104 protein-coding genes, 9 tRNA genes and 4 pseudogenes (2 of these 117 only partly in view) are annotated in these 115343 nt (G+C 24.9%); 63 read left to right on the forward strand and 54 right to left on the reverse strand.

What is annotated here, in order from left to right; translation table 11 throughout:
- Positions 1-846, reverse strand: partial view of a phosphoserine transaminase gene (serC, locus tag BUSG_RS01580; RefSeq protein WP_011053823.1) — the 5' portion only. The gene continues 240 nt to the left of window position 1, outside the view; the window shows 846 of its 1086 coding nt (coding positions 1-846); its start codon is at positions 844-846; the stop codon falls past the left edge of the window.
- A 34-nt stretch (positions 847-880) separates the two neighbouring features.
- Positions 881-2164 carry a serine--tRNA ligase gene (gene serS / locus BUSG_RS01585; protein ID WP_011053824.1) on the reverse strand — a complete coding sequence of 428 codons (1284 nt, stop codon included), beginning with the start codon at positions 2162-2164 and terminating at the stop codon, positions 881-883.
- A 275-nt stretch (positions 2165-2439) separates the two neighbouring features.
- Here serS and trxB point away from each other — a divergent pair, with 275 nt between their 5' ends.
- The 3 genes from trxB to aspS all read left to right on the forward strand — a co-directional run bounded on the left by trxB (position 2440) and on the right by aspS (position 5682).
- Complete coding sequence (gene trxB / locus BUSG_RS01590; RefSeq protein WP_011053825.1) at positions 2440-3399, forward strand: thioredoxin-disulfide reductase; 960 nt, start codon at positions 2440-2442, stop codon at positions 3397-3399.
- A 118-nt stretch (positions 3400-3517) separates the two neighbouring features.
- Positions 3518-3736, forward strand: a complete 219-nt coding sequence (gene infA / locus BUSG_RS01595) for a translation initiation factor IF-1 (RefSeq protein ID WP_011053826.1) — start codon at positions 3518-3520, stop codon at positions 3734-3736.
- A 191-nt stretch (positions 3737-3927) separates the two neighbouring features.
- A complete protein-coding gene (aspS, locus tag BUSG_RS01600; protein ID WP_011053827.1) occupies positions 3928-5682 on the forward strand; it encodes an aspartate--tRNA ligase in 1755 nt (584 codons plus the stop codon).
- 6 nt (positions 5683-5688) lie between these two features.
- Here aspS and znuB read toward each other — a convergent pair whose 3' ends face one another.
- Positions 5689-6474, reverse strand: coding sequence for a zinc ABC transporter permease subunit ZnuB (gene znuB / locus BUSG_RS01605; protein ID WP_011053828.1), 786 nt, complete (start codon positions 6472-6474; stop codon positions 5689-5691).
- Positions 6475-6495: 21 nt separating this feature from the next.
- Positions 6496-7212, reverse strand: coding sequence for a zinc ABC transporter ATP-binding protein ZnuC (gene znuC / locus BUSG_RS01610; RefSeq protein ID WP_011053829.1), 717 nt, complete (start codon positions 7210-7212; stop codon positions 6496-6498).
- Between the two features lie 78 nt (positions 7213-7290).
- Here znuC and znuA point away from each other — a divergent pair, with 78 nt between their 5' ends.
- Positions 7291-8229 carry a zinc ABC transporter substrate-binding protein ZnuA gene (znuA, locus tag BUSG_RS01615; RefSeq protein WP_044006052.1) on the forward strand — a complete coding sequence of 313 codons (939 nt, stop codon included), beginning with the start codon at positions 7291-7293 and terminating at the stop codon, positions 8227-8229.
- Between the two features lie 10 nt (positions 8230-8239).
- Positions 8240-9487: a murein DD-endopeptidase MepM gene (mepM, locus tag BUSG_RS01620; RefSeq protein ID WP_011053831.1), complete on the forward strand. Its 1248-nt coding sequence runs from the start codon at positions 8240-8242 to the stop codon at positions 9485-9487.
- A 19-nt stretch (positions 9488-9506) separates the two neighbouring features.
- On the opposite strand, the gene pyk is transcribed toward mepM, so the two are convergent.
- On the reverse strand, positions 9507-10952 hold the full coding sequence (gene pyk, locus BUSG_RS01625; protein ID WP_011053832.1) for a pyruvate kinase: 1446 nt from the start codon (positions 10950-10952) through the stop codon (positions 9507-9509).
- A 277-nt stretch (positions 10953-11229) separates the two neighbouring features.
- Here pyk and zwf point away from each other — a divergent pair, with 277 nt between their 5' ends.
- The 4 genes from zwf (at position 11230) to tsaB (ending at position 16816) form a co-directional block, all read left to right on the forward strand.
- The gene (gene zwf, locus BUSG_RS01630; protein ID WP_011053833.1) at positions 11230-12702 is read left to right on the forward strand and encodes a glucose-6-phosphate dehydrogenase; all 1473 of its coding nucleotides are present in this window, start codon (positions 11230-11232) and stop codon (positions 12700-12702) included.
- A gap of 196 nt (positions 12703-12898) precedes the next feature.
- Positions 12899-13777, forward strand: a complete 879-nt coding sequence (htpX, locus tag BUSG_RS01635) for a protease HtpX (RefSeq protein WP_011053834.1) — start codon at positions 12899-12901, stop codon at positions 13775-13777.
- Positions 13778-14562: 785 nt separating this feature from the next.
- Positions 14563-16110 (forward strand): TerC family protein, encoded by a 1548-nt coding sequence (locus tag BUSG_RS01640; protein ID WP_011053835.1) that lies wholly within the window; start codon positions 14563-14565, stop codon positions 16108-16110.
- 73 nt (positions 16111-16183) lie between these two features.
- The gene (gene tsaB, locus BUSG_RS01645; RefSeq protein ID WP_011053836.1) at positions 16184-16816 is read left to right on the forward strand and encodes a tRNA (adenosine(37)-N6)-threonylcarbamoyltransferase complex dimerization subunit type 1 TsaB; all 633 of its coding nucleotides are present in this window, start codon (positions 16184-16186) and stop codon (positions 16814-16816) included.
- A 181-nt stretch (positions 16817-16997) separates the two neighbouring features.
- Here the strand turns inward: tsaB and minE are convergent, their stop codons facing one another.
- The 3 genes from minE to minC are packed head-to-tail and all read right to left on the reverse strand — an operon-like array spanning position 16998 to position 18817.
- Entirely contained in the window at positions 16998-17249 is a 252-nt protein-coding gene (minE, locus tag BUSG_RS01650; RefSeq protein ID WP_011053837.1) for a cell division topological specificity factor MinE, read from the reverse strand.
- Positions 17250-17251: 2 nt separating this feature from the next.
- Complete coding sequence (gene minD / locus BUSG_RS01655) at positions 17252-18064, reverse strand: septum site-determining protein MinD (protein WP_011053838.1); 813 nt, start codon at positions 18062-18064, stop codon at positions 17252-17254.
- Positions 18065-18088: 24 nt separating this feature from the next.
- A complete protein-coding gene (minC, locus tag BUSG_RS01660; protein ID WP_011053839.1) occupies positions 18089-18817 on the reverse strand; it encodes a septum site-determining protein MinC in 729 nt (242 codons plus the stop codon).
- 245 nt (positions 18818-19062) lie between these two features.
- Here minC and rsmC point away from each other — a divergent pair, with 245 nt between their 5' ends.
- Positions 19063-20073 (forward strand): 16S rRNA (guanine(1207)-N(2))-methyltransferase RsmC, encoded by a 1011-nt coding sequence (rsmC, locus tag BUSG_RS01665; protein ID WP_011053840.1) that lies wholly within the window; start codon positions 19063-19065, stop codon positions 20071-20073.
- Between the two features lie 11 nt (positions 20074-20084).
- On the opposite strand, the gene BUSG_RS01670 is transcribed toward rsmC, so the two are convergent.
- Both BUSG_RS01670 and BUSG_RS03220 read right to left on the reverse strand, forming a co-directional pair.
- Positions 20085-20172, reverse strand: a tRNA-Leu gene (locus BUSG_RS01670).
- Between the two features lie 17 nt (positions 20173-20189).
- A tRNA-Cys gene (locus BUSG_RS03220) sits at positions 20190-20260 on the reverse strand.
- Between the two features lie 160 nt (positions 20261-20420).
- Here BUSG_RS03220 and BUSG_RS01675 point away from each other — a divergent pair.
- Positions 20421-20505: transfer RNA gene (locus tag BUSG_RS01675), tRNA-Ser, on the forward strand.
- Positions 20506-20570: 65 nt separating this feature from the next.
- Here BUSG_RS01675 and BUSG_RS01680 read toward each other — a convergent pair.
- Entirely contained in the window at positions 20571-21614 is a 1044-nt protein-coding gene (locus BUSG_RS01680; protein WP_011053841.1) for an OmpA family protein, read from the reverse strand.
- 157 nt (positions 21615-21771) lie between these two features.
- Positions 21772-23316, reverse strand: coding sequence for a murein biosynthesis integral membrane protein MurJ (murJ, locus tag BUSG_RS01685; RefSeq protein WP_011053842.1), 1545 nt, complete (start codon positions 23314-23316; stop codon positions 21772-21774).
- A 146-nt stretch (positions 23317-23462) separates the two neighbouring features.
- On the opposite strand from murJ, the gene pyrC reads away from it, so the two are divergent.
- Positions 23463-24512, forward strand: coding sequence for a dihydroorotase (gene pyrC / locus BUSG_RS01690; protein WP_011053843.1), 1050 nt, complete (start codon positions 23463-23465; stop codon positions 24510-24512).
- Positions 24513-24524: 12 nt separating this feature from the next.
- Here pyrC and flgN read toward each other — a convergent pair whose 3' ends face one another.
- Positions 24525-24941, reverse strand: a complete 417-nt coding sequence (gene flgN / locus BUSG_RS01695; protein ID WP_011053844.1) for a flagellar export chaperone FlgN — start codon at positions 24939-24941, stop codon at positions 24525-24527.
- 54 nt (positions 24942-24995) lie between these two features.
- Positions 24996-25664, reverse strand: coding sequence for a flagellar basal body P-ring formation chaperone FlgA (gene flgA / locus BUSG_RS01700; protein ID WP_011053845.1), 669 nt, complete (start codon positions 25662-25664; stop codon positions 24996-24998).
- Between the two features lie 251 nt (positions 25665-25915).
- Between flgA and flgB the strand changes: the two genes are divergently transcribed.
- From flgB to BUSG_RS01750, 10 genes are all read left to right on the forward strand, one after another.
- On the forward strand, positions 25916-26317 hold the full coding sequence (gene flgB / locus BUSG_RS01705) for a flagellar basal body rod protein FlgB (protein WP_011053846.1): 402 nt from the start codon (positions 25916-25918) through the stop codon (positions 26315-26317).
- A gap of 4 nt (positions 26318-26321) precedes the next feature.
- Positions 26322-26732 carry a flagellar basal body rod protein FlgC gene (gene flgC, locus BUSG_RS01710; protein WP_011053847.1) on the forward strand — a complete coding sequence of 137 codons (411 nt, stop codon included), beginning with the start codon at positions 26322-26324 and terminating at the stop codon, positions 26730-26732.
- An 11-nt stretch (positions 26733-26743) separates the two neighbouring features.
- Positions 26744-27424 carry a flagellar basal body rod modification protein FlgD gene (locus BUSG_RS01715; RefSeq protein ID WP_011053848.1) on the forward strand — a complete coding sequence of 227 codons (681 nt, stop codon included), beginning with the start codon at positions 26744-26746 and terminating at the stop codon, positions 27422-27424.
- A gap of 55 nt (positions 27425-27479) precedes the next feature.
- Positions 27480-28709 (forward strand): flagellar hook protein FlgE, encoded by a 1230-nt coding sequence (locus BUSG_RS01720; protein ID WP_011053849.1) that lies wholly within the window; start codon positions 27480-27482, stop codon positions 28707-28709.
- 25 nt (positions 28710-28734) lie between these two features.
- Positions 28735-29484: a flagellar basal-body rod protein FlgF gene (gene flgF, locus BUSG_RS01725; RefSeq protein WP_011053850.1), complete on the forward strand. Its 750-nt coding sequence runs from the start codon at positions 28735-28737 to the stop codon at positions 29482-29484.
- Positions 29485-29499: 15 nt separating this feature from the next.
- On the forward strand, positions 29500-30282 hold the full coding sequence (flgG, locus tag BUSG_RS01730) for a flagellar basal-body rod protein FlgG (RefSeq protein ID WP_011053851.1): 783 nt from the start codon (positions 29500-29502) through the stop codon (positions 30280-30282).
- A 77-nt stretch (positions 30283-30359) separates the two neighbouring features.
- Positions 30360-31076, forward strand: a complete 717-nt coding sequence (locus BUSG_RS01735; protein ID WP_011053852.1) for a flagellar basal body L-ring protein FlgH — start codon at positions 30360-30362, stop codon at positions 31074-31076.
- Positions 31077-31269: 193 nt separating this feature from the next.
- Positions 31270-32379: a flagellar basal body P-ring protein FlgI gene (locus BUSG_RS01740; protein WP_148140854.1), complete on the forward strand. Its 1110-nt coding sequence runs from the start codon at positions 31270-31272 to the stop codon at positions 32377-32379.
- Positions 32379-32699 carry a rod-binding protein gene (locus BUSG_RS01745; protein WP_011053854.1) on the forward strand — a complete coding sequence of 107 codons (321 nt, stop codon included), beginning with the start codon at positions 32379-32381 and terminating at the stop codon, positions 32697-32699. Before BUSG_RS01740 ends, BUSG_RS01745 begins: the two co-directional genes overlap by 1 nt.
- Positions 32700-32712: 13 nt before the next feature.
- On the forward strand, positions 32713-34347 hold the full coding sequence (locus BUSG_RS01750) for a flagellar hook-associated protein 1 (RefSeq protein WP_011053855.1): 1635 nt from the start codon (positions 32713-32715) through the stop codon (positions 34345-34347).
- A gap of 141 nt (positions 34348-34488) precedes the next feature.
- Here BUSG_RS01750 and rne read toward each other — a convergent pair whose 3' ends face one another.
- Entirely contained in the window at positions 34489-37395 is a 2907-nt protein-coding gene (gene rne / locus BUSG_RS01755; protein ID WP_011053856.1) for a ribonuclease E, read from the reverse strand.
- A gap of 309 nt (positions 37396-37704) precedes the next feature.
- Here rne and rluC point away from each other — a divergent pair, with 309 nt between their 5' ends.
- The 10 genes from rluC (at position 37705) to BUSG_RS01805 (ending at position 45430) form a co-directional block, all read left to right on the forward strand.
- Entirely contained in the window at positions 37705-38649 is a 945-nt protein-coding gene (gene rluC / locus BUSG_RS01760; RefSeq protein WP_011053857.1) for a 23S rRNA pseudouridine(955/2504/2580) synthase RluC, read from the forward strand.
- A gap of 103 nt (positions 38650-38752) precedes the next feature.
- Positions 38753-38917, forward strand: coding sequence for a 50S ribosomal protein L32 (rpmF, locus tag BUSG_RS01765; protein WP_011053858.1), 165 nt, complete (start codon positions 38753-38755; stop codon positions 38915-38917).
- A gap of 97 nt (positions 38918-39014) precedes the next feature.
- On the forward strand, positions 39015-39947 hold the full coding sequence (gene fabD / locus BUSG_RS01770; protein WP_011053859.1) for an ACP S-malonyltransferase: 933 nt from the start codon (positions 39015-39017) through the stop codon (positions 39945-39947).
- Positions 39948-39954: 7 nt separating this feature from the next.
- Positions 39955-40689 carry a 3-oxoacyl-[acyl-carrier-protein] reductase gene (gene fabG, locus BUSG_RS01775; RefSeq protein WP_011053860.1) on the forward strand — a complete coding sequence of 245 codons (735 nt, stop codon included), beginning with the start codon at positions 39955-39957 and terminating at the stop codon, positions 40687-40689.
- 70 nt (positions 40690-40759) lie between these two features.
- Entirely contained in the window at positions 40760-40999 is a 240-nt protein-coding gene (acpP, locus tag BUSG_RS01780) for an acyl carrier protein (RefSeq protein WP_011053861.1), read from the forward strand.
- Between the two features lie 59 nt (positions 41000-41058).
- Entirely contained in the window at positions 41059-41697 is a 639-nt protein-coding gene (gene tmk, locus BUSG_RS01785) for a dTMP kinase (RefSeq protein ID WP_044006053.1), read from the forward strand.
- A complete protein-coding gene (locus BUSG_RS01790; RefSeq protein ID WP_234414132.1) occupies positions 41673-42680 on the forward strand; it encodes a DNA polymerase III subunit delta' C-terminal domain-containing protein in 1008 nt (335 codons plus the stop codon). The genes tmk and BUSG_RS01790 overlap by 25 nt, the downstream gene beginning before the upstream one ends.
- A gap of 35 nt (positions 42681-42715) precedes the next feature.
- Positions 42716-43510: a TatD family hydrolase gene (locus tag BUSG_RS01795; protein ID WP_011053864.1), complete on the forward strand. Its 795-nt coding sequence runs from the start codon at positions 42716-42718 to the stop codon at positions 43508-43510.
- Positions 43511-43567: 57 nt separating this feature from the next.
- Positions 43568-45001 (forward strand): PTS glucose transporter subunit IIBC, encoded by a 1434-nt coding sequence (gene ptsG / locus BUSG_RS01800; protein WP_011053865.1) that lies wholly within the window; start codon positions 43568-43570, stop codon positions 44999-45001.
- 81 nt (positions 45002-45082) lie between these two features.
- Entirely contained in the window at positions 45083-45430 is a 348-nt protein-coding gene (locus tag BUSG_RS01805) for a histidine triad nucleotide-binding protein (protein ID WP_011053866.1), read from the forward strand.
- A 525-nt stretch (positions 45431-45955) separates the two neighbouring features.
- Here the strand turns inward: BUSG_RS01805 and BUSG_RS01815 are convergent.
- The 3 genes from BUSG_RS01815 to pncB form a co-directional block, all read right to left on the reverse strand.
- Complete coding sequence (locus BUSG_RS01815) at positions 45956-47065, reverse strand: porin (protein ID WP_011053867.1); 1110 nt, start codon at positions 47063-47065, stop codon at positions 45956-45958.
- 136 nt (positions 47066-47201) lie between these two features.
- The gene (gene asnS / locus BUSG_RS01820; RefSeq protein WP_011053868.1) at positions 47202-48602 is read right to left on the reverse strand and encodes an asparagine--tRNA ligase; all 1401 of its coding nucleotides are present in this window, start codon (positions 48600-48602) and stop codon (positions 47202-47204) included.
- A gap of 66 nt (positions 48603-48668) precedes the next feature.
- Positions 48669-49865, reverse strand: a complete 1197-nt coding sequence (gene pncB, locus BUSG_RS01825; protein WP_011053869.1) for a nicotinate phosphoribosyltransferase — start codon at positions 49863-49865, stop codon at positions 48669-48671.
- A gap of 276 nt (positions 49866-50141) precedes the next feature.
- Between pncB and pyrD the strand changes: the two genes are divergently transcribed.
- The 3 genes from pyrD (at position 50142) to BUSG_RS01840 (ending at position 55182) form a co-directional block, all read left to right on the forward strand.
- Positions 50142-51152 (forward strand): quinone-dependent dihydroorotate dehydrogenase, encoded by a 1011-nt coding sequence (gene pyrD / locus BUSG_RS01830; RefSeq protein ID WP_011053870.1) that lies wholly within the window; start codon positions 50142-50144, stop codon positions 51150-51152.
- A 133-nt stretch (positions 51153-51285) separates the two neighbouring features.
- Positions 51286-53379: a bifunctional 23S rRNA (guanine(2069)-N(7))-methyltransferase RlmK/23S rRNA (guanine(2445)-N(2))-methyltransferase RlmL gene (gene rlmKL / locus BUSG_RS01835; protein ID WP_011053871.1), complete on the forward strand. Its 2094-nt coding sequence runs from the start codon at positions 51286-51288 to the stop codon at positions 53377-53379.
- Between the two features lie 24 nt (positions 53380-53403).
- Positions 53404-55182: an ATP-binding cassette domain-containing protein gene (locus BUSG_RS01840; RefSeq protein ID WP_011053872.1), complete on the forward strand. Its 1779-nt coding sequence runs from the start codon at positions 53404-53406 to the stop codon at positions 55180-55182.
- A 21-nt stretch (positions 55183-55203) separates the two neighbouring features.
- On the opposite strand, the gene BUSG_RS01845 is transcribed toward BUSG_RS01840, so the two are convergent.
- The 3 genes from BUSG_RS01845 to BUSG_RS01855 all read right to left on the reverse strand — a co-directional run bounded on the left by BUSG_RS01845 (position 55204) and on the right by BUSG_RS01855 (position 60616).
- Positions 55204-56139 (reverse strand): rhodanese-related sulfurtransferase, encoded by a 936-nt coding sequence (locus BUSG_RS01845; protein ID WP_044006055.1) that lies wholly within the window; start codon positions 56137-56139, stop codon positions 55204-55206.
- Positions 56140-56151: 12 nt separating this feature from the next.
- Complete coding sequence (locus BUSG_RS01850; protein ID WP_011053874.1) at positions 56152-59034, reverse strand: valine--tRNA ligase; 2883 nt, start codon at positions 59032-59034, stop codon at positions 56152-56154.
- Positions 59035-59107: 73 nt separating this feature from the next.
- On the reverse strand, positions 59108-60616 hold the full coding sequence (locus BUSG_RS01855) for a leucyl aminopeptidase (RefSeq protein WP_011053875.1): 1509 nt from the start codon (positions 60614-60616) through the stop codon (positions 59108-59110).
- A gap of 170 nt (positions 60617-60786) precedes the next feature.
- On the opposite strand from BUSG_RS01855, the gene argF reads away from it, so the two are divergent.
- The 4 genes from argF (at position 60787) to BUSG_RS01875 (ending at position 63819) form a co-directional block, all read left to right on the forward strand.
- A complete protein-coding gene (gene argF, locus BUSG_RS01860) occupies positions 60787-61803 on the forward strand; it encodes an ornithine carbamoyltransferase (protein WP_011053876.1) in 1017 nt (338 codons plus the stop codon).
- Positions 61804-61971: 168 nt separating this feature from the next.
- Positions 61972-62907 (forward strand): aspartate carbamoyltransferase, encoded by a 936-nt coding sequence (pyrB, locus tag BUSG_RS01865; RefSeq protein ID WP_011053877.1) that lies wholly within the window; start codon positions 61972-61974, stop codon positions 62905-62907.
- A gap of 7 nt (positions 62908-62914) precedes the next feature.
- Positions 62915-63370 (forward strand): aspartate carbamoyltransferase regulatory subunit, encoded by a 456-nt coding sequence (pyrI, locus tag BUSG_RS01870; RefSeq protein ID WP_011053878.1) that lies wholly within the window; start codon positions 62915-62917, stop codon positions 63368-63370.
- 62 nt (positions 63371-63432) lie between these two features.
- On the forward strand, positions 63433-63819 hold the full coding sequence (locus BUSG_RS01875; protein ID WP_011053879.1) for a Rid family detoxifying hydrolase: 387 nt from the start codon (positions 63433-63435) through the stop codon (positions 63817-63819).
- A 66-nt stretch (positions 63820-63885) separates the two neighbouring features.
- On the opposite strand, the gene BUSG_RS01880 is transcribed toward BUSG_RS01875, so the two are convergent.
- From BUSG_RS01880 to greA, 13 genes and pseudogenes are all read right to left on the reverse strand, one after another.
- Positions 63886-65691: a DEAD/DEAH family ATP-dependent RNA helicase gene (locus BUSG_RS01880; RefSeq protein ID WP_011053880.1), complete on the reverse strand. Its 1806-nt coding sequence runs from the start codon at positions 65689-65691 to the stop codon at positions 63886-63888.
- 421 nt (positions 65692-66112) lie between these two features.
- Positions 66113-68236 carry a polyribonucleotide nucleotidyltransferase gene (gene pnp, locus BUSG_RS01885; protein WP_011053881.1) on the reverse strand — a complete coding sequence of 708 codons (2124 nt, stop codon included), beginning with the start codon at positions 68234-68236 and terminating at the stop codon, positions 66113-66115.
- 273 nt (positions 68237-68509) lie between these two features.
- On the reverse strand, positions 68510-68779 hold the full coding sequence (gene rpsO / locus BUSG_RS01890) for a 30S ribosomal protein S15 (RefSeq protein ID WP_011053882.1): 270 nt from the start codon (positions 68777-68779) through the stop codon (positions 68510-68512).
- 101 nt (positions 68780-68880) lie between these two features.
- Positions 68881-69819: a tRNA pseudouridine(55) synthase TruB gene (truB, locus tag BUSG_RS01895; RefSeq protein ID WP_011053883.1), complete on the reverse strand. Its 939-nt coding sequence runs from the start codon at positions 69817-69819 to the stop codon at positions 68881-68883.
- 22 nt (positions 69820-69841) lie between these two features.
- Positions 69842-70216 (reverse strand): 30S ribosome-binding factor RbfA, encoded by a 375-nt coding sequence (gene rbfA / locus BUSG_RS01900; protein ID WP_011053884.1) that lies wholly within the window; start codon positions 70214-70216, stop codon positions 69842-69844.
- A gap of 58 nt (positions 70217-70274) precedes the next feature.
- On the reverse strand, positions 70275-72878 hold the full coding sequence (gene infB / locus BUSG_RS01905) for a translation initiation factor IF-2 (protein WP_011053885.1): 2604 nt from the start codon (positions 72876-72878) through the stop codon (positions 70275-70277).
- A 16-nt stretch (positions 72879-72894) separates the two neighbouring features.
- Positions 72895-74382, reverse strand: a complete 1488-nt coding sequence (gene nusA, locus BUSG_RS01910) for a transcription termination factor NusA (protein WP_011053886.1) — start codon at positions 74380-74382, stop codon at positions 72895-72897.
- A gap of 173 nt (positions 74383-74555) precedes the next feature.
- Positions 74556-74637, reverse strand: a tRNA-Leu gene (locus BUSG_RS03225).
- Between the two features lie 32 nt (positions 74638-74669).
- Complete coding sequence (secG, locus tag BUSG_RS01915; RefSeq protein ID WP_011053887.1) at positions 74670-74996, reverse strand: preprotein translocase subunit SecG; 327 nt, start codon at positions 74994-74996, stop codon at positions 74670-74672.
- A 225-nt stretch (positions 74997-75221) separates the two neighbouring features.
- A pseudogene (glmM, locus tag BUSG_RS01920) lies at positions 75222-76560 on the reverse strand (phosphoglucosamine mutase).
- A 235-nt stretch (positions 76561-76795) separates the two neighbouring features.
- Positions 76796-78637: an ATP-dependent zinc metalloprotease FtsH gene (gene ftsH, locus BUSG_RS01925; RefSeq protein ID WP_011053888.1), complete on the reverse strand. Its 1842-nt coding sequence runs from the start codon at positions 78635-78637 to the stop codon at positions 76796-76798.
- A gap of 65 nt (positions 78638-78702) precedes the next feature.
- Entirely contained in the window at positions 78703-79323 is a 621-nt protein-coding gene (gene rlmE, locus BUSG_RS01930) for a 23S rRNA (uridine(2552)-2'-O)-methyltransferase RlmE (RefSeq protein WP_011053889.1), read from the reverse strand.
- A gap of 62 nt (positions 79324-79385) precedes the next feature.
- Positions 79386-79865, reverse strand: a complete 480-nt coding sequence (gene greA / locus BUSG_RS01935; protein WP_011053890.1) for a transcription elongation factor GreA — start codon at positions 79863-79865, stop codon at positions 79386-79388.
- Positions 79866-80256: 391 nt separating this feature from the next.
- Here greA and BUSG_RS01940 point away from each other — a divergent pair, with 391 nt between their 5' ends.
- From BUSG_RS01940 to cgtA, 5 genes are all read left to right on the forward strand, one after another.
- Complete coding sequence (locus tag BUSG_RS01940) at positions 80257-80499, forward strand: BolA family protein (protein ID WP_011053891.1); 243 nt, start codon at positions 80257-80259, stop codon at positions 80497-80499.
- A gap of 35 nt (positions 80500-80534) precedes the next feature.
- The gene (gene murA / locus BUSG_RS01945) at positions 80535-81788 is read left to right on the forward strand and encodes a UDP-N-acetylglucosamine 1-carboxyvinyltransferase (protein WP_011053892.1); all 1254 of its coding nucleotides are present in this window, start codon (positions 80535-80537) and stop codon (positions 81786-81788) included.
- Positions 81789-81887: 99 nt separating this feature from the next.
- Positions 81888-82211: a 50S ribosomal protein L21 gene (gene rplU, locus BUSG_RS01950; RefSeq protein WP_011053893.1), complete on the forward strand. Its 324-nt coding sequence runs from the start codon at positions 81888-81890 to the stop codon at positions 82209-82211.
- 6 nt (positions 82212-82217) lie between these two features.
- Positions 82218-82472, forward strand: a complete 255-nt coding sequence (gene rpmA, locus BUSG_RS01955; RefSeq protein ID WP_011053894.1) for a 50S ribosomal protein L27 — start codon at positions 82218-82220, stop codon at positions 82470-82472.
- A 137-nt stretch (positions 82473-82609) separates the two neighbouring features.
- Positions 82610-83611, forward strand: a complete 1002-nt coding sequence (cgtA, locus tag BUSG_RS01960; protein WP_011053895.1) for an Obg family GTPase CgtA — start codon at positions 82610-82612, stop codon at positions 83609-83611.
- Between the two features lie 107 nt (positions 83612-83718).
- Here the strand turns inward: cgtA and rpsI are convergent, their stop codons facing one another.
- Together rpsI and rplM are read right to left on the reverse strand one after the other, a co-directional pair.
- On the reverse strand, positions 83719-84111 hold the full coding sequence (rpsI, locus tag BUSG_RS01965; protein ID WP_011053896.1) for a 30S ribosomal protein S9: 393 nt from the start codon (positions 84109-84111) through the stop codon (positions 83719-83721).
- 16 nt (positions 84112-84127) lie between these two features.
- Entirely contained in the window at positions 84128-84556 is a 429-nt protein-coding gene (gene rplM, locus BUSG_RS01970) for a 50S ribosomal protein L13 (protein WP_044006056.1), read from the reverse strand.
- A 348-nt stretch (positions 84557-84904) separates the two neighbouring features.
- Here rplM and BUSG_RS01975 point away from each other — a divergent pair, with 348 nt between their 5' ends.
- The 6 genes from BUSG_RS01975 (at position 84905) to rplS (ending at position 89558) form a co-directional block, all read left to right on the forward strand.
- On the forward strand, positions 84905-86062 hold the full coding sequence (locus tag BUSG_RS01975; RefSeq protein ID WP_011053898.1) for a chorismate mutase: 1158 nt from the start codon (positions 84905-84907) through the stop codon (positions 86060-86062).
- A 112-nt stretch (positions 86063-86174) separates the two neighbouring features.
- Positions 86175-87527 carry a signal recognition particle protein gene (gene ffh, locus BUSG_RS01980; RefSeq protein ID WP_011053899.1) on the forward strand — a complete coding sequence of 451 codons (1353 nt, stop codon included), beginning with the start codon at positions 86175-86177 and terminating at the stop codon, positions 87525-87527.
- 84 nt (positions 87528-87611) lie between these two features.
- Positions 87612-87869: a 30S ribosomal protein S16 gene (gene rpsP, locus BUSG_RS01985; protein WP_011053900.1), complete on the forward strand. Its 258-nt coding sequence runs from the start codon at positions 87612-87614 to the stop codon at positions 87867-87869.
- 44 nt (positions 87870-87913) lie between these two features.
- Positions 87914-88393 carry a ribosome maturation factor RimM gene (gene rimM / locus BUSG_RS03175; protein WP_256359015.1) on the forward strand — a complete coding sequence of 160 codons (480 nt, stop codon included), beginning with the start codon at positions 87914-87916 and terminating at the stop codon, positions 88391-88393.
- The gene (gene trmD, locus BUSG_RS01990; protein ID WP_011053902.1) at positions 88384-89172 is read left to right on the forward strand and encodes a tRNA (guanosine(37)-N1)-methyltransferase TrmD; all 789 of its coding nucleotides are present in this window, start codon (positions 88384-88386) and stop codon (positions 89170-89172) included. Before rimM ends, trmD begins: the two co-directional genes overlap by 10 nt.
- A 38-nt stretch (positions 89173-89210) precedes the next feature.
- On the forward strand, positions 89211-89558 hold the full coding sequence (gene rplS, locus BUSG_RS01995) for a 50S ribosomal protein L19 (RefSeq protein ID WP_011053903.1): 348 nt from the start codon (positions 89211-89213) through the stop codon (positions 89556-89558).
- 95 nt (positions 89559-89653) lie between these two features.
- Here the strand turns inward: rplS and tldD are convergent, their stop codons facing one another.
- Entirely contained in the window at positions 89654-91105 is a 1452-nt protein-coding gene (tldD, locus tag BUSG_RS02000) for a metalloprotease TldD (protein WP_011053904.1), read from the reverse strand.
- A 154-nt stretch (positions 91106-91259) separates the two neighbouring features.
- On the opposite strand from tldD, the gene aroQ reads away from it, so the two are divergent.
- The gene (gene aroQ, locus BUSG_RS02005) at positions 91260-91709 is read left to right on the forward strand and encodes a type II 3-dehydroquinate dehydratase (RefSeq protein ID WP_044006091.1); all 450 of its coding nucleotides are present in this window, start codon (positions 91260-91262) and stop codon (positions 91707-91709) included.
- Between the two features lie 104 nt (positions 91710-91813).
- Here aroQ and fis read toward each other — a convergent pair whose 3' ends face one another.
- Positions 91814-92113, reverse strand: coding sequence for a DNA-binding transcriptional regulator Fis (fis, locus tag BUSG_RS02010; protein WP_011053906.1), 300 nt, complete (start codon positions 92111-92113; stop codon positions 91814-91816).
- A 143-nt stretch (positions 92114-92256) separates the two neighbouring features.
- Positions 92257-93168: a 23S rRNA pseudouridine(1911/1915/1917) synthase RluD gene (rluD, locus tag BUSG_RS02015; RefSeq protein ID WP_050702906.1), complete on the reverse strand. Its 912-nt coding sequence runs from the start codon at positions 93166-93168 to the stop codon at positions 92257-92259.
- 201 nt (positions 93169-93369) lie between these two features.
- On the opposite strand from rluD, the gene BUSG_RS02020 reads away from it, so the two are divergent.
- The 6 genes from BUSG_RS02020 (at position 93370) to gshA (ending at position 99176) form a co-directional block, all read left to right on the forward strand.
- Positions 93370-94101: an outer membrane protein assembly factor BamD gene (locus BUSG_RS02020; protein ID WP_011053908.1), complete on the forward strand. Its 732-nt coding sequence runs from the start codon at positions 93370-93372 to the stop codon at positions 94099-94101.
- A gap of 50 nt (positions 94102-94151) precedes the next feature.
- Positions 94152-96803 (forward strand): alanine--tRNA ligase, encoded by a 2652-nt coding sequence (alaS, locus tag BUSG_RS02025; protein ID WP_011053909.1) that lies wholly within the window; start codon positions 94152-94154, stop codon positions 96801-96803.
- Between the two features lie 197 nt (positions 96804-97000).
- Positions 97001-97183: a carbon storage regulator CsrA gene (csrA, locus tag BUSG_RS02030; protein WP_011053910.1), complete on the forward strand. Its 183-nt coding sequence runs from the start codon at positions 97001-97003 to the stop codon at positions 97181-97183.
- A 125-nt stretch (positions 97184-97308) separates the two neighbouring features.
- Positions 97309-97401: transfer RNA gene (locus BUSG_RS02035), tRNA-Ser, on the forward strand.
- A 32-nt stretch (positions 97402-97433) separates the two neighbouring features.
- A tRNA-Arg gene (locus BUSG_RS02040) sits at positions 97434-97507 on the forward strand.
- Positions 97508-97619: 112 nt separating this feature from the next.
- Positions 97620-99176: a glutamate--cysteine ligase gene (gshA, locus tag BUSG_RS02045; RefSeq protein WP_011053911.1), complete on the forward strand. Its 1557-nt coding sequence runs from the start codon at positions 97620-97622 to the stop codon at positions 99174-99176.
- A gap of 120 nt (positions 99177-99296) precedes the next feature.
- Here gshA and metK read toward each other — a convergent pair whose 3' ends face one another.
- A complete protein-coding gene (metK, locus tag BUSG_RS02050; RefSeq protein WP_011053912.1) occupies positions 99297-100436 on the reverse strand; it encodes a methionine adenosyltransferase in 1140 nt (379 codons plus the stop codon).
- 218 nt (positions 100437-100654) lie between these two features.
- On the opposite strand from metK, the gene BUSG_RS02055 reads away from it, so the two are divergent.
- Together BUSG_RS02055 and BUSG_RS02060 are read left to right on the forward strand one after the other, a co-directional pair.
- The gene (locus BUSG_RS02055) at positions 100655-101350 is read left to right on the forward strand and encodes an endonuclease (RefSeq protein WP_079169858.1); all 696 of its coding nucleotides are present in this window, start codon (positions 100655-100657) and stop codon (positions 101348-101350) included.
- Positions 101351-101353: 3 nt separating this feature from the next.
- Positions 101354-102094 (forward strand): 16S rRNA (uracil(1498)-N(3))-methyltransferase, encoded by a 741-nt coding sequence (locus BUSG_RS02060; protein ID WP_011053913.1) that lies wholly within the window; start codon positions 101354-101356, stop codon positions 102092-102094.
- On the opposite strand, the gene BUSG_RS02065 is transcribed toward BUSG_RS02060, so the two are convergent.
- The 5 genes from BUSG_RS02065 to BUSG_RS02085 all read right to left on the reverse strand — a co-directional run bounded on the left by BUSG_RS02065 (position 102091) and on the right by BUSG_RS02085 (position 103880).
- Positions 102091-102690 carry a 5-formyltetrahydrofolate cyclo-ligase gene (locus BUSG_RS02065; protein WP_011053914.1) on the reverse strand — a complete coding sequence of 200 codons (600 nt, stop codon included), beginning with the start codon at positions 102688-102690 and terminating at the stop codon, positions 102091-102093. The two genes, BUSG_RS02060 and BUSG_RS02065, sit on opposite strands and share 4 nt — an antisense overlap.
- Positions 102691-102759: 69 nt before the next feature.
- A complete protein-coding gene (gene rpiA, locus BUSG_RS02070; RefSeq protein WP_011053915.1) occupies positions 102760-103419 on the reverse strand; it encodes a ribose-5-phosphate isomerase RpiA in 660 nt (219 codons plus the stop codon).
- 178 nt (positions 103420-103597) lie between these two features.
- Positions 103598-103672, reverse strand: a tRNA-Gln gene (locus BUSG_RS02075).
- A 40-nt stretch (positions 103673-103712) separates the two neighbouring features.
- Positions 103713-103794: transfer RNA gene (locus BUSG_RS02080), tRNA-Leu, on the reverse strand.
- Positions 103795-103806: 12 nt separating this feature from the next.
- Positions 103807-103880: transfer RNA gene (locus tag BUSG_RS02085), tRNA-Met, on the reverse strand.
- A 136-nt stretch (positions 103881-104016) separates the two neighbouring features.
- Here BUSG_RS02085 and glnS point away from each other — a divergent pair.
- From glnS to queE, 4 genes are all read left to right on the forward strand, one after another.
- Entirely contained in the window at positions 104017-105705 is a 1689-nt protein-coding gene (gene glnS, locus BUSG_RS02090) for a glutamine--tRNA ligase (protein ID WP_044006058.1), read from the forward strand.
- A gap of 155 nt (positions 105706-105860) precedes the next feature.
- The gene (locus BUSG_RS02095; RefSeq protein WP_011053917.1) at positions 105861-107522 is read left to right on the forward strand and encodes a CTP synthase; all 1662 of its coding nucleotides are present in this window, start codon (positions 105861-105863) and stop codon (positions 107520-107522) included.
- Positions 107515-108819 carry a phosphopyruvate hydratase gene (eno, locus tag BUSG_RS02100; RefSeq protein ID WP_011053918.1) on the forward strand — a complete coding sequence of 435 codons (1305 nt, stop codon included), beginning with the start codon at positions 107515-107517 and terminating at the stop codon, positions 108817-108819. The genes BUSG_RS02095 and eno overlap by 8 nt, the downstream gene beginning before the upstream one ends.
- Positions 108820-108916: 97 nt before the next feature.
- On the forward strand, positions 108917-109576 hold the full coding sequence (gene queE, locus BUSG_RS02105) for a 7-carboxy-7-deazaguanine synthase QueE (RefSeq protein ID WP_011053919.1): 660 nt from the start codon (positions 108917-108919) through the stop codon (positions 109574-109576).
- Positions 109577-109591: 15 nt separating this feature from the next.
- Here queE and queD read toward each other — a convergent pair whose 3' ends face one another.
- The 9 genes and pseudogenes from queD to cysD form a co-directional block, all read right to left on the reverse strand.
- Positions 109592-109954, reverse strand: coding sequence for a 6-carboxytetrahydropterin synthase QueD (gene queD, locus BUSG_RS02110; protein ID WP_011053920.1), 363 nt, complete (start codon positions 109952-109954; stop codon positions 109592-109594).
- 41 nt (positions 109955-109995) lie between these two features.
- Positions 109996-110286 carry a peptidoglycan DD-metalloendopeptidase family protein gene (locus tag BUSG_RS03230; RefSeq protein WP_050702898.1) on the reverse strand — a complete coding sequence of 97 codons (291 nt, stop codon included), beginning with the start codon at positions 110284-110286 and terminating at the stop codon, positions 109996-109998.
- 378 nt (positions 110287-110664) lie between these two features.
- Positions 110665-110793: pseudogene (locus BUSG_RS03345) on the reverse strand (LysM peptidoglycan-binding domain-containing protein); the annotation flags it as partial.
- 319 nt (positions 110794-111112) lie between these two features.
- Positions 111113-111616: a 2-C-methyl-D-erythritol 2,4-cyclodiphosphate synthase gene (gene ispF / locus BUSG_RS02120; RefSeq protein ID WP_011053921.1), complete on the reverse strand. Its 504-nt coding sequence runs from the start codon at positions 111614-111616 to the stop codon at positions 111113-111115.
- A 15-nt stretch (positions 111617-111631) separates the two neighbouring features.
- Entirely contained in the window at positions 111632-112342 is a 711-nt protein-coding gene (gene ispD, locus BUSG_RS02125; protein ID WP_011053922.1) for a 2-C-methyl-D-erythritol 4-phosphate cytidylyltransferase, read from the reverse strand.
- Positions 112343-112399: 57 nt separating this feature from the next.
- Positions 112400-112594 (reverse strand): septum formation initiator family protein, encoded by a 195-nt coding sequence (locus tag BUSG_RS02130; protein WP_234414131.1) that lies wholly within the window; start codon positions 112592-112594, stop codon positions 112400-112402.
- A gap of 28 nt (positions 112595-112622) precedes the next feature.
- Positions 112623-113258 (reverse strand): adenylyl-sulfate kinase, encoded by a 636-nt coding sequence (gene cysC / locus BUSG_RS02135; protein ID WP_011053924.1) that lies wholly within the window; start codon positions 113256-113258, stop codon positions 112623-112625.
- A 22-nt stretch (positions 113259-113280) separates the two neighbouring features.
- A pseudogene (gene cysN / locus BUSG_RS03335) lies at positions 113281-114698 on the reverse strand (sulfate adenylyltransferase subunit CysN).
- A gap of 18 nt (positions 114699-114716) precedes the next feature.
- A pseudogene (cysD, locus tag BUSG_RS02145) lies at positions 114717-115343 on the reverse strand (sulfate adenylyltransferase subunit CysD) (it continues 284 nt past the right edge of the window).

A 115343-nucleotide genomic window follows, 5' to 3' on the forward strand; every position in this document is an offset into this window, starting at 1 on the left:
GCTATTATCAATTATTTGATATAATAAATTTGATTTTTTTTGATTTAGTTGTTCAATTTTTTTTATTCCACCTTGCTTTTTTAACCATTTAAACACTAATCCTGATAAATACCAAGAAAATGTAGGTGGTGTATTAAACATAGAATTATATTTTGATATTATGTAGTAATTAAAAATAGAAGGAGATATCTTAGAGGCATATCCTATTAAATCTTTCCTAATAAGAATAATTGTGATACCTGAAGGACCGATGTTTTTTTGAGCACCTGCATAAATTAAACCATAATTTTCAATATTAATTCTACGAGATAAAATAAATGATGAAAAATCTCCTACTATTATTTTATTTTTAAAATTTGGTTCTTCATAAATTGACATTCCATCTATAGTTTCATTCGGGCAATAATGAATATATGCAGAATTATCACTTATATTCCACTGAGAAGGTTTTAACAGAAAACTTTTTCCATTCTTTTTTTGTCTAACTGATATATTTTTAGGAATACAATATTTTTTAGCTTCTATTAATGCACAATTTGACCAATATCCACTATTAATATAATCTGTTTCTTTAAAATTGCCTAATAAATTCATTGGAACAGCAGCAAACTGCCCTCTAGCACCTCCTTGACAAAATAATATTTCATATGAATTTGATATATTTAATAAATCTCTCAAATCTTGTTCTGCTTCTAAAGCTACTTGAATAAATTCTTTACTACGATGACTAATTTCCATAATAGAACAACCTATTTGATTCCAGTTTTGTAGTTCTTTTTTTGCTTGATAAAGAACATCTTTTGGAATCATAGCTGGTCCAGCACTAAAATTATAAATCAAATTCATTTTTTCACCAATAATCATTTTTTTATATATTTAATTAATTTATATATTCTATACCTTGCATATATTTTTTTTGTAAAATTTTTGGAATAGTAACTCGACCATCACTATCTTGATAATTTTCTAATATAGCAGCTAATGTTCTACCAATTGCTAAACCTGAACCATTTAATGTATGAACAAAACTGTTACTTTTTTCCTTTTTTTTCTTATAACGAGTTTTCATACGACGAGCTTGAAAGTCGCTCATATTAGAACACGAAGAAATTTCTCTGTATTTTTTCTGAGAAGGAAACCATACTTCTAAATCATATGTTTTAGTTGCAGAAAAACCCATTTCTCCTCCACATAAAAGTACCTTTCTATATGGTAATTCTAAAAGTTGTAGAACTTTTTCTGCATGATGAGTTAACAACTCTAAAGCATTCATAGACAATTCAGGTTGTATAATTTGCACAAGTTCTACTTTATCAAATTGATGTAATCGAATTAATCCCTTACTATCACGTCCATAAGAAGAAGCTTCAGATCGAAAACAAGGAGTATGAGCAGTTAACATAATAGGCAGTTCTGTTTCATTTAATATCTGATTAGAAAACAAATTCGTTAATGGTACTTCAGCTGTCGGAATTAATACATATTTTTTTTTATCAATAGAATTTATATGAAATAAATCATCAGTAAATTTTGGTAATTGCCCTGTTCCGTATAGCGAATCATGATTTACTAAATAAGGTACATAAGTTTCTGTATACCCATGCTTTATAGTATGTAAATCTAACATAAATTGACTTAATGCACGATGTAAAAGAGCTATATTTCCTTTCATAACAATAAATCGTGCACCTGATATTTTTGCTGAAGATTTCCAATCTAATTGATTCAATTTATTTCCTATTTCTACATGATCTCGAACTGCAAAACTATATTCCCTTTTTTTACCCCAATATTTTACAATTTTATTGTTTTCTGATGAATTTCCTTCTGGAACATCATCAGAAGGAATATTAGGTATAGATAAAGAAAAATTATGAATTTTTTCTTGTAATAGATTGAGTTCAATTTTTAATTCAGATAAATTTTTACTAGATTTGGTAAGTGTTCTTTTTAAATTTTCATCTAATTCTTGAATTTTTTTTTCTTTTTTAAATAACGCTGATAAAGTATTGTGCTTGTATTGCAAATTGTCTGTTTTAATTTGCAATTTTTTCCGTTTTTTTTCTAAAGAAGATATTAGTGATATATCTAATTTAAATTTTTTTTTTAATAATTTTTTTGATATTGCATCTATTTGGTTACGTAATAAATAAGGATTTAACATAATTTTTAAGTCTTTATAATTGATAATGAAAATTATTATAAATATATTATAAATTTTTTAAAAAAATAAAAATGATATCTAATATATTAAAAGATAAAACTAAAATTAATTTATATTATAATAAAAGAAACAGATTTTTTAATTATAAGATATATTTAGAAAAAAATTATTATTTTTTTATTTAAATTAATAGAATATATTATTATTCCTTTTTTATAAAAAAATTTATATTTATATTTTATATGTCATTCTAAAATATTTTAAGGAAAAATAACATGGAATTAAAAAATCATAAAAAAATAATAATTTTAGGTTCAGGACCAGCAGGATACACTGCTGCTATATATAGTTCTAGAGCTAATTTAAATCCTTTATTAATTACTGGTATTAATAAAGGTGGTCAATTAATGAATACTAATGAAATTGAAAATTGGCCTGGTGATTTTAAAAAAATTACTGGTCCTGAACTAATGAATCGTATGCATGAACATTCATTAAAATTTAAAACAGAAATTGTATATGATAATATCATTTCAGTAGAATTTAAAAAAAAACCATTTTTTTTACTGGGAGAATATAATAAGTATACATGTGATGCAGTAATTATTGCTACAGGTGCAAATCCTCGTTATTTAGGATTAAGTTCAGAAAACAAATTTAAAGGAAAAGGTATTTCTACTTGTGCTGTATGTGATGGTTTTTTTTATAAAAATAAGGAAATAGCAGTAGTAGGAGGAGGGAATACAGCTATAGAAGAAACATTATATTTGTCAAATTTTGTAAAAAAAATATATTTAATTCATCGTAGAAACAATTTTAAAGCTGAAAAAATTCTAATTGATCGATTATTAAAAATTGTAAAAACTAAAAAAGTGATCCTGCATTTAAATTCAACTATAGAAGACATTTTAGGCAATAATAAAGGTGTTACGCATTTACTAATTAAAAATAAAAATTTAAAAGAAAAGAAAAAACTAAAAATTGCAGTTTCTGGATTATTTGTTGCAATTGGTTATATCCCGAATACAGATATATTTACTGATCAATTAAAAATGAAAGATGGATATATTAAAATAAAAAAAGGGACACATGGAAACTATACACAAACGAATATACCAGGTGTATTTGCAGCAGGTGATGTAATTGATCATGTATATAGACAAGCTATTACATCATCTGCTAGTGGTTGTATGGCTGCATTAGATAGCGAACGTTATCTTAATTCATTATCTTAATCCTGTTATTTTAATAAATTAATAAAAACATACTAGTCAAAATGACTAGTATAAGATATAATAAAAAATGCTCAATATTTTAATAATTCTTTAAAAATAAATGTAAATAGAGAAAAAAATGACTAAAGAAGATAACATTGAAATGCAAGGAATTGTTATTGATACATTACCAAACACAATGTTTCGTGTTGAATTAGAAAATAAACATGTCATTACCGCTCATATTTCGGGAAAAATGAGAAAAAATTATATTAGAATATTAACAGGAGATAAAGTTACTATTGAGTTAACTCCCTACGATTTAACAAAGGGGCGAATTATTTTTAGAAGTCGTTAAGTATTTTACTTTTTTTAAATTTAATTAATATTTGAATATTTATAAATAAAAAATCACTTAAAAATAGAATTTAGCAATCTACCTTATTTCTTAAACTCCCAAAAAATATTTCAAAAAAATTTTTTATTATCTATTAATCATAAAGATTAAAAAAATTTTTTTTAAAATCAAGCACATCTTGAAGAGAATTTATGCGTACTAAATATTGTGGAAATATTAGAATAATTGATTTACATAAATCAGTGATTTTATGTGGTTGGGTACATAAAATAAGAAATTTTAGTCAATTTATTTTTATTGACATGAGAGATTGGACAGGTATTGTCCAACTTGTTTTTGAAAAAAAAAACAATAAAGTTTTTACAAAAGCTGTAAATTTAAAGAACGAATCTTGCATTCAAGTTATAGGAATTGTCAAAAAGAGAAACGCTAACAATAATAATCTCGATACTGGAGAAATAGAAATATTAGTAAATAAAATAAAAGTTTTTAATATTTCAAAAAACCTGCCATTAGACTATTCTAACAATAGTAATGATGATATACGATTGAAATATCGTTACTTAGATCTTCGTCGTTCTGAATTATTAGAAAATCTTAAAATAAGAAATAAAATCACTCATTTAATAAGAATTTTTATGGAAAATAAAAATTTCTTAGATATTGAGACACCCTTTCTGACAAAATCTACACCAGAAGGAGCTCGAGACTATTTAGTTCCTAGTAGAAATTATCCAGGCAATTTTTATGCATTACCTCAATCACCACAATTATTTAAACAAATATTAATGATTTCTGGTATTGATAAATATTATCAAATAGTTAAATGTTTTCGTGATGAAGATTTACGTTCAGATCGACAACCAGAATTTACACAAATTGATATTGAAGCTTCTTTCGTAAGTTCTACTAAAATTAGAAACTTGGTAGAAACATTAATAAAAAAAATTTGGCTTAAAGTTATTAATTATAATTTAAATAAATTTCCTAAAATTTCTTTTTACGATTCTATGAAACGCTACGGATCAGATAAACCTGATTTAAGAAATCCAATGGAAATTGTTGATATTTCTGATATTGTTATTGAAGAAAAAGTTGCATCATTTTTTCAAATTAATTTAAAGAAAAAAAATAGAATAGCTTTATTATGTTTTGGTCAAGGTAATAAGATAAGTCAGAAAAAAATTGATGAATATTCTAATTATGTAAAAAAATTTGGTGCAAAAAAACTATTTTATATAAAAATAAATAAAATTGAAAATAGATTTCAAGATATTCAAAGTTCAATAAAAAATATTTTAGATAAAAATACTTTAGAAAACATTTTAAGAAAAACAAATGCAAAAAATGGAAATATTTTGTTTTTACTTGCTGATGAAGAAAAAATTGTTAACAAATCTCTTGGAATGCTACGTATAAAATTAGGTAATGATTTTATATTTTTTAAAAAAAATACTTGGAAACCTGTTTGGATTGTAGATTTTCCTATGTTTAAACAAAATTCTGATGGAAAATTTTCTTCTAATCATCATCCATTTACTGCTTTAAAAAAAAATAATCAAAATAAACTTGAAAAAAATCCGAATCTTGCTATTTCTGACAGTTATGATTTAGTTATAAATGGTTATGAAATAGGTGGAGGTTCAGTACGTATACATGATGCTAAAATACAAAAAAAAGTTTTTAACATTATTGGAATTGAAAAACAATTCCAAAGGGAAAAATTTGGTTTTTTGATAGAAGCACTAAAATATGGTCCGCCACCTCATGCAGGAATAGCTTTAGGATTAGATAGAATAGTCATGCTTTTAACAAATACTAATAATATTAGAGATGTAATAGCTTTTCCAAAAACAACGTCAGCAAATTGCCTAATGACTGACTCTCCTAGTAAATTAAAAAAATCAATTTTAAATGAGTTAGGTATAAATATATTAAAGAAATAAAAATTTTTATATTAATTTTTTTATATTACTTAATAAGTAAACACAAGAAGAAAATAAAACAATAGATGGACTAGTTGGAACGTTGTAAAAAAAAGATAAAAAAATTCCACCTGTAACTGAAATAATACTTATTAATATTGAAAATCCAATCGTTTTTTCTGGAGAATTAGAAAAAATTTGCGCAGTTGCAGGAGGAATAATTAGTAATGAAGTGATTAATAGTACTCCAACAAACTTAATAGCAATAGAAATACATATAGCAGTAGTTAACATTAAAGTTAAACGTGCATAAAAAATATTAACACCATCAATTTGAGCTAATTCTTCATTAACTGTCAGTAATAAAATAGAATTCCAACGAAAAAATAAAATAGTTAAAACAATTAAACTTCCTAAAGCAATAATACATAAATCAAATACCGTTACAAGTAATAAATCACCAAATAAATAATTACTAAGATCTATATGATGAGAAGTAGACATCAAGCTAATACAAATTATTCCTAAAGATAATGAACTATGCGATATTATACTTAATATTGTTTCTAATGAAACTGATAATAATTGTTCCATCCATACTAATATAATAGCAAGAAAGCTCATAAAAAATAATTCTGTATAGAAGGAATCAATTTGAAATAAAATGGATATAGCTAAGCCGAGTATAGAAGAATGAGATAATGTGTCACCAAAAGACGATATACGACGCCAAATAATAAAAGAACCTAGAGGTCCAGTTGCAAAAGATAATAAAATACCTGCTAACCATCCTGGATAAATTAATTCAAACATGATAAAAAATACTCTATAATTTTAATATTGATGTACATGATCATGATTATGTTGATAAATTGCTAATTCCCTTATATGTTTTAAACCAAATATAGAAATAAATTCTAAATTTTTAAATACTGTTTGTGGAGTACCAGAACAACAAATATGTTTGTTTAAACAAATTACGTAATTTGTTTTAGCCATAACAAAATTTAAATCATGAGAAACTATTAAGATAGAACATTGCATTTCAGATCGAATTTGATTAATTAGTTCATATAAATCAAGTTGACCCATTACATCCACTCCTTGTGTGGGTTCATCTAAAACGAGCAAATTCGGATTATTTAATAATGCCCTAGCTAAAAGAATACGCTGCATTTCTCCACCAGATAAATTTTGTAATCGAGAATACTGAAGCGACTGTGCTTTTACACGTTTTAGTATTTTTAATATATTTATGTTTTTTTTTCTTTTTGATAATTTCATAAATTTTTCTACTGTAATAGGTAATAAATTATTAAAATATAATTTCTGAGGTACATAACCAACTGATATTTTAGGAGATCTAATAATGTTTCCTAAATTAGGTTGTATCAGTCCTAAGATGACACGTATTAAAGTGGATTTTCCAGCTCCATTAGGTCCTATTAAAGTTATAATACGATTGGAAAGTAAAGAAAAAGATATATTAGAAAGAATAGAACGACCAGAGAAACTAACATGAATATTTTTTAAAGTAATGAGTTCCAGCATATTAAATAAATTCTGTTTTGAGATATTAAAGCAGATTAATTATTATAAAATATTTTTTTTAAGATGAACATAAATATTATGTTAAAAAATAAAAAGAAAAAATTTTTTTCTATATTAGCAATACTATTCATATTAATGCCAAACAATTCCTATGCTTCGATATTGACTGTATTTAAACCTTTAGGTTTTATTGCAGCAGCAATTGCACACAATGTAACTAACGTGGAAGTTATTCCACCAAATGGAACGACAGTAGAAAATTATTATTTACTTCCATTTGATTTAATCAAAATAAAACATTCTGATTTTATAATTTTAATAGGAGATCAGATAGAACCTTTTTTTTTTAAAAAGGCAGTGAAGTACTTTAAAAAAAAAACTATTGTATTAACTAAAATAAAAAACATCAAATTTCTTTTAAAACATAAATCTAATTTTAAAAAAGGGAAAAAAAAACAAAAAAATACTTTACAAAACAAAAAAGAAATTAATAATATATCATATGATATGTATCTATGGTTATCACCTCAAATTGCATTAGAATCAGCAATAGTTATACATGACATGCTATTGAAATCAATGCCTCAAAAAAAAATTACTATAGATAAAAATTTAAAATATTTTAAATTATGTTTATCAAAAACAAATAAAGATATAAAAAAAAATGTATTATCTATCAAAGAAAAAAAATATTTTACCTTTCATAACACCTACAAATATTTTGAAAAATTTTATGGACTGCATCCATCAGGACAATTTAAAACATATCCTGGAATAAAAACAGGAGTTCAATATTTATATAAAATTAAAAATGAACTATTAAAAAAACAAGCAATATGTGTTTTTATAGAACCACAATTTCATGCCAACATAATTGATTTTATAATACAAGGAACAAATATTCAAAAAGAGAATCTTGATCTTTTTGGTACAGCTATTCCATTAGTACAAGATAGCTATGTAAATTTTCTTGTAAAATTATCTAATCAATATATTAGCTGCTTAAAAAAAATTTAAGGAAAAAAAAGTGCAGCAAATCTATAAAATAATTTTTCTATCTTTTAATCAAGATTTTTTTTATAAAACAATTAAAATTTTAATAAATATTATTCTTATAGTTATTTTTATACTACTATCAAGTTGCAATTTTTTAACGGATAAAAAAGCGTTTTTTTTAAATAAAGAATTCTCTCAGAAAGAAAAAGAATTTAAAAGATTAAAAGAAAAGAAAGAATATTTAAAAAAACATACAATACACAAGCATATTTTTTCTTATGGAAATACAATAAGTATCTTTTTAAAAAAATCAGGAGTAAAAATAAATGATATATTAAAATTAATCAAAATAGATAAAAATTTAAATAATATAACAATTGGACAAAAAATTGTTTGCAAAGTAGATAACTTAGGAAACTTAATTAAGTTAAAATGGTATATTTCTAAATTTCAAAAAAAAATATACAAAAGATATAAAAATACGTTTAAATTCATCAAATATACGTATGACTCTTTTTTAGAAAAAAAAAGTATTTATATTAAAAAAAATTCTAACTTTTTTAAAAGCGCCTATCAATCAGGATTGAATAAATCTGAAATAAATAGTGTTATCAAAGCAATAGAATGGCAAATAAATTTTAATAAATTACATATTGGTAGTAAATTTAATGTGATTTTTTTAAATCAAAAAACAAAAAATAAAAAAATATTATTAGGTGTCAAATTAGATAATTTAGATAGAAAGTATTTTTCAATAAGAGCATTTAATGGAAAATTTTATGACTCTGATGGTTTTAATAAATCAGAAGAACTGATAAATTTTTCATTTTTAAAAAAATATCGAATCTCTTCTCCATTTAATTTACGCCGTGTTAATCCAGTTACACATCGTATTAGTCGTCATTTAGGAATAGATTTAGCTATGCCTCAAGGAACACCTGTAATTGCTACTAGTAGTGGTAAAATTATAAAAGCACAATTTAATAAAATTGCAGGTTTTTATATTTCTTTAAAAAATAAAAATTATTATACTACTAGGTATATGCATCTTAAAAAGATTTTAGTTAAAGTAGGTCAAAAAATTAAAAAAGGTGAAAAAATAGCTTTATCAGGCAATACTGGACGTACCACTGGTCCGCATTTACATTATGAAATTTGGATTAATCATCGCGCAATAAATCCTATAAAAGCAGAATACATTTTGTCGACACAGCTAACAAAAAGTGAAAGAATCAAATATTTAAAAGAGTCTAAAAACATATTATCAAAATTAAAATAAGTTTTTCTAATAGAAATTTTTAATATGTAACTCTTAAAATTCTACTGGTATTCGTTTTACCTATTTTCCCCATTATGTCACCTTGAGTGACAATGACTAAATCATTATTAAATAGAAATTTTTTCTTGCACAAAAGAATTATTGCTTCATTAGCAGCTTCAACACCATCCTTATCACTATCAAAATAAATAGGAATCACACCTCTATAGAGAGCAGTTAAATTTAAAGTTTTTTTATGTTTTGATAAAGCAAAAATCGGTAGTCCAGAAGTAATTCTAGAAGTCATTAATGCTGTTTTACCAGATTCTGTCATAGTAATAATTGCTGTAATTCCTTTTAAGTGATTCGCCGCATACATTGATGACATAGCAATGGCTTCCTCAATGCTTTGAAATTCTACATTAAGACGATGTCTAGAAACATTAATACTAGGAACTTTTTCTGCCCCTTTGCAAACTTTAGCCATACTTATCACAGTTTCAGATGGATATTTTCCAGATGCAGTTTCCGCAGACAGCATGACTGCATCGCTTCCATCTAACACAGCATTGGCTACATCCATAACTTCTGCACGAGTAGGTAACGGATTTAAAATCATTGATTCCATCATTTGTGTTGCAGTAATTGCTACCTTATTTAATTTTCTAGCAGTTCTAATTAATTTTTTTTGAATACCTACCAATTCTGCATCACCAATTTCGACACCTAAGTCTCCTCTAGCAATCATAATTGCATCTGAAGACAATATTATATTTTCTATAGCATTTTGATCAAATACAGCTTCGGCTCTTTCTATTTTAGCTATAATTTGAGCGTTACTACCAGATTTTTTTAATAACTCTCTGGCTTTTATTAAATCATCAGCACAACGAGGGAACGATACGGCCAAATAATCTACATCAATTTCAGAAGCAAGAATTATATCTTTTTTATCTTTTTCTGTTAATGCATCTGCTGATAAACCACCACCTAATTTATTAATACCCTTATTATTAGATAGAATGCCACCTATAATAACTTTTGTAAATATTGCACATTTTTCAATTTTTATTACTTTTAATTGTATTCTTCCGTCGTCTAACAACAAGATATCATTTACATTTAGGTCATTTGGTAATTTTTTATAATCAATTCCGACTCTTTCATTGTTTCCATTTTTTTCATTTAAATTTGCATCTAATATAAAAACGTCATTAACTTTTAAAAAAATACTGTTTTTTTTAAATTTAGAAATTCTGATTTTTGGTCCTTGTAAATCACCTAATAAAGCAATATGACAATTTAATTTAAACATTATTTCTTTTGCTTTTTTCGCTCTTTTTTTATGTTCTTCAGATGAACCATGAGAAAAATTTAAACGAAGAACATTTGCTCCAGATAAAATAATCTTTTCAAGATTATTTGCTTTATCTGTAGAAGGTCCTAAAGTTGCTACAATTTTTGTTCTTCTAACACGATTTAACATAAAAACCTCTTAATTTTATTAATTATATGTATTTTAAAATTTTAAAAATTTAATCGAAATATAAAAGAGTAAGAAATTTTATAATCAGTTTTTAATAAAAGTGCAAAAACTCAAATAACTATGTGAAATATTCATTTATATTTTTTTGTTTATTTAGTAAAATTAATAAAAGCAAATCTATTAAAAAATATTTTAAATAAAGTATATTTTAACATATAAATATTTTAAAAAAAAATGTAAAAACGATGTATATATTTTAAATTTTAAAGAGAAAATTATGATTATAGAAACTAATCAAGCTTGCGATCTAGTGATTTTTGGAACAAAAGGAGATTTAGCAAGAAGAAAATTGTTACCAGCTTTATATAAATTAGAAAAATCTCAAAAAATACATCCAGATACACGTATAATTGGTACAGGTCGTGCTGATTGGAATACAGAAGATTATATAAAGATAGTAAAAAAAGCAATAAAAATGTTTTTAAATGAAAAAATTGATGAAAAAATTTGGAAAAAATTACGTTCACGTTTAAATTTTTTTTATATTGATGTATTTCAAGATCTTCACTTTTTAGAATTAAAAAATATATTAAATCAAAAAAAAAACATTATTATTTATTATTGTGCAGTTCCTTCAAATACATTTAATGCTATTTTTACAGGATTAGGAAAAGTTAATTTAAATTCTTTTCCATCAAGAATCATAATCGAAAAACCACTCGGTGTATCTTTAGAAACATCAAAAAAAATCAATAATCAAATTGCTAAATATTTTTTAGAATCGCAAATCTTTCGTATTGATCACTATCTTGGAAAAGAATCAATATTAAATCTTTTAGCATTACGTTTCTCAAATTCATTTTTTTTTCATAGTTGGAATAATAAAATTATTGATCATATTCAAATTACTGTATCTGAAGAAGTTGGTATTGAAAATAGATGGAATTATTTTGATCAAATGGGACAAACACGAGATATGGTACAAAATCATCTCCTGCAAATTCTTACAATCGTTTCTATGGATAAACCAAAAAATATTACACCTGAAGGCATAAGAGATGAAAAATTAAAAATATTGCGTTCTCTTAAAAAAATTGACTTAAATGAAATTCATATTAAGACAGCACGAGGTCAATATGCATCTGGAATTATAAATGGTAAAAAGGTACCTTCTTACATAGAAGAAAATGGTGCAAACAAACATAGTAAAACAGAAACATTTGTTTCAATTAAAGTTGATATTAATAATGATCGATGGTTTGGAGTTCCATTTTATTTAAGAACGGGTAAACGTTTAGCATATAAATACTCTGAAATAGTTATTGTCTTTAAAAAAATATCTAAGAACTTGTTTCAAGAATTCAATAAAAATTTATCACCTAACAAATTGATTATACGTCTAGAACCTAATGAAAGTATTAAAATATATTTTTTAAATAAAGTACCAGGACTCAGTAAGGAATATAAATTAAAAAGTGATAAAATGGAATTTAATTTTAATATAAATAATACTAAAAATTTTGTCGACGCTTATGAAAGGCTATTATTTGAAAGTATGAGAGGAATACAATCATTATTTGTATGTCGAGAAGAAGTAGAAGAAGCGTGGAAATGGATTGATCCAATAATAAACGGTTGGAAAAAAACAAATATAAATACTGTACAGTTATATAAATCTGGTACATGGGGGCCAAAAAGTTCGGACGAAATCATTATGCGAGATGGTCGATTTTGGGAAACATTTAATTAAAATCCACTCTGAATAATTTATCTATCTTGACTTAATTAAGAAAATTATGTTAGCTTAAAAAATTATTTTTTAATACCTTTATTTTCTATAATTAACATTATAAATTTAAGTTTAAAAAACATTTTTATATTTTCTTTAATTAAATTTCTTTTTTTAATTAAAACTATTTTATCTAAATTGAGGAAGATAATATCTTATGATACGTATTATTCTTTTCTTATTAACTAATTTAGCAGTTATGCTAACATTCAGTCTGATTCTTGCTGTGACAGGAATTCAGTCTGAAAGTATTTACGGTCTATTGATTATGTCAAGTCTATTTGGTTTTAGTGGATCTATCTTATCACTTATTATGTCTAAATGGATTGCATTGCGTTCTGTAAATGGTAGAATCATTAATCATCCTAGCAATGAAACAGAAAGTTGGCTAATTGATACTATTCGTCAACAATCTATAAAAAAAAATATTATTATGCCACAAATAGCAATATATGAAGCTGCTGATATCAATGCATTTGCTACAGGTGCTCGTCGTAATGCAGCTTTGATTGCTATATCAACAGGATTACTAGAAAATATGACACGTAGTGAGGCAGAAGCAGTAATTGCTCATGAAATTAGTCATGTTTCAAATGGTGATATGATCACAATGACTTTAGTTCAAGGTGTTGTAAACACTTTTGTAATCTTTATATCTCGTATTATTTCACAAGCATTGAGCAGCTTATTATCGAGTAATAGAAATGAAAATAGTGAAGATGAAAAAGATTCATTTTTATTTTTTTTAATTTCTACATTTCTAGAAATAATTTTTGGTGTACTTGCAAGTATTATTACTATGTGGTTTTCTAGACATCGAGAATTTTATGCTGACGCAAGTTCAGCAAAATTAGTCGGAAAAGAAAAAATGATTTCTGCCCTAAATCGTTTAAAGTCAAGTCATGAGCCTCAAGAATCAGATAGCATAATTGCATTTTGTATTAACGGAAAATCTAATTCATTTATAGAATTATTCGCCTCCCATCCATCTTTAGAAAAAAGAATACAGGCGCTAAAAAATAAAAAATATATGTAATCAATAGATATCAGAAATATAAAAACATTATCTCTCTTAGTAGAAAACTTTTCTATTAAGAGATAAAACTTATAAAAACACTTTTCAAATAATTTTTAAACTTGTTTTTTAATATAAACATGATTATAATAAAAAATATTATATTTTATATAAAAATGTTTTTTTAATCTAAAAATTTTAAATATTAAAAATATTAATAAAACTTTTCTTAAAACTCTTAAATTCATATCTTGTAAAAACCATTAATATTTATTTTCTTAATTTCTATATATAGAAAATCTTAAAATTAATACATTTTATTTAGAAAATAAATTAAACTAAATTTTAAAAAAATTTATAAAATAAGAAAAAATAGTGGTAAAAAAAATTCTTTTATACTTAAACTCGATAAAAATATTAAAAAGTAGTTAAGAAGATAAAAATAATACTAAAAATTTAAAAAAATATTACTGAAAGGTAATGCAATTTATCTATAAAAAAATATATTTTACTGAAATTTATTCTTTTTTTTAAAATTAATTTAAAAAAAAAGACTTTATTGATAAATGTTTATCAAATTTAAAATAAAATTTTACTTCAACTGAACTAAATATAATAACTTCTAACTTCATATGAATGCAGTCTTGCAAAATCTTTTTAATCAGATATGGTCCATATTTTATCTCAACTATTTTTTAATTTTCTTGATATAATAAAATATTATATAATCTCAAATTACATTATATCTTAAATATTTAGATATATTAAATATTGGGCTGTCCTATTTTTTTTACGGAGTTTTTCTGATGGAGTTTTTTTTAGACCCGTCAATTTGGGCCGGCTTATTAACATTAGTTGTTTTAGAAGTAGTATTAGGGATTGATAATTTAATATTTGTAGCAATTTTATCAGAAAAATTACCTCCTAATCAAAGAGATAAGGCACGTTTAATTGGTTTAGGACTGGCTTTAATTATGCGATTAGCGTTATTATCATTGATATCTTGGGTAGTAACACTCACTTCTCCTATTATTAGTAATAATTTTTTTTCTTTGTCAATACGTGATTTAATATTACTTATTGGTGGTTTATTTCTTTTATTTAAAGCTACAATTGAATTACATGAAAGACTAGAAAATGAAGACCATGAAAATACAGAAAATAAAAATTATGCCAGTTTTTGGGCTGTAGTTATTCAAATAGTTGTATTAGATGCAGTGTTTTCCTTAGATGCAATAATTACAGCAGTGGGCATGGTAAATCAATTATTAATCATGATGATAGCAGTTGTATTAGCTACAATATTAATGTTATTAGCATCGAAAGCATTAACAAATTTTATTAATATACATCAAACTGTAGTTGTATTATGCCTTAGTTTCTTATTAATGATTGGTTTTAGTTTAGTCGCAGAAGCTTTAAAGTTTTATATTCCAAAAGGATATTTATATGCAGCAATAGGTTTTTCTATTTTAATCGAGATTTTTAATCAAATTGCTCGTCATAATTTTATGAAAAATCAATCTAGAAAACCTATGAGACAAAGAGCAGCTGAAGCAATTTTACGTTTAATGATAAGAGAAAAGAATAACAATAAAAATAGAATAAAAACTGATAATAAAGCAGAAATAGTACTTTCATCTTCCTTAGAAACAGAAACTTTTAAAGATGAAGAAAAATATATGATTAATGGAGTTCTTACTTTAGCCGGTCGATCAATTAAAAGTATTATGACTCCACGAAGTAATATATCTTGGGTAAATACAGAAAAAACAATCAATGAAATTCGATTACAATTATTAGATACACCTCATAATTTATTTCCTGTTTGTAAAGGTGAATTAGATGAAATAATCGGTATTGTACGAGCTAAGGAATTATTAGTCGCTATTGAAAAAAATATAGACGTTTATACATTTGCCTCTCAAATACCACCTATTATTATACCAGATACTCTTGATCCTATAAATTTACTTGGAGTACTTCGTCGTGCTCAAGGTAGTTTTGTAATTGTCAGTAATGAATTCGGTGTTGTTCAAGGATTAATTACACCTTTAGATGTTTTAGAAGCTATAGCAGGTGAATTTCCAGACGCAGATGAAACTCCAGATATTATAAAAGAACAAAACAGCTGGTTAGTTAAGGGAGAAACAGATTTACATTCTTTACAACAATTACTTAATACTAAAGAATTAATTAAACAAGATGACTGTGCTTCTTTAGGAGGATTGCTAATTTCTCAAAAAGGTCAATTACCTCTCCCAGGAGAAACAATTAAGATTAATTCTTTTTCTTTTCACATTGTTAATGCTACAGAATATCGTATCGATTTAGTGAGAATAACTAAAAATTAAGATATAAATAGCAAGTTTTCTAAGTAATTTTTTGTTTAAAAAAATTTTTTACTGAACTTATTTCGAGTAAGATATGTCTGACATAATTTTAGCCATTGATACTTCAATTGACCACTGTTCAGTTGCTGTATATAAAAAAAAGGTAATTTACTCTTTGTCTGAAAATTGCAAAAAAGAACATACAATAAAAATATTGCCAATGATTAAAAAAGTATTAATGAACGCCAAAATTACATTGAAGGATTTAAATTATGTGGCTTTTTCAAAAGGACCAGGCAAGTTTACTGGAATACGTATTTCAATAGGAATCGCACAAAGTTTATCTTTAAGTTTAAAAATACCTATATTTGGAATTTCAACTTTATCTATTTTGGCTCAAAAAGCATGGCGAAAATATAAAAAAAAGCAAATATTAGTCGCAGTTAATGCAAAAATAGGACAAGTATACTGGGGTGAATACCTGAGAAACAATACTTTATTATGGACAGGAGAAAAAACAGAATCTTTAATTAAAATAAATAAAATAGAAGATAAAATGAAAAAACTTAAAAAAAAATGGATATTAGTTGGTGATGGGTGGAAAAAAATTAAACGGGAAAATTCTTTAAAATTCGAACAAAAAAAGATTTTATATCCTAATGCAAAAGATATTATTCCCTTTTTGTTTTCTGAAAATTCAAAACCGAGAATTTTGTCATTTTTCTAAAATAAGTAATAATTATTTAGATCATTTATTTTAAAAATATTTCAAAATTAAAAAAATCAATACTGAAGTATTAAATATAGTTCAGTATTGATTATATCGAATTATTATTTTATATATAGAATATATGTTTAGTTCTATAAAATATTAATATATACTATCTTTTATAGATTGTTTCAAAAATCTAATCGGGTAAAATAATATTTAATTCTAATACAGAAATGTCTTCATTTTTTTGTTCTAATTGTATTGTAACCATATGAGGATCGATATTGACATATTTACAAATTACAGAAAGTATTTCACGCTTTAGCTGTGGCAAATAATCTGGTTCACTTTTAAATTTTCTTTGTTCTGCAACAATTATTTGTAATCTTTCTTTTGCAACATGAGCTGTGTTTTTGTTCCGGGATAAAAAAAAATCTAATAACGCCATATCTATCTCCCGAATAAACGTCGTAAAAAACTTTTTTTTTCTTCTTCAATAAAGCGGAATTTATGATTTTCACCTAACAATCGATTGACTGTGTCAAAATAAGCACTTCCTGCATTAGAATTTTGATCTAAAATGATAGATTCACCTTGATTAGATGCTCTCAATACAGACGCGTCCTCTGGAATCACACCAATAATTGGTATACGAAGTATTTCTATAACATCTTTCATACTTAACATTTCTCCTTTTTTAACACGTGTCGGATTATAACGTGTTAATAAAAGATATTCCTTTATAGGAGTTATGTTTTTTTCAGATCTTTTTGATTTAGACGATATAATACCTAAGATTCTATCAGAATCGCGAACCGAAGATACCTCAGGATTAGTAGTCACAATCGCTTCATCTGCAAAATATATTGCTAAAATAGCACCAGTTTCAATTCCTGCAGGCGAATCACAAATAATAAAATCAAATTCCATATTTATAAGTTGATTTAAAACTTTTTCCACTCCTGAATATGTTAATGATTCTTTATCACGAGTTTGAGATGCTGGTAAAATAAACAAATTTTTTGTTTTTTTATCTTTAATCAACGCTTGTTGAATTCTAGCATCACCTTGAATAACATTAATAAAATCATATACTACTCTGCGCTCACATCCCATTATTAAATCTAAGTTTCTTAATCCTATATCAAAATCTATCACAACTGTTTTTTTCCCTTTTTGTGCTAAACCAGTTGCAATAGCAGCACTTGAAGTGGTTTTACCTACACCTCCTTTCCCTGAAGTAACTACAATAATCCGTGTCATATAAAATTTCCTAAAAAAACAGAATTAACTGAGAGAATTAATAGTTAAAAATTTATTTTTTAAGTAAATTTGAGCTGATTTACCAATAAAATGTGATGGTATTTGATCTGATAACCAATATTGACCTGATACTGATATTAATTCAGCAAATAATGTGGTACAAAATATTTTACTTGTGATATCTCCATTAGCACCAGCAAGTACTCTACCTCGGACTGAACCATAAACATGAATATTTCCATCTGCAACTAATTCTGCTCCAGCACTTACATTATTTATTACTACTAAATCAGAATATTTAGCATAGATTTTTTGTCCTGAACGAACAGGTGTATTTATAATATGAGTTTTTTCTATTTTTTTAACTCGTAATCTTTGTTCATTTTTTGTTTTTTTTAAAGTAGAAGTATGATAAAAAGAACGTAAATCTTTATTTGTATTAGTTGTGTTACTTTCTAACAAAACAGGTAAGCCTGATTCAACAATAATTTTTTTAAAATAATTATCTTTACATCCACTGACACCTACAATATAAAAACCGTATTCAATAATAATTTCTTGTATTTTTTTCCAATTTACTTGATTTAGCAAATTTGATACATTCACAATAACAGGAACGTTTTTAAAGAATTGAGGATATTCTTGAATTTTTTTGTATAGTGATTTACTTATTAAGTCTACATTGTTAGTATTTAAATATAGTACTAAAAATGTAAAATTGCTACCTTTAAGTTCAATAGGCATTTTTTGCATATATATTGCTCAATAATGTTTAATTATATGCACATGAAATATAAATTATGTTTTTAGAAAAAGTTGAAAACTTAATGAAGTTTAATTAAATTATAATATAAATATTATATGATAACAATTTCTATTTTTTATTAAAATTATTAAAAATCAAAAAAACCTTAAATAAAATTCAATTGGTTTATAATTTTAAAAAACTCTATAGTTTAGATTTATCAAAATTTTACAAATTAAAAGGAAAAAAAATATTGATATTCTCTAAAAATAGTCAACTTATATTACGCCATCAAAAAATTTTTAAAAATAAAATAGTTTTTTTTTCAGGTAATATAGAAGATGAATTGCCTATAAATTTATTAACTATAAAAACTAAAATACATCTTCAAAAAAGCCAAAATTTTTTAAAAATAAACAATAATAAAAACATTACTTTTTATCGTAAATTATTAGTATCACAAGATACTGTTCAAGACTGTAATATATTAATTTATTATTGGCCTAAAAATAAATCTGAAGCAAGGTTTCAATTGTTTAATATACTATCTTTTTTACCTATTAAAAGCGAAATTTTTATTGTAGGAAGCAATTCAAGTGGAGTAAAAAGTGCAAAGTTAATATTAGAAGAATCGATAAAATTAAAAAAAATAGATAATGCAAATCATTCTATTTTAATGTCGGGTATTCTTATTAATAAAACAAAATTTAAATTAGAAAAATTTTTTAAAATACACATTTGGAAAAATTTAATTATAAAATCCCTACCCGGCGTTTTCGGCCATAAAAAAATAGACGAAGGCAGCAAATTTATTGCATCTACGTTTTCGGAAAAAATTAATGGAAAAATATTAGATGTAGGATGTGGATCAGGTTTTTTATCAGTATCTATATTAAGAAAATCACCTAAATGTGTTGTAACAATGATAGATAGAAAGTTATCTGCATTAGAATCGAGCAAAGCGACTCTTGATGCAAATTTTTTTAAGGGAGAAGTTTTATCAAGTAATATTTATTCAAATATTTTTAAAAAATTTAATATGATTGTTTCTAATCCACCATTGCACGATGATTTAAAAATAAATTTTGATATAACAAAAAAGATAATATTTAACTCTAAAAAGCATTTAAAAAAAAACGGAGAATTAAGATTTGTTACTAATCATTGTTTTAGTTATGATTTTTACTTGAAAAAAGTTTTTTCTGAATTTCATATAATGAAGAAAGATAACAAATATAAAGTTTATCAAGCGTTTTTAAAATAAAAATATTTTTTTGGTACCCGGAGCGGGACTTGAACCCGCAAAGCTTTAAAAGCCGAGGGATTTTAAGTCCCTTGTGTCTACCAATTTCACCATCCGGGCTTTATTAAAAAGGTTTTAGGCGTATCCCGGAATCGAACCGGGTTATACGGATTTGCAGTCCGCTACATAGCCAATCTGTCAACACGCCTTTACTTAAATATATTATAGAAAAAAAACAATAAAATTACAAACAAAATTTTATTAATAAAATATTTAAATTTTAAAAATAAAAAAATATCTTTACTTTAGGTAAAGTAATGTTTTAATATTAGAAAATATTTTATAGATTTTTAATCTATTTTTTATTTGGAGAGGTGGCCGAGTGGTTTAAGGCAGCGGTCTTGAAAACCGCCGATGAGCAATCATCCGAGAGTTCGAATCTCTCTCTCTCCGAAAAAAATAAAAAATAAAAATTAAATAACATCTCCTTAAAATATTTTTTATATTTAAATATTTTATTAATCAGACAAAACTTCAATTTCCACACGACGATCAGGTGCTAAACAACTGATTAATAAAGGTCTATCAGATACATCCTTGCATATCTGATTAGTTAAAGAAAATTCATTACCCATTCCTTGAATACTTATTTTATCTTGCGATATACCATGTGAAGTAAAATAATTTTTAATACTGTATGCACGATTTTCAGATAATTTTTGATTATATTCTTTATTTCCTATTCTATCAGCATGACCAGATAACATAATAAAAATATTTTTTGATTTAATATTTTTTATTTCTTTTTGTAATTTCTGTAATTTGTCATGAGATATAGGTTTAAGTTCTGTACTATTAAAAGGAAAATTAATATTTTCATTAAGAGCAACATATTGTTTATCTGACGATTGAGGAATATATGAAGAAAATATTTCGTTTATATTAGATTTTCCAAATTTCCATCCAAAAGACAGAGCAACATCTCCTAAAACAGGTTTCATAGATAAATTCATTATTTTTGCAATATTACTTTTCCAAGTATAATCTAATCTAGTAATAAATTTTTTATTAAAAATATATTCAGCACCTAAAGATACATTAGGGATTAATCTGCTTTTTTCAGTAAAGATATTTTGTAAATCTTTTTTAAAAGATAAATTATCCCAAAACATCATTCCGCCTAATTGCGTATAAATATGAAAATCGTCTGTTATAGGATATGACAATTTTGTAGCTAGTTGAAGACTATTAATTTGTATATTTTGTTCATTTTTTTGAAAAATCAAATGAGGAGAAAATCCTGTTGTATCATTTTCTATTTCAAAAGAAAAATACGGATTAAATTCATAACCTAAAAATAATCCGAATACAGGTGCACCTAATGGATTTTTTGTATCAATTTTTGTATCAAAAGGTGTGATATCTTTACTTCTATATTCTAAAATATTAAAATCAGACCATCCCATTTTGGTACCTAAATACCAGTGATCATTTTCTTTTGCTTGAATGCCAGTCACTAAGCTTACTAATAAAAAAATAATAGTAAGAGCTTGTTTTTTCATTTGAAACTCCGTTTTTTAATTAGATAAATTAAAAATAATAAAACATATAAAATACTTTTTATATTTTTGACAAAAAATACTTATAATATTAAATTATAATACAAATACTATATTAGTATTAAAAATAATATATTTAAATTAATTTTTCCATATATAATCATTTTTTTTGAAATAATTTATCAGAATAATTCAATAAACGTATTCCTAAAAAATGTAAAGCAATTAAATATACTATTCCAGAAATTGATAAAATAGTAAATAAACGTATTATCTTATCAAAAAATGAACCAATCTTCCAAGAAGGAATAAAATATAACATAAAAATTAAAAAAAATGTCATGACTAATACTGCAATTAATAAACGAAAAATAAAAATAAAATCATTCAATTTAAAATTGATTATTCCCTTTTGATATAATTTCCAATAAAGTAAAAAAAAATTTATCCAGCTAGCTATACTACAAGACAAAGCAAGACCTGAATGCTGAAAATAAAAAATTAAGAATGGATTCATTAATTGTGTTAAAAACAATGTTAAAATTGAAATTCGCATTGGAATATTGACTTCTTGACAAGAATAAAAAGCTGAAACTAAAATTTTGACTAAAATAAAAGAAACTAAACCAAAAGAATACAATTCTAGTGCTTTTTGAGTCATTAGAACATCAAAATCTGTAAATTTTCCATATTGAAATAAAATAATAACTAATGGTTTTGAAAACATAAATAATATAACAGAAATAGGTAAAGACAAAATTAAACCAAAACGAATTCCCCAATTAAGTAATATTTTATATTCTGATTGAGTATTATTTGAATAACTACAAGAAAAAGATGTAAATAAAATAGTACTTAAAGATACACCTATAATACCTATTGGAAATTCAATTAATCGATCAGCATAATAAATCCAAGATATTGAACCAGAGTGCAAAAGAGAGCTAAAAATAGTATTAAAGATTAAAGAAATTTGATTGGCACAAGAACCTAAGGTAGAAGGTCCCATCTTCTTTAAAACCTTTATAAGACCAATATTTTTAAAATTAATCTTAGGAAAAACCAACATTTTTATTTTATACAAATGTGGAAATTGATAAAATAGCTGAAAAAAACCACCTATCATAACAGACCATGCTAAGGAGATTATAGAAGGTTCAAAATAATCACTAAAAAAAAATGAAAAAACTATTATACTAATGTTTAACAGACTAGAAGAAAGAGAAGGGATAAAAAAATAATTATAACTATTCAAAATAGATGAACATAATGATGATAAAGAAATAAATAAAATATAAGGAAACATAATTTTTAACAAGTTACTAGCTAATTGTAATTTTTTAGACGATTCAGAAAATCCTGGAGCGCTAATAAAAATAATATAATCAGAAAAAATTATTCCTAAAATAACAAAAGTAGTTAAAACTAATATAGTAAAACCACATGTAGATCTAATGAATTCTTGTATATATTCCTTGTCTTTTCTTGATTTGTAATCTATTAAAATAGGAATAAAAGATTGATAAAATGCCCCTTCAGCAAAAATTCGACGTAATAAATTAGGAATTTTAAAAGCTATAAAAAAAGCATCAGTAAACATAGAGGCACCGAAGATGTGAGCAATTAAAACATCACGAAAAAAACCAAATATGCGTGATATTAATGTCATTATGCCTACTGATATTAAAGACTTTAGAATATTCATTTGAAATTAATCTAACCTATGAGGTTAAAACATTATAATCATAATTTAGAATTAATTTTTAAAAAATAAATATATTTTTACATATAGAGTGTTTTAATAAAAAAATGTTAATATATAAATATTTTCTACATTAATTAAAACTAAAAATGTCTAAATTTTTAAAAAAAATTAAAATTATAAAACCTGATGACTGGCATGTTCATTTAAGAGATAATGAAATTTTAAAAAAAGTTTCTCAATACACTGGAACATTTTATAAACGTGCAATCATTATGCCTAATCTCGAAGAACCTATTACAAATTGTTTTAGATCAATCTCTTATCGTCGTAGAATTTTAAATTCTATGACACCAAATACTGCATTTCAACCATTAATGATTTGTTACTTAACAGAAAAAACTTCTCCTGAAGAATTACAACAAGGTTTTTTTAAAAAAATTTTTGTAGGAGCAAAATTATATCCTCATTGTTCTACAACTAATTCAAAATACGGTATAAAAAATATTAACAATATCTATCATTTATTTAATATTATGGAAAAAATAAAAATGCCATTACTTATTCATGGAGAAGAAAATAATTTAAATATCGACATATATGATAGAGAAGCAAAATTTATTGAAAATACACTAAAACCATTACGTAAAAAATTTCCAGAATTAAAAATAATACTAGAACATATTACAACAGAAGAAGCAATATCGTACATTGAGGAATGTAATTCTTCATATTTAGCTGGTACTATTACACCTCATCACTTAATGTTAAACCGAAATAATATGTTTATTGATGGAATTCAACCACATCTTTATTGTTTACCTCTTTTAAAAAGAAAAAAACATCAAATAGCTTTGAGAAATGTCATATCAAGTGGTAGTAAAAATTTTTTTTTAGGCAGTGATACAGCTCCACACTTTCATAAAAATAAAATCAACACTTTTGGTTGCGCAGGTATATTTAATGCTCCATCTTCTTTATTATGTTATGTTAGCGTTTTTGAAGAAATGAATGCATTACAGCATTTTCAATCTTTTTGCTCCGAAAACGGACCTAACTTTTATAATATGCCAATTAATAAAGAAACCATTACACTTGTCAAAAAACCTCATAAAATTTTAGAAAAAATTAATATTGGTAAAAATATTATTGTTCCCTTTTTAGCTGGGAAAAGACTAGATTGGTCTATTGAAAAGTAAAAAATAAATTTTTTAATTTTCTAAATGACCATCAACACCATATGTGGTATTATTTTGGTTTAATCTATATTTTTGAAAAGTGTTTAAAAAACGTTGATTTAAATAAAATTTTTCATTTAAAATTATCTTGTTTTTTATATTTTTCTTCTTAAGTAAAAAACATATAGAAATAATTTCATCCCAATGTAAATTTAATTCATTAAATTGCAAATAGGGTGGAAAAATATTATATCTTTTTTCAAGGAATGATTTTTCTTTTTTTAAAGATGCAATTTTTCTTAAAAAGAACTCTTTTTCTTCTATAATTAATTTTATTTTTTTTATATTAATTTTAGATTTTAATAAATTATCATATTCTTGATGCATTAAATTTTGTAAAGACATAAGATTTTCTTTTATATCTTTAATTATATTTATTAATTTTTTCATTTTTCTAGAACACTCATTAATTATATTTTTTTAATATATGCTTTTATTCCATTTTTATAAAAAAACTATCACTTCACTATTATTATTAATTACTCCAGTTAAAACTTTACCATTTTTTAATTGTACACGTATCTTTTGTCTTTCAGCACCGTTACTTAAAGATTTTCCTACAAAAATAACCTCAAAATCAACTCCTTTCATTTTTACAGTAACCAATTGATTCATTTTAACTAACCAGTAAGGGCGCGTCATAAAGGAAGTAATCGGTTGAAAAGGAAAAATATCACGTAAATTCACTCTATTAATAAGATCTTTTTCATTAAGATATGCACCACGGGGTAGTGTGTCTAAACGTCCTACTACCTTTATTAAGTCATCTCCTCTTATTTTTGTCCCCCTTAGTATTTTTTTCTTCGCTATAACATATTCTCCTTCTGCTTGTAATTCAACTTGTAAATATTTATGTTGCGATCCACAAATTAAAATAATGTCAATTATTCCAAAATTATGAAGATTATTCACCAATGAAAAAACTGGTTTTTTACAAAAAAAATTTTTTTTTAATGGAGTATGTATTATTGTTTTTATATTTTTTGTTTTAAGAGAGTATTCTTTTTTAAAAAAATTATTTAATTGATCACTTAAATTGTACGCAGTAGCTTTAAAAGACTTAAAAAACAAAAAAAATATGAATAAACAAAAAAATATTTTTATTAGTTTCATTTTTTTCCTTAATTTATTGAGTAATATAAATTAATATTAAATTTATCAACACTATTTAATAAGTATATTATATTTTTTAAAGTTCTTTTCTTGATGCGAAATATCTAATAAAGGTATAATATGAATTTATTTAATAAAAATAACAGTTTAAATTTTATAACATAATCATATTTTGATTATGTAAAAATTTATTTAATATTACAATGTAACGTTAAAAACATTTCTTTACTTAAAACCAATCAGGAAAAAAAATGTTTGATAAAATAAATAAGACACTTGATTTTAATCAAAATTTATTAAATCTTTATGCTAAAAGACAAGAAATCTTATCGTCAAATATAGCAAATGCAGACACACCAAACTACAAAGCAATGGATATCAATTTCAAAGATGAAATGGATAAAATAACAAAAAAAAGTAATTTGGATATTACATTGACGAAAACTTCATCACATCATTTGAATCCAAGAAAAAAAAATTTTTTTATATTCGAAGTTAAACCTATAACAAGTAAAGAAATTCAATCAAATGGCAATACAGTAGATATGAATCGAGAAAGAATAGAATTTATAAAAAATACCTTAAAATATGAAGAAAATTTAGTTTTTATAAAAAACGAAATTAAAAATATAATGAATGTATTAAAGGGATAAAATTATGTCTTTATTAAATATACTTAATATCGCTGGTTCAGCTATGAGTGCTCAATCAGAAAAAATAAATGTTATTGCTAGTAATTTAGCTAATGCAGAAAGTATAGTATGCAAAGATGGAAAATTTTATCCATACATTGCAAAAAAAGTTATTTTTAAATTAGATCCATTAAAAAATTCTTTAATCGGTGGTGTAAAAGTTTTTTCTATAATAAACGATCTTAATCCAATGAAATTGATATACGATCCAAGTAATCCTTTATCTAATAAAAATGGATACGTTTTACAAACTAATGTTAATCCAGTTTCAGAAACAATAAATCATATTTCGGCTTCTAGAAGTTATCAAGCTAATGTAGAAGTATTAAAAACTGCAAAATCTATGATAATGAAAACATTATCAATTGGAGAATAAAGGAAGAAGAAATGGGTACTGTCAATATTAATTCTTCTATAAATAACAACATTATTGAAAATAATACTAATAATGTAAAAAATAATTCTAATGCGCTAGACTTACAAAAAAACTTTTTAAGTTTACTAATGGCACAAATGAAAAATCAAGATCCTACAGATCCTATTAAAAATAGTGAACTAACATCACAATTAGCTCAAATCAATACAGCAACAGGAATTGAAAGATTAAATAGTACTGTCGGAATATTTTCTAATAAAATTAATCAAAGTCAAAATATACAGGTATCTTCATTAATTGGACATCATGTAATGATACCTAGTTCTCAAATTGTACATACTAAAGGTATTGAAACAAAATATGGGATAGAATTGATTAGTGATGCAACAGCAGTAAATATACAAATAACAGACAAAAATGGAAAAATTATACATATTCAAAAAATTAAAAATTTAAAATCCGGTATACACAGTTTAACATGGGATGGTCAAAATTTAGATAAAGAAGATATGAAAACTGAAAAATACAACGTTACTGTTATAGCTAAAAATCAGAATAGAGAGATTCCTGTCCAAGTTTTAAGCGAAGCTTTAGTCAATAGCATTATTACTTCTTCTTCCATTGATCCAATTATTGATCTAGGAACAGTAGGCACTGTAACATTATCAAAAATTCGTAAAATTCTGAAATAAAGATAATTAAATTTAAAAAAAATGTTATATTTAAAATTATTAAGGAATAAATTATATGTCAATCATAGAAACTATCAATGGATTAATGATTAATAATGATTATATAGACATTGTCTCAAATAATATAGCTAATGCTTCTACTATTGGATTTAAATCTAGTACTCCTTCATTTTTTGACATAGTTTCTCATTCATTCTATTCTAATCAAATAATAAAATCTGGAGTTGGAATTTCAAATTTAGTTCAAAATTTTAGTGATGGAGTATTAGTTCAAACAAATAGAGATTTAGATTTAGGAATTGTACAAGATGGTTTTTTCCGAGTTTTAGATTCTAAAGGTTACGTATATTATACAAGAAACGGTCATTTTTTACTTGATAAAAATAAAAATATTGTTAATGGACAGGGCATGTACTTAACTGGTCAAAATCAATTTGATTTAAAAAATAATTTAAACAGTATATCTAATTTAGAACCTATTAATTTAAGAAAATCTGATTTGTTAAGTGCGAAAGCAACAAGTCAAATAAAATTAAAAGCTGATTTAATAAATGATTTTAGTTCTACAAATAGTATAACTGGAAAAAATGATGACATATCTAATTCAGAAATACATGATATTACTATTTATGATAAAAATGAAAATCCTCACAAATTAAATATTTCTTTCAATCAAATTGATGATCATCAATGGAAATTAAATATACAATTAAATGACGAAAAAATACCAGATAATGAAATTATTAATGATAATTTTATTTTAAAATTTGATTCTGAAGGTAATTTAATTTCAAATTCTTCTCTTCAGATTAAATCAAAAAATTCTAAAAATATTATTTTAGATCCAATTACTCTAAATTTAGAATGTTTTCTTGAAAAATCAGAAACAAACATGCCTTCAATAGAATTGTCTCAAAACGGATATACAAAAGGTTTTTTAAAACATTTTGAAATTTTAAATAATGGTGAAATTATTGGACAATACACAAACGAAGAAGAACAAAAGATAGGGCAAATATTTTTAGCAAAATTTATCAATCCAGAAAAGTTAAAACCTGAAAGTGGCAGTATTTGGTCAGCAACACATGAATCTGGACAAGAAAAGATAGGAGCAGCTGGAGATCAAGGTTTTGGTTCACTATACACAAAATTTTTAGAATCATCAAATGTTGATTTAAATAAAGAACTAATTAACATGATTATTGCTCAGCGTAATTATCAATCTAGTGCTCAAGCTTTTAAAACAGAAGATAGAATAATTAATACATTAGTTAATTTAAAATAATTTTATAATCAAATTGGATCATCTAATGAACAAAGCAATATATGAATCTATGAATGCTGCTATTAAATTATTAGATAAACAAGCAGTTATTGCTAATAATTTAGCTAATATATCTACAGTTGGTTTTAAAGAATCATTTAATCTTTTTATAAAAGATAGAAATCTTCAAAATTTAAAAAAAACATATAATCAAAATGTAAAAGAATATTATAATTTTTATCCAGGAACTTTAATTCACACTCAAAGAAACTTAGATTTAGTTATTAAAAATAATGGTTGGCTAGCAATAAAAGATATAAATGGTCAAGAAGCGTATACAAAAAACGGCCATATAAAAATAAACAAAGAGGGAAAGATGACTGTTCAAAATTACGAACTCATTGGAAATAATGGAAATATAAAAATACCAAATAATGTAAACTTAAAAATTTCATCAAACGGTATAATTAAGGAAATTAAGAAAAATAAAGATAGTATTATCGAATCAACAATAGGTTCATTAAAATTGGTACGACTACAAAATGATAATCTTATACAAAAAGAAAATGGTTTGTTTTATCTTAAAAAAGATAATTTAAATAAATATAAAAATATTCTTCATGATAGTAGTGTACGTATACAATCAGAAATGTTAGAAGCAAGTAATGTGAATCCAACAAAAAATATGATTGATATGATTTCAAATGCTAGACAATTTGAAATGAATATGAAAATTATATCTATGTGTGATCAAAATACAGAATATGCAAATCAATTATTTAATGTTAATAATTAAGTAAAGGGAAAAAAAATGATTCCTTCTTTATGGATTTCTAAAACAGGTCTTGATGCTCAACAAATAAATATGAATGTTATTTCTAATAATTTGGCAAATGTAAGTACAAATGGATTCAAACGTTCTAGAGCAGTATTTGAAGATTTAATGTATCAAACAATGCGTCAAGCAGGAACAAATTCATCAATTGATACTACCTTACCATCTGGATTACAATTAGGAACAGGAGTTAGACCAGTATCCACAGAAAAAATTTACAGTCAAGGCAATCTTTCTAAAACTGACTCTTCAAAAGACGTAGCTATTAATGGACCTGGTTTTTTTCAAGTACAACTTCCAGATGGTAATATAGCATATACTAGAGACGGTTCCTTTCAATTAGACCAAAATGGTCAATTGGTAACTAATAGTGGCTATCCTATTATTCCTGAAATTAATATTCCACCTAACTCAATAAATATGAATATAGGAAGAGATGGTATTGTCAGTGTCACTATACAAGGACAAACTCAACCAATTTCTATAGGTCAATTAAATTTAATTAATTTTGTAAATCATTCTGGACTAGAAAGTTTAGGAGAGAATTTATATCAAGAAACACAAGCTTCTGGAAATCCTATAGATACTACTCCTGGTTTAAACGGTACAGGTTTGCTGTATCAGGGATATGTTGAAACTTCCAATGTGAATGTTGCTGAAGAATTAGTAAATATGATTCAAACACAACGTGCATACGAAATTAATAGTAAATCTATAAATACTTCAGATCAAATGTTACAAAAATTATCTCAACTATAAACATTAATTTTGATTATTAATAAAATAAATGTAAACAATATATATTTTAAAATGTTTTAATTAAGGACTGTTTTTCCGTGGTAAAATTATTCAGTTATAAAATTAAATATTATTTAACTGCTTTTTTTATAATAATTATCCAAAGTTGCGCTTCTGTTGAACATAAACCTTTAGTTGACGGTATTACAACTGCTATAGCACCTAATATAATACCTAAAATTAAAAATGGTTCTTTATTTCAAGAAAAAACACCTATAAATTATGGATATCAACCACTTTTTGAAGATCATAGATCTCATAATATAGGTGATACGATAACTGTAGTATTGCAGGAAAATATCAGTGCTAGTAATAGTTCTTCTTCAAATTTGACTCGCGATGGAAAGGCAAACGTAGGAGTGACAGTAACGCCAGGAACATTAAATCCTATATTAGGGCTTAATGTTAATGATAACAAAACAGGAATAGATAGTATAGGAAAAAATGACTTTTCAGGAAAAGGTAGTAATTCTGCTAAAAATACATTTACTGGTCTTATTACTGTTACTGTAAAGAATGTTCTTCCAAATGGAAATTTAAAAGTGATTGGTGAAAAACAAGTTGCTATTAATCAAGGTACGGAATTCATTCGTTTTTCAGGTGTAATTAATCCTAACAATATCAATAAAAATAATTTAGTTGCTTCCACTCAAATTGCTGATACACGCATTGAATATGTAAGTAATAATCGTATTAATGATATTCAAAAAATGGGTTGGTTACAGCGATTTTTATTAAAAATTTCACCTATTTAATCATAAAAAATACTGAAAAAATAAATTTTTTTAAATAAAACTCATAAGGGATTATTTAAATCCTTTATGAGTAAAGACTAACATATTTAAAAAAATAAAATTTATTAATAAAAAAATTTTTCATAGACGAAATGTTTTATATATAATAGATATAAAAACAGAATCAATAAGGTAAATGAATATAAGGTATGTTATGTCTAAGACAATATCATTATTAAAATTTATTATTTGTATTTTAATAAGTTTATGTTCTTTTACATATGCTGAAAAAATACGTGATTTAACAAGTATTGAAGGTATAAGAGATAATCAATTAATCGGTTACGGTTTAATAGTAGGTTTAGATGGAACAGGTGATCAATCAACACAAACTCCATTTACCAATCAATCACTACATAATATGCTATCTCAATTAGGCGTAACTATCCCCCCTGATACCAACATGCATTTAAAAAATGTAGCTGCCGTTATAGTTACAGCAAATTTACCTCCCTTCAGTCATACAGGAGAGGCAATAGACGTTGTAGTATCATCAATGGGTGATGCAAAAAGTCTTAAAGGTGGAACGTTATTAATGACTCCTTTAAGGGGGGCTGACAATCAAATTTATGCGATTGCTCAGGGAAATATATTAGTATCTGAAAAAAATAATTTAAAAAAAAATAACTCTATTTTTTCAAACCAAGTCAATTCAGGAAGAATTAATCATGGTGCCACAATTGAACGAGAAATAAATACTGATTTTGGAAAGAAAAAAATAATTAATTTACAGTTAAACAAAGAAGATTTTGGTATAGCACAGAAAATAAGTGATATGATTAATGTACAGTATCCAGATACAGCAACAGCTTTAAATTCTAAAACAGTACAATTAAATACATATGCTAATAATACCATACAAGTTCATATGCTTTCTAATATTCAAAACATAGATATTTCTATGCCATCTCAAGAAGCTAAAGTTATAATCAATCCTCGTACTGGATCTATTGTTATTAATCAAGAAGTAAAATTAGGAACATGTATTGTTTCTCATGGAGATTTATCTATATTAATAGAAAAAAAAGAAGAAGAAAAAATCAATTCATTTTTGTTTGAAACACTAAGAAAAAATCAAAAAGAAAGCTTTTTGAAAAATATAATTAATAGAAATTATATTAATAATAATTCTGTTAAAAATACAAGTTTAAACAACATTGTTCGGGTATTAAATTCTTTAGGAACAAAACCTAACGAATTGATATCTATTCTGCAATTAATGAAAAATGCTGGTTGTCTTCATGCTAAATTGGAAATTGTTTAATGAAAAACGATTTATCTTTATTTAATATAATAAACTATAGAACAAAATTTATTAATGATTTAAAATATCAAGTAAAAAATAATCCCAAAAAATATCAGCTAGAAACAGCAAAGGAGGTAGAGAGTCTTTTTATTCAGATGCTATTAAAAAGTATGAGAAATTCTTTAACACAAGATAATTTATTAGATAGTAATCAAAGTCGTTTCTATACAGAAATTTATGACCAAAAAATTTCAAAAGAAATAGCTAAAAGGGGTATAGGATTAACACATATTATTTTACAACAAATTCAAAAAATAAATAATAACTTTTATTTATGAAAAGGGAAGTCAAATGAGCTCTATATTAACTTCTACTGTCACTGGAATAGATGCTATAAAGATATTAATCAATAACACTGCTGACAAAATTATTAATTCAAAATACAAAGACGAAATAAAACATAATGTTTTTGTAGAGAATACTGTAGATGAATCTAATTTTAATGCAGGAGTCAAAATAAAAAAGATATATGATGACTACAACGATTTTCTTAAAGAAGAAAAACGAAAAATTAGCGAAAGAGTACAAGACGAACAAACGAAAATAGAAGAATATTTAAAACTAGAAGATTTATTTGGAGAAAAATCAAATATTTTTACTCTTTTAATAAATCAACTTTATTCTTCTATAGAAAATGATATTGTTAATAACCACGGTAATGTCTTTAATGAAAACATAGAAAACAATTTAAATACAATTATTCATGAATTAAAAAATTTTGATGAAAAATTAAGTTTTTTAGAAAGAGATGTTAAAGAATCAATAAAAGAAAAAATAAAACAAGCTAATATTTTAATAAATAAAATTTATGATACTAATATCGACATTCGATTTTTTCCCACTGCTCAATTGCCTAACAGAATAGATAGTTTTATAGATAAAAGAGATAAATTAATTGATGAATTAAATGATATAATAGGAGTTAAGGTAATTAAAGAAAACAGTACTTTTAAAGTATGCTTAAATAATGGTATGTGTATTATAGATGATTATAATAAAAAAAATTTAATGACATTAACTTCTGACACTGACGATAAATATATAAGCGTAGGATACTTTGATGATAATGAACAAAGATTAAAAAAAATAGAACATATGATTCCAAGTGCATCTCTAGGAGCTCTTCTTACGTTTCGTAGAGAAGACCTACAAAATGCAAAAAATAAAATTGGACAATTAACTATAAATTTTGCTGATAGTATTAATAGTGTACATACACTAGGATACGATATTCTTGGTAATATTGGAAAACAAGTTTTTAAAATTAGTAATCCAGAAATTATATCTAGTTCACAAAATCAATCGTATCTTCCTACATCTATTAAATGGGTTGATACTGCTGATGCACAAGATACTAATTATATCGTTTTTTTAAAAAATAATCATTGGACAGTTACAAGATTGCGAGATCATTCAGTAGTCGAACCAGATATATATCAACAAGATAACAATACATATATTACTTTTGATGGAATTGAATTTAAGATTGAAGGAAATGATGCTGAAGGTAATATGTATATGATTAAACCATATTCTAAAACTTTAAATGAACTGGAATTATTAATTATTAAAAATGATCTTTTTTCAATTTCTTCATCAGATGATTTAAATCAAAAAAATAGAAATAATGCAATAAAAATACAGCATTTACATCAAGAAAAAATAGTTAACAAAAAAGAAACATTATATGAATCTTATCTCAGATTTTTAAAATCTATATCTTATAAATGTAACGATCTTGAAGAAAAGGTACCTTTTAAGCGCAATATGATTGAAATATTAAATAATAAAAAGCTATCAGAATCTGATGATATGTATGAAAATTATCAAAATTTAAATTATGAACAAAAATGTTATCTTGCAAATGTTAAGGTTTTAAAAATGGCTGAAACAATTTTTGATGAAATTGTTGATTGTTATAGTTAATTTTAAAAAATTAAACAATATTTTATAAAAAATAAAAACTTACTTAAAATGGTAAGTTTTTATTTTTCATAAAAATTTTATTTTTAATAAATAGTGTATTTATGGATTTTTTGAAAAAATTTTAATATTAAACAAATAATTTTATTCTGATTTTTTAACAGGAGAAGTAGAAAAATTTGTAGCAGAATGTGCTCCAGCTGAATTTTTAATTTTTTTATTTGATTTTTTTAAAAAAATTGAAGAATTCATAATTTTTTGATTTTTGCTTAAAAATACATCACTAAAAATTTTTGTTATTGGTGCACTTGATTTATTTTTTGTATTTTCTTTTTTCAAAGTTTTATTTAAAAAAAGTTTTTTTTGATTTGAAATTAAATAATCATTTTTTTTAGATGTTAATTTTACTTTTAATTTTGAAATATTTTTAGTAACAGTTTTATATTTAAAGGATGTTTCAAAAAAATATGATTTTGTATTTTTTTTGTTTTTTTTATACAAATGATTAATTTTAATTTCTTCAGTTGTAAATTTTTTTGGCCATAAAACTGAATTTTTAACAAAATTGTTTTTTTTATGAATAAAAGATGAATTTAATTTTTTGTAATTATTAATTCTTAGACGTTTTTTTACTTGATTTTCCTTAAAAGAAGAACATTTTTTTGATGATGGTTCTAATATTAATTCTAATGAAAAAATATTAAGAGGAGTCATTAAAATTGAAATTTTAATAGGAAAAAATTTAAAAAATTCAGAATTTTTATATATTTGAAAAATTGTTGAATTAATATTAACTAAAATATTATTAGGATAACAATTGTTAAAAATAATATTATATAATAATTTTTTTTTAAACGATGTATTATTTTCTAAATCTTTTTGAAAACTTTCATAACAAATCATATCGTTTTGACTTTTAATATTTTCAAAATCTTTAAATTTATTTTTAGCATATTTTTTTGTATATAAAAAATTATATTTACTAAAAATATAAAAATTATTTTTTTTTAAAAAATTTAAACTATTTAATTCAAAATCAATAGTATTTTTTTGAAAATCAATTTTTTTTAAAGATGTATATTTAGTATTATTATCAAATACGTGACTATATTGGTGGTTATTATTTTTTTTAACTTTATTTAATAATTGCTTTTTTTTATTATTATCAATAGAAGATACTTGATTATCTTTTTTATGAATTTCTTCTATACTATTAAACTCTTCTTTTTTAGCAAAAAGAATATTTTTTTTATTTTGAAAAATATTTCGTTTAAAACTCTCATTTTTAACAAAAATATGCTTCTTTAAAAAAGAATTTTTTATCCAAACTATAAATTTAAAAAAGAGATTTTTATTATTAAATAATGCATTAATAATAGAATTATTGTAATTTTTTTTTCTTAAAAATTTTTCTTTCTCTTCTTTTTGTTTATCAAATGAATCATCAGATAAAGAAATATTTGTTAAAGTAGAATTTAATTTGTGTTTTTTATCTACAATTTCTTTTTTAATATTATTAAATATTTTATTCTTTCTAACATTAGAAAGACAATAACTCATAGAACGTATTTGTTCACCTTTTCTTATTCTAGATACAAGATAATGCGGAGTTTTCATATTTTTATTAGGAACAATAATAGTTTTACCACCTGCTTGACGTTTTTCAATTGCATATACTGCTTCTCTTTTTTCATTTAATAAATAACAAGCAATTTCTATTGGTACAATTGCATGAACTTCATATGTATTTTCTTTAAGAGCTTCTTCTTCAATTAAACGCAAAATAGATAAAGATAAAGATTCATTATCTCTAATTGTACCTGTACCTGTGCATCTAGGACAAATATGATGACTAGATTCACCTAAAGATGAACTTAACCTTTGTCTAGACATCTCTAAAAGACCAAATTTAGAAATATGACCAATTTGAATACGTGCTCTATCTTCGCGAACAATTTCACGTAATTTATTTTCAATAATTTTTTGATGACTTATAGTAGTCATATCTATAAAATCAATAACTATTAAACCTCCTAAATCACGTAATCTTAATTGACGAGAAATCTCTTCTACAGCTTCTAAATTGGTATTAAATGCTGTCGTTTCAATGTCTGCTCCACGAGTAGAACGAGAGGAATTAATATCAATAGCTGTTAATGCTTCCGTGGTATCTACCATAATTGACCCACCAGAAGGTAGTCTTACCTTTCTCTGAAAAGCAGAATCTATTTGAGATTCAATTTGATAATAACTAAAAAGTGGTATTTCTCCAGTATATAATTTAATTTTGTTAATAAAATCTGGACGTCCTAATGCTGTAATATGTTCACGTGCAATATCCAATATTTTCGGATTATCAATCAAGATTTCACCGATATCTTGGCGCAAATAATCTCTAAATGCACGGACAATAACGTTACTTTCTTGATAAATTAAGAATGGTGCAGATTTTTTTTTCGAAGCTTTTTTAATAGCATTCCAATGCTTTAATCGAAGAGATAAGTCCCATTGTAACGATTTTATAGATTTCCCTACACCAGCTGTTCTAATAATCAAACCCATTTTTTCCGGTATTTTTAAAGATGATAATAATTCTTTTAACTCTATTCTATCACTTCCCTCAACTCGTCTTGATATGCCAGCAATTTTAGGATTATTAGGCATTAAAACCAAATAACTGCCAGCTAAGGTAATAAAGGTAGTTAATGCAGCTCCTTTGGTACCTCTTTCTTCTTTGTTTATTTGAACGATAAGTTCTTGACCTTCTCGTAAGATATCCTTAATGTTTAGGCGTACATCACAATTATAATTTTCTGGAAAATAATTTTTAGAAATTTCCTTTAATGGTAAAAAACCATGTTTTTCCATGCCATAATCTATAAAAACAGCTTCCAAGCTGGGTTCAATTCGAGTAATTTTCCCCTTATATATATTTGATTTTTTTTGTTCTGATCTAGAACTTTCTATGTCAAGATCATATAAACGCTGACCATCAACAAGAGCTACACGTAACTCTTCCTGCTGAGTTGCATTAATTAACATTCTTTTCATTATAACGTTTTCTCTCTTATTTTTATAAATAAGTAAATACATCAACAGGAAATATATACTTTTAAAAAAAATTAATTTTTTAATATTTAATTCTGATCTTTACTTGAAATATATATAAAAATAAGTTGTTTTAAAAAAGTATTAAAATAATTTAAAAATAAAAAAAGTCTTTAAAAAATCAAAAAATTGATTTTTTCTATAATTTAATATTATAAATATTTAATTATTTATACTAATATATTTATATATTTAATTATATTATAATCAATAAAAATTAAAAAAATTACTAAATTTGTAGAGATTTTTTTAATGAAATATAAAACGACATCTGTATCTATTATATATATTAATGAAGATATGATAAATCAACGTATAGATAATTTTTTACAAAAAAAACTTAAAAACGTACCAAGAAGTATGATTTATCGTATTATAAGAACAGGAAAGATTCGAATTAATAAGAAGAGAATCAAACCAGATTACAAATTAAAAATTGGAGATAAACTAAGAATTCCACCGATAAAAATACTATGTGAAAAAAAAAGCAGTCTTTTAACAACTGAATATAAAAAAAATTTATTAAATAATATCCTGTATGAAGATAATTATTTATTAATAATAAATAAACCTTCTGGTATTGCAGTACATGGTGGAAGCGGTATAAACTTAGGAGTTATAGAATATTTTCGAAAAATTCGACCATTAGAAAAATTTCTTGAACTCGTACATCGTATCGATCGAGATACGTCTGGCGTACTAATGTTGGCAAAAAAAAGAAGATCTCTCTTATCTCTACATAAACAAATAAGAGAAAAAAAAGTGCAGAAAAAATACATAGCATTAGTACACGGTCTATGGCCTCTTTCTTTAAGAAAAGTATCTGAGCCTTTATTAAAAACTCATTTAAAAAATAAACAAAGAAAAATTTTAATTAATAAAGAAGGAAAACCTGCAGAAACATATTTTAAAATAAAAAAACAATATTTATTCACAACTTTAGTTTCTATTACACCGAAAACTGGTCGCACACATCAAATTCGTGTACACACACTGCATGCAGGTCATCCAATATTATTTGATAAACGTTATGGGAAACGCGATTTAGATTGTAATATAAAAAATAAAACAAAAATTAATAGACTTTTACTTCATGCTACTTCAATTAATTTTATACATCCTGAAACTGGGAAAAAAATGCATATTGTAGCACCACTAGATGTATATTTTAAAAATTATTTAAATACGCTTATATAGTATATTTAAAACATTCTAAGTAAATATTATACAATAAAATCTTTTTTTACTAAAATTTTATATTAAAATACTCATCTTACATAAGATTATCATAGAGAGAAAAATGGCTGTTCAAAAAAGTAAACCAACTCGATCTAAAAGAGGAATGAGACGTTCTCACGACTCTTTAAAAGAAATAACTTTATCTAAAGATAAATTTTCTGGAGAAATGCATATTCGACATCATATTACTGCTAAGGGATACTATAGGGGGAAAAAGGTAATTTAATAAATAAAAAAAAGGTACTTTTTTTAAAAAAAGTACCATTTTAAAAAAAATCATATTTATTTTAAAATAATTTATATCCTCAAAAAAGATAAATTTAATGAACTCATTTGCTATGTTATTTCCAGGTCAAGGTTCTCAGTATAAAAACATGTTATCTTCTTTTTTTCAAAAGAAAAATAATCTTTTTAAAAAAATATTTGATGAAGCATCAGAATATGTTAATTATAATTTATTAAATTTAATAAAAAATGGAGCTAAGAAAAAAAGAGATGATTATAAATATATACAATCAGCTATTTTAACTTCATCAATTGCAATTTATCAATTGTGGAAAGAAAAAAATGGAAGACGTCCTGCATTGATGTCAGGACATAGTTTAGGAGAATATTCAGCATTAGTTTGTGCTAATGCAATAAAATTTTCTGATGCTTTAAAAATAGTTAAATTAAGAAGCAAATTAATGCAAAAAATTATTATAAATAAACCATCTTTAGTACAGGCAATTATTGGTTTAGATAAAGTCATTATTAAAAATATATGTTTACAATATTTACCAAAAATTGTTTCTATAGCAAGCATCAATTCTGATGATCAAATTATTATTTCAGGAGAGAAATTAGCAGTGCGTGAAGTTGGTTTAAAGTGTAAAAAAAAGGGAGCGAAGTATGTAATAAAATTAAATATTAATACACCAATACATAGTCAATTAATGAAACCTGTTTCAGAACAAATTAAATACTTATTAAAATCTATTAAAATAAAATCTCCACAAATACCTGTCATTAACAATGTAGATGTTATATGTGAAAAAAATGAAAAAAAAATAAAAAAAGCATTAGTTAGACAATTTTACAGTACTGTAAGGTGGAAAGAAATAATCGATTTAATAAAATCAAAAAAAATTTTTACAATGTTAGAAATAGGACCAAATAAAATTTTAAGTAATTTAATAAAAAAAAACGATAATATTACTGTATTAAATACAAATAATTTAAAAAACTTTTTAATAGCATTCAAAACAATCCATTAGAAAAATAATGAAAATTGAAAAAAAAACCGCATTAGTCACAGGAGCAAACCAAGGTCTTGGAAAAGAAATTGCTATAAAATTATCACAAAAGGGAATACAAGTCATAGGAACATCTACAACTGTAGATGGAGTAAAAACAATTAACAAATATTTAAAAAAAAATGGATTCGGTTTTATTTTAGATTTAAAAGACACTGATTCAATTTTAGAAAAAATGAAAGAAATTTGTCAAAAAAAATATTCTATTGATATACTGATTAATAATGCTGGAATTACATCAGATAATTTATTAGTTTATATGAGTAATAAGGAATGGGAAAATGTAATAAAAATTAATCTAACATCAGTATTTTATATGTCAAAATCTGTTATTCGTTCGATGATTAAAAAAAGATATGGTCGTATTGTTACAATTGGTTCTGTAATTGGATACCTTGGAAATCGAGGTCAAATAAATTATAGTGCTTCAAAATCAGGACTGATTGGATTTCATAAATCACTAGCATTAGAAGTAGCACAAAAAGGTATTACCGTTAATATTGTTTCTCCAGGTTTTATCAAAACTAATCTTACAAAAAATTTAAATGTTTTTCAATATAAAAAGCATTTATCTAAAATTCCTATGAAAAGAATAGGAACTGCAGAAGAAATAGCTAACGCAGTAATATTTCTGTCTTCCGAAAAAGCATCCTATATAACCGGACAAACAATCCATGTTAATGGAGGTATGTATATGACATAAATTTTTTGTATCTAAAAATCTAATTTTTTATGATAAGATAATGATAATTAAAAAAAATGAGATATTTAAAATGAATAATGTTGAAAAAAAAATAAAAAAAATAATTTCAAAAATACTGAATATTAAAGTAGAAAAAATACTTAATAATGCGTCTTTTTTAGATGATCTTAGTGCTGATTCATTAGATATAGTAGAATTAATTATGGCTATAGAAGAAGAATTTGATATTGAAATATCAGATGAAGATGCAGAAAAACTTAATACAGTACAAAAATCTATTGATTATATTAATAATAAAAATAAAAAATAAATTTTTATATTTATTCCTCAATAGTACAATTAAAACTGTACATAAAAAAATTAAAAATGATGATAAAAAGTAAATTTATTGTAATTGAAGGATTAGAAGGTGCTGGAAAAACACACGCTTGTATTTGCGTCCAACGTATTTTAAAAGAAAATAATATAAAGAATGTCATATTAGTACGTCAACCTGGAAGTACACCTGTTGCAGAAAAAATAAGAAAATTAATAAAAAATAACACTTATATTGAAGATTTTGAAAAAGAGACAGAATTATTACTAATGTATGCTGCAAGAATACAACTAGTTAAAAAAATAATACAACCAGCGTTAAAAAAGGGAACTTGGGTCATTTCAGATCGTCATGATTTATCTTCTTTAGCCTATCAAGGTGGCGGGTTGGGTATAAAAAGAAAACTAATCAATAAACTGAAATATTTATTTTTGCAAGATTTTATTCCTGATCTAACTATTTATTTAGATGTTTATCCTGAAATTGGTTTAAAAAGAGCATCAAAAAGAAATCATTTAGATCGAATAGAACATCGATCTTTAACATTTTTTAAAAAAACAAGAGCGAGCTATTTAAAAAATATAAAATTAGATAAAAAAATAATAAAAATAAACGCTAATTTAAATATTAAAATTGTTACTCAAAACATCAAAAACCAAATTTTAAAATGGCTTCAACAAAAAGTCGTATGAAATGGTATCCTTGGTTAATTAAACCATATAAAAAAATTATTAGACTGCATGAAAGAAAAAAAGCACATCATGCAATTTTAATAAAAACTCAAAAGGGAATGGGAGTTTTTAAACTAGTTTGGTTCATTAGTAAATGGTTACTATGCTTAAAACCCAAAGGAACAAATTTTTGTGATAACTGCCATGGATGTAAACTAATGTCTGCAAATAATCATCCAGATTGGCATACTATAATTAATGAAAAAAATGATGTCTTTGATGTTGATTCTATTCGAGTCATTAATGAAAAAATATTTAAACGTGCGCAACAAGGAAACAATAAAATCATTTTTTTACCAAATGTTCATAAATTAACAGAATCAGCAGTGAATGCATTATTAAAAATTTTAGAAGAACCACCAGAAAAAAATTGGTTTTTTCTAATAGATTACAATTATTTAAAATTACATTCTACATTAAAAAGTCGTTGTTTTTTATATAGATTACCCCTTCCCTTAGAAAAAGAAAGTTTAAATTGGTTAAAAAATAACAACAAAAAAGATAACATATCAAATTTGACTTCATTACGTATTAATCAAGATTCTCCTATATCTGCAAAAAATTTTATTGAAAGCGATCTATGGGATGAAAGAAAAAATTTATATAAATCTTTATCACATTCTATTAAAGATAAAAACCTATTAAAAATATTGCCAGTCTTATGTAAAAAAAATACTATAATGAAAATAGATTGGATATGTTTACTATTATTTGATGCTGTAAAAACAAATTTCAACGAAAGAAAAAAATTAATCAACTGCGATCAAATAAAATTAATTAATTTTTTTTCTAAAAAATACAATAATATTCTTTTAAATAAAAGTATTCGAAAGTGGACAAAATGTCGATATATTTTATCAAGTGTATCTAGTATTAATAGTGAATTACTACTCTTAGAACAATTACTTTTATGGGAAAAAATTTTATGTTTTATAACACCTTAAGTTCTACATAATTTTTAAATTAAAGAGAGAAAATTATGTTCTTAATTGATTCTCACTGCCATATTGATCAGATGAACATTGATCAAAAAAATGATGATTTATTACATCAAGAAATAGAAAAAATACTCAATAAAGCATATGAAAATCATGTAAAAAAATTTTTGACAGTATCAACTTCCATCCAAAATTTTTATAAAACAAAAAAATTGTTAAGTACATATGATTCTATATTTTATTCTTGTGGTATTCATCCATTATACTGTCAAAAAGAAATAGAATGTCTTAATGAATTAAAAAAATTATCTTATGATAAATGTGTTATAGCATTAGGAGAAACGGGTCTAGATTATTATTACTCATTTGAAACAAAAAATCTGCAAGAAAAATTTTTCAGAGAACATATTAGAATTGCAATAACACTAAATAAACCAATCATAATACACAGTCGGAATGCTATAAAAGATACAATAAAAATTCTAAAAGAAGAAAATGCAGAAAAATGTGGTGGAATTTTACATTCATTTACTGAAAGTGAAAAATCAGCATTTGAACTATTAGATATGGGATTTTATATTTCTTTTTCTGGAATAATTACTTTTAAAAAATCAATTGAATTATGTAATACATTAAAAAAAATACCACTAGAAAAATTATTGATAGAAACAGATTCTCCTTATTTAGCACCTATACCATATAGAGGGAAAAAAAATCAACCGGCATATTTACTGGATATAGCAAAAAAAATAGCCCTTATAAAAGAAATAAGTTTAAAAGAATTAGCAAAAATCACTACAAATAATTTTTTTACGCTATTTAACTTAAATTTTTAATAAAAATATATTATTTAATTTATTTGACATTTTAGATATACCTAGGAGTTTTTAAATATGTTTAAAAATGTATTTTCAAGCCTTCAAAAGGTTGGTAAATCACTGATGTTACCTGTTTCAGTACTTCCAATTGCGGGAATACTTCTTGGTATAGGATCAGCTCATTTTACTTTAATACCGGAAATAATTTCTCAAATTATGGCACAAACAGGGGGCTCTATTTTTTCTAATATGCCATTAATTTTTGCAATTGGTGTAGCTCTTGGATTTAGTAATAATGATGGTGTTGCAGCATTAGCTGCTGTTGTTGCTTACAGTATATTAATTCAAACACTATCTGCAGTAGAACTAAATATATTAAATACAGATGCTAATACAATAAAAAATAAAAATTTTTCTGATATTGGTATATTAGGAGGAATTATAGCAGGAGCCATTTCAGCATATATGTTTAACAAATTTTATAAAATTCAGTTACCTGAATATTTAGGTTTTTTTGCTGGAAAAAGATTTGTTCCTATTATTTCAGGACTATTTGCAATATTTGTAGGATTAATATTATCTCTTATTTGGCCTAGTATTGGCAATAAAATACAAATTTTTTCCGAATGGGCTGCTTATCAAAATCCTATTATTGCTTTTTCTTTGTACGGTTTAGTAGAAAGAGCATTAGTACCTTTTGGTCTACATCATATATGGAATGTTCCATTCCAAATGCAAATTGGAGAATATAAGAATTCTATAGGGCAAATTTTTCATGGAGATATTGCAAGATATATGGCAGGTGATACAACAGCTGGGAATTTATCAGGTGGATTTATTTTCAAAATGTATGGACTTCCAGGAGCAGCTTTAGCAATTTGGCATACAGCTAAAAAAGAAAATAGAAAAAAAATAGGTAGTATTATGATTTCTGCAGCTTTGACAGCTTTTTTAACAGGAATTACTGAACCAATTGAGTTTTCTTTCATATTAGTTGCTCCAATATTATATATTATTCACGCTATTTTAGCAGGATTGTCTTTTCCATTATGTATTTTTTTAAATATGCGTGCTGGAACAAGTTTTTCTCATGGATTTATAGATTTTATAGTATTAAGTGGGCATAGTCATAAAATATTTCTTTTCCCAATTGTTGGAATTTGCTATGGTCTTTTATATTATAGTATATTTTATTTTTTGATAACAACATTTAATTTAAAAACACCTGGACGAGAAGAAAATAAAAACACTGTTTTTTTTAGAAATAATATAGAAATAGCACCGTATATTGTTGAAGCATTGGGTGGAAAAAATAATATTAAAAATTTAGATGCATGTATTACTAGATTACGTATTACAGTCTCAGAAATATCAAAAGTTAACGAAGAGAATCTAAAAAATCTTGGGGCAGCAGGTGTGGTTATTTCAGGATCTGGGGTGCAAGCTGTCTTCGGTACTAGATCAGAAAATATAAAAACTGCAATAGATGAATATATAAATAATATATAAAAAAAAGGGTGAGTAAAAATTTAACTCGCCCTAGTATTTATAAAATTTAATATTAATTTAAATTATACAAAAGAATATTTTATGAATAATAAAGATTTAATTTTTCAAAAAATAATAAAAAGAGAAACATCAACACATATTATTTACCAAGATAAAATAGTAACAGCTTTCGAAGATATAGCTCCAAAAGCTCCGATACATATAATAGTTATACCTAATATTTTTATAAAAACGTTAAATGATATTAATCAAAAAAATAAAAATATTTTTGCACATATGCTTTATATTGCTGTTAAAATTGCTAAAAATAAAAAAATTAGTGAAGATGGATATAAAATAGTTATGAATTGTAATAAAAATGGTGGCCAAGAAATAAACTATCTTCATATGCATTTACTAGGAGGAGAAAAACTGAAAGCACTATATTAAAAAATATTTAACTTTTTAAAGTTCAAAACTGAATAGAATTTTATTACTTTTAATTTTTTTATTTTTTGCAAATAGCTCTTCTTTTTTTAAAAATATAAAAAAATAATTTTTCTTAAAAAAAACAGTTCGTATTTTTATATTTTGAAAAAAAATTGAAAATATTATTTTAGAAATTTTAAATAATAAAGATATTAATATATTCAGTAGAAATAAAGCAATTTTAATTTTATGTGATAACAATCTAACCTATGACCTTGATACATGTATCAAAGAAGATCATGATATTTTTTGTATTAAGAGTGCCATTCATACTTGTAAAGACAGGAGAAATTATATCTTTGTAAGATAGAAGAACTTTATTAAAAAAAGTTAGCAATAAAAACACTTCTATTTTAAAGAAAAATTTACTTTCTACTAAAAAATAAAAAATAAATTTTTTATTTTTTATAAATCAGTAGAAAGCTTTTATTTTCAATAATTAATTCTAAAAAATTTATAAAATATCAAAAATTATGTTAAATAACATTAGAATTGATAGACTACTCCAGCACCAATAGTATTATCTGTAGGAATTTGATTTTGAGAAATAAAATCATTTTCTTTTAATAAATTGATTTTATAATTCATATACGTTGAAACATTTTTATTAAATTCATAACGAGTAGAAATATTGATTTGTTTTGCTAAATCTAATTCTTTTTTCGGTGAATTTGAATTTTGTCCTTTAGAATCTAAATAACTTAAAGAAGGATGAAATCCAGAGTCAAAACTATATTCTGCAATTGCTTCAATATTTTGTGTTTCGTTAATAAAAGAATCACTTATGTGCATATTATAAGGCATTAAATTACGCGCAGAGCCATAAAAAGCAGCAACATATACATTATTAGCATCATATTTAAAACCCAATCCATATGAATCTACAGATGTATTTTTTAAATCTTTTTTATTTGAAGATATCATTCTTTCAGAGGTAAAACAAGAACCAACAGCAGTCAGTCCAGAATCACTCTCATACTTTAATGATGCCCCCCAACCAGAAGAACTTTTTCCCTTATTTAAATCTCTATTTTTAATTTCATCTTGATATTGTAATGCAAAACTGATACCGTCTACTAAGCCAAAAACATTATTATTTCTATAAGTAAGTAAACTGTGATTTCTACCTACCATATAATTATCGTTATATGCAAAAATGCTTTTTTTATTAATGTATGGAACATGATCTGTTAACGATTGTGCGTCATGAATAACACCATAATTACGACCATAATCTATCGATCCTAAATTACCATATTTTAAACCAGCATATCCTAAACGCACAGTGTTAGGTTGTTGTTTATTCATTAAATCTTCTGGCATAAAAAAATTGTTTTTATATTCAATTTGAGCATAACTTGACAGTTTATCAGTAATTTTTATTTTCCCTGATAGCCCTAAAATAGCGTTTGTATTATCTTCTTTAGAAGAAATTTTAGTAGATAAAAATTCATTAGAAAAATTATGATTAGGATTAATACTACCGTATAATTCTAATTTATTACCATTTTTATTAAAAATTTCTATAGCGTTTACTGCAGTACTACCAGCAAATAACATGGGTATTAATATTGCTAAAGATTTATGATTTTTCATAATTTTTGTACTACCTTTTTAGTAAAAATAAGTGAAATTAAAATAAATTGAAATTAAATAATTATCATATTTTCATAAAATTTTAATTAATAAAAAATTATTAAAATAACAAATAATTTTATATAAAAAAAATTTATTAAAAATCAGCATTTTTAACAGTACGAGGGAATGGAATAATATCTCTTATATTCGATATTCCAGTAATATAAGATATTAACCGCTCAAAACCCATTCCAAAACCTGAATGATGGACCGTACCATAACGACGAAGATCACGATACCACCAATAATCTTCTTTTCTTAAACCTAATTCTGATAAACGTAAATCTAAAACAGAAATACGTTCTTCACGTTGAGATCCACCTATTAATTCTCCAATACCTGGAACTAATAAATCCATTGCAGCAACAGTTTTTTTATCATCATTTAATCTCATATAAAACGCTTTTAGTTCTTTAGGATAATTTATTATTACTACAGGCGCTTTAAAATGCTTTTCTACAAGAAATCGCTCATGCTCAGCGTTAAGATCAACTCCGAAAGAAACAACATTATCAAATTTTTTTTTAGAATTTAATAAAATATCTATAGCATCTTTATAATTTATACGTATAAAGTTTACTGACAAAAATTTTTTAAGACGATTAATTATATCATTATCAATGTAATTTTTAAGAAATTTAATGTCGTTAATACAATATTTTAAGAGAGATTTACAAATATATTTCAACATATCTTCAGAAAATATTAATATTTCATCTAAATTACAAAACGAAGATTCAATTTCTAACATCCAAAATTCTGCTAAATGACGACTAGTATTAGAATTTTCAGCTCGAAATGTAGGACCAAACGTATATACTTTTGATAAAGAACAAGCATATGCTTCTAAATTAAGTTGTCCCGAAACAGTTAAAAAAGATTCTTTTCCAAAAAAATCTTTTTTAAAATCAACGGAACCATTTATTTTTTTAGGAATGTTTCTCATATCCATCGTTGAAACACGAAACATCTCTCCTGTACCTTCTGTATTAAGTCCAGTAATAATCGGTGTAGGAATCCAATAATAGCCTTGTTTATTTAAAAATTTATGTAATGATTGAAATATATGATGCCTTATTCTTACTATTACGCCAATCAAATTAGTTCTAGAACGTAAATGTGCTACTTCTCTTAGGTATTCTAGACTATGCTTTTTAGCAGATATTGGATAAGTATCTGGATTTTTAATCCATCCTAACACTTGAAACTTTGTTGCTTTTATTTCATATTTTTGTTTATCTCCAATAGATAAAATAAGAATTCCAGTTATTGTTACAGAACATCCAATAGTTAAATGCAATATATCTTTGTAATAATTAGATAAGGTTTTATCGGCAACAACTTGTACAGAATTCAAACACGAACCGTCATAAACCGTAATAAAAGAAAAACCAGATTTTGAACTTCTACGACTTCGAACCCATCCAAATATAGTGATAGGGGTATTTACTATAATATCATCTTTATAAATTTCTGATATTGATATTCTACTCATAATTTTGCCTTGTATATTTTTAAATAGTCTATCGAAAAATAGCAAATCAAAGTGACTAGTATTAAATTACACTGTCAAAGACAAATCAAATGCTTTACATAAAGATTTAATAAAATTTCTATCTAGACAAAAGGTTTTACCAGGACTATCAGATAATTTAGCAACTGGTTTACCATTACATTTGACAAGTTTGATTACTATATTTAACGGCTTAACATTTGGAATATCACAAGTTAATTTTGTTCCGATGCCAAATATAATATTTACTCTATTATTAAATTTTTTATAAAGAGATATCATTTTTCTAAAATTTAAATTATCTGAAAATAATAACGTTTTAGTAGTAGGATCAATACCTAATCGTTCATAATGTTCAATAGCTTTTTCACCCCATTTTACTGGATCTCCTGAATCATGTCTGATACCTTGATAAGATTTTGAAAAAAATAAATTAAAATCACGTAAAAACGAATCCATTGTAATACAATCTGTAAGAGCGATGCTTAAATGTTGATTATATTGAGACAACCATGTTTTTAATGCTAATGTTTGACTATTTCTGAGATTGGAACTAATTTGTTGGTGTGCTTGAAACCATTCATGAGCTTGGGTACCTACTGGCAATAATTTTAAAATACGTGATATATGATAGTTACTTGAACCAATTAAAAATGGAAATGTATCTTTTAATCTTTTGATAATTGAATATTGTACATCATAAGAAAATCGTCTTCTTGTTCCAAAATCTACTATTTTTAAACGAGATAAATCTACATCTCTGTTTTTTTTAAAAAATTCTTTTAATTTTTTATTTAAATGTTGTACTGCAATATTCGAAGTAATTTCTGGATAACAATGTCTATGAAAAATTTCACTAATTAATGATAAAATAGGGACTTCCCATAAAATTACTTCTTTCCATAATCCACTTATACGAATATGAAGTTGACCATGATAATTATCAACTTTAACTTGTGTAATATTATAACGAAATTTTTTTAACCAATGTAAATATTCTTTTTTAAAAAATGGAAAAGTAGTCATATAAAGATACTCTTCATGACTAAGAGATAAGGAAGACATCATATTAATTTGGTCTAATAAAATATGAGAATAACAACCTAAAATATTAGGACCTCTGCAAATAAATTCTGCAACTACATCGACATTTTTATAATGATAAAAAACAGCTTGCTGCATATAAAATTTATATGCATCAGTATCAAGTAATGTTTTCACTATTGGATAATTATATTGTTTCATAATATATCTATTTTTTTATAGTATTATTTTTTATAGTATGATAATTATGATATAACTTTATACTTAAAATTATATAAAAATATTTAAAAAATTAAAAAATGATCGATATTTATATAAAAATATAACATAAATAAAAAGGTTATCAATTTTAAAAAAAATAGTATTTTTTATTAAAAAATCAAAAAATAAATAAAAATTTTTTTCTTTTAAAAGAATTCACACTTTTTTATAAAAAATATATATACAATTTTTAACTATTCTTAAAAAGGAATTATAATGTTTTACTATTTAATTCGTAAACTTTTATTTTTGATTGATCCTGAAAAAGCACATACATTAGTATTAATGTACTTGAATTCTAAAAAAATACAAATCTTAAGAAAAATTTTTATCAAACCGATTCCATTAAAACAAATAAAATGTATGGGATTAACTTTTAATAATAAAATTGGTTTAGCTGCAGGGATGGATAAAAATGGGGATTATATAGATTCTTTATCCAAAATAGGATTTGGTTTTATCGAAGTAGGAACAGTTACTCCCTTACCTCAATACGGAAATCCAAAACCTAGGATTTTTAGAGTGCCTTCAATAGAGGGAATTATTAATAGAATGGGGTTTAATAATTTAGGAATAGATTATTTAGTTAATAATGTAAAAAAATCGAAATTTAAGGGAATAATCGGTATAAACATAGGAAAAAACAAAGATACAAAAATTGAAGACGCCATAAAAGATTATTTAATTTGTATAGAAAAAATATATTTTTATGCTAGTTATATTGCTATAAATATTTCATCTCCAAATACTATTAATTTAAGAAAACTACAATATGGTATATTATTCGAAAATTTATTAAGAGATATAAAAAAAAAACAAAGCGAAATGCATTCTAAATATTCTAAATATGTACCAATAGTAATTAAAATTTCTCCAGACCTATCAAAAAAAGAATTAATTCATATTTCTAATAAATTAATACACTATAAAATAGATGGAGTTATTGCAACTAATACAACATTAGATCATTCATCTATACCTAAAATTAAAAACAACAAAGAAGAAGGAGGGTTAAGTGGTTTACCTTTACAAAAAAAAAGTAATGATGTGATATCAATATTATATAAAAATCTAAAAAGAAAAATTCCTATTATCGGAGTAGGCGGTATTAATTCTATAAATTCTGCTAGAGAAAAAATTATGTGTGGAGCTAATTTAATACAAGTATATTCTGGATTGATATATCACGGTCCAAATTTTATTAGAGAAATAATTAGAAATCTATGAATTAAGTAAGAGTATGAAGATCAATTAACAATCTATTTTAAACAAAAATTACTGATTTTTTATATTAACAAATCTTTTTAGATGTTAATTTTTTTAAAAAATTTTAAATATTTAATCAAATAAAAGTAAAAAAATGAATTATTTATTTGCTAGTACAAATTTTGGATGTGAAGAATTATTAGAAAAAGAACTCCGAGCATTGGGAGCTAAAAATTTAAAAGTTGTAAAAGGCGGTATCTATTACGAAGGAGAAGATTCAATACTATATAATAGTTTAATGTGGAGCCGAATTGCTTCAAGAATTTTTTTATGTATAAAAAAATTTACTATAAAAAATAGTAATGATTTATATAAAAACACCTATAACATTAATTGGACCCAAATATTATACTTAGAAAAAACTTTTTTAGTTAAATTTAGGGGGACTAATAATATTATTCGAAATAGTTTATTTGGTGCATTAAAAATTAAAGATGCAATTGTTGATACATTTTACCAAAAATATTCAGCTCGTCCTAACATAAATCTTCTTACTCCTGATGTTCGTATCATATCATATTTATGTCAAAATTTAGTGCATATTATGTTAGATTTAAGTGGTGAAGCTCTAAATAAAAGAGGATATCGTAAATTTTTTAACATTTCTCCTATCAAAGAAAATTTAAGTGCAGCAATTATATTAAGTTCAGGATGGAAAAAAAATACTCCTTTAATAGATCCTATGTGTGGATCAGGAACATTATTAATTGAAGCAGCCATGATTTCTTCTGATCGAGCTCCTGGACTAAAAAGAACAGAATGGGGATTTAAATCTTGGAAAGGACACAAGGAAAAAGTCTGGAAAGAAACTCTAAAAAAAGCAAAAGAAAGATTTAAAATAGGTATAAAAAAATGTCTTAAAAATTACTTTATAGGATATGATTGTAATCCCGATGTTATCAAAAAAGCTCAAAAAAATGTAATAAATGCAAATCTAGAAAATATAATTAGTTTTTTTGCATGTAATTTAAGTCATCTTAAAAATCCTTATCAAAAAGAAGAAATCGGCACATTAATAAGTAATCCTCCATATGGAGAAAGATGTAAAACCGAAAATAATTTAATAGCTTTGTATATTGAATTAGGAATTATGTCAAAAAAATATTTTGAAAAATGGAATTTATCAGTATTTAGTTCTTCTGAATTTTTATTAAATTTTTTACAAATGAAATCATATAAAAACTTTTGTTTAAAAAATGGACCGTTATATTGTACTTTAAAAAACTACGAAATATTTTTAAATAAATTTAATAATACAAATAAAGAATATGAAAATAGATTAGAAAAAAACTTTAAAAAATTAAAAAAATGGAACGATTTAAAAGAAATAGAATGTTTCCGTGTATATGATTCAGATCTTCCAAATTATAAACTAATAGTAGATGTTTATAAAAAATGGCTAGTGATTCAAGAATATCAGGCACCAAAATCAATAAACTATGAGAAAGCACATAAAAGATTATGCAGTGCTATTTACCATAGTAAAGAGATATTATCTATTCCTACAAACAACGTAGTAATAAAATTTAGAAAAAAACAAAAAAGAAAAGAACAATACCAAAAATTATTTAATAGCAATAGTTTTTTTATAATTAGAGAATATCATGTAAAGTTATTAGTTAATTTAATTGATTATTTAGATACTGGTTTATTCTCAGAACACCGACTTGTAAGAAAATTAATAGGATCAATGTCTAAGGGAAAAGATTTTTTAAATCTATTTTCATATACTGGTGCCGCTAGTGTTTATGCAGGTTTAGGAAAATCTAAAAGTATTACTACTGTAGACATATCTAATACGTATATTCAATGGTCTATGCGTAATATGTCTATTAACAACTTAATAAATAGTAAAAATATTTTTATTCAAAAAGACTGTTTAGAATGGATTATTTCAACTAAAAATAAATTTGATTTAATTTTCATAAATCCGCCTACTTTTTCTAATTCTAAGAGAATGAAAAAATCTTTCGAATTAAAAAGAGATTATATTAAATTAATGATAAATTTAAAACAAATATTACGTAAAGATGGTAACATTATTTTTTCAAGTTCAACACATAATTTTGAAATTGATTTAAACAATATTAAAAAAATCAACCTATACGCAAAAAAAATTACTAATTTAGTGAAAACAAAAGATTTTTTAAAAAAAAATTATCATTCTTGGTTAATAAAACACATTTAAAAAATTCAAAAAAAAGAGAAATATATGCCTCTAATCAGTATCCAAAATGCCTTTTTAGCATTCAGTGATTTAGAAATCTTGAAAAATGCTGTACTTTATATAAATAAAAAAGAAAGAATCAGTTTAATTGGAAAAAATGGTGCTGGAAAATCAACTTTATTAAAAGTAATTAATAAAAATCAAGAATTAGATCATGGTTCTATTATTTATCAAAAAAATATAAAAATATCTTATTTAAAGCAAGATAACCCAAAAAATTTAGATATTTCTATATATGATTTTATTAAAAATCAATTAAAAAAAGAAAACAACAAAGAAATAAATATTAATACAATTGTAGAAATAAAAAAAATAATTAAAACTTTTCAAATTGATAAACATTCTTTACTTTCAGAATTATCTGGAGGTTCTTTAAGAAAAGTGGTACTAGGTTCAGCATTATTAAGTCAACCAGATGTTTTGTTACTTGACGAACCAACTAATCATTTGGATATTAACACTATTGCATGGTTAGAAAAATTTTTAAAAAAATTTTCAGGAACAACATTGTTTATATCACATGATAGATCTTTTATTCAAAATTTATGCACAAGAATTATTGATCTTGATAGAGGAAAATTAACTTCTTTTCCAGGAGATTATAAAGAGTTTATAAAATTAAAAAAAGAAAATAATCGGATTGAAAAAACAAAAAAAAAATTATTTGATCAACATTTAGAAAAAGAAGAAATCTGGATTAGAAAAGGAATTAAAGCTCGTACTACTCGCAATGAAGGAAGAGTAAGAAATTTAAAAGTATTACGAAAAGAATATAAAAACTATAAAAAAATAGAAAATTTCAATAATGTTATAATCAATGAAATTAAAAATTATTCAGGAAAAATAATTTTTAAATTAAAAAATATAAGTTTTTTTATTGAAAAAAAGACTATTATTCAAAGTTTTTCTTCAATAATACAATATGGTGATAAAATAGGATTAATAGGTAACAACGGATCTGGAAAAAGTACTATGATAAAAATACTTATGGGAGAAAAAAAAATTCAAAAAGGTTCTATTCATTTTGGAACAAAATTAAATATAGCATATTTCGATCAAGATCGATCAACTTTAGATTCTAATAAATCTATTTTAGAAAATGTAAATAATGGAAGAGAAAAAATCGTATTAAATGGAAAAGAACAACATTTGATAGGATATCTAAAAAAATTTCTTTTTAAACCAAATCAAATGAAATGTTTGGTAAAAAATTTATCTGGAGGTGAATGTAATAGATTACTTTTAGCAAAATTATTCTTGAAACCAAGTAATGTTTTAATTCTTGATGAACCGACAAATGATTTAGATTTAGATACACTTGAGTTATTAGAAAACATTATTATTAAATATTCAGGAACAGTTTTAATAGTAAGTCATGACAGGAATTTTATTGAAAATACAGTAAATAAATATTGGATATTTAAAGGAGATGGATTGATAAATACACATTTTAGTTCACATAACAATATAATAAAAGAAAAGAACAAAAAAATTCAAAAGAAATATGTATTAAATCCAATTAAATCTAATATTAGTTTTTTAAAAACAAAACAAAATCAAGTAAAAAAAGAACTAAAAAAAGTATTAAATGAAATAGAAAAAATAGAAAATAGTATTAAAACTTTGAAAATTCAAATGAATGAACCGGATTTTTTTAAACAGCATATTAAAAATCAATTACCAATTGTAAAGCAATTTAATATAGAAGAAAAAAAATTAGAAAAAATATTAATATATTGGGAAAATTTAGAAAAAAAATTATAAATTATTTTTTAAAAAAATAATTTATAGATGCTGCATACAGTATTTAGAACAACATTTTTTAAATTTTATTGTACAATCTTTACATTGAATAAAAAGAAGATGACATAAATTAAAATTGCAATTTACATATCGATCTGAAGGCTTATCACACTGTTTACAAAAGGATATAATCTTATCTGAAATTTTTTCACTCATTCTATTATCAAAAACAAAATTACTTCCTTGGAAAAGAATAGGTAATCCATTTTTGTTAGCATCATGAACATAACCAAGAATACCATTCTTTAAATGATACACGTATTTAAAACCATTAAAATGCATCCAAGCGCTAGCTTTTTCACAACGAATACCACCTGTACAATACATTACAATTTTTTTATTTTTAGCATAATGCATAATTTGAATCACTTTCTTTAATTGTTCTCGAAAAGTTTGACTTTTAATTTCTATAGCATTTGGAAAATGTCCAATCTCATACTCATAAGAATTTCTCATATCAATAAATATTACATTTCGATCACTTAACATCATATTAACTTGCCTTGATTTGATATAAATACCTACTTTTTTAAAATTAAATAATGGATTTGTAATACCATCATTAACAATCTTTTTTTTAATTTTAACAGAAAGAACCCAAAATGCTTTTTTGTGATTACTTAACGATTTATTAATGAATAAATTATTTAATTCTAAATCAGAATTATATAAAAAATTTTTTACAAAAAAATAAAATTTTACAGGAATACTAATTTGCGCATTAATACCTTCATCAGATACATAAACTCTTCCTAAAACATTATATTTATAAAAATTTTGATAAATTCGATCTCTATATTCTTTTGTGTTTTTTATTAAAAAATATTTGTAGAAAGAAACTACAATACGCGATTCTTCATTCATTAATATCTTTTTTTTTAATTCTTTTTTCGAAATACGATTACATAAATTTGACATCATAAAAAACCTTTAATTAAAAATTTTATTTTTTTTGCAAAATGCGTCATGAAGAGATTCTAATTGTTGCGATAGTGTTAAATATATTTCATTTAAGCTTTTTAATTTTTTTATTTCTTTATCAATTATATTTTTAGGAGCGTAAGATAAAAAATCTTGATTAGACATTTTTTTTTCAGAAATTAACATTTTTGATTTTATTTTTTCTATTTCTTTATTTAATCTTTTTAGTTCAATTTCTTTATCAATTGCTTTAAGTACAGGAACTAAGATATCCACTCCATCAATAATTTCTTTTAAAGATAGACAAGGTTCATCATCTTGTTTAGATAAAATACTGATTTTTTCTAAAGAAGCTATATTTTTTAATATAAATTTATTTTCTTGAATTACTTTCTTTTTTTCAGAATTAATATTTTTTAAAAACAATGATAACAATTTAGTTGAACTAATATTCATTTTAGATCTAGTATTTCGTATAAAAATAATGATTTTTTTTATCCAATTAATATTAGACAATGTACTTTTATCAAATAATTGATCGTTATATTCCGGAAAAGATTGCAACATAATTGTTCTATCTTTAATATGTTTGATTATTTTTACCCGTTGCCAAATGGCTTCTGTAATGAAAGGCATTATGGGATGAGATAATCTTAATAATAATTCTAAAACATGAATTAAAACATTTTTAGTAAAATATATATCTTGATACGAACCTGATTTTATAACAGATTTTACAAATTCTAAATACCAATCGCAAAAAACATTCCAAATAAAATCATATAAAATATTTGCCGCAATATCAAATCGATAAGAATCTAATGAATTTCTATAGGATTTAACTGTATTATTAAATTTTATTAATATCCATTTGTTTATTAATAACATATTATCGTTAACTGAAAAATTAAAATAATCATGATCTTTGGTATTTTTCAAAACAAAGCGACTGGCATTCCAAAGTTTATTACAAAAATTACGATATCCCTTTAACCTATTCATATCCCATTGTATATCACGTGTATTAGAAGCTAAGGCAGAAAAAGTAAAACGCAATGCATCTGTACCTGTTGCACTTATTCCATTAGGAAATTGTTTTATAGTATGATAACGAATTTTTTGAGATAAATGAGGTTGTAGTAAATTACTTGTTCTTTTTTCAATTAATTCATTTAATGAAATGCCATCTATCATATCTATTGGATCAATAACGTTTCCTTTTGATTTTGACATTTTTTTACCTTCTTCATCACGTATCAAGCCTGTTATATAAACATCTTTAAATGGTATTTGAGGATTTCCATAAGAATCTTTAACAAGATACATAGTTAACATAATCATTCTAGCAATCCAAAAAAAAATGATGTCAAAACCACTTACTAAAACGTCAGTTGAATGAAAAATTTTTAAAAATTCTGTTTTTTCAGGCCAACCTAATGTGGAAAAAGTCCATAAACCAGAAGAAAACCAGGTATCTAATACATCATTGTCTTGATTTAAGATCATATCATCTGATATATTATATTCTTCACGTATTTTTTTTTCACTATGACCAACATATATATTTTTTTTGTCATCATACCATACTGGAATTTGATGACCCCACCATAATTGACGTGAAATACACCAATCCTCAATATTATTCATCCAAGATAAATACATACTTTTATATTGATTAGGGATAAATTTAATTTTTTTTTCCCTAACAACGTCAATAGCTGATTGAGATAAATGTGATGTTTTTAAATACCATTGATTAGTTAACATTGGTTGAATAATAACACCACTTCTTTCACTGTAAGGAGTAAAAAAATTACATTCTTCAATTTTTTCTAACAATCCTAGTTTTTCAATTTCATAAATAATTTTTTTTCTTGCAGATAAAATATCTAAATTTTGAAATTCAGTTGGAATAGATGAATCATAAAAATTTGATTTACTACCTTGATAATCATAGATAGAAAAATTAGATTTAATTTTTCCATTAAAAGTAAAAATATTAATCATAGGTAATTTATGTCTTTGTCCTACTTCATAATCATTAAAATCATGCCCCGGAGTTATTTTGACACACCCCGTATCTTTATTCATATCTGCATAATGATCTGCAATAATCGGTATTATTCTATTAACAATAGGACATATGACAGATTGACCAATTAAATGATTATATTTATCATCTTTGGGATTTATAGCTAAGGCTGTATCGCCTAATAATGTTTCTGGTCTAGTTGTAGCTACTAATAAATATTCAATATTTATATTTTTTATATTTTTAATAATTGGATATCGAATAAACCATTTTTTACTTTTTATTAAACGATGTTCTACTTCTAAATCTGAAATTACTGTTTCTAATTTAGAATCCCAGTGTACTAATCTTTTTTTTTGATAAATTAAATTATTTTTATATAAAATGATGAAGGCTTCTTTAACAGAATTAGAAATATCAGGATCTAAGGTAAATTTTTCTCGATCCCAATCAACAGAATTTCCTAATCGTTTCATTTGTTTCTTAACAGAAAAATTAGATTTTTTTTTCCATTTCCATATTTTTTTAATAAAATCATTTCTACTATAATCTTTTTTCGTTTTTCTTTCTTCTGAAAAAATTTGACGTTCAATTAAAATTTGAGTTGCTATTCCAGCATGATCTGTTCCAACTTGCCATAACGTATTTTTTCCTTGCATTCGATTGTATCGAATTAATATATCCATAATTGTTTGTTGAAAAGCATGCCCCATATGCAAATTACCCGTAATATTAGGAGGTGGCATCATAATACAAAAAGCTGGTTTGTTTAAATTATTATTAGGTTTAAAAAATCCATTTTTTTCCCAAAAATTGTATAAATGTTCTTCAATATCTTTAGGGTTATAATTTTTTTTCATTATATTCAACTGTATTTATGATTTAAAAAATAGCAATATTGCTGCATCAAAAAAATAAATTTTTTTATATTATTTAAAATTTTAAAAAATTAGATTCATTTAATAAAAATTGACTTAATAGTTCAACAGGACGACCTGTTGCACCGTGATTTTTACCAGATTTCCAAGCAGTTCCAGCAATATCTAAATGAGCCCAAGTATATTTTTTCGAAAATTGAGCAAGAAAACAAGAAGCAGTTATTGCACCTGCTTTACCTCTTCCAACATTTGAAAGATCCGCAAAATTAGAATGTAACTCTTTTTCATATTCTAAAGATAGAGGCAAACGCCATATTTTATCGTTAGTTTGTCTTGATGATTTTTCTAATGCATAAGCAAGTTGATCATCGTTTGAAAAAAGACCGCTAAAATGATTTCCTAATGCGACAACACATGCTCCAGTTAAGGTAGCAATATCAATAACTATGTTTGGAGAAAAACGCTGTACATATGTTAAAACATCACATAAAACTAAACGTCCTTCAGCATCAGTATTTAATATTTCTACTGTTTTACCTGACATCGTAGTTATAATATCACCAGGTCTAAATGCATTTCCTCCTGGCATATTTTCACAACCTGCTAAAATACCTATAATAGTTAGTGGTAAATTTAATTTAGCTGCAGCAATTAAAGTGCCATATACTGCCGCAGCACCGCACATGTCATACTTCATTTCATTCATATTGTTAGACGGTTTAATAGATATACCTCCAGAATCAAATGTTAATCCCTTTCCTATTAATACAATAATTTTTTCTTGTTCAGTATTATTTATTCCAGAATATTTGATTACAGACATATACGGTTTATTTTTAGATCCCTTTCCAACTGCCACATAGGCGTTCATACCTAAATTATTCATTTCTTTAATGTCAATAGATGTAACATGGATTTTATCTTTATATTTTTCAGATAATTTTTGAGCTTGTAAAGATAAGTATAATGGATTACAAATATTAGGTGGTAAATCAGCTAAATTTTTTGCAGCTGTAATGCCAGAATTAATTGCTAAAGCATGTTTTAAAGAATTATTTGCTATATGAAAATCTTTTTTTTCTATTATATGAAATGAAATTGAATTTAAATAAACCTCTTTTTTTAAAAAAGCATTTATCTTAAAATTTTTATATAAATATTTATTGATAGAATTAACTATTGTCCTAATCGACCAATATATATCATAATTTTCAATATTTATTTCAGTTAAAGAAAAAATAATATTTTTAATAGAAAATTTATTTAAAATTTTCATACTTTTATTTATGATCTTATCAAGATAATATCTATTTAATCTATTTTTTTTACCGCATCCTACGAGTAGTATTCTTTTAGAAACAACATTAGGAACATCATACAATAAAAGTGTTTCACCTACTTTTCCTTGCATATCACCTTTTTTAATAAAATTATTAATATAACTACAAATAGATTTATTTAAATAATTGTTTGAATATTTAAATTCACAAAATTCAAAAACGCCAATTACAATACAATCACTTTTTTCTTCTTCTAAAAGAACATTTTTTATAAAAAATTTCATAATTTTTTCTCAAAAAACATAATCAAAGTTGTTAGTTAATTATACTTTTTATTTATTAAAAAAATAAATAAAATATAAAAAAATATTATATACTATATAATTCTATTTTTTACTTTTAAATTTAACTTCATTAAAAATATATTTTTATCTAGTTATGGAGTATTCAAGTTATGAATTGTCTTTATCAACGTGACTGTTTAAGATTATTAGATTTTACTACTGCAGAATTAAAACACATTATTACATTATCTGAAAAATTAAAAAAAACAAAACAAAATCGTCAAGAAATCAAATTACTAAAACAAAAAAACATTGCTTTAATTTTTGAAAAAGAATCAACTCGTACAAGATGTTCATTTGAAGTTGCCGCTTTTGATCAAGGTGCAAATGTTACTTATCTTGGACCCGGTAGTACTCATCTTGGAACAAAAGAATCAATTGAGGATACAGCAAGAGTACTCAGTCGTTTATACGATGGAATTCAATATCGAGGTCATAATCATAAAACAATAGAAATTTTAGCACAGTATTCTACTGTACCAGTCTGGAATGGATTAACTGAAAAATTTCATCCTACACAATTAATTGCTGATTTACTAACTATAAAAGAAATTTTTCCAAATAGAAATTTTTCTGATATAAAATGTGCTTATGTTGGTGATTCGCGTAACAACATAGGAAATAGTCTTTTAGAAGCAGCTTCAATTGTAGGATTAAACTTGTATTTAGTCTCTCCAAAACAATATTGGCCTGAAAAGAATCTTTTTATTGAATGCAAAAAAATAATAAAAAAAAATCAAGGTAATATAATATGTACTGAAAATATCAGCGAGGGTGTTAAAAATGCAGACTTTATCTATACTGATGTTTGGGTTTCTATGGGAGAACATCACAAAATATGGAAAGAAAGAATTGAATTATTAAAGAATTATCAAGTAAATGATTCTATGATAAAAATGACAAATAATTCTAAAGTAAAAATACTGCATTGTTTACCTGCTTTACACGATCAAAAAACAAGTATAGGAAAATCTATATTGAAAAAATATGGATTAAAAGATGGAATGGAAATCACAGATAATATTTTTCAAAAACATCAAAAAACAATTTTTGAACAAGCAGAAAATAGATTACATACTATAAAAGCACTCCTTGTATCAAGTCTTATAAAAGAAATGAATTTTTAAAAATTAATTAATATCTTTTATATTAAGAAAAATCATATATAAATATAAACAAAATATGAAAGTTTTAATATATAAAAAAATCCTCAATAATTTTTTTTCTTATCTCTTTATATATTGATCAGCGTATCAAACGCTATCTTTTTCATTATAATTAAGGAAAATAAAAAATTGAGAAATTCTCTATATAAAAAAAATATAATTTCAATTAGTGATCTTAATCAAAATGAATTAGAGTTAGTATTAAAAAAATCAGCTTTTCTAAAAGTAAAAGCACAACCTAATTTATTAAAAAATAAAATTATTGCCAGTTGTTTTTTTGAAGCATCAACACGTACTCGTTTATCTTTCGAAACTGCTGTTCATCGTTTAGGAGCATCAATAATAGGATTTTCTGATGGATCAAATATTTCTTTAGGAAAAAAAGGCGAAACTTTATCAGACACTATTTCAGTTATAAGTTCATATGTAGATGCAATTATTATTAGACATCCCCAAGAAGGATCAGCACGTTTAGCCGCACAATTTTCTAATGGAGTCCCAATATTTAACGCAGGAGACGGAGCTAATCAACACCCTACACAAACACTTTTAGATTTATTTACCATCAAAGAAACACAAAACAAGCTTAATAATTTGAATATTGCTATGGTAGGAGATTTAAAATATGGAAGAACAGTTCATTCATTAACACAAGCATTGGCCAAGTATAAAAATAATCAATTTTTTTTTGTTTCACCTGATTCATTAACTATGCCAAATTATATTAATGACATGCTTTATAAAAAAGAAATTCATTGGAAAAGATATAAAAATATAGAAGAAATAATTTCTGAAATTGATATTCTTTATATGACTCGTGTTCAAAAAGAAAGACTTGATTCGACTGAATATGCAAGTGCTAAATCAAAATTTGTATTACAAACTTCTACTTTAAAAAATGCACGTAATAATTTAAAAATATTACATCCACTACCTCGTATAGACGAAATAGATAACAATGTTGACTTCACACCTTATGCTTGGTATTTTAAACAAGCAGCAAATGGAATTTATGCACGTCAAGCAATTTTATCATTAGTATTAATAGAAAAACATTTTGAATAAAAAATATATGCAAATAAATAAACTTCAAGTTGAAGCTATTAAATCTGGTAGTGTAATTGATCATATTCCAGCACATATTGGTTTTAAATTACTTTCATTATTCAGATTTACAGAAACAGAAAAAAGAATTACTATTGGATTAAATTTACCTTCTCAAAAATTAGATAAAAAAGATATCATAAAAATTGAAAATACTTTTTTAAGCGATGATCAAATTAATCAATTAGCTATTTATGCACCATGTGCTACAGTTAATTATATTGAAAAATATAATTTAGTAGGAAAAATATTTCCTTCTTTACCTAAAAAGATAGATCGTATTCTAATTTGTCCCAACAGTAATTGTGCTAGTCACAATCATTTCATAACTTCTAGCTTTATTTTTACCAAAGATATAAATAATGAGATAAATTTAAAGTGTCAATATTGTGAAAAAGAATTCGCTAAAAACATAGTTTTATAAAAAACTTAAATATTACATATTTCATGTTTTTTTCTATTTAATAAAATTAAAAATGGTGCTTTATGAATGTTATAGTTAATACTGAAAATGCCCCAAAACCTATTGGACCATATTCACAAGCTATAAAAAATGAAAATTTTTTGATTATTTCTGGTCAAATACCTATTGATGTTAAATCAGGGAAAATACCAAATAATATCTCTGAACAAACATATATTGTATTAAAAAATATAAAATCAATTATTATTGCGTCAAAATATACAATACAGGATATTATAAAAATTACAGTTTTTACTACTAATTTAGAAAAAATTCATATAATTAATGAAATATATGAAAAATTTTTTATAGATAACAAATCATCATTTCCTACAAGATCTTGTATAGAAGTTCAAAAATTACCAAAAAACGTAAAAATTGAAATGGAAGCAATGGCATTTAAAAAATAAATTTTACAAGAGTTTAAAATAAATTCCTACTATAATATTTTCAATATGCCGCAAAGCGGCATAAAATCAAACACTTTTACGACGAAAAAAAGATGATTTCGTTTCGTTTTTAATACTACTAGATTTATTTAAACGGTTATCAGAAAAACGACGCTTATTATTTTTATCTTTATTAAAGATAGAACGATTATGCGTTCTAGTTTCATAATTTTTAATATCACGTAATAATTTTATGTTTATTTTCTTATTCAAAATTTTTGTTTTTATGAGACGTTGTAATAAATCTTTAGATAATCCTTTAGGTAATTCTACAATTGCATAAGAAGAAAATAGTTTAATATTTCCAATATTGCGACTATTAATATTTCCTTCATTAGCAATAGCTCCAACTATATGACGGACTTCTACTCCATCATTTCGACCTGCTTCAATTCGATATAAATCTATATCTTTTAGCTCTCGACGTTCACGACGATTTCGATTGTTATTACGATGATTGTCTTCACGTCTGCGATCATCTTTAAACGAAAACTCTCTAGATGGACGTTGTAATAAATCTTTTTTAATAATCAAAGGTCGTCCCCCTTGAGCCATTTTTAATAAAGCAGAAGCAAGAGTCTTTATATCTAAATCATCAGGAGAGTATAATTTATCTAATAATGCACTGTATTCATCTAAATCTCTACTTTCTAATTGTTCTTGTACTTTTTTTGCAAATCGTTCAAGACGTCTTTTACATAAGACTTCAATTTTTGGCAACTGAACTTCTGGAATAGTTTGATTTATTGTACGTTCAATGTTACGCAATAATCGACGTTCACGATTTTCAACAAATAATAAAGCCCGACCAGCTCGACCAGCTCGACCTGTACGACCTATACGATGAACATAAGATTCTGAATCCATGGGAATATCGTAATTAATAACAAAACTAATGCGATCAACATCTAAACCACGAGCAGCTACATCTGTGGCAATTAAAATATCTAATCGACCACTTTTTAATCGTTCTAAAGTTTGTTCTCTTAAAGCTTGATTCATATCTCCATTTAATGCAGCACTATTATATCCATTACGTTCTAAAGCTTCAGATACTTCTAAAGTTGCATTTTTTGTTTTGACAAAAATAATTGTTGCAGAAAAATCTTCTACCTCTAAAAAACGAATTAAGGCATCAGTTTTTCTACCGTAAACCATCCAATAACTTTGTTTAATATCTGGACGTGTAGTGATATTCGATTGTATCTTGATTTCTTGAGGATTTTTCATAAATCTTTTAGAAATACGGCGTATAGCTTCTGGCATTGTTGCTGAAAATAAAGCTGTTTGATGCTCTTTAGGTATTTGAGACATAATTGTTTCTACATCTTCTATAAAACCCATACGTAACATCTCATCTGCTTCATCTAAAACTAATGCATATAAATTTGAAAGATTAAGAGTTCCTCTTTTTAAATGATCTAATAAACGTCCTGGAGTTCCTACAACAATTTGGGGCCCTTGTCGCAGTGCTCGTAGTTGTACTTCATATCGTTGCCCACCATATAAAGGTAATACATGTATTCCCATTATATATTTAGAAAAATCTGAAAAAGCTTCAGCTACTTGAACAGCCAACTCTCTTGTTGGAGCTAATACTAAAATTTGAGGCGCTTTTAAATTAATATTAAGATTATGTAATAATGGTAATGAAAATGCTGCTGTTTTTCCACTTCCTGTTTGTGCCATTCCTAATACGTCTCGTCCTTCTAGAAGTAATGGAATACAAGCCGCTTGAATAGGAGAAGGTTTAACATATCCCATTTTTGATAAAGATTTGATAATAAAAGGATTTAAACCAAGAAAAGAAAATGTGCTTTCAGTATGAGTCATGCAATAGATATGCCTTTTAAGTTACAGTGGCCAGTCTACATAGCTCATGATGAAAATATATATTATTGACTATTCTCATTGAAAGTTGTGAACCGGCTCAAATTAAATGATCTAATAAAAACACTAAGAGAAAATGATATTTATTAGTTATTGCTAATGATGCTTTAAATACATAAAATATAACATTAGCAAATGGTGAGAATAATTTTTAACAATTATTTTTCTACTAATTAATAGAAAAAAATTAAAAATAATCTAAAAAATTAAATTTTATTTATGTACTATTCATATGGTACTATCTGATAAGATATAAATCTATATTTTATTAAAAATAAAAATTTTTTAATTTCTAAATTTATGATATAATAGATGAATCACATAAAAAAGATTAAGTTTTGTACTATTTAAAAATATAATTATATCAGATATAAATATTATTTATAGATTTATTAGAAATAATAGAATTTTCTACTTCTTTAATACTTAATCTTAAACGACCCTGACGATCTATTTCCAATACTTTTACTGAAATTATCTGATCAACTGTCAAATGATCAGAAACTTTTTCAACGCGTTTATTAGAAATTTGTGAAATATGTACTAATCCTTCTTTTCCAATACCTATTGAAATAAAAGCACCAAAATCAACAATACGAGTAACTTTTCCAGAATAAATACGTCCAACTTCAATTTCTGCTGTAATTTCTTCAATTCTACGAATAGCATTTTTTGCTTTTTCTCCAATTGTTGCAGATATCTTAATTGTACCATCATCTTCTATTTCAATTATTGTACCTGTTTCTTCAGTTAACATGCGAATTACAGAACCCCCCTTACCTATTACATCTTTAATTTTTTCAGGGTTTATTTTAATTTTATGAATACGAGGTGCAAATTCAGAAATTTCGTTTCTAGGTTTACTTAATGCTTGTTTCATAACATTTAAAATATGCAATCGAGCAGATTTCGCTTTATTTAGTGCAATACGCATAATTTCATTAGTAATCCCTTCTATTTTTATATCCATTTGTAAAGCGGTAATACCTTCTTCTGTTCCAGAAACTTTAAAGTCCATATCTCCTAAATGATCTTCATCACCTAAAATATCTGAAAGTAAAACATATTTATCTCCCTCCTTAACTAGACCCATAGATATTCCTGCAACAGCAGATTTTATAGGTACTCCAGCATCCATTAAAGCCAAAGATGCACCGCAAACAGAAGCCATAGAAGAAGAACCATTCGATTCAGTAATTTCAGATACTATTCTTATAGTATAAGGAAAATCATCTAATTTAGGCATAACTGCTAAAAGACTTCTTTTAGCTAAACGACCATGTCCAATTTCTCGTCTTTTAGGTGATCCTACTATTCCAATTTCTCCAACAGAATAAGGAGGGAAATTATAGTGAAATAAAAAATTATCTGTTTTATCCCCTAGTAATTCATCTAAATTTTGTGCATCTCGAGATGTTCCTAAGGTAACAGAGACTAAAGATTGCGTTTCACCTCTAGTGAATAAAGAAGAACCATGTGTACGCGGTAATACACCTGTTCTGATATCTAATGCACGAATCATATCTTTCTCTCGTCCATCAATACGATTTTCATTATTTAGTATACGTTTTCTTACAATATTTTTTTCAATTTTTTCAAAAATATCTTCAATCTCTGATATATCTATATTTGAGTTTTCACTAAAAAATAATTTTATTATTTCTTCCTTAAGAAAATTTAGTTTTTCATATCTTTCTTGCTTATTAAATATTAAATAAGCATTACTTATGTCTTTTTCAGCCAATTTGGTTATTTTTAATTCTAATTCTGTATTTATTTCAGGATAAGATATTATCCAAGGTAATTTGCTGGCTTCATTAGATAAAGAACGAATATTGTTAATAACAACTTGTTGTTGTTGATGACCAAACATAATAGCACCAAGAATTTTATCTTCACTTAACACTTTTGACTCTGCTTCTACCATTAAAACAGCATTTTGAGTACCCGAGACAACTAAATCTAAAAAACTAGATTTCATATCGTCAATTGTAGGATTTAAAACATATTGATTATTAACAAAACCAACTCTAGCAGCTCCAATTGGTCCATAAAATGGTATTCCTGATAGACTTAATGCTGCTGAAGCACCTATAATAGAAATTATGTCAGGATTTATTTGAGGATTAACTGATACTACCGTAGCAATTATTTGAATTTCATTACAAAAACCTTTTGGAAATAAGGGTCGAATTGGTCTATCAATTAGTCGAGCAGTTAATATTTCATTTTCACTTGGACGTCCTTCTCTTCTAAAAAAACCTCCAGGTATTCGACCTACAGCATATGTTCTTTCCTGGTAATTTACTGTAAGAGGAAAAAATTTTTGACTAGAATTTGTTGTTTTTTCTCCAACAACAGTAACAAAAACAGCTGTATCATCCATGCTAGCCATGACAGCTGCTGTTGCTTGGCGAGCCATTATACCTGTTTCTAAGGTAATTGTATGTTGGCCATATTGAAATTTACGAACAATGGGATTTAGCAAAATAATATCCTTAATATAAGACTAATTTTCTATTCATTATAAACTTTTAATATTAAACATTATTTTTATAAATCAATATAGTATTTGATCTACAAATTATAAATATAAATTTTTTTAATTTTTTAAAAAAATTGTTAATTAATGCATTTTTAATTAAAATATAAGAAAAAATGTAAAAAAGGGCTAAAAAAAGCCCTTAATTAAAAAATTTTTTATCTATTAATTTAAAATTTTTAAATATTTTTTAATCTTATAATTCTTTAAAAAAACTATTTATCGTCTTAAATTTAAACTTTCAATTAATTTAGTATAACAAGATATATTTTTCTTCTTTAAATAATTTAGCAATTTACGACGTTTTGAAACCATTTTTAAAAGACCTCTACGACTACAATGATCTTTTTTATGTTGAGAAAAATGCAGTTGAAGATGATTAATTTGATTCGTTAATAATGCAATTTGAACATCTGTTTTTCCAGTATTTTTTTCATTTTTACCATATTTTAAAATTGTTTCTTTTATAGTCATTATACCTAGAGACATGTGATACTCCATATATTTGAAACTATGTAAAATTAATTATAATTTAATAAAATTATTTAAAAAATAATATCATGCTATTATTAAATTTAATATAGATCAATTTAATTAGTTAACATAGAAACTAATCGATACGGAATTAACGTTTTTTCAGAATTAATCTTTCCTAATCCGATAAATGTATTATTATCTTTTTCAAAAACACGGACTAAACCATTTGTGATAGAAGATGAAAAATTAACTTTTTGTCCTAATCTAAAAACAGATAATTTTTCAATAGAAATATATATCTTAGGCAAAAAATAAACTGGAGTATCAACTGGCATTAGCAAATCATCTATTTTTTTAAAAAAATTTATTTTTACAACATTTTTTTCATTTAATAAATTTTCTAAAAAAGATAGCTTGACTAATTTAGAATAAGAAAGTAATCCTATTTTTAAACGACGTAATCTAATTACGTGAGCTCCACAAAATAATTTTTCACCTAAATCTTCAATAAGTGTTCGAATATAAGTACCTTTTGAACAATGCACATTTAATTCAATCCAATTATCTTTTTGATCAACAAGATCAATCTTATATATAAAAACGCATCTAATATTACGTTTAACATTTATTCCCTGTCGTGCATATTTATACAAAGGAATACCTTTATATTTAACAGCTGAGTACATTGAAGGTATTTGATTAACTGAACCTGTCAGTGCTTTTAAAGCTAAACTAAGTTGAATAGGCGTAAATAAAATGGGTCTTTTTCTTACAATTATTCCATCAGAATCCGAAGTAGATGTTTTTTCTCCCAACCTAGCAATTACATTATAGTGTTTGTCTGATGCATTCAAATAATTAGAAAATTTTGTAGCTTCACCAAAACAAATCGGTAAAATTCCAGTAGCTAAGGGATCTAAGGTACCAATATAGCCTGCTTTTTTAGCCTTAAAAATAATTTTTACTTTCTGTAAAACATTGTTAGAAGTCATTCCCTTAGGCTTGTCCAACAATAAAAATCCATTAACATTACGTTTTTTATGAAAAAACATTTACCTATCCTTATATTTTTATTCATAATGTAATGTTATTCTTCTCTGTTAATATATTTAACAATTTAGAAATTTTGTTACCTTTAAAAAAGGAATCATCATGAAAAAAAACAATAATTGGAATAATTCTTAAATTCATTTTTTTACATAATAATTTTCGAATGTATCCAGAAGCTCTATTTAATAAAATTAATACTTTTTTTACAGTTAAATTACTATTAGTTTCTAAAAAACTAACAAATACTTGAGCATAAGATAAATCTTTTGATAATCGCACTTCAGAAACAGTGATAATAGTTTTAATACGTGGATCTTTAAGAGAATGTTGTATAATAAAAGCAATATTTTTTTGTAGTTCTTGAGCAATTCTAAAAGATCGATTAAACAATTTGTCCATGATTTTATTACCAAATTTAAAATATTCTAAAAAGATATAATTGTCTATAAATTTAAATTTATAGTATTCTTTTTATTTCTTTAACTTCAAATACTTCTATAACGTCTCCGATATTTAAATCATGATAATTTTTTATACCAATTCCACATTCCATTCCATTTCGTATTTCATTGATATCTTCTTTAAAACGACGCAGTGATTCTAATTCACCTTCATATACAACTACATTATTCCTCAATATACGAATTGGATTATTTCTTTTAATAATACCTTCAGTAACCATACATCCTGCAATTAATCCAAATTTAGGAGATTTAAATATATTTCTTACTTCAGCTAAACCAATAATATTTTGTTTATATTGAGGAGATAAAAGACCTGTCATAGCTGCTTTTACTTCGTTAAGTAAGTCATAAATAACTGAATAATAACGAAGATCTAAATTTTCTAAATCAATTATTTTTTTAGCAGAAGCATCTGCTCGAACATTAAAACCCAAAATAATAGCATTAGAAGCTAGAGCTAAAGAAGCATCTGTTTCTGTAATTCCTCCAATACCTGATCCTATAATATTTACTTTTACTTCATTAGTAGATAATTTAAATAAAGCACTAGAAATGGCTTCTAAAGAACCCTGTACATCAGATTTAATGATGATCTTTAATTCAGAAAAATCATTTTTTTTAATATTCTTAAACATATTTTCTAAACTTGATCTATTCTGATTAGCTAATTTAATTTCACGAGATTTATTTTTTCTATAGGAAGCTACTTCTTTTGCTTTTTTTTCGTCACGTACTACAGTTACCTTTTCACCAGAGAAGGGAACTTTAGACAAACCTAGAACTTCAACTGGCATAGATGGTCCTGCATGTTTAAGTGTTTTTCCATTTTCATTACGTAAAACTTTAATACGACCGTATTCAAAACCACATAATATTATATCTCCTTTTTTCAAATTTCCTTTTTGAACTAAAACAGTTGCTATTGGTCCTCTTCCCTTATCTAAAAAAGATTCTATTACGACACCTTCGGCCATACCTGTAGATATAGCTTTAAGCTCTAATATTTCAGATTGTAATAAAATAGCATTTAATAAATTATCTATACCTTTTCCTGTTTTTGCGGAAATAAGTACGAATATATTCTCACCTCCCCATTCTTCCGAAAGAATGTTATATTTTGTTAAATCATTTTTAATTTGATCTATATTAGAATCTACTTTATCTATTTTGTTAATAGCAACTATAATTGGAACATTTGCTTCTTTTGCATGTTGAATTGCTTCAATAGTCTGCGGTTTTACTCCATCGTCAGCTGCAACAACTAATACAACAATATCGGTAATTTTAACTCCACGAGATCGCATGCCGGTAAAAGCAGAATGTCCTGGTGTATCTAAAAAGGTGACAGAACCAAAATCAGTAGTAACATGATAGGCACCAATATTTTGGGTAATTCCACCTGCTTCACTAGAAGCTACTTTTGTAGAACGAATGTAATCTAACAATGATGTTTTTCCATGATCAACATGTCCCATAATAGTGACTACGGGAGCACGAGTTAAAGAAATATTATTTCCTGTATCACGGTCTTTCATTATTAATTCTTCTAATTCATTTTCACGACGTAAAATAACTTTATGACCCATTTCTTCTGCAATCAATTGCGCTGTATCTTGATCGAGAACATGATTAATTGTTCCTATTATTCCCATATTCATCATGTTTTTTATTACTTCAGAACTTTTTATAGCCATTTTATTAGCTAAATCACATACAGTAATAGCACCATTGATAACTACATCGCGATTAATAACAGATTCTGGTTTTTTAAAAACTTGTTGTAACAAAATAGATTTGTTTTTTTGTTTAACATTTTTTCTATTTTTAGAAATGCGAACTTCATCTTTTTTAGACTTGATTTGATTGTTTTGTTTATTATTTTTCTTTTGACGATAATTTTTTATATTTCGATGGAAATTTCTTTTATTTTTTTCTATTTCACGGTCTCTATTATCTTCTGTATTGCGATTATGAATAAATGTTGTTAAATGATAATCTTTTTTTTCTTCTTTGTATAATTTTTGATTTTCAGTATTATTTTTTATTGTTTTTTTTGAGTAAAATGAATGATTATTAAAGTTTATATTTTTTTTCAAAGATTTATTTTTTTCATTCTTATTAAAAACATTAGATTTTGTTAATTTATTTAAATTTTTAAAATTGATATTAGCTTTACTTTCTTCTAAAATGTCAATATTTTTTTGAGATTCTTTTGCTTTTGAAATAGTGTTTTTTAACGATTTCAAATTATTTTTTTCTTTGTTTTGCAATAAATTTTTATTTTTTAATAAAGGTTCTAATTCAGATTTATTATTTTTAAGATACATTCTTTTTTTTCTTATTTCTATTTGAACAGATTTATTTTTACCTCCAGGAGTAAATACATTTAAAGTACTTCGCGTTTTTCTTTGTAAGATAAAAGTATTTAAAAAAGGTTTTTTTTTACTCTCTAAATATTTTAATAAATTTTTCTTTTCTGTTATACTGATGCAATCGTTTTCAGTTTTAGAAATACTAATTTCAGATAATGTCTTTATTAATTCTTTAATAGATATTTTCATTTCATTTGATAAAATTTTTAAACTGATATCAACCATACTTTTTTTCCTATTATCAGACTTTGCTGCTAAACCAACATATATTACGAGCTGCCATAATTAACAAACCAGCTTGCTCAGAATTTAAATTTTCAATATCAATTAAATCATCTATTCCCTGATTAGCTAATTCTTCCACAGTAAATATATTTTTTTCTGCTAACTTTAAAGCTAATAGCTCATTCATACCATTTACATTCAATAAAGCTTGTTCAATTTTTTTATTTTTGATCTGATTTTTTTGATCTAACTCAAGAAGAAGCAATCCATTTTTAGCGCCTTCACGAACTAATTGCACTTCTCTCTCTGTTAAATTATTAATTTCTAACAACTCATTAAGTGGTATATACGCTAATTCTTCGAGAGAAGAAAAACCTTCTTTAACTAAAGTTTTAATGACTTTTTCACTAACATTTAAATTTTTCTTAAAAATATTAAAAGCAGCATAAGCTTCTTCTTTGTGTTTAGATCTAAGATCTTCTGTAGTCATAACATTAAGTTCCCAACCACTAATCTGAGAAGCTAAACGAACATTTTGACCATTACGTCCAATCGCTTGTGCTAAATTACTCGAGTCTACAGCAATGTCCATAGTATGGTGATCTTCATCTACTATAATAGAAACGACATCAGCAGGAGCCATAGCGTTAATGACAAATTGAGCAGGATTATCATCCCATAAGATAATATCAATTCGTTCTCCACATAATTCACTAGATACAGCTTGTACTCGTGCACCTCTCATTCCTACACAAGCTCCTATTGGATCAATTCGTTTATCATTGGTTTTTACTGCAATTTTAGCACGAGAACCTGGATCACGTGCAGCTGCTTTAATTTCAATAACTTCTTCTCCAATTTCGGGAACTTCTATACGAAAAAGCTCAATAAGCATTTCAGTTTTTGAACGACTCAGAAACAACTGTGCGCCACGAGCTTCTGGATATACTCCGTATAAAATACCACGAATACGATCTCCAGGACGAAAATTTTCTCGAGGTAACATACCTTCACGTAAAATTAAAGCTTCGGCATTATTACCTAAATCTAAAGTCAAATTATCTCGACTAATTTTTTTAACTATACCGGTGATGATTTGACCAATATGTTTACGAAATTGATCGACTAGCATTGCTCGTTCTGCTTCACGTACTTTTTGAACAATGACTTGTTTAGCAGTTTGAGTTGTTATTCTATCAAAATTTACAGATTCAATTTTATCTTCTACATAATCATTAATTTTAACTTGTTCACCTTCAAAACAAGCTGCTTCTAAAGTAATCTCTTTTGTTGGATGAACAACAATATCTACTACCATCCATCGTCTAAAGGTACTAAAATTTCCAGTTTTACGATTTATACTAACTCTTACATCAATTTCTTGTTCATATTTTTTCTTAGTTGCCGTTGCTAATGCAATTTCTAAAGCTTCAAAAATTTTTTCACGTGGCAGTGATTTTTCATTAGACACAGCTTCTACAACAGCTAAGATTTCTTTATTCATCTTAGACAACCTCAAACTAAAAATTTTCAAATAAAGATTATAATAAAAAACCCCGAAATTTCGGGGTTTTAGGTAAGATCACCCTATTTTTAATAAAAATAAAATATTGCTTATACTACAACACTTTTTTCATGAAAAAAAATATATATTTTTATTTTTTTTACTAAAAATAATACCGAGGATGGGACTTGAACCCATATGCCTAAAGGCACTATCCCCTCAAGATAGCGTGTCTACCAATTTCACCACCTCGGTAGAGAATATATATAAATATAAAAAATCAAAAATTAAAGTGGTAATTCACTATTTAATATTTTCTGCTCTTTTTTTTCATTTATAGTTTTTTTTTGTGTATTTTTTTCTAAAAAAACATCTGAATTAACTTTTTTATCATTAATGTTACATAAAATAATACTAAAAATTAAAAAAAAACCAGCAAAAAAACCAATAATATTTTTTATAAAACCACCGCTTCCAACACTATTGAAAAAATTGAAATTGTTTGATGTATTCAAATGTATAGTATTATTAAACCCCTTTCCTGACTGCAATAAAATTAAAAAAATCAAAGAAAAAGAAATAAAAATTAAAAAAATTAAAAAAAATAAATACATAAAATATTATTTTTCCTTTTTATAAATTATTTTTAAATATACATCAATTTACATTTTATTTAAAAATTATTTTATACTTATAAAATAATTATATTTTTAAATATATATATGATTTCTTAAAAAAATTTCGTTTTAATTTTTAAAAAAAATTTCTGTTTATCTAGATATTAAGATAATATATTGTAAATTTTAAAAAATTAAAGAAAATTTTTTTATTCGTACATATTAAATACATTTAATTATATCTGAAATATCATAAGCCAATTTTTTTATTTTAAGATAATTTTCACCTTCTACCATGATACGAACGTATGGTTCTGTACCAGATTTTCGTATAAAAAAACGACCTGATTTACCTAAAATTTTTCTAGATTTATAAAGAATAGATTGAAATCTTGTATCTTTTTCAAAATCTTTTTCTTTATTAAAAAAAACGTTCAACAGTATTTGGGGGAATAATTTTACTTGGTTAGATAAAAAATATAAAGATTTGTTATTTCTAATCATCGTTAATAATATTTGTAAACTAGCTATAATTCCGTCACCAGTAGAATGTTTATCCAATAAAATAATGTGTCCTGATTGTTCAGCACCAAGAATCCATTTTTTTTCTTTCATTTTTTTATATAAATAACGATCTCCTATTTTTTTTGTTACACAAAAGGGAATACCAAGTTTTTTTAGTCCAGAAATAATACCCATATTCGTCATTAAGGTACCTACTACTCCACCTTTTAATTGATTGTTTGTTAAATATTCTTGAGCAATTATATAAATAATTTGATCTCCATTTACTTCATTTCCTAAATGATCTACCATAATAACACGATCTCCATCACCATCAAATGCTAAACCAATATCTGCTTGTGCTGATATCACTAGTTTCTTTAACTTCAAAATATCAGTAGATCCAGAATTTTTATTGATATTAATTCCATTTGGACAAATAGAAGAAGTAATGACTTTTGCACCAAGATCTTGAAAAATTTTAGGTGCTACATGATAAGTTGAACCATTAGCACAATCTAGTACAATAGTAAATTTAGATAAGTTTATATTACGAGGGAAGGTACTTTTACAAAAATCAATGTATTTTTTTACAGCATTTCTAATTTTTTTGGACAAACCAAAATTTTGTGAATAAGAAGAATTATATAAAGAATTATCCAATTGTTTTTCGATAAAAAATTCTTTTTCTTCAGTTATTTTTATTCCATTTTTTAAAAAAATTTTTATTCCATTATCATAAAAAGAATTATGAGAACCAGAAATAATAATTCCAGCTGAAGCATTTAAAGATCGTATTAAATATGCAATTGCGGGAGTAGGTATACAACCCGCTAATAAGGTCGAAAACCCTTTTGACAAAATTCCAAATTCTAAAGCATATTGTAACATACATCCCGAAATTCGTGTGTCTCTTCCTATAATAATTTTTTTTTTTATTTTTACCTAATACGGTACTGATAACTTGTCCTAACTTTAATAAAAAATCTGGAGTTATAGGTTTTTCTCCTACCGTACCACGTATGCCATCTGTACCAAAATATTTTAAATATTTCATAATAATTTTATCCTTTTATTCGTTTAGAATATTTTTTAATATTTAAACACAGTAAATATTTCTACAACAAAATAAAAAGTAATGCTAAATTTTAGAAAACAAGATGAAGCTATAATCAATTTATGACTTCATCTTATTTTAATGCTTATTTAAAAAATAATGTGATTCACATTAAAATTTTATTTCATTAATAAAGGGTAAATAAAAAATAATAACTTATTTTAAAATAATTTATTTAAATATCTTTCTTTTGATCAACTTCCAACCATCCTTTTGGTTTGCGCACTTCGCGTCTTTCCATTAAATCATCAATTTGCAACGAATCAATAGTTTCATATTTTATTAGAGCATCCTTCATAGCATGTAAAATATCAAGATTTTCATTTAAAATTTTTCTAGCGCGATTATAATTAACTTCAATTAATAGTTTTACTTCTTCATCAATAATTCTAGCTGTTTCATCTGACATATGTTTTGCTTTAGCAACAGAACGACCTAAAAAAACTTCTCCTTCTTCTTCAGCATATAATAAAGGACCAAGCTTATCTGAAAATCCCCATTGAGTTACCATATTTCGTGCTAAATTTGTAGCAACTTTAATATCATTAAATGCACCAGTTGAAACATTTTGAGAACCATAAATAATTTCTTCTGCTAAACGACCTCCATAAAGTGTAGATATCTGACTTTCTAGCTTTTGACGACTAATGCTAAGTATATCTGATTCTGGCAAAAAAAAGGTTATTCCTAATGCTTGGCCTCTAGGAATAATTGTTACTTTATGTGCAGGATCATGATCAGGTACCAATCTTCCGATAATTACATGACCAGCTTCATGATATGCAGTTGATTCTTTTTGAAAATCACTCATAACCATGGATCTACGTTCAGAACCCATCATAATCTTATCTTTTGCTTTTTCAAAATGTATCATAGATACTACTCGATTATTAAAACGAGCAGCGAAAAGTGCAGCTTCATTAACTAAATTAGCTAAATCTGCTCCTGAAAAACCTGGAGTACCACGAGCAATTATCATTGGATCTACATCTTCAGATAACGGAACTTTACGCATATGTACTTTTAAAATTTGTTTTCTTCCACGAACATCTGGAAGCGCTACAATGACTTGACGATCAAAACGACCGGGACGAAGTAGAGCAGGATCTAAAACATCTGGTCTATTAGTAGCAGCTATCAAAATTACACCTTCATTGCCATCGAATCCATCCATCTCTACCAGCATTTGATTTAATGTTTGCTCCCTTTCGTCATGACCCCCACCTAATCCAGCACCTCTTTGACGACCAACCGCATCAATTTCATCAATAAATATAATACAAGGTGCAGATTTCCTAGCATGTTCAAACATATCTCTTACTCTAGATGCTCCTACTCCAACAAACATTTCAACAAAATCAGAACCAGAAATTGTAAAAAATGGAACCTTTGCTTCACCTGCTATTGCTTTTGCAAGCAATGTTTTACCAGTTCCAGGAGGACCTACCATAAGTATACCTTTAGGTATTTTCCCTCCTAATTTTTGAAAACGACTAGGTTCTTTTAAATATTCAACTAATTCACTGACCTCTTCTTTTGCTTCATCACATCCTGCAACATCAGCAAAAGTGGTCTGAATTTGATCTTCTGATAGCATACGTGCTTTGCTCTTACCAAAAGACATTGCTCCTTTTCCACCACCCATTTGCATTTGACGCATGAAAAAAATCCAAACACCTATTAACAATAACATCGGGAACCAAGAAATAAAAATAGAGATTAGAAGACTCGGTTCTTCGGGTATTTCACCAACAATTTTAACATTTTTTGTTAAAAGATTATCTAATAACTTGGGATCGTTAATAGGAATATACGTAATATATTTACTACTATCTTTTTTAGTAACACTAATTATCCGTCCGTTAATATATGCTTCACGGACTTGATCTTGATTAACTTCTGATAAAAAAGTAGAATAATCAACTCTATGATTACTAGTATCGCTAGAATTAAAATTCTGAAAAACAGACATTAAAACAACTGTAATAACTAACCAGAAGATCAGGTTTTTAACCATGTCACTCAAGGGAACAACCTCTCATTAACATCTATTTTTAAAGAACAACACAGATTATTATTTTTTTATCTGGTTGCTAGCATGAATATTTCTCGAGATCTTGATCGAGAAGTTTTAGGTTTACAAATTTTGATTTTTGAAAACAAATTTTTCATCTGCGCAAAAAATTCATTAAAACCTTCTCCTTGAAATGATTTTACTAATACAACACCATTTCGAGATAGTACATGATCGGATATTGTAAAAACTGTTTTACATATTTCAATAATCCGTGGCATATCAATAGATGAACAACCTGTGATATTAGGTGCCATATCAGACATAATTAAATTTAAATTAACATTAGACAAATTGGTTAGTATCAAATTTAATGTTTTTTTATTACAAAAATCTCCTTGAAAAAAATCAACACCTTTTATTTTTTTCATAGGTAGTATATCACAAGCTAAAATATATCCTTTTTTCCCTATTTTTTTAGCGGCATATTGAGACCAACCCCCAGGAGAAGATCCTAAATCAAGAACATTCATTCCAGGTTTAAACAATCTATTATTTTTATCAATTTCTTCTAATTTAAACCAAGATCTTGAACGTATTTTTTGCTTTTTAGCCTCCTTAACATATTGATCTTGAAAATGTTCTGACAACCAACGATTAGAACTATTTGATTTTTTTTTAGAAATCATATTTTTATCAAATATCTTTATATTATAGAAGATTGTATTTCTTATTATAAAAAAGTATATATTTAAATATAATCTATTTTTAAAATTTTATATTTAACATTACCTGATGGTGTATGTATAATAGCAATGGTGTTAACAGTTTTACCAATTAAACCTCTTGACATCGGGGAATTAATAGAAATTAAATTTTTTTTAAAATCTGATTCATCATCACCAACAATCTGATAAGTAAACACTGCATTGTTCTTTATATTTAAAATAGTTACTGTAGAACCAAAAACTACTCGTCCATCATTTGATATTTTTGTTATATCTATAATTTGAGAATTAGATAATTTGGATTCAATTTCTTGTATACGTCCTTCACAAAAACTTTGTTCTTCTCGTGCTGAATGATATTCAGCATTTTCTTTTAAGTCGCCGTGCTTTCTAGCTTCTGCTATTTGGACAGTAATGCGAGGACGTTTTACATTTTTTAATTGTTCAAGTTCTTCACGAAGTTTTTCGGCACCTCTAACAGTCATTGGAATTAAATTAATCATATAAAATACCTCATTATGTTACTTCTTAAAAAAAATATAAAACGAATCTTTTTTTAAGCATAAAAAAATATTTATAAAACACTATTATTTTTATAAATTTTTTAAATATTAAAAAATTTTTATTTTATATCAGTAATGATTCAAATAAAAATATAGTAATATTACTTTATCATTGATAAAATTTAATCAGTTTTAAATCAAAAAAAATAATTTTTTCATATAAAAAATTTTATTATTTTTTAAAATATATGCTAGTAATATATATTTAAATAAACTCTAATTAACAGTATATATATCTATCTTAGATATCTATTTTAATGTAAAAAATCAAATTTATCAAAATTTTAAAAATTTAATATTTTATAACAATCATTCAAAAGTATATTTAAAAATGAATAAAAAAAAAATAATATCAATTCTAAAAGAAAAGTTAAATTTAAAAGATATTTATGTTACAGAAGATAATAATCATTATGAAATCACAGCTATAGGAAACGTGTTTAAAGGACTAACTCAAGTTAAAAGACAAAAAAAAATCTATAATCCTTTGATTGACCTAATTACAGAAAATAAAATTCATGCTATATCTATAAAATCTTACTCTTTAGAAGAGTGGGATAAAAATCAAAAATAAAGTATATTAAAAATAGTATAGAGATTTCATAGTAAATGAATAAATTATATATAGAAGGCGATAAGAAATTAAATGGAAATGTTATAATTTCTGGTTCTAAAAACGCAGCTTTACCTATTTTATTTATGACTATATTAACGGAAAAAAAAATTAAAATAAGTAATGTACCAAAATTAAGAGACATTAATATAGCAATCCAATTGCTAAAAAGTTTAGGAGCACAAATAAAATATAAAAAAAAAAATTTATATATTGATACAAGTTCAATAAAAATTCACTCTCCACCCTATGATTTAACAAAGCAGATAAGAGCATCTATCTGGATGCTAGCACCTCTTCTAATTCGTTTTGGTAAAGCTAAAATATTTTTACCAGGAGGTTGTAAAATAGGTGCTAGACCGATTGATCTTCATATTAAGGGCCTAATTGCATTAGGCGCAAAAATTATTTTAGAAAAAAATTATATTTCTGCTTCTATTAAAAAACCCTTAACAGGAAAACGTATTTATATAGAAAAAATTAGTGTAGGAGCAACTATTACTGTTATGAGTGCAGCTACACTAGCTCAAGGTACAACGATTATTGAAAATGCAGCTCAAGAACCAGAAATTATTGACACGGCAAAATTTTTAAACACCTTAGGAGCAAATATTATTGGAGCAGGTAGTAATAGAATATTTATCAAAGGTGTTTTAACACTTATCGGAGGTAAACATAAAATTATACCAGATAGAATTGAAACAGGAACCTTTTTAATTGCAGCAGCAATATCTAAAGGATATATTATTTGCCATGATACTGAACCTAAATATTTAAAAAATGTATTAATGAAATTATCAGAATCAGGAGCGGAAATTAAAACAGGAAAAGATTGGATTCAATTAGATATGAGAGGTAAAAAACCGAAATCTATAAATATTTCAACTTCTCCATATCCAGGATTTCCAACAGATATGCAACCACAATTTGCTTTACTAAATAGTATTTCTCAAAGTAAAGGTACTATTACTGAAAATATATTTGAAAACCGTTTTATTTATACTTCAGAACTGATTAAAATGGGAGCAAAAATAAAAATAAAAAACAATTCTATTGTCTGTAAAGGTGTTCCTAATTTATATTCTCAAAATGTCTTTTCTAACGATTTGAGAGGATCAGCAACACTAGTTCTAGCCGGTTGTATTGCTAGAGGAACGACAACAGTTGATAATATTCATCATTTTGAAAGAGGATATGAAGCATTTTCTGAAAAATTAAATAAATTAGGAGCAAATATTAAATATATATAAATATTTTTTATATTTTAATAAAACAATTTATATTTATTTAAACTCAAAATTGAATTTTAATTAACAATTAAAATTTTTTTAAAAAATAGGAGCATTATTATGTACGCAGTTTTTATGAGCGGTGGAAAACAATATAGAGTAAAAAAAAATCAAATTATTCAATTAGAAAAATTAAATAATTCACCAGGTTCAATAATTGAATTTGACAAAATTTTAATGATTTCTGCTAAAAAAGAAGTAAAAATAGGTGAACCTTTTTTGAAAGGAACTAAAATCAAAGCTCACGTTGAAAATCATGGTAGATTAAAAAAAATAAAAATAATAAAATTTAATCGCCGTAAACACTATAAAAAAAAACAAGGTCATCGTCAATATTTTACTAATGTCAAAATTTTAGATATCAATAATTTTAATGGGAAATAAGTCAACATGGCACATAAAAAAGCTGGTGGATCTACAAGAAATGGCAGAGATTCTAATGCTCAAAGATTAGGAATTAAATGTTTTGGTGGTGAACTTATTCCAGCAGGTAGTATTATTGTAAGACAAAGAGGAACTAAATTTCACCCTGGGAAAAATGTCGGTTGTGGAAAAGATCACACTATTTTTGCTACTGTAAAGGGAAAGGTAGAATTTAAAAAAAAGGGAATTAAGAAAAGAACTTATATTAACATAGTAAGATAATATTAAAATTTTTATGAAATATTAACTATAGAAAAAACCCCTTTTTAAATAAGGAGGGGTATTCTTTTCTTAAACTTAAGAAATAAAATATTAAAAATACATAGTAAATAATTTTTTTAAAAAATAAAGAATAAAAAATGAAATTTATTGATCAAACAATAATTCAAGTTATTGCTGGGAATGGTGGAAATGGATGTGTTAATTTTAGAAGAGAAAAATACATTCCTAAAGGTGGTCCAGATGGTGGAGATGGTGGGGATGGTGGAAACGTTTGGTTACAATCTGATAACAATTTAAATACTCTAATTGATCTTAGATTTAAAAAAACATTTCAAGCTCCTCACGGAGAAAATGGATCTGGAAAAAATTGTTCTGGTAAAAAGGGAAGTGATATAAAAATATATGTTCCTGTTGGTACAAAAATTATCAATTATCAAACACGTGAAATAATAGGTGATTTAATTAAGCATAAGCAAAAAATATTAATTGCCAAAGGAGGTTGGCACGGATTAGGAAATACTAGATTTAAATCTTCAATAAATAGAACACCAAGACAAAGAACACTTGGATCAGTAGGAGAAAAACGTGATATACAATTGGAATTAATTTTAATAGCTGATGTAGGGACGTTAGGTATGCCAAACGCTGGAAAATCTACTTTAGTAAAAAGTATATCTGGTGCTAAAACAAAAATCGCAAACTATCCGTTTACTACATTAAATCCTGTTTTAGGAAGTGTTAATACAGAAGGTAAAAAATTTATTATAGCTGATATTCCTGGAATAATGCAAAATGCATCTCAAGGATTTGGTTTAGGTGTGCGGTTTTTAAAACATTTAGAAAGATGTAAAATATTGCTTCACATTGTTGATTTATGTCCTACAGATCATTCTAATCCTGTAGAAAATATAAGAATTATTTTAAATGAATTAAAAAAATATAATACAAGTTTATATAATAAACCAAGATGGTTAATTCTTAATAAAATTGATTTAATAAAATCTTCGGAAATAAAAAAAATTATTGATAAAATTAAAAATTTTTTAAAAGTAGAAGAAAGGTTTTATTTAATCTCTTCGATTAAGAAAATAGGTGTTAAAAAACTATGTTCTGACATAGCATTTTACTTGCAAAAATAGCAATTTTTTCTTTTGACTTTTTAATTTAAAATAAAAATTTTTACAATTATGAAAACACAAAAAAGAACTCGGTTTATTATAAAAACCAAGTTCTTTAAAAAAATTAGTTAACGCTTAGAAAATTGTGTACGTTTTCTAGACTTACGAAAACCTACTTTTTTTCGTTCAACTTGTCTTGAATCACGTGTAACAAAACCTGATTTCCTGAGTTCAGAACGTAGTAAATGATTATATTTGATTAAAGCTCGCGTAATTCCTTGTCGAATAGCACCAGCTTGTCCAGACACCCCTCCTCCTTTTACCGTAATGTAAATGTTAAAATTATTCATCATATCAACTAATTCTAATGGTTGACGTACAACCATACAAGAAGTTTCACGACCAAAATAATCTTTCAAAGAACGTTTATTTACAGTTATTTCTCCATCACCAGATCTCAGAAAAACTCTAGCAGAAGAACTTTTACGACGTCCAGTTCCATAATTTTGAATTTTAACCATTAATTTTTATACCTTTTTAAATATTTAAAAATTGAGGACACTGTGCTATATGATCATGATTTTCATTAGAAAAAACTTTTAATTTTTTAAACATTGAACGGCCTAAAGAGCCTTTTGGTAACATTCCTTTTACAGCTATTTCTATTACCTTAGCAGGATTTTTTAACATAATTTCTTCAAATCTTAATTGTTTTATACCACCGATATAACCAGTATGGTGATAATAAACTTTGTTAATTTTTTTTTGTCCAGTAACTAATATTTTTGAAGCATTTAAAACTATAATATAATCTCCAGTATCAAGATGAGGAGTGTACTCAATCTTATGTTTACCTCTAAGACGAATAGATATTGCACTTGCAAATCTACCTAATATTTTATTTGTTGCATCAACATAGAACCAATTTCGTTTTATATCATTTAGTTTTAATGAAAAAGTTTTCATTTCATAATTCACTTAAAAATAATTATTCACAGAGAAAATAATACTATGATTATAATTAATAAGATATAGTAAAATACATTATTGCCAATAATACTTTTTAAAATGTTTTTGTAAAAAATTAATTAAGAATATAGATTATTGTAATAAAAATAGAATTACATCATTCTAATTTAAAGATTAATATTTACCTATATTTTAAGTATATAAAAAATAAAAAATTTTTATATAAAACATATAAAAAAATATTGATTTATATAAATATTATTTTTTTTAAAAATAAAAATGTATATTAAAAACATATTTTATTTCAATTTAAAAACACTAAATTTTTAACAGGTAAAATAAATTATGCCATCTAAAAATGATTTATTAAGTTTTCGAAGTGAAATCAACAACATCGACAAAAATATTGTTCAATTATTGGCAAAAAGAAAAAAATTAGTATTAAATATAGCAGAATCTAAAATAAAAAATAATCAACCTATACGAGACATAGAAAGAGAAAAAATTTTATTAGAAAAACTAACTAATTTAGGAAAAAAAAATAATTTAAATACTAATTATATAACACGTTTATTCCAATTAATAATTGAAGAATCTGTATTAACACAAAAAAAATTATTAAATAAGTTTTGCAATGATAATAATCTTGACCTTGCTAGTTTTTCTTTTCTTGGTCCTAAAGGTTCTTATTCACATATTGCTGCATCTCAATATGCAGAACAAAATTTCAAAACATGTATTGAAAATGCATGTTTAAGTTTTAACGAAGTTATACAATCAGTTGAAAACAATCAAACAGATTATGCTGTTCTACCGATAGAAAATAGTTGTTCTGGATTTATTAATGAAATATTTGATATTTTAAAAAAAACAAACTTATTTATTATTGGAGAAATTAACATTTCGATAAATCATTGCTTACTTGCAATAAAAAAAATAGAGCTTAACAAAATTAAAGCAGTATATAGTCATCCTCAACCATTTCAACAATGCAGTTATTTTATAAAAAAATTTCCAAATTGGAAAATTCAATATACTAATAGTACTGCAGATGCAATGAAAAAAATTGTCAAATACAACATAACAACCAATGCTGCTTTAGGAAGTGAATTAGGAAGTAAAATTTATGGATTAAAGGTATTGTACAAAAATTTAGCAAATAAAAAGAAAAATATTACAAGATTTATCTTATTATCAAGAAAACCTGTTAGTATTTCTTCAAAAATCCCTACAAAAACAACGTTAATATTCAATACAGGTCAAGAATCAGGCGCTCTCGCTGAAGTATTATTAATCTTGAAAAAGAATAAATTAATTATGAAAAAATTAACTTCTCAAAATATTTATAAAAATCCATGGGAAGAAATGTTTTATATTGATGTTCAAGCTAATTTATCATCTTCCTTAATGCAAGAAACTCTTGAAAAAATAGGTAAAATTACTAAATTTATAAAAATTCTAGGTTGTTATCCAAGTGAAAATATAACACCAATAATCCCATAACATTGCTTAATTGTAAATTAAATTTTTAGATACTCTTTTAGATTTAAAAACATTAATAGTAAATTAAAAAAAAATAATAATTTAATATCAATTTAAAAACGAGTAAGAAAAAATGTTTAATAACTTAACTGAACGTCTTTCACAAAGTTTACGTAAAATTATTAATAAAGGAAGACTGACAGAAGAAAATATTAAAGATACTATACGAGAAGTAAGAAAAGCACTTTTAGAAGCAGATGTAACACTGTCAGTAATAAAAAAGTTTATACAAAATGTTTCAAAAAAAGCAATTGGTCATGAAATAAATAAAAGTTTAACGCCCGGTCAAGAATTTATAAAAATTGTAAAAAATGAATTAATTTTATCAATGGGGGAAAAGAACCATGATTTAAATCTTTCTATTCAACCACCAGCAATAATATTAGTCGTAGGACTACAAGGAGTGGGAAAAACAACTACTTTAGTAAAATTAGCAAAATGGATTAAAGAAAAATATAAGAAAAAAATATTAACAGTATCAACTGATATTTATCGAGCTGCTGCAATTAAACAATTACAGATATTATCTGATCAAGTTAAAATAGATTTTTATTTATCTGATACAACTCAAACACCAATAAACATCACAAAAGAAGCGATTGAACATGCAAAATTAAAATTATATGACTTGTTATTAATCGATACAGCAGGACGTTTACATATTAATACAGAAATGATGAATGAAATAAATACAATACAAAACATTTCAAAACCTATTGAAACATTATTGATAGTAGACTCAATGATGGGTCAAGATGCAATCAACATAGCAAAAAAATTCAGCGCATCTTTATCTATATCCGGTATAGTGATAACTAAAACAGATAGTGATGCTAGAAGTGGTGTTGCTTTATCAATTCGTCATATTACTGGAAAACCAATTAAATTTATAGGAACTGGAGAAAAATTACACCAATTAGAACCATTTCATCCTGAAAGGATAGCTGATAGAATTTTAGGAATGAATCAAGTTATATCTCTGATCAAAGATATTGAAGAAAAAGTAAATCAATCTCAAGTAAAAAATTTAACTAAAAAATTTAGAAAAGGTGATGATTTTAACTTAAATGATTTTTTAATACAACTAAAAGAAATGAAAAATATGGGAAATTTAAACTATTTTATAGAAAAATTCTCAAAAAATAAAATTCTATCTAACAATCCATTATTAGGCGAAAATAAAAATACTCTAAATAGAATAGAAGCAATTATATATTCTATGACTCATAAAGAAAGAATGCATCCAATAATCATTAAAGGTTCTCGAAAACGCAGAATTGCCTTAGGTTCGGGAACAAAAATTCAAGATGTAAACAAATTATTAAAAAATTTTGATAATATAAAAAAAATAATGAAAAAAATAAAAAAAGGAGGAATTGGAAAAATGATTCGAAACATAAGCAATATACTACCGAAAAATTTTTAAAAAAGAAATAAACTAATAATTTTTGTTTAATATATAAAACAATACACAATAAATTAAAATTTTTATATTTAAGAGAGGAAAAAAATGGTACGAATTCGATTAGCTTTATATGGCACTAAAAAACGTCCATTTTATAAAATGGTAGTAGCAGATAGTCGATTTTCTAGAGATGGACGATTTATTGAAAAATTAGGTCATTTTAACCCAGTTTCTAAATGCCAAAATTCAACTCTTAAATTGAATTTAAATCGTATTGAATACTGGCAAGGAAAGGGAGCTCAAATTTCAAAAAGATCTCAAAAACTAATAAAATTATTTAATAAAAAAGAGGATACAGTATAAATATTTTTTTAAAAAAACCATTACATCCTATTTTAATAGGAAAAATAGGAAAAGCTTATGGAATATTAGGTTGGGTAAAATTTTTTTCTTTTACTGAAAATAAAGAAAAAATATTCAGCTATTTTCCATGGTTTATTCTAAAAAAAAAATGGGAAATCATTCATGTTGATAAATGGAAAAAACACAACAATAATTTTATTATTCATATAGAAAATATTCTTGATCGTTCAACAGTCAGTAAATTTACTAATTTAGAAATTTTTATAGACAAAAGTATACTTCCGATATTAAAAGAAGATGAATATTACTGGAATGATGTAATTGACTGTAAAGTATTTAATTCGAGGAAAGAGTATTTAGGAAAGGTAATTAATCTAATTAGAAATCAAAATAATGACGTTCTTATCATAAGAAATAACTTAAAAAAAAATAATTTTAAAAAAATAATGATTCCTTTTATTCATAAAAAAATAGTTAAATATATTAATGTTAAACATAAAATTATAACAGTTATATGGAATTGAACAAACATGATCAAACTAAAACAAAATATGATAACACTTTAATATGGTTCTGTATTATTACAATTTTTCCGGAAATGTTCTATGCAATTACAAATTATGGAGTAACTGGAAAAGCAATTCGTAAAAATATTATAAATATTAAATTTTTTAATCCAAGAGATTTTACTGATAATAAATATAAATCTGTAGACGATCGTCCTTACGGAGGAGGACCGGGAATGTTAATGAGTGCAAAACCATTATATTTAGCAATTAAAAATGCAAAAAATCTATTAAAAAGTGCAATAGTTATTTATTTATCTCCTCAAGGAAAACGATTAAATCAAAAAAAAATTCTAGAAATAATCAAAAATAAAAAAATTATTTTTGTTTGTGGTCGATATGAAGGAATAGATCAAAGAATTATTGATTGTCAAGTAGATGAAGAATGGTCTATAGGAGATTATATACTGACTGGAGGAGAACTGGCAGCCATGGTTGCAATAGATTCTATTTCCAGATTTATCCCAGGAGTAATTAAAAAAAAACAATCAGTACAAGAAGATTCATTTTTCAATGGTCTTCTTGATTATCCGCACTATACAAGACCTAAAATAATAGAAAAAATGAAAGTACCAGAAATATTACTTTCAGGAAATCATGATAAAATTCGTTTGTGGCGTTTAAAAAAATCTTTGGAAAAAACTTGGACAAAACGACCAGATTTATTAAAAAATAAAATTTTAAAAAAAGAAGAAAAAATACTTTTAAATGAATTAAAAAAAATTAATAAAAGGTAAATAAAAAAATTATTAATTTTTTATCAAAAGGAAAAAAAATGACTAATATTATTCAAGAAATTGAACAAGAGCAATTGAAAGAAAACATACCTCATTTTCGTCCTGGAGACACAGTTGAAGTAAAAGTATGGGTGATTGAAGGTTCAAAAAAACGTCTTCAATCTTTTGAAGGAATAGTCATTTCGATAAAAAATCGTTCTTTAAACTCATCTTTTACTGTTCGTAAAGTTTCTAATGGTGAGGGAATTGAACGTGTTTTTCAAACTCATTCCTATAGTATTGACTCTATCTTTGTAAAAAGAAAAGGAAAGGTAAGAAAAGCAAAATTATATTATTTAAGAACGCGTACTGGAAAATCTGCACGAATTAAAGAAAGAATCGAATAAATTAGTTTATTAAAAAAATATTGAAATATGCAGTCATGACCTTATTCTTGACTGCACCAGTATATATAGAAAATAAAACTTTTTATTTTAAAAAATTAAACAGTTCCACCTACAGTCAACTTTTCTAATTTTATAGATGGCTGACCGATTCCTACTGGAATATTTTGACCGTCTTTTCCGCACATACCCATACCTTGATCCATTTTTAAATCATTTCCAACCATTGATATTTGTTGCATTACTTCTAAACCAGAGCCAATAAGAGTAGTATTTCTAATTGGTGAAAAAATTTTGCCTTTTTTTACCAAATATGCTTCTGAAGTTGAAAACACAAATTGTCCAGAAGTAATATCAACTTGCCCTCCAGAAAAATTAATAGCGTATATTCCATAATCAACACTATTAATAATATCTTCTAATTTAGATTTACCAGGTATCATATAAGTATTCGTCATACGAGGCATAGGTAAATGAGAATAAGATTCACGACGTCCATTACCAGTAGATTTTGTATTCATTAAACGAGCATTAAGTTTGTCTTGCATATATTTTTTTAAAATACCGTTTTCGATCAGTACATTACATTGTCCTGGAACTCCTTCATCATCAATATTTAATGAACCACGTTGGTTTTTCATTGTTCCATCGTCAATTATAGTACATAATTCTGAAGCCACTTTTTTTTCAATCATATTAGTAAAAATTGAAGTTCCTCTTCTATTAAAATCACCTTCTAAACCATGTCCTACTGCTTCATGTAATAAAACACCAGGCCATCCAGATCCTAAAACAACAGGAAATGTACCGGAAGGTGCTTCGTGTGAAGATAAATTTAATAAAGCTATACGAACAGCTTCCTTTGTCCAATAATCAATTCTATTTTCTCCAAAACAATCATCTTGAGTTATGAAGAAGCTATAATTAGTACGACTTCCTCCTCCACTTCTGCCTTTTTCTCTCCTACCTCTTTCTTCGACTAAAACACTAACAGAAAATTCAACTAATGGTCTTATATCTGTAGCTAGATTACCTTCAGTAGAAACAACTAAAATTTCTTCATATGATCCACTTAAATTGGCGTTTACCTGTACAACACGATTATCGGTCTTACGCGCTATATGATCTACTTTATAGAGTAAATTAGTTTTTTCACTAGATGTAAACGTTTTTAACGGATTAATAGGATCATAAAAAAATTTTTTTTCTTGATTTAATAAAGGTTTAATTTTTATTTTTTCTTTTTTATCAAAAATACTTTTTGCCATATGAGCACTTTTTCTTACTGCATCTATTGATATTTGATCAGCATATGAGAATCCTGTTGTTTCTCCAGAAACGGCTCTTACACCTACTCCTTGATCTAAATGATAATCACCTTCTTTAATAATTCCATTTTCTAGTGACCAAGACTCACAAATACGAGATTGAAAATAAAAATCTCCATAATCTATATTATGAGTGCAAAAATCTTCTAGACAAGAAAAAACATCTTGATGATTTATTTGATTTTTAGTCAATAAAGACTCAGTAACTAATTCTAATGTCATTTGAATTCACTTTTTAAGTTAAAATTTTTTATTGTATATTTATTATACAATATTTTTTAAAGAAATAAACAATATTTTTTATAGATATTATTGTATAATATCTTTAAAATTTTTAATAAAAAACTCTAAATGGGGATATTTATTTAAGATGATAATGAAAAAAAATATAAACGTATTGTTGATAAATGGACCGAATTTAAATCTTTTAGGAGATAGAGAAAAAAATATTTATGGAGATAAAACTTTATCTTGTTTAATAAATGACTTAAAAAAAAGATCAGAAATACTAAATATATCATTAAATGATATTCAATCTAATGCAGAACATGTAATAATTGAAAAAATACATTCTGCTAAAAAAGAAAAAATTGATTATATCATAATTAATCCTGCTGCATTTACACATACAAGTATAGCAATTAGAGATGCATTAATTGCTGTTACTATTCCATTTATTGAAGTTCATATTTCAAATATTTATGCAAGAGAAAATTTTCGTTCACATTCATGGTTATCTGATATTTCTAAAGGTGTTATTACAGGTTTAGGCCTTGACGGATATTTTTGGGCACTAGAAACGATATCAAAAAGATGTTGTGTATAAAATAGAGATATAAAAAGATTAATTTCAAGTTGCACCTTCTGTACTAAACAAATTATAGAAAGTGCAATAGGATTTAAAACATAGGATTTAATATTATTTTTAAATTAATTCATACCATACCTTTTCAATTTTTTTCGCAAGGTACTTCGATTAATACCCATAATAGAAGCGGCTCGTGTTTGATTTCCGCGCGTATGTTGCATTATTATGTCTAATAATGGTTGTTCTAGTTCAGATAAAACTAATTGATATAGATTACTGACACATTGGCTTTTATCTAAATGTAAAAAATAATTTTCTAAGGATTTTTTTATTAATATACGTAAAGGTTTTTTTACAGTTTTATCTTGTTTATCTTTAGTATTAATAACTAAAAATCCTGTATCCATTGACTCTTCTGACATAGATTGATCGACTCTTTAATCTTTTTTAATGTGTATATATTATTAATTAAATTCTTTATTAAAACAATAAATCATAATTTGAAAAAAATGATGTGTTATTTAAAAAATTAATTATTTTCAATCTTGTTTAAGATATTATATATTTATTTCTTTAAATATAAAAGAATGTCTTTCATATCTTGTGGCAAGGAAGCTGACCAACTCATTACTTTTTGAGTAAAGGGATGAATAAATTCAATGTAATCAGCATGTAATGCTTGACGAAACAAATTAAATTTTCGATAAATGTTTCTATTTTCTTGAAAATAGTTACAACCATAATCAATACCACCATATAAAGGATCTCCTAAAAGAGGATAGCCAATATGTAACATATGAACACGAATTTGATGTGTACGACCAGTTTCTAATCTAAAAGAAACGTGTGTATGAAATTTAAACCGATTAATTATTTTATAATGTGTAATAGATTTTTTTCCTAAAGAATCAGTTGTCATACATATTCTTTTAAAAGGATGACGCATTATAGGATAATTAACAATGCCACCTGAAATCATGTTTCCTTTGATAATACCTTGATATTTTCGAATAATTTTTCTTTTTTTTAGTAATGTAACTAACTTATTATATGAAAAGATTGTTTTTGCAATAACCATTAATCCACTTGTATCTTTATCTAAACGATGAATAATTCCACATCGAGGTATACTACTAATATTAGTATAACGATATAGTAATGCATTTAAAATTGTTCCATCTTGATTACCCGCTCCTGGATGAACAACTAAACCAGGAGGTTTATTAATAATTAGTATATTGCTATCTTCGTAAATAGTATTTAATGCAATATTTTGAGGTAAATTAATAGGTAATTTCTCATCTGTAGAATAAATAGTAATTTTTTCGCCACCTAATATTTTTTTATCAGGTTGATTTTCAATTTTTCCATTAATATAGACATTATTCATAATAATCCATTTTTTTAAACAGGAGCGTGAATATTGCATAAAAAGTTTAGATAAAATTTGATCTAGTCTTTTTCCTGAAAAGCCCATGAAAGGTACACAAGCACTTAATTCTTTTTTTTCCAATGTAATAACCCTTATTTTTTAATAAAATATATTTATATAAATCTAAATCTTTAATTTTTACAAAATATGATATTCTATAATCTTACTGAAATTAGTAGTAATTTATGTAGTATTAAATATAAATATGATTCAAAAAAATTTTTATTAATTTAAAGAAAAACACTAATGAAAAAAAAAAATACTGTATTTATTTTTATGATATTATTTTTAAGTTTTGCAATATATTCTAAAAATTTAAAAAATTATAATCTTATATTAAATAATTATTTGTATCAAAAATGCAGAAAAGAATTAAAAGAGAAAAATTTTTATAAAGCAATATTTGATCTAAAAAAAATTGAAAATAATCATGCTATTAATTTTAATAACGATAAAATTAAAATGAATTTGATTTATGCTTATTATAAAGTTTCAGACTTCAATACAGCTGAAAAAAATATAGAAGAATTTATTAAAAAATATCCGAAACATTTAAATATAGACTATATCTTTTATATACAGAGTTTAATTAATATATCTTTAGATAAAAAAATATTTCACAACGTTTTTCCTATCCAAATTTATAAAAGCAATCCTATTTACGCAATTAAAGCATTTTTTCAACTTAAAAAGTTCGTTTATAATTATCCTAATAGTATATATGTTATAAATGCAAAAAAAGATTTATTTTATTTAAAAAAACGTTTATCAGAACACGATTTAACAATATTAAAATATTATTTTTATCACAAAAAATATATAGCAGTTATTAATCGCGGAGAAGAAATACTTCAAAAATATCCAGAAACATCAGCTGCAATAGATACACTTAAATATATGGAAAAATCTTTTCTTGCATTAAAAATTTTTGATACAGCCAAAAAAATATCTAAAATTATTTTATTAAATAAAGTGTAAATTTTTTTATAAATAAATTAATTTTTATTTTTAATATTTAAGTAAAAAAAATGAAAAAAACAACAAATGAAATAAGACAAAGTTTCTTAAATTTTTTCAAAGAAAAAGAGCATGTAATCGTTCCAAGCAGTTCTTTAATTCCAGAAAATGATTCAACATTACTTTTTACTAATGCAGGGATGAATCAATTTAAAGAGTATTTTTTAGGTCAAAAGAAAAAATTTTATCCACGTGTTACAACTGTGCAAAATTGTTTGAGAACTGGAGGTAAACACAATGATTTAGAAAATGTAGGCTACACCAAAAGACATCATACATTTTTTGAAATGCTTGGTAATTTCAGCTTTAATGATTACTTCAAAAAAGAAGCCATTACGTATGCATGGGAATTACTTACATCAAGAAAATGGTTTAATATAGATAAAAATAAATTATGGATTTCAGTCTATGAAGATGATGAAGAAACATATAAAATATGGCGTGATATTATACGTATCCCTTGTCATCATATTGTAAAGATAGGTAGTAAAAACAATTCTCAATATGATTCTGAAAATTTTTGGCAAATGGGTGAAACTGGACCTTGTGGTCCATGTACAGAAATATTTTATAATTATGATGATTCAAATAAGTCTAATGATTTTTTAAAAGATAAAAATGAAAGTTTTATAGAAATTTGGAATATTGTTTTCATAGAATTTAATCGTATTTCAAAAACAAAAATAGTACCTTTGATAAATAAATCCATAGATACAGGTATGGGTTTAGAAAGAATATCTGCTGTCTTACAAAACGTGCATTCAAATTATAAAATCGATATTTTTCAAAAATTAATACAAAAAATATCTAACTTTACTGAAATAAAAGATTTAAATAATATTTCTTTAAAAATAATAGCAGATCATATTAGATCTTGTGCGTTTCTTATTGCTGAAAACATTTTGCCATCTAATGAACATCGAGGCTATGTTTTAAGAAGAATTATCAGAAGAGCACTGAGACATGGTCATAAAATTGGAATAAAAAATAATTTCTTTTATAAACTAGTTCCTAGTCTAATAGAAATTATGGGTGATTCTGCAAAAATATTGAGAAAAAAAGAAAAAATAATAGAAGAAACATTAAAAATAGAAGAAATACAATTTTCTCAAACACTTGATAAAGGTTTAAAAATACTAAATGCAGAAATAAAAAAAAGCACTAATAAAACAATTTCTGGAAAAACCGCATTCTATCTTTATGATACATTTGGCTTTCCTATTGATTTAACATCTGATATTTGCAGTGAAAAAAATATAAAAATTGATTTTAAAGGTTTTAATATAGCTAAAGAAGAACAAAAAAAAAGATCTAGTATAAAAAACAAATTTTATAAAGATTATAATAAAGATATCATTATTAATGATACATGTATATTTGAAGGTTATAAAAAAAATAAAACAAAATCATTAGTAAAATATATTTTTATAAAAAATGAGTCTGTTTTTTTAATTTATAAAGGTCAAACCGCAACTATTTTTCTTGATAAAACATCTTTCTATCCAGAATCTGGTGGGCAAATAGGTGATATAGGTGAATTGTATCACAAAAAATCGCGCTTTATAGTAGAAAATACAAAAAAATATGGAGATACAATTGGACATTATGGAAAGTTAATTTCAGGTAAAATTATTGTTAATGATTCCATATATAGCAAAATTAATCACGTTTATAGAAATGCTATTCAATTAAATCATTCAGCAACACATTTACTTCATGCTGCATTGCAAAAAGTTTTAGGAAAAAATGCTATTCAAAAAGGCTCTTTAGTAAGTAATACACATTTAAGATTTGATTTCTCTTATTCTGGAAATATAAATTTATCTCAAATACAGAACATTGAAAATATCATTAATAAAAAAATTCGCAGTAACGATTTAATTAAAATTAAAAATCTAAGCTTAGAAGAAGCTAAAAAGAAAAAAGCTATAGCATTATTTGATTACAAATATCAATCTTCTGTACGAGTTGTATTTATAAAAGATTTTTCCATAGAACTGTGCGGAGGTACTCATACGAAAAGAACTGGAAATATTGGATTATTTAAAATTATAGAACAATCAAGTGTATCGTCAGGAATTAAAAGAATTGAAGCAGTAACTGGACAACAAGCAATAGATTATTTGCATATTAAAGACAATGATATGCAAAACATATCTTTTCTTTTAAAATGTCAAAATTCTAAAATAACAGAAAAAATAAAAAAAATAATAATACAAGTTGAAAAGTTAGAAAAAAAAACAGACCAATTGCAGAAAAGAGAAAATATATATCAAATTAAAAAATTAAGTAAAAAAATTAATAATATTAAAGGAATAAATTTATTAATTAATACATTTACCAATTACGATCAAAAATCGATGAAAATGATAATTGATCAATTAAAAAAAGAACTAAAAATCTCAATAATTATATTTATAAATAAAAACAAAAATGATTTTACAGTTATTATTAGAGTTACGAAGAATTTAATTAATTATATAACTGCATTAAAAATCATTAATATTTTTATTAAAAAGGCTAATGGTAAAGGAGGAGGAAAAAAGGAAATTGCTGAAGGAGGAGGTATGAACATAAAAAAATTACCTATGATTTTAAATTACATAAAATCGTGGATAACAATACAATTAGAAAACATAAAAACAAAAAATTTTAATAATTAGTATTCAATTATTCTTAATTAAAATTGAAAAACTCGTTTTATATTTTATAATTATTTTTTAAATAAATTACTTATAATTAAAAAAAATTTTTTGTAATGATATACTATTAAAATATTTTATGATTTGTGTTGAACCCGATCTTATTTATGAAGACAGGAACCAGATGGGTTGAAATCTTTTATTTCAAGGAAAAAAGAATGCTTATTCTAACTCGTCGAGTTGGCGAAACATTAATAATTGGCGATGAAATAACTGTAACAGTACTAGGAGTTAAAGGTAACCAAGTTCGCATTGGTGTAAACGCCCCTAAAGAAGTTTCGGTACATCGTGAAGAAATATATCAACGTATTCAAGCTGAAAAAAAACAAAAAAAAAGTTGATAATAAATACTGCATCTTACTTACTTTAGGTAAGATGCCTTTTTTTATAAGAAAATTTTTTAAAAAAAAATTGACTTATATCAAAAAAAAAGTAAAATTAAAATAATAAAAATTTCCTTTAGTCAGGTGAGATGGCCGAGAGGATTAAGGCGCTCCCCTGCTAAGGGAGTGTGCAGAAATAATCTGCATCGAGGGTTCGAATCCCTCTCTCACCGCCATTATTATACATGACGTTTAATAAATTCAAATTGCATCCGTAGCTCAGTTGGATAGAGTACTCGGCTACGAACCGAGCGGTCGGAGGTTCGAATCCTTCCGGATGCAAAAATAATAATCCAAAAATGTCCTAATCAAGCAGATACCATAAAAAATAAATCCTTAAAAATTAATACATTTAAAAAAAGATAATCTTTTTAAAAAAATTAAGGAGTAAAAATTGATAGAGGATATCTCAAAAAAAATTTCTTGGCTAGAAAAAAATCCTGAAATAATAAAAAATATTTTTCGAGGTATTGAACGCGAAACTTTAAGAATTAAAAAAAATGGAAAATTTTCTAATACTAAACATCCTTATTTGCTTGGCTCGCCTTTAACACATAGATGGATTACAACTGATTTTTCAGAAAATTTATTAGAATTTATCACACCTACTAGTAGTAACATAGATTATTTAATAAAATTTTTAAAAAATTTACATTCTTTCGTCTCATATAAAATAAAACATGAACGAATGTGGCCATTTAGTATTCCATATCTTTATAATAAATCAACAGCTATTAAAATAGCTGAATACGGAACCTCTCATCTTGGAAAAATAAAAAATATCTATAGAAAAGGTTTAAAAAATCGATACGGTGATTTAGTAAATACTATCTCAGGAATACACTATAATTTTTCTTTACCTAAAATATTTTGGAAGAATTGGAAAAAGTCTGAAATAAATCTAAAAAATGAAGATTATATTTCGTCTGGTTACTTAAATTTAATTCGTAATTATTATCGATTTGGATGGGTTATTACTTATTTATTTGGAGCATCACCTGCAATATCAAAATATTTTTTAAAAGATAAAAAATACAAATTTAAAAAAAATATAGAAAATATACTATATTTACCGTGGTCAACTTCATTAAGATTAAGTGATATTGGATATACTAAAACACCTACTATAAAACTTAATATTATGTTTAATGATTTAAAATCATATATTAAATCTTTACGAAAAGCAATAAATACACCTTCAAAAAAATTTTCTAAAATAGGAATAAAAGATAAACAAGGCGAATTTCTACAATTAAATACAAATATATTACAAATGGAAAGTGAACTTTATACCCCAATAAGACCAAAAAGACAAACTAATCCTGGCGAATCACTTTTAGAAGCTCTCGGAAAAAGAGGTATTGAATATATAGAAATACGTTCCTTAGATATAAATCCATTCTCCTCAATAGGAATAAATAAAAAACAAATACTTATACTAGATTTATTTCTAATCTGGTGTGCACTGATTCATGCACCTCAGATGAATAAAGAAAACTTTTTAGTAAATAATAAAAATTGGAACAAAATTATTTTTGAAGGAAGAAAACCTCATCAAAAAATTTATATCAATAGTCAATATGAAACAAAAACATTAATTGAAATTGGGCAAATAATTTTTCAAGATTTAAAAAAAATTGCTAAAATACTTGATTATCAATCTAAAAATTTTGAATATCAAAAAGCATGTCAAGAAACGATACTTTTTTTTAAAAATCCAGAGTTAACTTATTCAGCAAAATTTCTACAACTTCTAATAAAACATGGCATAAAAAAAACTGGATTAAATTTAGCAAATAAATATCACAAAGAATTTATTAATAGATATAATTATAATTCAGAAAAAAACATCTTAGAACGGGAAACTATACTTTCGCATAAGAAGCAAAAACAGATAGAAAATAATGAAATTTCATTTAAAAAAAATAATTTCTCCCATGCTAACAATTAACATGGGAAATAATTAAAAATCAACATAATTTTCCGTATTAAGTTCATTTTACTATACTAGTAAATACATATAATATATTTAATTTATTTGTTTGCTATAAGAAAAAAATACCAATAATTTTTACTGCAATAATTCGTCTACTTTATCTAATTTTTCCCAAGGAAACTCCTCCCTTCCAAAATGTCCGTATACTGCTGTATTAAGATAAATTGGTCGAAGCAAATCAAGCATTTCAATTAATCCATAAGGACGTAAATCAAAAATGTTACGTACTAAATTAATTAAAGACTTATTACTTATTTTCCCTGTTCTAAAAGTTTCTATCATAATTGAAGTAGGTTCAGCAATTCCAATAGCATATGATAATTGAATTTCACAACGATCTGCTAATCCTGCTGCAACAATATTTTTAGCTACATATCTTGCTGCATAGGCAGCAGAACGATCCACTTTTGAAGGATCTTTACCAGAAAAAGCACCTCCTCCATGTCTTGACATTCCACCATAAGTATCAACAATAATTTTACGCCCTGTTAAACCACAGTCTCCCATAGGACCTCCAATAACAAACCTACCTGTAGGATTTATAAAAAATTTTGTATTTTTAGTTAACCATTTATTTGGTAAAACTGGTTTTATAATTTCTTCCATAACAGCTTCTTTTAAAACATCCTGCGTAATACTTTCTTTATGTTGAGTAGAAAAAACTACGGTATCTATTCCAATAATACGTCCATTTTTATATTTAAATGTTACTTGGCTTTTAGCATCTGGTCTAAGCCAGTGTAAAATATTTTTTTTTCTTAACTCAGATTGTTTTTTTACTAATAAATGAGCATAGGTAATAGGTGCAGGCATTAAAACTTCTGTTTCATTAGTAGCGTAACCAAAAATAATCCCTTGATCTCCTGCTCCTTGTTCTAAGGGATTACAACGATCTACCCCTTGGGTAATATCAGGAGACTGCTTTCCTATAGTACTAAGTACTGCACAAGAATTCGCGTCAAAACCTGTTTCAGAATTAATATAACCAATATTGTTAATAGTATTTCTAGTAATTTCTTCAACATCAACCCAAGCTGTAGTTGTAATTTCACCTCCAATTAAAACCATACCTGTTTTTACATAAGTTTCACAAGCTACTCTAGCTTTTAAATCTTGTTTAATAATTTCATCTAATAAAGCATCAGAAATTTGATCTGCAATTTTATCAGGATGTCCTTCTGAAACTGATTCTGATGTAAAAAGATATTCAGTCATTTTTTTATTTACCTTTTTTTAAAATTATGAAATATTAAAAAATATTTCAATGAAAGATATGCTAATATTTCTATCTAATTTAGAATATTATTAAAAATAATACTTGATTAAAGTATGTATTTAAAATAAAAAATAAAGAATTTATTATTTAATAAAATTAAATTTTGAAAAAGATAAAATAATATGATAAAAAAAATAATTTTTATAATAATCAGTATATTTTTTTTTTGTATTCGACTAAAAAAAATAGTTTCAAAAAAAAATATATACAAAATTTTCAACAAGTTAAAAAAATTGCAATTAAAATTCACAAAAATGCACCTGGATCGTTTTATTGCGGATGCAAAATTATTTGGAGTGGAAAAAAAGGCATACCTGATTTATCAACATGCGGATATAAAATTCGAAAAAACAAAAACCGAGCAACAAGAATTGAGTGGGAACATGTAGTACCAGCATGGGAATTTGGACATGATAAAAAATGCTGGAAAAATGGAGGACGAAAAACATGCATAAAAAATAAACTATATCAAAAAATTGAATTTGATCTTCATAATTTACAACCTGCTATCGGAGAAATAAATGGAGATCGATCTAATTTTAGATATGGTCAATTAAATAATTATACTAAAAAATATGGCAAATGTAACATAAAAATAGATTTTCAAAAAAGAATAGTTGAACCACCTAAAAGAGCTAGAGGGACGATAGCTCGAACTTATTTCTATATGAGTAAAAGGTATAAAATTAAATTGTCTAAAATAGAAAGAAATTTATTTAAAACGTGGGATATTAGCTTTCCTGTAACTAAATGGGAATGCGAAAGAGAAAATTTAATCTTTCAAAAACAGGGAAATCATAATAATTACATTTATAAAAAATGTAAAATTTATTATTCAAAAATAAAAAATTAAAAAATGAAAAAACGTATCCCAAGAATTTATATCAAATATTTTTTACAAATTAATCAAGTAATATCATTATCGAAATCTTATACGCATTACATAAAAAAAGTACTACGGATGAAAAAAAAAGATAAATTAGAAATATTTAATAATACTAATTATATTTTTTTTTCTGAAATATTAGAAATAAATAATCACACAATAGAAATAATTATTTTAAAAAAACAAATAAAAAATCTTGAATCACCGCTGTTAATTCATTTAGGACAAGTGATATCAAAAAATGAAAAAATGAATTTTTCTATCCAAAAATCTGTTGAGCTGGGAGTAAATACTATTACACCATTATTTTCAGAATATTGTAACTTTCAAAATAAATTAATATGTTTTCCAAAAAAAAAAATACATTGGGAAAATATAGTAATTTCTTCTTGTGAACAATGTCATCGTAATAATATTCCTGAAATTAAAAATCCAGAATATATACTTCCATGGTGTAAAAGAACATATGAAAATGAAACAAAAATAGTTTTTAGTCCAAGTGCTACTTTCACTATTAATGAATTGCCTGAAAAAATCAATTGTGTTCGATTATTAATCGGTAGTGAAGGTGGATTTTCATTTTTAGAAATAGAAAAAATAATTCAATATGGATTTATTCCTATTAAATTAGGACCTAGAATTTTAAGAACAGAAACAGCTGTAATTGCAGCAATTACTGCTTTACAAATAAAATTTGGTGATTTAAGTTAATTTTGATGAAAAAAGTGTATTTTATTAGGTGTTAAAACAATAGGTAGGGAAATATCCCAAGGCTGTCTAGGTATGTAATTTACGAACTGAAAATCATAAGCCATTCCTATTGGAATAAATTTTTTTCTTTCCCAATTTTTTAAAAACTGATCATAAAAACCTCCACCCATACCTAGGCGCACACCTCTACAATCAAATGCTACTAAAGGTACTATTATTAAATCTAAATCTGATTCTAAAATAATATCTTTCATATTATAAAAAGGTTGTAATATGTTATATTGATTATAATATAAAATAGATTTACAAGTAAACGGCACAAAAAATAATTTTCTTGAATAACTAGAACTTACTATAGGAAGAAATACATTTTTATTGTTTAACCATAATTTTAAAATTAAGGGATATGTATTTATTTCTCCATCAAATGATAAAAAACAAGCAATGTTTTTAGCATTATAAATAATATTACAATTAAATGCAGTTCTCACAATTTTATTTGATTCATCATATTTTTTTGTTAACGTTACTGAATTGCGTACTATTCTAATATAGGAGCGAATTTCTTTTCGATTTTGTGAACGTTTAGTCGACATAATAATCTATATAAATTATATTATTGATAGGTTTCAAACGGTTTTAAACGGTTTTAAACGTTAGTAGAATTAATTTTTGATAATCTCAACTCCTTTTTGAGTACCTATTAAAACAACATCTGCAACTCTCGAAGCAAATAAACCAACGCTAACTACTCCAGGTAGTGAATTTATTTTTTTTTCTACTGATATAGGATCATTTATAAATAAATTGTAAACATCTATAATTACATTACCATTATCTGTTATAATATTTTCTCTTAATTTTGGCTGTCCTCCTATTTTTAATATTTCTTTTGAAATATAAGAAAATGCTATAGGAATAATTTCAATAGGCAATGGAAAAGTGCCTAAAATATTTACTTTTTTTGATTCATCAATAATACAAACAAATTTTTTTGACATCGCAGCAATGATTTTTTCTTTTGTCAAGGCTGCTCCACCACCTTTAATCATTTGCATGTCATTATTAATTTCATCTGCACTGTCTACATAAATTTCTAAGAAGTCAAAGGTATTTAAATCTAATACCCTTATCCCGTTTTTTTTCAATAAAACCGTAGAAGAATTAGAACTAGAAACAGCTCCAGATATTAAATGTTTTACTGTACTTAAAGCTTGAATAAAATAAAAAACAGTACTACCTGTTCCTACTCCTATAACAGTTCCAGGATAGATATAATCTAGCGCAGCCCATGCCGCTTTTTTCTTTAATTCATTTAAATTCATAGTATAAAAAACCTATTTTATTTTAAATAAATATTCTAAAATAGAAAAGAATAATAAATTTTTAATGTCATTAAATTAACAATTTAATTTTGTAGTTTTATCAAAATAAAAAAAATAATTTATATTTTTAGAAAAAAAATTTTTTTATGTTTAGAGAAGAAAAAAGATATTTCTAGAATGGCTGGGGTACCTGGATTCGAACCAGGGATGCCGGTATCAAAAACCGGTGCCTTAACCACTTGGCTATACCCCATTATCATTACATATTTTCTTGGAAGAATATTTTATTAATATACGGGAGGCGAGATTTGAACTCGCACACCTTACGGCGCCAGAACCTAAATCTGGTGCGTCTACCTATTTCGCCACTCCCGCTACTAAAAATAGTGGCTACGACGGGAATTGAACCCATGACCCCAGCGTTATGAGTGCTGTGCTCTAACCAACTGAGCTACGTAGCCTGATTAAAAATAGAAAATATTTTTTAAAAAAATAATACTTTCTTTATTTTATAATATAAAAAATAAATAATCAATATAATTATTAATGTAAAATAAGTAATTTTTTATATAAAAAAATCAAATGAGATTTAAAAAAATGAACAATAAAATAGAAAAAAATGATAATAATTTTATTTATAAAATTATTAATGAAGATTTCAAAAAAAATAAAAATTTGTTATTGCATACGCGTTTTCCTCCTGAACCTAATGGATATCTTCATATTGGACATGCTAAATCAATATGTTTAAATTTTGAACTTGCAAATGTATACAATGGATATTGTAATCTTCGTTTCGATGATACAAATCCAGTTAAGGAAAACATCAAATATATAAACTCAATCAAAAACGATATTAAATGGTTGGGTTATCAATGGCATAAAAAAGTTCGTTATTCTTCTGAATATTTTCCAATACTGTATGAATATGCTAAAGAATTAATTCAAAAAGGTTTAGCATACGTAGATGAATTAACAAAAGAAGAAATACGTGAATACAGAGGCACTTTAAGTACCGTAGGAAAAAATAGTCCTTATAGAAATAGAAGTATTACAGAAAACTTAAAATTATTTGAAAAAATGAAAAAAGGAGAATTTAAAGAAGGAGAGGCATGCTTACGTGCAAAAATTAATATGAGTTCTTCATTTATTGTTATGCGTGATCCTGTATTATATCGAATTATTTTCTCTACACATCACCAAACTAAAAAAAAATGGTGTATATATCCTACATATGATTTTGCTCATTGTTTATCTGATTCTATTGAAGGTATAACTCATTCTTTTTGTACATTAGAATTTCAAGACAATAAAAATTTATATAATTGGATTTTAAAAAATACTAGTATCAAGCATTATTCAAAACAATATGAGTTCTCTAGATTAAATCTAGAATACTCAATTTTATCTAAAAGAAAAATTTCAATTTTAATTGAAAAAAAAATAGTTAACGGATGGGACGATCCAAGAATACTAACTATTTCTGGATTGAGAAAAAAAGGATATACAGCATCTTCTATTCGTGATTTTTGTCATAGAATTGGTATCACTAAACAAAATAATTTAATAGAATTTTCTATGCTAGAATATTGTATTAGAAAAGAACTAAACAAAAAAGCAATACGTACTATGGCTGTATTAGAACCAATTAAAATATTTCTATATAACATAGATAATGATCATGAAGAAAAATTAATAGTTCCCAATCATCCAAAACATCTACATTTAGGGACTCACGAAATTATCTTTACAAATACAATATATATTGAACGAGAAGATTTCAAAGAAAAATACGATAAAAAATATAAAAGATTAAAAATTGGAGAAGAAGTTCGTTTAAGATATGCATATATAATAAAAGCAGAAAAAATAGAAAAAGATGAAAGTGGTAATATTATCAAAATAATATGCTTCTGTGATATTAACAGTTTAGGGAAAAAACCAATTAATAGAAAAAATCCTGCAGTAATACACTGGATTGCAGTAAAAAATTCATTTCCAGCTAAATTTAAATTATACAATCAATTATTTAAAATAAAAAATCCTGATCAAGAAAAAAATTTCTTATCTTATTTAAATTCTAATTCATTAATAGTAAAAAATGGCTTTGTCGAAAAAAAAATAGCTCAAAAAATAATAAAAAAAATGAGTAATAATTTTATAAAATTGTTTTTTCAATTTGAAAGAACTGGCTACTTTTGTGTAGATGAAGTTGATTCAAAAGAAAATAAATTAGTTTTTAATCGTACTGTTAGTTTAAAAGATTCATGGAATTTAAAAAAATGAAAAATTAAAATACATACTATACTTAATATCTTCAAATAAAATTTAAAAATTTTTATATTTGAAAATCTATTGAATTTATTTTACTAAAATAATTTAATTAAATATTAAAATTTTAAAACTATCTATTCATTTTAACTGATATTTTTATATTTCGCATGACTAAAAATTATATTTTTATAACTGGCGGCGTAGTATCATCTTTAGGAAAGGGTATTGCAGCTGCTTCATTGGGAGCTGTATTAGAAGCTCGAAATTTAAAAATAACTATTATGAAATTAGATCCATATATTAATGTTGATCCAGGAACAATGAGTCCTATTCAACATGGAGAAGTCTTTGTTACTGAAGATGGTGCGGAAACAGATCTAGATTTAGGTCATTATGAACGTTTTATTCGAACAAAAATGACATGTTTAAATAATTTTACTACTGGAAGTATTTATTCTGAAGTTTTAAAAAAAGAAAGAAGAGGTGATTATTTAGGTTCAACTATTCAAGTAATACCGCATATTACTAATGCTATTAAAGATAGAATAATTTTATGCTCTAAAAATAGCGATATTATCCTTGTCGAAATAGGTGGGACAGTTGGAGATATTGAATCTTTACCATTTCTTGAAGCAATTCGTCAACTAGCCGTGGACATTGGGCGTAAAAATGTAATATACATACATTTAACACTTGTACCGTATATAAAAACAGCTGGAGAAATTAAAACTAAACCTACTCAACATTCAGTAAAAGAATTGCTATCAATTGGAATACAACCAGATATTTTGATTTGTCGTTCTCAAAAAACAGTTCCAATAAACGAAAGAAAAAAAATTGCATTATTTTGCAATGTTCCAGTGAATGCTGTAATCTCTTTAAAAGACGTAGATTCGATATACACAATACCAAAACTGTTAAAAGATCAAAAATTAGATAATTATATTTGCGAATATTTTAAATTAAATGTCCCTCAAGCTGATTTAAAAGAATGGGAAAAAGTTATTTATGAAGAAAAAAATGCTAGTAAAGAAATTATTATTGGTATAATAGGAAAATATATAAAATTGCCTGATGCATATAAATCAGTAATAGAAGCACTTAAACATGCAGGATTAAAAAATAAAATTAAAGTAAAAATAGAGTTAATTAACTCTCAAGAAATAGAAAATAAAAATTTTAAATTATTACAAAATCTTAATGGTATTCTAATACCAGGTGGTTTTGGAGATCGGGGTATAATAGGAAAATTATTATCTGTTCAATACGCACGTGAAAATAATATTCCTTATTTCGGAATATGCTTAGGAATGCAAATAGCAATCATAGAATTCGCACAAAATGTTATAGGAATTAAAGAAGCGAATTCTACAGAATTTGATCCACAATGTAAATTTCCCGTGATCGATTTAATTAAAACTAAAAAAAATGATATAAAAGATACAAGACAAGGAAAAAAAAATAATAAATCTAATTTTGGAGGTACTATGAGACTAGGAAGTCAACCGTGCAAATTAATTTTTAATAGTTTGTCTAGAAAATTATATAAAAAAGATACCATTATAGAACGGCATAGACATCGATATGAAGTAAACAATTTTTTATTAAAAAAAATAGAAAAAAATGGATTAAAAATAGCAGGACGTTCTAAAAAAAATAATATAGTTGAAATCATAGAAATTTTTGATCATCCATGGTTTATTGGTTGTCAATTTCATCCTGAATTTACTTCTACACCGCGCGATGGACATCCATTATTCATAGATTTTATTAAATCAGCAAAAAAAAATAAAAAAAATAATTTTAAAATAAAGGTAAAAAATGTCTAAAATATTAAAAATAATTGGTCGTGAAATCATCGATTCTAGAGGTAATCCTACCATAGAATGTGAAGTTTTGCTTGAAGGAGGTTTTGTTGGTTTAGCTTCAGTACCTTCCGGAGCATCTACAGGTTCTTTTGAAACATGGGAATTAAGAGATCAAGATAAAAATCGATTTATGGGTAAGGGTGTGCAAAAAGCAGTAGAAATAATAAATAATAAAATTTTCTACTCTTTAAAAAATAAAAATGCAATAGATCAATTTGATATCGATCAAACCATGATTAATTTAGATGGTACAGAAAACAAATCTAATTTAGGTTCCAATTCGATTTTGTCAGTATCTTTAGCAACTGCTAAAGCAGCTGCATCTTCTAAGGGCATGCCTTTATATCAACACATTGCAGAAATTAATAATACACCAGGCGTATTTTCCATGCCTTTGCCAATGATTAATATAATTAACGGTGGAAAACACGCGAATAATAATATTGATATTCAAGAATTTATGATACAACCTATTTCAGCAAAATCCATTACAGAAGCTATACGTATAGGAGCAGAAATATTTCATTCATTAGGAAATTTACTAAAAGATAAAGGAATGAGTACTACAGTAGGCGACGAGGGAGGATATGCTCCAAATTTTAAATCTAATGAAGAAGCATTAAATGTAATTCAAGATGCAGTACACAAAACTAAATATAAGTTAGGAAAAGATATTACATTAGCTATAGATTGCGCAGCTTCTGAGTTATACAATAAAACTAGAAAAAAATACCAATTCATCGGAGAAGGAACTGAATTTAGTTCACAAGAACTAACTCATTATTTAAAAAAATTGTCTAATAAATATCCTATTATTTCTATTGAAGATGGACAAGACGAATCAGATTGGGAAGGTTTTTTATATCAAACAAAAGAATTAGGTAATTCACTGCAATTAGTAGGAGATGATTTATTTGTTACTAATAAAAATATCTTAAAAAAAGGAATAAAAAAAGGTGTTGCAAATGCAATTTTAATAAAATTAAATCAAATTGGAACATTAACTGAAACAATTGAAACTATTAAAATAGCAAAAAAATTTAATTATGGTGTTATTATTTCTCATCGTTCAGGTGAAACAGAAGATACATCAATAGCAGATTTATCAGTAGGAACAGCATCAGGGCAAATTAAAACAGGATCAATGAGTCGTTCTGATAGAACTTCTAAATACAATCAATTAATCAGAATAGAAGAAATATTAAATAAAAAAAGAGCGCCTTTCTACGGACTAAAAGAAGTAAAATCATCTTTTTAAAGATAAGATATATTCTTAAAGAGAATCAGGTATTTTAAAATATATGCCTGTTTCTCATTAACATAAAATACTAATCATTTTTTATGAGTCTAATTATATGTATTATCCAATTAATGAAATATTTCAAACTATACAAGGTGAGGGATACTATACTGGAACACCATCAATCTTTATTAGATTACAAGGATGTCCAGTACATTGCAAATGGTGTGATACTAAATATACATGGAAGTGTAATAATGAAGATCAAATTTCTTACGAAAAAATAATAATGAAAAAAAAATCTAATAGAAAATGGAGTTATATGAATGTTAAGGAAATTATTCTGATAATAAAAATTAAAAAATGGACAGCTAAACATATTGTTATTACTGGTGGTGAACCATGTTTATATAATCTTTTAGAAATTACAAAAGAACTAGAAAAAGAAGATTATAAATGTCAAATAGAAACAAGTGGGACTGAATTAATTAAATGTTCTCTAAATACTTGGATTACACTTTCTCCTAAAATTAATAAAAAAACACTAAAAACATCAATATTGCGCTCTAATGAAATTAAATACCCTGTTTTAAAAAAGGAAGATTTATTTTACCTAAATAGTATTTTAAAAAAAATAAAAAATAAAAAACATAATTTAATTTTTCTACAACCAATTAGTCAAAATGAAGAAGCATTAAATATTTGTATTAAAACGTGTATAATAAAAAATTGGAGATTATCAGTACAAATACATAAATATCTTAAAATTCGATAAGTTGTGTTTATAATCTTAGAAACCTTGATAAATACATCCTGATGTGCATGTTTCTTTAATTATAATAGTATTTAAAATAGACAATTTAGGTTTTAAACGATGCCAAATCCATTTAGCTAAAATTTCACTTGTTGGATTTTCTAAACCAGGAATATCATTTAAAAAATGATGATCTAACTGATCATAGATAGGTTGAAACGCTAATTTAATTTCAGCATAATCTATTATCCATCCATTTTTTTCATTAATTTTATCTTTAAGTTCTAAACGAACAAAAAAGGAATGACCGTGTAATCGTCTGCATTTATGCATTTTAGGAACATACGGTAAATAATGCGCTGCCTCGAATTGAAAATCTTTAAATATAATAGTTTTCACATATTTCTCAACATAGTTTCAAAAATAAATAAGATTTTTAGTTATTGTGTTTTTAAGTTAGGTAATAAATTCAATGGATTAACTGGTTCACCTTTATAACGTATTTCAAAATACAATTTTACTGCATTATTTTTTAATGAACCTATAGTAGCAATTTTTTGGTTTTTATATACTTTATCTTTTTGTTTAACAAGAATAGATTTATTAAATCCATATACACTTAAATAATTGTTTTTATGTTTAATAATAATTAATTTACTATAATTTTCAAAATCGTCATCAACATATACTACTTCTCCAGAAGCAGCAGCAAAAACAGATTGTCCTTCCAAACCAGAAATTTCAATTCCGTTTCGATCATTAATTTGAAAACGAGAAAATTTTTGTATATTTAGGTTTTGTATAGGCCAAGACCAATTATTAGAAATAATAATCGGTTTTTTTTGCGATTGAACGTATTTTTTTTCATCTAGTTTTTTCTTATGGAAAAAACATATTTTAGTAAAAAATTGATTTTTTTTTAAAAATTTTTCAAAATTTAATGACTTTTCAAAAAAAGATTTACAAGAACTGTATTCTTTTTTAATCTTGTTGTTGTAATTTAAAAAAGTACAATTTAAATGATCAATATTATTAATTGAAATATTTGCTATCCGTATTTTTTGTCCTACAAATATTTTATAAGGTTTTTTAATTTGATTGAATCTTGATAGTTGTCGATAATTGTAACCAAAATGTTTAGATATAGAATACAGTGTATCCTTTTTTTTGATAATATAAAAAACTTGAAGAATATTGTTTTTAAAATAGATAATATATTTATAATTTTTGATAAAAATTTTATTTTTTTTAGAAAAATATTTTTTATTATTTTTTAGTAAAGAAAAACATTCTTTTTTTTTAAAAAAATAAGGTTTTCTAAATTATCAAATTTATCCTGTAAAATTTGAGTGTTATTAAAGAATATATTTTTTTTGTCAATTGAATGTCCGAAAACAAAAGTTTTACAGATGAAAAATATAAATATTAAAAAAAAAATTTGTATACTAAAATTTTTAATTGCATTAAATTATACCATTTAATTCATAATTAATAAAATCAAGTAATAACTTCATTTAATATAAACATTATATTATACTTAAAAAAAAATAATACATATTAAATTATATTATTTTTTCGATCAGTATTTTTAGATTTTACAAGCATGACAAGAGATTGACAAGCTATTCCTTCTTTTCTTCCGATACAACCTATCATTTTAGAACTAGTAGATTTTACACTAATCTTTTCTATTTTAATATTAAGATCTGATGCTATATTTGATCTCATAAGAAAAATATAAGATAATATCTTAGGAGTTTCAGTGATAATAGTAATATCAATATTAGATATACGATAGTTTTTTAAATAAATTCTTTTCCAAATATATTTTAATAAAATTCTACTATTAATATTTTTATATTTTTTATCTTCGCTGGGAAAAAACGTACCAATATCACCCATAGCAGTAGCACCAAGTAATGCATCTATTAAAGAATGTATTAGTAAATCACCATTAGAATGAGCGATCAAACCTTTATTATAAGGTATTTGAACACCTCCAATGATCAAAGGTTTTATACTACCGAAAGCATGAATATCAAAACCGTATCCAATTCTCATTATCGATACATCCTCTTAATTTTTTAATAGTTCTTTAAGATAAAATTCTGCAAAGATGAGATCTTCAGGATAAGTTATCTTAATATTTTTGTAACTTCCTAAAACAATTAATGGATGATATCCGCAATATTCTAATGCTGAAGCTTCATCTGTTATATTTATTTTATCTTCAACAATCTTCTTTAAACAAAACCGTAATAAATTGATCGGAAACAACTGAGGAGTTAAAGCATGCCACAACTGATTTCTGGGAATAGTATGTAATATTGTTTTATTTTTTCGATTACTATATTTGATAGTATCACATACAGGTCGTGCTAAAATTCCACCTACTTTAGTATTTTTAGTGATAGCAATTAAATTTTCTAAATCTTGATAACTTAAACAAGGACGAACTGCATCATGAATTATCACCCATTTAGCATCTGTTGTTATAATTAAACCAGATAAAACTGAATGTATTCTTTCGTTACCGCCTAATACAGAAAAAACACGTAAATCAGATGATATAGATAATTTTTGAAAAAAATTATCTTCTTGATGCAAACTTACCACAATACGAACTATATTAGGATGCGATAATAATGTTTTTAAAGTATATTCAAGAATAGTACAATCTTTTATTTTTATATATTGTTTTGGAAAATCTAATTTCATCCTTCTACCTATTCCAGCAGCTGGTACTATAGCTATAATTTTTAGTTTAGGTGAATTAATTAATTTCATGTAATATCCAAAAAAAATAATTTTTATTCATTATATTTAAAAAATAGATATTGTTTTTTAATTTTTAATTGCATTATTTAAACGTTCAATTTCTAATATTAGTTGATTATTCCGTATTTGAAAATCTTCGTTTTTTTTTTTTTGAACTATAATTTTTTTATATATTTTAATATAGTCTAAAATACCATTTTTTCCAATCCAAAGAGAGCATTGCAACCAAAACAACAAAAACAGTAAAAATATTTTTAACATTTTCATATATTACTCGAAATAGTTTTATTTAAAATAAAAATGTTTCATCAATATTTGGAAAAGATATGATATTTTTATCACATAATATGTGAATTAATTTTTTTGTATTATTTTTTAAAGATATTGTTTCATCTAAATGTAAATCTGGTTTTTCTGGAATTTCATATAAAGATTGAATACCAGTCAAATCAGATATTTTACCAAGACGAGATTTTTGATATAATTTTTTAGGATCACGTTCTTCACATATATTTAATGGAGTATCAACGAAAACTTCCAAAAAATTTATTTTTCCTAACATTAAACGAATTTTTTTTCTTTGATTTCTATAAGGAGAAATAACTGAAACTAATACTATTATTCCTGCATCTATCATAAGTTTTGATACTTCTCCAATACGTCTAATATTTTCATTCCTATCTAAAATACTAAAACTTAAATCAGAACATAAACTAGATCTAATATTATCACCATCTAATAGATAAGTATTAAAATTATTTTGAAAAAGTATTTCTTCTAAAGAATTAGCAATACTAGATTTTCCTGATCCTGATAATCCTGTAAACCATATTACTATAGATTTATGACCATTTTTTTGCTCACGTTTAATACGTGTTACCGAATGTTTTTGCCAAATAATATTTTTTTTTGAATTATTATGCATTTTTAATAAAGAACCTTATGTTTTATTTTTTTATTTGCCAATATGGAAAATATTTTAATATTAAATTATACAGATCTGATTCGAAACCTTTTGTATTTTTATCAAAAATGATTTTTTCTTTTTTTTGAGTACCTTTCCGAATCATTCCAGCTCCTACTGTAATATTGCTTACAAGATCAATAAAAATTAAACTTCCTGTTATTTTATTTTCTTCGTAATCATCAAATATCATTTCTTCACTAAATATAATTTTCACCCGTCCAATACTATTTAATTTTAATATATTAGCTCTTTTCTTGATTAAAGTATTTACGTCAATTTCAAATAAAATTTCTTTAATATAAATACGCGTTTTTTTCCAGATAATTTAATAATGTACGAATTACCTATTTCTAATACAGAATCTATCATCCAAACAACATCTATTATTGCTTCTTGAGAAGGTTTTAAAAAAGAATTGATGTTTACAAAAAAATCTCCACGATTAATATCTATTTCGTCATTTAAAACTATTGTAATAGCTCCACCAACTTCTGCTGTTTCTAAATCTTGATCAAACTTTGCAATACGAGAGATACATGAGTTAATATTAATGGGCAATATTTTAATTTTCTGTCCAATATGAATTTTGCCAGAAAACAATGTACCAGAATAACCACGAAAATTTGAATTAGGACGATTAATATATTGTATTGGAAATCTTATTTCTTCAGAATTAACAGTATTTTCAATTTTTATAGTTTCTAAAAGATGAAGTAATGTAAATCCTTTATACCAATGCATAAATTTGCTTGTAAATACAATGTTTTCACCAATTAATGCTGATATAGGAATAAAAAAAATTTTTAAATCTTTAGAAATATTTTGAGAAAATAAAAGAAAATTTTTTTTATATTTTTAAATATTTCTTCTTTATATTTTACTAAGTCCATTTTATTTACTGCAACAATTAAATATTTAATTCTAAGTAGTGTGGAAATGCAACTATGTCTATAGGTTTGTTCTGATAATCCTTTTCTGGCATCTACTAATAAAATAGATAAATCGCATGTAGAAGCACCTGTAACCATATTCCGAGTATATTGCTCATGACCTGGTGTATCAGCAATAATAAATTTTCTTTTACTAGTAGTAAAATAACGATAAGCAACATCAATTGTAATACCTTGTTCACGTTCTAATTGAAGACCATCAACTATAAGTGCAAGATCTATTTGTTTTCCTTGCGTTCCGTGATATTTACTATCGCTCTCTAAAGAAGATAACTGGTTTCATAAATTTGATTAGTATCATGTAATAAACGACCAATTAGAGTACTCTTTCCATCATCTACACTGCCACATGTTAAAAATTTTAAGAGAGTTTTTTCTCGTTTGAATGCAACCATTTTTGAAAGTTATCTTTTATATTAAGTTCTTTAGTGTTAATATTTGTATTCATTTTAATCTCAATTTATTTTTAAAAGTAACCTTGTCTCTTTTTAAACTCCATTGAACTTCTTTGATTGTAATCAATAGAGCGACCTATACGCTCACTTGTTTTAACTATTAATGTTTCTTTAATAATATCAGGAAGAGTAACAACTTGTGATTCAATGGCACTCGTTAAAGGCCAACAACCTAAAGTTCGGAATCGAACCATTTTTTTAGTTATCTTTTCTTTTGGTTTAATATTAATATGTTTATCATCAATTACTAACAAAGCACTATCTCTCTCTAAAACTGGACGTATAGAGGAAAAATAAAGAGGTACAATTTCTATTTCTTCCAAAAAAATATACTGCCAAATGTTTAATTCAGTCTAATTAGAGAGGGGAAAAAAACACGAATACTTTCTCCTTTATTAATTTGACCATTGTAATTCCACCATAATTCTGGACGTTGTTTTTTAGGATCCCACTGATGAAAGGAATGACGAAAAGAATAAATTCGTTCTTTAGAACGTGATTTTTCTTCATCACGCCTAGCTCCAGCAAAAGCAACATCAAATTTATATTTATTTATCGCTTCTTTCAATGCTTCTGTTTTCATTATGTCAGTGTATTTAGAACTACTATTTTGAAATGGATTCACACCCAATAATTTT

Source organism: Buchnera aphidicola str. Sg (Schizaphis graminum) (assembly GCF_000007365.1).
Lineage (GTDB): Bacteria > Pseudomonadota > Gammaproteobacteria > Enterobacterales > Enterobacteriaceae > Buchnera > Buchnera aphidicola.

Bases quoted from the DNA above. Each gene is read 5' to 3' on its own strand.
- fabG (WP_011053860.1), top strand. From the start codon at position 39,955: ATGAAAATTGAAAAAAAAACCGCATTAGTCACAGGAGCAAACCAAGGT.
- alaS (WP_011053909.1), top strand. From the start codon at position 94,152: ATGAAAAAAACAACAAATGAAATAAGACAAAGTTTCTTAAATTTTTTC.
- serS (WP_011053824.1), bottom strand. From the start codon at position 2,164: ATGTTAAATCCTTATTTATTACGTAACCAAATAGATGCAATATCAAAA.
- znuC (WP_011053829.1), bottom strand. From the start codon at position 7,212: ATGCTGGAACTCATTACTTTAAAAAATATTCATGTTAGTTTCTCTGGT.
- flgB (WP_011053846.1), top strand. From the start codon at position 25,916: ATGTTTGATAAAATAAATAAGACACTTGATTTTAATCAAAATTTATTA.
- ptsG (WP_011053865.1), top strand. From the start codon at position 43,568: ATGTTTAAAAATGTATTTTCAAGCCTTCAAAAGGTTGGTAAATCACTG.
- BUSG_RS02095 (WP_011053917.1), top strand. From the start codon at position 105,861: ATGACTAAAAATTATATTTTTATAACTGGCGGCGTAGTATCATCTTTA.
- minD (WP_011053838.1), bottom strand. From the start codon at position 18,064: ATGACACGGATTATTGTAGTTACTTCAGGGAAAGGAGGTGTAGGTAAA.
- BUSG_RS01880 (WP_011053880.1), bottom strand. From the start codon at position 65,691: ATGACTCATACTGAAAGCACATTTTCTTTTCTTGGTTTAAATCCTTTT.
- rpmF (WP_011053858.1), top strand. From the start codon at position 38,753: ATGGCTGTTCAAAAAAGTAAACCAACTCGATCTAAAAGAGGAATGAGA.
- BUSG_RS01940 (WP_011053891.1), top strand. From the start codon at position 80,257: ATGAATAAAAAAAAAATAATATCAATTCTAAAAGAAAAGTTAAATTTA.
- rluD (WP_050702906.1), bottom strand. From the start codon at position 93,168: ATGGGCTTTTCAGGAAAAAGACTAGATCAAATTTTATCTAAACTTTTT.
- asnS (WP_011053868.1), bottom strand. From the start codon at position 48,602: ATGAGTAGAATATCAATATCAGAAATTTATAAAGATGATATTATAGTA.
- BUSG_RS01850 (WP_011053874.1), bottom strand. From the start codon at position 59,034: ATGAAAAAAAATTATAACCCTAAAGATATTGAAGAACATTTATACAAT.
- tmk (WP_044006053.1), top strand. From the start codon at position 41,059: ATGATAAAAAGTAAATTTATTGTAATTGAAGGATTAGAAGGTGCTGGA.
- pyrI (WP_011053878.1), top strand. From the start codon at position 62,915: ATGCAAATAAATAAACTTCAAGTTGAAGCTATTAAATCTGGTAGTGTA.
- znuB (WP_011053828.1), bottom strand. From the start codon at position 6,474: ATGTTTGAATTAATTTATCCAGGATGGTTAGCAGGTATTTTATTATCT.
- rluC (WP_011053857.1), top strand. From the start codon at position 37,705: ATGAAATATAAAACGACATCTGTATCTATTATATATATTAATGAAGAT.
- pncB (WP_011053869.1), bottom strand. From the start codon at position 49,865: ATGAAACAATATAATTATCCAATAGTGAAAACATTACTTGATACTGAT.
- rpsO (WP_011053882.1), bottom strand. From the start codon at position 68,779: ATGTCTCTAGGTATAATGACTATAAAAGAAACAATTTTAAAATATGGT.
- eno (WP_011053918.1), top strand. From the start codon at position 107,515: ATGTCTAAAATATTAAAAATAATTGGTCGTGAAATCATCGATTCTAGA.
- BUSG_RS01740 (WP_148140854.1), top strand. From the start codon at position 31,270: ATGTCTAAGACAATATCATTATTAAAATTTATTATTTGTATTTTAATA.
- greA (WP_011053890.1), bottom strand. From the start codon at position 79,865: ATGATTAATTTAATTCCAATGACTGTTAGAGGTGCCGAAAAACTTCGT.
- BUSG_RS02020 (WP_011053908.1), top strand. From the start codon at position 93,370: ATGAAAAAAAAAAATACTGTATTTATTTTTATGATATTATTTTTAAGT.
- cgtA (WP_011053895.1), top strand. From the start codon at position 82,610: ATGAAATTTATTGATCAAACAATAATTCAAGTTATTGCTGGGAATGGT.
- BUSG_RS01640 (WP_011053835.1), top strand. From the start codon at position 14,563: ATGGAGTTTTTTTTAGACCCGTCAATTTGGGCCGGCTTATTAACATTA.
- glnS (WP_044006058.1), top strand. From the start codon at position 104,017: ATGAACAATAAAATAGAAAAAAATGATAATAATTTTATTTATAAAATT.
- argF (WP_011053876.1), top strand. From the start codon at position 60,787: ATGAATTGTCTTTATCAACGTGACTGTTTAAGATTATTAGATTTTACT.
- BUSG_RS01875 (WP_011053879.1), top strand. From the start codon at position 63,433: ATGAATGTTATAGTTAATACTGAAAATGCCCCAAAACCTATTGGACCA.
- rbfA (WP_011053884.1), bottom strand. From the start codon at position 70,216: ATGGACAAATTGTTTAATCGATCTTTTAGAATTGCTCAAGAACTACAA.
- BUSG_RS02060 (WP_011053913.1), top strand. From the start codon at position 101,354: ATGAAAAAACGTATCCCAAGAATTTATATCAAATATTTTTTACAAATT.
- BUSG_RS01815 (WP_011053867.1), bottom strand. From the start codon at position 47,065: ATGAAAAATCATAAATCTTTAGCAATATTAATACCCATGTTATTTGCT.
- rpsI (WP_011053896.1), bottom strand. From the start codon at position 84,111: ATGGTTAAAATTCAAAATTATGGAACTGGACGTCGTAAAAGTTCTTCT.
- BUSG_RS01680 (WP_011053841.1), bottom strand. From the start codon at position 21,614: ATGAAAAAACAAGCTCTTACTATTATTTTTTTATTAGTAAGCTTAGTG.
- minE (WP_011053837.1), bottom strand. From the start codon at position 17,249: ATGGCGTTATTAGATTTTTTTTTATCCCGGAACAAAAACACAGCTCAT.
- nusA (WP_011053886.1), bottom strand. From the start codon at position 74,382: ATGAATAAAGAAATCTTAGCTGTTGTAGAAGCTGTGTCTAATGAAAAA.
- BUSG_RS02065 (WP_011053914.1), bottom strand. From the start codon at position 102,690: ATGTCGACTAAACGTTCACAAAATCGAAAAGAAATTCGCTCCTATATT.
- tsaB (WP_011053836.1), top strand. From the start codon at position 16,184: ATGTCTGACATAATTTTAGCCATTGATACTTCAATTGACCACTGTTCA.
- rlmKL (WP_011053871.1), top strand. From the start codon at position 51,286: ATGAATTATTTATTTGCTAGTACAAATTTTGGATGTGAAGAATTATTA.
- zwf (WP_011053833.1), top strand. From the start codon at position 11,230: ATGATTATAGAAACTAATCAAGCTTGCGATCTAGTGATTTTTGGAACA.
- queE (WP_011053919.1), top strand. From the start codon at position 108,917: ATGTATTATCCAATTAATGAAATATTTCAAACTATACAAGGTGAGGGA.
- infA (WP_011053826.1), top strand. From the start codon at position 3,518: ATGACTAAAGAAGATAACATTGAAATGCAAGGAATTGTTATTGATACA.
- pyk (WP_011053832.1), bottom strand. From the start codon at position 10,952: ATGTTAAATCGTGTTAGAAGAACAAAAATTGTAGCAACTTTAGGACCT.
- BUSG_RS01855 (WP_011053875.1), bottom strand. From the start codon at position 60,616: ATGAAATTTTTTATAAAAAATGTTCTTTTAGAAGAAGAAAAAAGTGAT.
- rpmA (WP_011053894.1), top strand. From the start codon at position 82,218: ATGGCACATAAAAAAGCTGGTGGATCTACAAGAAATGGCAGAGATTCT.
- rlmE (WP_011053889.1), bottom strand. From the start codon at position 79,323: ATGATTTCTAAAAAAAAATCAAATAGTTCTAATCGTTGGTTGTCAGAA.
- metK (WP_011053912.1), bottom strand. From the start codon at position 100,436: ATGACTGAATATCTTTTTACATCAGAATCAGTTTCAGAAGGACATCCT.
- cysC (WP_011053924.1), bottom strand. From the start codon at position 113,258: ATGCATAATAATTCAAAAAAAAATATTATTTGGCAAAAACATTCGGTA.
- acpP (WP_011053861.1), top strand. From the start codon at position 40,760: ATGAATAATGTTGAAAAAAAAATAAAAAAAATAATTTCAAAAATACTG.
- BUSG_RS01805 (WP_011053866.1), top strand. From the start codon at position 45,083: ATGAATAATAAAGATTTAATTTTTCAAAAAATAATAAAAAGAGAAACA.
- infB (WP_011053885.1), bottom strand. From the start codon at position 72,878: ATGGTTGATATCAGTTTAAAAATTTTATCAAATGAAATGAAAATATCT.
- BUSG_RS01715 (WP_011053848.1), top strand. From the start codon at position 26,744: ATGGGTACTGTCAATATTAATTCTTCTATAAATAACAACATTATTGAA.
- flgN (WP_011053844.1), bottom strand. From the start codon at position 24,941: ATGAAAAAATTAATAAATATAATTAAAGATATAAAAGAAAATCTTATG.
- pyrD (WP_011053870.1), top strand. From the start codon at position 50,142: ATGTTTTACTATTTAATTCGTAAACTTTTATTTTTGATTGATCCTGAA.
- secG (WP_011053887.1), bottom strand. From the start codon at position 74,996: ATGTATTTATTTTTTTTAATTTTTTTAATTTTTATTTCTTTTTCTTTG.
- aspS (WP_011053827.1), top strand. From the start codon at position 3,928: ATGCGTACTAAATATTGTGGAAATATTAGAATAATTGATTTACATAAA.
- BUSG_RS01750 (WP_011053855.1), top strand. From the start codon at position 32,713: ATGAGCTCTATATTAACTTCTACTGTCACTGGAATAGATGCTATAAAG.
- htpX (WP_011053834.1), top strand. From the start codon at position 12,899: ATGATACGTATTATTCTTTTCTTATTAACTAATTTAGCAGTTATGCTA.
- BUSG_RS01975 (WP_011053898.1), top strand. From the start codon at position 84,905: ATGCCATCTAAAAATGATTTATTAAGTTTTCGAAGTGAAATCAACAAC.
- ispD (WP_011053922.1), bottom strand. From the start codon at position 112,342: ATGAAATTAATTAATTCACCTAAACTAAAAATTATAGCTATAGTACCA.
- rpiA (WP_011053915.1), bottom strand. From the start codon at position 103,419: ATGAATTTAAATGAATTAAAGAAAAAAGCGGCATGGGCTGCGCTAGAT.
- flgA (WP_011053845.1), bottom strand. From the start codon at position 25,664: ATGAAACTAATAAAAATATTTTTTTGTTTATTCATATTTTTTTTGTTT.
- flgF (WP_011053850.1), top strand. From the start codon at position 28,735: ATGAACAAAGCAATATATGAATCTATGAATGCTGCTATTAAATTATTA.
- ispF (WP_011053921.1), bottom strand. From the start codon at position 111,616: ATGAGAATTGGATACGGTTTTGATATTCATGCTTTCGGTAGTATAAAA.
- fabD (WP_011053859.1), top strand. From the start codon at position 39,015: ATGAACTCATTTGCTATGTTATTTCCAGGTCAAGGTTCTCAGTATAAA.
- murA (WP_011053892.1), top strand. From the start codon at position 80,535: ATGAATAAATTATATATAGAAGGCGATAAGAAATTAAATGGAAATGTT.
- znuA (WP_044006052.1), top strand. From the start codon at position 7,291: ATGTTAAAAAATAAAAAGAAAAAATTTTTTTCTATATTAGCAATACTA.
- BUSG_RS01790 (WP_234414132.1), top strand. From the start codon at position 41,673: ATGGCTTCAACAAAAAGTCGTATGAAATGGTATCCTTGGTTAATTAAA.
- aroQ (WP_044006091.1), top strand. From the start codon at position 91,260: ATGAAAAAAAATATAAACGTATTGTTGATAAATGGACCGAATTTAAAT.
- BUSG_RS01795 (WP_011053864.1), top strand. From the start codon at position 42,716: ATGTTCTTAATTGATTCTCACTGCCATATTGATCAGATGAACATTGAT.
- BUSG_RS01845 (WP_044006055.1), bottom strand. From the start codon at position 56,139: ATGTCAAATTTATGTAATCGTATTTCGAAAAAAGAATTAAAAAAAAAG.
- rplM (WP_044006056.1), bottom strand. From the start codon at position 84,556: ATGAAAACTTTTTCATTAAAACTAAATGATATAAAACGAAATTGGTTC.
- BUSG_RS01720 (WP_011053849.1), top strand. From the start codon at position 27,480: ATGTCAATCATAGAAACTATCAATGGATTAATGATTAATAATGATTAT.
- truB (WP_011053883.1), bottom strand. From the start codon at position 69,819: ATGTTTTTTCATAAAAAACGTAATGTTAATGGATTTTTATTGTTGGAC.
- ffh (WP_011053899.1), top strand. From the start codon at position 86,175: ATGTTTAATAACTTAACTGAACGTCTTTCACAAAGTTTACGTAAAATT.
- trxB (WP_011053825.1), top strand. From the start codon at position 2,440: ATGGAATTAAAAAATCATAAAAAAATAATAATTTTAGGTTCAGGACCA.
- ftsH (WP_011053888.1), bottom strand. From the start codon at position 78,637: ATGGTTAAAAACCTGATCTTCTGGTTAGTTATTACAGTTGTTTTAATG.
- rplS (WP_011053903.1), top strand. From the start codon at position 89,211: ATGACTAATATTATTCAAGAAATTGAACAAGAGCAATTGAAAGAAAAC.
- rne (WP_011053856.1), bottom strand. From the start codon at position 37,395: ATGAAAAGAATGTTAATTAATGCAACTCAGCAGGAAGAGTTACGTGTA.
- trmD (WP_011053902.1), top strand. From the start codon at position 88,384: ATGGAATTGAACAAACATGATCAAACTAAAACAAAATATGATAACACT.
- rplU (WP_011053893.1), top strand. From the start codon at position 81,888: ATGTACGCAGTTTTTATGAGCGGTGGAAAACAATATAGAGTAAAAAAA.
- minC (WP_011053839.1), bottom strand. From the start codon at position 18,817: ATGCAAAAAATGCCTATTGAACTTAAAGGTAGCAATTTTACATTTTTA.
- BUSG_RS01745 (WP_011053854.1), top strand. From the start codon at position 32,379: ATGAAAAACGATTTATCTTTATTTAATATAATAAACTATAGAACAAAA.
- flgG (WP_011053851.1), top strand. From the start codon at position 29,500: ATGATTCCTTCTTTATGGATTTCTAAAACAGGTCTTGATGCTCAACAA.
- BUSG_RS01840 (WP_011053872.1), top strand. From the start codon at position 53,404: ATGCCTCTAATCAGTATCCAAAATGCCTTTTTAGCATTCAGTGATTTA.
- csrA (WP_011053910.1), top strand. From the start codon at position 97,001: ATGCTTATTCTAACTCGTCGAGTTGGCGAAACATTAATAATTGGCGAT.
- pyrC (WP_011053843.1), top strand. From the start codon at position 23,463: ATGTCTAAATTTTTAAAAAAAATTAAAATTATAAAACCTGATGACTGG.
- fis (WP_011053906.1), bottom strand. From the start codon at position 92,113: ATGTCAGAAGAGTCAATGGATACAGGATTTTTAGTTATTAATACTAAA.
- tldD (WP_011053904.1), bottom strand. From the start codon at position 91,105: ATGACATTAGAATTAGTTACTGAGTCTTTATTGACTAAAAATCAAATA.
- murJ (WP_011053842.1), bottom strand. From the start codon at position 23,316: ATGAATATTCTAAAGTCTTTAATATCAGTAGGCATAATGACATTAATA.
- BUSG_RS02130 (WP_234414131.1), bottom strand. From the start codon at position 112,594: ATGTTAAAAATATTTTTACTGTTTTTGTTGTTTTGGTTGCAATGCTCT.
- flgC (WP_011053847.1), top strand. From the start codon at position 26,322: ATGTCTTTATTAAATATACTTAATATCGCTGGTTCAGCTATGAGTGCT.
- rpsP (WP_011053900.1), top strand. From the start codon at position 87,612: ATGGTACGAATTCGATTAGCTTTATATGGCACTAAAAAACGTCCATTT.